Here is a 112,611-nt window from a genome sequence, read left to right on the forward strand (position 1 = left end):
GTCAGCATGATGGCCGGCACCGGGCCGATCGGTTTGGTGGTCCAGAAGCTCGCGCCGCTGCCCAACGCGGCCTGTTCGGTCAGGTCGAGCCCGGCGATGGCATCAGTGGAGTCGGTCACCGCCGCCAGCGTAGCGCCGGGTGCGCTTTTCCCTGGTCAAGGCGGAGGTTTCACCCCCGCGGCATGGCGGAGCTGCGCGAGGAAATCGTCCGCGTCGTCGCTGCGCACCAGGTAGTGGCAGATCGCCACCCGCACCGCGGTCGCCGCGGCGATGTCGGCGTCCGGCCCGGTGGTCAGCCGTTGCAGGCGCTCCCGCATCAGCGGGATGACCTGGGTGAGGCGTTTGATGACATGTTCGGGTTCGATATCGACCATGCGGAGGCCCGGGTAGGACTGCTGGTATTCGACGACCGTTCGCAGAGCGGCATCCAGGTGCTCGTCCTGCGGCAAATCGGCGGAGGCCCGCGCTACCGCCTGTTCGTAGTACCTGCGCTCCCACACCACGAATGCGTCGAGCAGTTCCTGTTTGGAGGCGAACCAGCGGTAGAGCGTCGGCCGGGACACCCCGGCCTGCAGGGCCACCTCGGACAAACTGAGCTTTGTCATCCCGTTCGCACCGAGCACCTCGGCGGTGGCGGCCAGGATTCGTCCGCGGGTACTGCTCTCGTCGTCGACAGACGATATTTCCGCCATGCCCACAGCTTTACAAACTATCGTCGAACTGTCACGCTAATTCGTGCCGCGACACTGGCGTCGGGCGCCGTGCAGGAGGGAATACCGTGACAGTTGCCAGCTCACCGCAGGCACGCGAATACAGCCCATTCGACATCACGTCACACGATTTCTGGAGCCAATCGTTCGCCAAACGTGACGAGACATTCGCACAGTTGCGTGCCGGTGACGGGCTGAGTTGGCATCAGCCACTGTCGACGCTGTTCGACGTGGAAGAGCCCGGCTTCTGGGCCATCACCCGCCGTGCCGACATCCAGTTCGTCAGCCAGCACCCGGAGCTGTTCACCTCGACCCAGGGTGTCGCACTGGACCCGATGCCGGCCGACGTGCAGAAGTTCGCCACCTTCTTCCTGATGATGGATCCGCCGGAGCACACCACATACCGCCGCCTGATCAGCTCGGCGTTCACCCCGCGCAATGTGCGCAAGATCGAAGAGCAGATTCACCGCAACGCCGTCGCCGTCGTCGACGACCTGATCGGTGCCGGCGATGTCGATTTCGTCGAGGCATGCTCGGCGCAGCTGCCGATGCGGACGATCTCCGACATGCTCGGTGTGCCCACTGCCGATCAGCCGGCCCTCGCCAAGGCCGCCGAAAAGCTGTTCAGCATGAGCGATGACGAGTTCTCGTCGCTCGAAGAACGGGCCATGGCCACCATCAACGAGATCATGCTGATCTCGAGTACAGGGGTGGAGCTGGCCAAGTTCCGGCGGGCCAATCCCGGTGACGACCTGATGACCAGCATCGTCAACGCCGAAGTCGACGGCCACCGGCTGACCGACGAGGAGATCGGGGCATTCCTGATCCTGCTGGCCTCGGCCGGCAATGACACCACCAAGCAGACCACCACTCACGCGATGATGGCCCTGGCCGCCAACCCTGACCAAAGGGATTGGCTGCTGGACGATTTCGACAACCGGATCGGTCTGGCCACCGAGGAATTCGTGCGGTGGGCCACCCCGGTGATCCAGTTCGCCCGGCACGCCACCGAGGACGTCGAGCTGGCCGGCCAGCAGATCAGAGCCGGCGACAAGGTGGGCCTGTTCTACTGTTCGGGCAACCGGGATGAAACGGTGTTCACCGAGCCCGGCCGCTTCGACCTGAGCCGTTCACCCAACCCGCAGGTGGGCTTCGGTGGTGGCGGTCCGCACTTCTGCCTGGGTAATCAGCTGGCCAAGACGGAGTTGCGACACCTGTTCCACGAGTTGCTGACTCGGCTGAAGACCATCGAGTTCGGTGAGCCGGAGCTGCTGTACAGCAGCTTCGTCCACGGCATCAAGCGCGTTCCCGCGCACGTCGCATAGGGCGCGACAGCATGCGGGTCGAAGTCGATCTGGGCAAGTGCACCGGGCATGGCATCTGCGAATCGATCGCCGAGGACGTGTTCGAGGTTTCCGACGAGGGTATGGTGCACATCCACGGCGACGAGCATCGCGAGAGCGATCGAGATCGGTTGCAGCAGGCCGTGACCCAATGCCCGGCGACCGCACTGCGGATGCAAGGCTGAATTTCAGGCGAGTGGCCAGTTTCATCACGAGATTTCCCAGAATTCGTGTGACAACTGGCCATTGGGCTACTGAGGTCTCAGGCGGCTGCCACCAGCACTCGGCTCGGCCCGCGCACGGTGTAGTTGGTGCCGTAGTCCAGGGGGCCGGCCAACCGCCAGTCGCCCACGGTGTCGATCAGTTCCTCGAGGAAGATCTGGGCCTCCAGACGGGCCAGGTTCATGCCGAGGCAACTGTGCAGGCCGAAGGCGAATCCCAGGTGGGAGAGCTTGCGCCGGGTGATGTCGAAATCGTCGGGGCGCTCCCAGCGCCGCGGATCACGGTTGGCTGCACCCAGCAACAGGGTGATCCGTTCACCGTCGGCCATGGCGATGTCACCGACCGCGGCAGATTCGCCCACCACATCGCGGAAGATCGAGTGCGACACCGTTTCCAGGCGATGCACCTCTTCCACCGCGTCAAGCGCCAGAGTGCGATCGGCCAGTAGGATGCGGCGCTGATCCGGGTGGACGGCCAGAGTGGCCACGATCTGGGCGAGCAGTTTGGCGGTGGTCTCGTTGCCGGCGAACACCAATTGCGTGTTGCTTGCGACGATCTCCTGTTCGGTCATGTGCTCACACGCATACTCGTGTCCCACCATGGTCCCGATCAGGTCCCAGCTGTCGTCGACGGGGCAGGCCCGGCGGGGTGGCTGGTCGCGAATGTAGGTATTCAGTTGGGCCGTCGCGTGTTTTCCGGCGGCTATCAGTTCAGCACCGTGGTCGCCGGGCATGCTGTAGCCCTCGGCAGACGCGCCCATTGCGTCGCTCCACGCGGTGAACTGGCTGACCATCTCCGGTTCCACGCCGAGCATGTGTGCTATCACCTCGGTCGGGATTCCACGGGTGAGCTCCGAGACCACCTCGACGGTTTCCCCGTCGCGAAGCCTCGCGGCGACCGGCTCCAACCTGGCCCGCACGATGTCGGTGATCACTGGGCGCAGTCGCGCCAAAGTCCTCGGCCGGAAATCGCCGGACCAGATCGACCTGATGTGGTCATGGTGCGGGCCGTCGTAGAACTCCATCGTCGGCCCGCCGAACACCGCGGCGTGCTCCACCTGGCCGCGTTCGGAGCCGAAGCGTGAAGGTGTACTGAGGATCTGCTTGACCAGGTCGAACTCGCCGACCATCCAGCGATTGATCCGCTCGTTGAAGACCACTCCGCCCAACTCCCGGATCTCCCGGTAGCGCGCCCACGGATCGCCGACGAACGCCGGGTCGGTGGTGTCGAACGACAGCAGCGGAAAATGGGTGGCGGCCATAGCTGTCATGTTGACAATTGTGTGCAATTCTGTAAAGCGTGAGTTTCAAGGACCTGGGCCGCGAACTGTCCAACTGGGGCCGGTGGGGGCCCGACGATCAGATCGGCACCCTCAACTTGGTCGAGCCGCGTCACGTGCAGGCCGCATCCGGTGAAGTCCGTTCGGGCAAGGTTTTTCAGCTGAGCATTCCGGTCGGTAAGGACGGCCCGCAGAGCGGTACCGGCGGCCGGCTCAACCCGGTTCACCTGATGTCCATGCAGCCCGACGATTGGGAACCGCACGGGTTACAGGTCGCCGACGACTGGATCATCATGCCGTTGCAATCCGGCACCCAGTGGGACGCGTTGTCCCATGTCGCCTACGACGGCAAGCTCTACAACGGTTACTCCACAGACCAGGTCCGCACGCGAGCCGGAGCCCGCCAGTTGGCCGTCGACGCCTTCACCGACCGGATCGCCGGACGCGGTGTGCTTCTCGACATCGCCCGGTTGCACGGAGTGGACTGGCTCGAAGGCGGCACGGCGATCACCCCGGCTGACCTCGAGACCGCCGAGCAGGAACAGGGCGTGACCGTCGGAGAGGCCGACTTCCTGCTGGTGCGTACCGGTTGGCGGGGCCGACTGCTGGCCCGGGGCCGCGACGACTGGATGTCCACCGAGCCGGGCCTGGGTATCGACTGCGCACGCTGGTTGCGTGACCGCGGTGTCGCGGCGGTGGGCAGTGACAACTGGGCCATCGAGGTGATCCCCAGCGAGACGGGGGAGACGTTGCCGCTGCACTGCATCCTGATCCGCGACATGGGTATGCCGCTGGCGGAGATCCTCGACCTCGACGCGCTGAGCGCCGACTGTGCTGCTGATGGGGTGTGGAGTTTCCTGTTCGTGGCGCCGCCGTTGCATATCAGCAATGCCGTGGGTTCACCGGTCACGCCCATCGCCATCAAATGAGTCCGGCCTTCCAGTACCGGCTGCGTACCCCGGCCCCGCTGGTCAGCGTCGAGGATTACCGGTGGGCAGCGCGCCGGGCCCTGCCCACCATGGTGTGGGCCTACCTCGACGGTGGGGCCGAAGATGAGCGCACGTTGCGCGCCAATACCAGTGCCTTCGCGAATTGGTCACTGCGCCAACGGGTCCTGGCCGGTCATTCCGACGCTGATTTGGGTGTGACGATCGACGGACAGCGGCTCGAGCTGCCTGTGCTGCTGGCCCCGACCGGGCTCACCGGCCTCGCGCACTGGTCGGGGGAGTTGGCCGCCGCGAGGGCCGCCGAACGCGCCGGGACGCGGCTGACGCTGTCCACGGCGTCGTCGTACTCGATCGAGGAGGTCGCGGCGGGCACCACGGCCGACCACTGGTTCCAGCTGTATCCCTGGGGCGACGGCCCGTTCTCGGATTCCATGCTCAGCCGGGCCCGTGACGCCGGATACCGCACCCTGGTGGTGACTGTCGATGTTCCGGTGCAGGGCAACCGCACCGGGGAGCGGCGCACCGGCATGGGGCACCCGCCGATCCTGACGCCACGGCGCATCGCCGACGCTGCGGTCCGGCCGCACTGGTGGTACGGCCTGTTGCGGCACCAGCGGATGACGATGCGCAACCTTACCCACGCCGCGGGCGCGAAGGGCGCCGTGGAATCGGTCAGCATCCAGAACCGCCGGATCCGGGCCGACCTGACGTGGCGCGACGTGGCGGCGCTACGTGAGCGTTGGGATGGACCGCTCGTCGTCAAGGGGGTACTGGAGCCCGAGGACGCGATCCGTGCGGTCGATGACGTGGGTGCCAGTGGGGTGGTGGTGTCCAATCACGGTGGGCGCCAACTCAATGGCGCGATCGCGTCGGTCGATGCATTGCCTGATGTCGCGGAAGCCGTCGGTGGCCGGGCCACGGTCCTGCTGGACAGCGGTGTGCGTACCGGTGGTGACATCGTCACGGCCCTGGCACTGGGCGCCGACGCGGTGATGATCGGCCGGCCCTACCTCTACGGGCTGGCCGTGGCCGGCGGTGCCGGAGTGGGTGCGGTGCTCGACATCCTGGCCGCCGAGATCCGCTCGACGCTGACCCTGATGGGACTGGCGAGCGTGGCCGACCTGAACCCGGTACATCTCCGGCGAGCAGACACTTAAGTACCCGAAAATGGCCGCTGGCGGGTACTTTCGTGTCTGCTCGCGCTAGGAACGCTTGGGCGGGCGGGGCCGCACCAGCACCGACTGCTGGATCGCGCCGACCGCTCCGCTCTGGTCGAACAGCGTCCCCACGGTGGCACCGATGCCGTCGGGCCCGTAGTTGGTGTCGGCGCGGATACCGATCCACTCTCCGTCGGGCACCCGGTGGATGTGGACCACCAGATCGGTGTTGAGGAATGTCCATTTGCGGATGTCGATCTTGGAGCCGATGCCGTTGGCGTCGTCGGCGACCGCGAACAACCGCTGCAGCGGCGTCATCGGCTCGCCCTTGACCACGTCGACCGTCGGCTTGAGCCAGGACTCACCCGGGCCGGGCGCCTGCGGCACGGTCAGCCAGCGCCAGTCCACGCTGTGCACGTAGTTGGTCTCCCAGTTCTTGGCCATGTCGCGGCTGCGGGCCTGCTCCAGCGGCGGCAGCGGCTCGACGCCGGTGTGCGCGACCGAGGTGGTGTCCATCTGCAGCATCCGCCACCCGCTGGCCCGCGCCACCACCCGTCGCGCGCCGTCCGGCCCGGGCGCCAGCATTTCTGCGCTGACCAGTTCGATCTGCTTGCCCGGCCGTTCCAGCTGAGCACGCACCCACAGGTCGCCCTCCGACGGCACCCCGCCCATCAGATCGATGGACACCCGGCTCAACCGGGTGTCGGCACGGTGTTCGCAGCGTTCCAGCGCCCGCACCAGCAACGCCGACACCGGCGCGCCGTGCTGGATGGCCGCCGACCAGGTGCCGCGCGCCATGTCGGTCGCGTGGAACTTGTCACCGATCGGGTCGTTCTCATCGATCAGTTCGTAGTAAGAGTCGGACATATCAACCGTTCAGTGGTGGTGATGGGTGTCGTGATCGCCGGGTGCGGGCGTTTCGACCATCAGTGCGTCGACCCGCGACAGTTTGGTGCCGATCAGGCGCTCCGGATAGGCGTCGGTGGTGGTGACCAGAAACAGGGTGCGTCCCTCGGCGCCGCCCAGGGCGCATGCGATCGCGGTGCGCCCGTCGGCGTCGACCCGGTGTGTAACCGCAGAACCGTCGGGGGCGAACCGCTGGAACTCCTGCGCAAGGGTCAGTGCCGCCCACACCCCGCCCTCGGCGTCGATCGCGAGGCCGTCCGGCGGGCCGTCGAGCCCCTCGGCGAACACCCGCCGGTCGGCGAGGCCGCCGTCGGCACCGATGGTGAAGGCGCTCAGTCGTCGCGCGGTGGACTCCGCGACGATCAGGGTGGTGCCGTCCGGGGTGATCACCATGCCGTTCGGAAAGTCGAGATGCTCGGCGACCACCGTCACCCGGTCATCGGGGTCGATGCGCACGATCACCCCGTTGGTACGGGCCTGCGATCCGACATAGGCCCGGCCGTGCTCGTCGACCACCATGTCACCGAGGGCCGCGGGGACCAGGTCGCTGAGATCGGCCAGCAGCCCGACGGAGTCGCCGTCGTAGCGCAGCACCTGGCGGCGCTGGGTGGACACGATCAGCAGGGTGCCATCGGGCCGAAAACCCAGACCGGACGGGGAATGTCCGGGTACGGGCAGGGTGGTCATGGAGCCTGACAACGTGACCGTGTGCACGGCCTCGCCCAGCATGTCGGAGAACCACAGCAGGCCCTCGAACCAGCGCGGCCCCTCGCCGAAACAGAAACCATGCGCCAGTTCGGTTGTCCCGGTTTCTTCGGTTCCTGCAGTCATGTCCTTGCGCCTTTACAAAACACGCCATAAGTGTCACGCTCGCATGGTGCCACTGTCAACTATCGGAGCGTCGTGATGAAGAAGTTCTACGGCCACACGCTGCTGTATTTGCACGAGACCATCGACCTGGGGTCGGGGCGGACCGACCAATTTACCGAGATGTTCGGCGAGGTCTACCAACCGATGATGGAGGACCTCGGCGCGCGCCTGTTCGCGATCTGGGAAACCACGCCCTACAACGGGCACTGGCCGCAGGCGACGATCATCTGGGAGATCGACGCATTCGCCGACTACGCCCGCATCGGCAAGGCGCAGGCAGTCGGCGGCAGCCATGAGAAGCCGGCACTGCAGTGGGCGGCCTACCTGTCCGAGATCGGGGCCCGTGGTGAGGGCCGAATCATGTACGCCGGCAAGTACAACAGGACGCTCGCGCAGCTGCGAGAGGCGAACTTCGGTGCGGGTCTGGTGATTCAGGAGATCATGGAGACCAAGCCCGGGCGCCAGGACGACTACATTCGGGAACTGGAGCGGCTGTATGTGCCGTGGTCGGAAAGCACCGGTAAGCGCTGGCTGGGCTCGTTCATCACCACCTTCCGGTTCAACGAGGTGATCCACTACTGGGCGCTCGACGACGACTGGGACTGCTTCGAGAACCACTACCCGTCCTGGAAGGGAGACCCGCCCGCGGAGATCGTCACCTGGATGAGCGTGGCCCCCGCACTGCGCGACGGCTGGGAGGATTCCATCCTTTCGGCCCTGCCGCCGTCGCCACTCAAGTAGGCCCGCCATGAATCAACCTGTGCTGCAAGACTTCACGTACGACCCGTTCGATCCGGACGTGATGGCCAACCCGCTGCCGTACTACCGGGTCCTGCGCGACGAGTACCCGGTGTACTACATCGACAAGTGGGACACCTATGCGCTGTCCCGGTTCGACGACATCTGGAACATGCTCGGGGTCAACGACGGAACCTTTGTGGCCTCCGAGGGGACGCTGCCCGCCGCGAACGTCCTGGCGCACCGCAACGACGGCCCGGTGTCCGATCCGGCGCTGCATCCGATGCCCTTTCATGCCAACTTCGATTCACCGCTCTACGAGAATGTGCGGCGCTGTACCTCGGCGCAGTTCCGGCCGCGATCGGTGACCAAGCTGGCCGAGAAGATCCGGACGCTGGCCAACGAGCGGCTCGACGAGTTGCTGCCCCGAGGCAGCTTCGACTTGACGCAGGATTACGGTGGCATCGTCGCGGCCGCCATGGTCTGCGAATTCGTCGGGCTGCCAGTAGAGCTCGCGCCAGAAGTGCTGGCGACGGTCAACGCGGGCAGCCTCGCACAACCAGGGGAAGGGGTCGAGGTCGGCAACGCCCGCCCCGGCTACCTGTCCTACCTCACCCCGATCATCGAGCGCCGGCGCGCGGCAGGTCCTGACGGCAGCGTCCCGATCGCCGATGCCCTGATCGATTTCCGGCTGCCCGACGGATCGGCCTTCGGCGACATGGAGGCCGCCGTGCAGATGCTCGGCGTCTTCATCGGCGGTACCGAGACGGTCCCGAAGATCACCGCGACCGGGCTGTGGCAGCTGCTGCGCCACCCCGATCAATTGGCCGCAGTGCGTTCCGATCTCGACGGCAACGTGCCGGTTGCTCGTGAGGAGATCATCCGGCACAGCGCCCCGGCGCAGTGGTTCGCCCGAACGGTGCGGCGGCCCTACACCGTTCACGGCACCACGATCAAACCCGGCCAGCGTGTCATCACCTTGTTGGCCTCGGCTGCCCGCGACGAACGGGAATACGACAATCCGGACGATTTCGTGTGGAACCGGCCCATCGAACGGCTGCTGTCGTTCGGGCACGGCCAGCACTTCTGCCTCGGTGTCCACGTGGCCCGGATGGAGATCACGATCATGATCCAGGAGTTCCTCAAACGCGTGCCCGACTACCACATCGACGAAGCCGCGGCCTGTCGGCCGCCGTCGAGCTTCCAGTGGGGCTGGAACAACATTCCCGTGGAGGTGTGACGTGTGGTCATACCGGCTCGTCGCTCCGTATAGGTTTGAGCGGAGCGAGGTTTCAGAACCATCGCCGGAATCATTGGCCGACGGACAGGTGCTGCTGGACTTCCTGGCCGCCGGGATCTGCGGCAGCGATATTCCCGGATTCCGGGGTACCCAGGGCAAGTTGCCCGGTGACACGGGTCCCTGCGCCGCGGAGATGGCCGGCTTTCCGATCCACGAGATCGTCGGTGAGGTGCTGGCCAGCCGCCATCCGGACCACGGACCGGGGGACCGGGTGGTCGGTTGGGCGTCGGGTTTCGACGGTTTGATGGGGCAGGTGGTCGCCGACGGCGCCGGGCTGGTGTCCTACGACCCTGCGCTGTCCCCGCAGCTAGCCGTCGGCCTGCAGCCGCTGGCGTGTGTGCTCTACGCGCTGGAGCAGTTACCCGACGTCACAGGCCGCCACGTCGCGGTCATCGGACAGGGCTCGATCGGATTGCTGTTCTCCTACGTGGCAAAGGCTTTTGGCGCCTCGCGGGTCACCGGGGTGGACCCGGTGGACCGCTCGTCGGTGAGCTCACAGTTTGGCGTCGACACCCCGGTCCTGGCCACGAGCGATCGCTGGGTCAGGCATCTGGCGGGCACCGGTAAGCCTGAGATCGTCATCGAGACCGTCGGGCATCAGGTCGCCACGCTCAACCATGCCCTGGAAGCCACCGCGTTCGGAGGCACGGTGTTCTATTTCGGCGTGCCCGATGACGACAGCTATCCGATCAGCATGCGCACCATGCTCCGCAACAACCTCACCCTGAAATCTGGTGTCACCCTGGACCGCCAGCGCGTGCTGCGCCGGGCCGACGAGTTCGCCCGCGAGCACCCCGACCTGTTACCCAGCTATGTGACCCACACTTTCGGTTCGGACGATGTGCAGGCGGCGTTCGAACTCGCCTGCCGTCCGGTGCCCGAGCGCGTCAAGATCGCGATCACCCGATGAACCCCAGCAGACTGCAGGACGCGCTGGCGGCCAACGCACAGGTATGGGGCGGCTGGGTGGTGGGGCCGACGATCCTCGGCCCCGAGGAGTTCGCCGCGGCCGGCTATCACTATGTCGGATTCGACGTCCAGCATGGGTATCTCGACGATGCCGACGTGGCTCTGCTGTTGCGCCGGCTCGAGCATGTGTCGATCGCGACGGCGGTCCGGTTGCCCTCCACTGACCCCGCACCGATCGGCCGGGTGCTCGACGCGGGCGCCGACGCGGTGATCATCGCCATGGTGGAATCCGCCGAGCAGGCCGCCGCGGCAGTTGCGGCTACCCGGTACGCCCCGGCCGGGGTGCGCAGCTTCGGGCCGCTCCGGTCCGGTCTGGGACACGACACCGCCGAGTTGGAGGCTCGGGTGAGCGTGTTCGCGATGATCGAGACGGCGCGGGGCCTGGCCGCCGCCGAGGAGATCTGCGCGGAGCCCGGGCTCACCGGGATCTACGTCGGACCGGCGGACCTGGCCATCTCGATGGGATACCAACTCTCTGACGCCTGGACGAACCCCGAGGTGCGGGCGGCGATGATCGCGGTCCAAACCGCCGCGCGCGAGGCCGGACTGGTCACCGGAATCCATGCCGGGGCAGGCAAGCTCGGAAAGGCCGCGGCTGAATTGGGTTTCCAGATGGTCACGCTGGCCTCGGAATCTCAGGCGCTACGCCGCGGTGCCGCCGAGCACCTCAACGAAGCAACAGGAAATGCCGGTGGTCCGTCCACAACCGGGCACGCCGCGACCGGCACCGAACGAGGAGGCTACAACTGAACGCAGGAGCAGTGCCAAACGGCAACCGGGTCGCGTTGGTGACCGGTGCCGCACGCGGGCAGGGCGCGGCCATCGTGCGCCGGCTGGTGGCCGATGGCTACCGCGTGACGGCAACAGATCTGCTGATCGACGAACTAGCCTCCAGCACAGCTGAATTCGGTGACCAGGTGCTGGCCGCCCAGCTGGACGTAACCTCGGCCGATCAGTGGCAGGCCGCAGTGCAGGCCACCGTCGACCGGTTCGGTGGGCTCAACGCACTGGTCAACAATGCCGGTGTGCTGCACCGGGCTTCCATTGCCGAAGAAACGCCGGCCGGGTTCGAAACCTCCTGGCGCGTCAACTGTCTGGGCCCATTCCTGGGATTGCAGTCGGCCCTCGAGCCATTGCGGCAGGCTGATGGTGCTGCCGTGGTGAACACCTGCAGCACCGGCGCCGTCCGCCCGTTCCCGCACCACGCCGCGTACGGGTCATCCAAGTGGGCGCTGCGCGGGCTCACCCAGCTGGCCGCCGCCGAACTGGGCCGCGACGGGATCCGGGTCAACGCGGTGTTCCCCGGACCGGTCGAGACACCGATGCTCGACGAGTCGACCCAGCACCGGCTGGTGGACCGGGCGACGCTGGGCCGCCTGGGCACGCCGACCGAAATCGCCGACGCGGTGGCGTTTCTGCTGTCGGGTCAGGCGGCGTTCATCACCGGTTCCGAGCTCCTTGTCGACGGCGGCCAATGTCTGCAGATCGGATAGGTCGAATGTCGCGTTCACCCTCGGTGGGGATCATCGGGGCCGGGCCGGGCGGCCTGGCGCTCGGAATCTTCCTGAAAAAGGCAGGTTTCGACAATTTCACCATCTTCGACCGCGAAGACGGGGTCGGCGGGACATGGCGGATCAACACGTACCCGGGTCTGGCCTGTGACGTCAAATCGCATCTGTACTCGTATTCGTTCGAGCTCAATGCCGACTGGAGCCGGCTGTGGGCGGGGCAACCAGAGATCCTGGAGTACTTCGAGCGCTGCGCCGAGCGTTACCGGTTGGGTCCGCATCTCCACCTGAACACCGAGATCACCTCGGCGCAGTGGGACGCCGCCGCCAACAGCTGGGTGCTGACCACCGGGTCGGGTGCACAGCACCGATTCGACGTCGTGGTGTCGGCGATCGGCCTGTTCACCCAACCGCTGCAACCGGACCTACCGGCCGAGGAGCCTTTCACCGGCACCGTCATGCACACCGCGAACTGGGACCACAGCGTCGCGCTCGACGGCGCCAGGGTGGCCGTGCTCGGCACCGGATCGACTGCCTCCCAAGTAGTTCCGGAAATGGCAAAAATTGCCGAGAAGGTGTACTCGGTGCAGCGCTCGGCGACCTGGGTGCTGCCCAAACCCGACCGTCCGTACACCGAGCGGGAACGCTGGCTATTTGCCCATGTGCCGTTCGCAAAGAAGGTCTACCGGACCCGGCTGTGGCTGCGCAGTGAGTCCAACATCGCGGTCATCGAGAACGGCAGTGACAAGACGCAGGAGTTCAAGGCGCTCGCGCTCAACCTCCTCGAATCGACCGTGGACGACGAGGAACTACGCGCCAAACTGACCCCGGACCATCCGCTGGGGTGCAAGCGGCTGGTGTTCTCGCCGGATTTCATCGCGACCCTGACGAGATCCAACGTCGAGGTGGTGTCCAGTCCGGCCCGCGCGCTGCGGGCCCGGTCGCTGGTCACCGAGGACGGCCGGGAACTCGACGTCGATGTGGTGGTGTGCGCCACCGGTTATGCGGCCGCCGACTACCTCGGGCAGATCGAGGTGACCGGCGAAGGCGGGGTGTCGCTACACGACACGTGGAGTGACGGGGCATTCGCCTACCTGGGAATGACAGTGCCCGGCTTCCCCAACTTCTTCATGCTCTACGGGCCCAATACCAATGTCGGCTCCAACAGCGTCATCTTCATTCTGGAGGCGCAGGCCCGCTACGTGGTGCGAGCACTGAAACATCTTCGGCGCAAACGCAAGTCATATGTGGCGGTGCGGCCCAGTGCGATGGCCGCGTTTCTCGCCGACATCGACAGGTGGATGCAGGGCACAGTGTGGCTGACCCGGTGCAGCAGTTATTTCCGGGCCCCCAGCGGCAGGGTGGTCACCCAGTGGCCGCGCAGCGCCCGAGTCTTCTGGTCGATGACCCGCCGGTTCCGGTCCGCGGACTACACTTTCGAACCGCCCACCAATTACCCGGCCCCGGTCACCGCGGCCGCCGATCGGACGGACGGCTGAGCCATGGCCTGGCTGGAGCGCCTCGACCCCGCGTTGCACGGGTTTGCCGAGGCCCGGACCGATCTGACCACTGATCAGCTGGGCGTGGTGCGTACCTCGCTGGATCAGCGTCGCCGCGATGCTGCGCAGGTCCTGGACACCCCGGGTATTGAGATCGTCGGGGCCCGCGTCGCGCTCGGGCGGCGCACCATCGGAGTGCGCATCTATCGGGGTGGTCCGTCGCCGTCACCCGCGGTGGTCTACTGCCATTCCGGTGCCTTCGTCCTGGGCAACCTCGACACCGACCAGATCCAATGTGTGGAGTTGGCGCGGCGGGCCCGGTGCACGGTGATCGCGATGGACTACCGGTTGGCGCCCGAGTATCCGTATCCGGCCGGGTTCGACGATGCGATGGTGGTGCTCAACTGGGCGGCGTCGTTGGCCGGTGAGCTCGACATCGACGCGGGCCGCATCGCAGTGGCCGGCAGCAGCGCAGGCGGCGCGCTCGCCGCGCTGCTGGCGCAGCACGCCGCGGCCGGCTCGGCACCTCCGGTGGTGTTCCAGGCCCTGCACCAGCCGGTACTCGACGACCGTCCCACCCGATCCAAGCAGGAGTTCTCCGACACCCCGGGCTTCGACGGCCCGGCGACCGTAGCGATGTGGCGGCACTATGCGGGCGGCCGGGACGTACCGGAGACGGCCGTGCCCGCCCGGGCCGTGACCCTGACCGGTGTGGCGCCGGCATTGATCACGTGTTCGGAACTCGATCCGCTGCGCGATGAGGCACTCGACTATGCGCGCAGGCTGTTGACGGAGGGCGTTGCCACCGAACTGCATCTGTTTCCCGGGACGTGCCATGGATTCGATTCGTTGCTTCCCGAGTGGGAGGTCAGCCAGCAACTTTTCGCATTACAGGGCGCGGCGTTGCGTCGTGCCCTGCATGGATGATGCGGTAGCTGGTCAGCTCGACGGTGGTTGTGATCGACGTTGTGGGCAATAATGCAGGTCTGTTCTATCCGGATCTCGCACGGACAAATCGGTGCGGCCGGTGCGACGATGGCTGCGGCATGCCCAAGGGGTCAACCCGGGTACGTCGGGAGCGAGTGAGCGATTGAGAGGTAACTATGTCGGCCGACGACGACCGGCTCATGTACTCCGGAGACGCCAAGCACGCCAGGGAACCCCTGGCATACGGCGGACTTGACGCCCTGCTGGGACCGGTCGCGGCGCTGCCGAACGGACGGTCCCGGCACGGCGACGCCAGGGTATCGACCCCTCCCATCGTCTTGACCTCGAATTTCGCCGCTCCCCGCGAAGCGGAGATCACCACCAAACTCCCGCCGGTTCCGGGCCGCCCGATCAGTGGGTCGTCCTCAGCCGGCAGTTGGATCCTGGAACAGCCGTTCCCAGCGGCCGCACCCGGCGAACCGCGCGCCATCGACAATCTCTCCCGCGTCGGCGTGCGCTCTGCGGTCAAGATGCAGCCACGACGTGGCTGGCGGCGGGCGGTGTACGTCACCACCCGCCTCAACCTCGGGCTTTCCCGCGACGAACTGTATGAACTGGATCTCTACGCCAGGGTGCGCCGCACGGCGCGCGAGTCCCACCAGATCGGTGTCTTCGGCCTCAAGGGTGGCGTGGGAAAGACCACTGTCACCGTGGCGCTCGGATCGGTGCTGAGCGCGGTTCGTGGCGATCGGATCCTGGCTGTCGACGCCGACCCGGCCGGCGGCAACCTGGCCGACCGCGTCGGACGGCAGTCCGCGGCGACAGTGAGCGATCTCCTGGCCGCCAAGGACCTGTCGCGTTACAACGATGTCCGGGCCTACACCAGCATGAACGAGTCGAAGCTCGAGGTGCTGTCCAGCGATGAGTACAGCGGCGCCGGCCGGGCCTTCAACGATGCGGACTGGAACGCGGCGACGGCCGCTGTCTCCAAGCACTACAACCTGGTGCTGGCCGACTGCGCCGCCGACATGTTCGCCCCGGCGGGCCGGGGTGTGCTGTCGACGGTTTCGAGCGCGGTCATCGTGGCCAGCGCCTCGATCGACGGAGCCCGCCAGGCAGCGGTGACCATGGACTGGCTGCGGCACAACGGCTACCAGGATCTGCTGAACCGGTCCTGCGTCGTGGTCAACCATGTCGGGCCACGCAAACCCAACGTGAACACCGGTGACCTGGTGCATCAGTTCCAGAAGCATGTGGCCCCCGGCCGCGTGTTCGTGTTGCCGTGGGACAAGCACATCGCCGCGGGTACCGAGATCCATTTCGACCTGCTGCGGCCCGCGTTCCGGCGACGCACACTGCAACTGGCGGCGGCGCTTTCCGACGATTTCGAGGGCGGGGCGGCGCTAGCTTAATTCGCCGGTCAGAGTTCGCAACCGCACGCAGCCGACGTCCCGGTCGAGGGGAGTTCGGCGAGTACGTCCACGCGTGTCGTGTCGAAGCTAAGGAATCCCTGGATGGGTAGGGACTCCACAGGGGTGTCGGGGTAGCTCCATGCCACGTCGGCGATGACGGTGCCACCGACGACCGCCGACCAGTAGGTGGCGGTGCCCTTGTAGTTGCAGTACGACGTGGTCGAACTGGGTTGCAGGAGATCGGTGCGGACCAAGGTGGGGTCCACATACAGCCGCGGTTCCAATGCCGTCTCGAAGACGATCACCGTGTCGTCGGTGTCGACCAGAACGGTCTCGGCGGCCGTCACCCGCAGCCCGCGGCGGGTCGGCCGGCAGTCGATCCGGTGGTAGGGGTTCGGCGGGTAGTGCACGAGCTTGCGACCCTCTTCGAACCACGTGTCGACGGCATCCCAGGGCACCGCCACATATCCCGGTGCCTCGGCTACCGGCGCGTGCGGAAGGCTGCCGACCTCATCGCTGGGAAACGCATAACTGAGTGGGCGGCCGGCGCGGTGCACCATCAGGGCGTGTTCGGTGTCGAGTACGGCGACTGCGCCGCGGAAAGCTTGAATGCGCCGTGGATGCGGTTCGACGTAGACCGTGCCCTCAGCGAGCGGGGGCGTGAACCAACCGGCCGGTTGTGTACTCAACGGACCCCGCCCTGCGACGAGACTCATTGCAGCACCTCCATTTTGGCCGACCTGCTGGACGCGGGCGCGTCTGCTGGACGTAGCGGTGTCGGTTCGTGCGACCGATGGCTGCGTCCAGATAGAAGCTTTACAGATTCTCTTGAGAATGTCACGCTATTGGGCGAGGCGGGCTCACCGCAACACCCCCGTCGACAGTGCCGGCCGATCAGCCCCTTGGACCCGGATTGGATGCCTTTATGTCTCTGCAGTCAGGAATGTCCGCACAGTTGTCCGAGGTGCGCGGCGGCGGAAACGCGCTGGTCGCCGTCTCGGTCCCACACTCCCGGCCGCGGGTGCGCCCCGAGAAGGCGCTGCAGTACGAGTTGAACGTGGCGGCGGCCGATGTCGCCGGCCTGGTATCGGGCATTGGCGGATGGTTGTTCGACCGTGCGATGGCGGGGTGGCGCGTCAACATCGCCGCCGATGACTGCACGGACGAGCGGGCGCTCCGCATCCTCGGGCTGAAAGCCGTTGACCTCAACGGCCTGTGGCGGGCGGCCGGGGTGGACGCGGTTGCCATGACGGTGATCGACACCGATCGCCATGAATCCGATGACCTCGCCCTGCGCAACCCCGGCGACGACGTGGTCTATTTCGGGGAGCACGGTCCGGACCATCTCGGTGGGCCCGTGCACCGGGTGCAGTACCGGCCGAGCGCGGCGGCGCTGGCGTTCAAGGCCCACGCATTGGCGGTGGCCGGAGCGGATCCGGGGTCGGCCGGGCGCGCGGAGGCGCTGTTCCGGTGTGGGAGGTCCGCGGGCCTGCTCGACGCCGACCTGGTGCCGGTGTGTTGATGGCGGAACAGGCATCCGTCGCCGGTCTCCTCGAGGTGTTCGATGTGACGCCCGACGGGCCGGATCGGTTCGTGGGCGTCACCGGACCGGCCGGGACCGACGGCAGGCAGGTGGCCAAAGGTGCGCAAGCGCTGGGTCAGGCCATCGTCGCAGTGGCAAAGCGATTCCCGGACAAGATAATTCGTTCGGCGCATGCGGTCTTCACCAGGCCGGTCGAGATCGACTCGACTGTCGAGCTGTCAGTCAACGTGGTGCACGAGGGCCGGTCGGCGGCGACCGCGGTGGTGGCCGTCGCCCAGGATTCAGGGCTGTGCGCGACTGTGACGGTGTTGGCCGACGTGCCCGCTGGTGACGTCGTCAGTCACCACGCTTTGCGGCCCGACGTCGAGACGCCGGACGACGCCCACCCGGCCGGGCGGGCCATGGCCGGCCACGAGTTGCGCCTTGTCGACGTGGTCGACGTCAACAGCCCCGACGAAGTCGGGCCGCCCGAACTCTATGCCTGGCTGCGCTACGACCCCATCCCCGAACGCGACGACCTCGCCAAGGCGCTGCTGGCGTACTTCACCGGGCAACTCGGCATCTCGACCACCATGCGGCCACATCGTGGGGTTGGTACCGCACAGGCGCACGCCACGCTGTCCACAGCGGTGGTGTCGACGTCGGTCAGCTTCCACGAACCTGTGGAGTGGGATGGCTGGCTGCTCTACAGCCACGAGAGCACCGCGGCCGGACAGGGGATGTCGTATGTCCGCGGTCAGGTGCACACCGAGGACGGTGAGCTGCTGGCGTCATTCGCCCAGGAGGGGCTGATCCGTCCGATGCGAGCGGCGGATACGGCCATCGCGATGTCGGCCCGGTTGTAGGGCCGACGGGTGGGATGCGCGGCTAGCGGATCCAGCCGCGACGACGCAGCCAGATGTTGCGGACGACTGCCAGGAAGATGAACGCCGCGAACGTGATGAGGAACCAGTTCTCGACCTGTCCGATGTGGTTGCCGTGCATCATGACCAGCAGGAAGATCGCGGACAGGATGCCGCCGAGGTGGATCACCTTGATGTTCAGATCCGACCAGCCCCACGCTGCGGACGGCACTTCCTCGACGTCGACGCCGTTGTTGCGCTCCACTTCGGTGCTGGCCACGGTTGCTCCTCCGGATCGAACTGGCTTCTGGCTTGCGCACATTCTGGCATACGACGCTGTGTCGTACGCCGGCCACTCGGCATGAAACGAACTGGGAAGGTTGTCGATGCAGTTTTGGAGCGGTACGGCATTCATGGAAGTCGCCGACGCGTTGACGGTAGCGCCGTTTCTCGACGAGGCCGGATACCACGGCATGGTCTGCTCGGACCACATGATCTACCCGCGCGAACTGTCCTCGCCCTACCCGGATTCCCCGACCGGCAAGCCCCCCTGGGCGCCCGAGACCGGCTGGCCGGATTCCTGGGTTCTGATCGGGGCGATGGCGGCGCTCACGCGTCGGCTGCGCTTCTCCAACGCCATCTACGTGGCGCCGGCACGTCCGTTGCTCGAGGTTGCCAAACAGGTGGCGACGGCTGCGGTGATCTCCGGGGGGCGGGTGTCGCTCGGCGTGGGCGTCGGCTGGATGAGGGAGGAGTTCGAGCTCATGGGCCAGGATTTCGACACTCGCGGGAAACGGCTCGACGAGATGATCCCGGCCCTGCGCGAACTGTGGCGCGGCGGCTGGGTGTCGTACGAAGGCCGCTACTACTCGGTTCCCGAGATGATGATCGAACCGCACCCGCCGGCACCGGTGCCGATCCTGTGCGGCGGTGAATCCGAGGCGGCGCTGCGGCGCGCGGCCCGCACGTGCGACGGCTGGATCGGCTACGCGTACACCCTGGAGCAGGCCTCTCGATACACCGCCCGGCTGGCTGACCTTCGACGTGAATATGGGCGCGAGCGCGAGCCATTCGACATCATCCTGGCGCTGCTGGATCCGCCGTCGCCGGATCTGTACAAGCGAGCTGAGGATCTCGGCATCACCGCGGTGATGTGTGCGCCCTGGCTCTCAATGCCCAACGGCGCCACCGGCGTCGACCGGTTCCGGGGTCCCATCGAGCAATTCGCGGAAACCGTCATCGCAAAGGTCTGCTAGTCGGGGCCGCTCGGTCGGCGTCACTATGATCGCGCTAAACCGGTGTGGAGAGGGGGCTCATGAAACGCACGGTGATGCGCGTCGGCCAATCCGGCGCAGCCGGTGTCCTCATCGCCCTCGGGATCGGACTCGGCGCTTATAACGCCTGGTGGGTGGCGGTGTTGGTGTCAATCCCGCTCATCGTCGTGGGTCTTGCGATTGCACCCCGACCCTCCCGGACATCCGAGCTCGAGGTGTTCAGGGACCCGGCGCACCCGCAGGCGGTGCCGGTCCGTGTCGACGCACTCGCCCGCAGCAGCCTCACCGAGGACGACCTGCAGCCGACATTGGTGAGCGCGACGATCAGCCCGCCGCACGACACCGCGTATCAGGCGCGGTGGATCGCGTCGATGTCGCGCGGCAACTTCCGCTCACTGACAGAAAATCCGCTCACGGCGCTGCCGCCAGATGCACTCCCCGCGCGCGACGTTTCCCGTACGCCGGGCTTCGGCGATCACCCCGGCACCCGCGCCGTGGTCTATCCGGTGGTGACAGTGCTGGTGACGCTCGCGGTGCTGTTCGGGGTCGGCGATGCCTGGCACATCTCATTCGACCGGCCCGCATCGCCTGCGCCGCGTGCCGATACCGCGACCAAGTCGAAGAGCATGAACTTCAACGCCCGTCGTGACGGCATGGTGCGGGCGATCACCGAGCAGTTCGGCCCCGCCGCGTCCAACAATCTGCTCGATCTGCGCCTCACCGGCAGCGGCTCGGACTACGGCACGGTGCTCGACCCGACCAACGGTGACGCGACGATCGTCTACATCAACAACAGCGGAGACGCGTTCACCACACCCTCCGCGCAGGTTCTCCGCAAGGACAGCACCTTCACGGCCGCCGAGATCGCGGCGACCGATCTGGACGCGATCGCCGAAAAGATGGCCGAACACGCGGACGCTGCCGGGCGGCGGGGCGACCTGGAGATCGAAAGGTCGGGGCCCGGTGCTCCGGTGATTCTGACCGGCAAATTCGGTGGCAAGACGATCAACGGCCTCCCGGACGGCACGGTGGGCGAGATCTTCGACCCGGCCGATTTCACCGTGTCGTTCCAAAAAGCGCGAGACACCTTGGCGCTGGCCCGGATTGCGCCGACAGACCGCGTGCTGACGAACTTCGAGATCAGGGGCACGCATCGGGCCACACCGACCGCGCATCCGAGTGAACTGCAGAGCAGCGGCGGAGTGCTGCTGGATTTCGACACCGGAGACCGGTCCGGCCAGATCGTCATGGTGCCGGGGGAGTTGCCCGAGGTCGAGGACAAGTCCTACCACTCGGGAAGGCAGAAGTTCGCCTTCGACGACATCAGCCAAGAGGCTTTCGAATCCGTTCGCGCACAGGCGATGCAGCGGGGTGGCCTCGAACCGTATGAGCGCGAGGCCGTCGAGATCTGGATGACGGACCGGGAGATCGATCAGCATCGGCTGGCGATCCGGATCGAACTCGCGGGAGTGGATGCGGCAACCGGGACCTACTCGCTCACCGGCGAGTTCCTCGCGCCCGGCGCCATCTGAGCGTCAGCTCGACCGGGCCGCCGCCGGACTCAGCTCGGCCTGGCGGCCTCGATGGCCCGCCGTGTGACGCCTTCCAGTTGCGCGAGTTGCACTTTGGGTGGGTGTAGAACGCCACGGTCGACGAGTTTGGTGACGATGTCGCGGACGCGACCGTAGTACGTCGCCTGCTCGGCAGGTGTGGTGCTCGATGTGGCGTGGTTGTACAGCTTGAGTGCGGTATCCAGTTCAGCGCGTTCGGACGCATCGAGGTAGGACGTGCCGACCTTCTTCCCGTGCGATTCGCAGGCGATCCAGGCCCGGCGCAGGGTCACCACCGCCTGTTGGTAGGCGTCGGCCAGTCCACGGTTGCCCGGGTAGTGCTCGGTGCGCAATGCCTGGGCCTCGTCCAGGGCGACGTGGAACGTCTGCGTGGGTTCGACGGTCACGTCGGTGATCGCGGGATAGCGCAACAGCATCGCCGGGTCGAGTTCGTAGGCGCCGTACGCGCCGAGGATGTCGCTGTGACGCCGGGCGGCGTCTTCCCATAACCGCTGCGCCGCCTCGTCGGTTCCGGCGTCGGCGATCCGCGATCCCGAAACCGGCGGTTCTACCCCGGGTTCGGAGTCGGGCAACGTCGATTCCAAACGGCGGAGGATCTCGGCCGCCGCGGGATCGGACCCGACCACGGCCACCCGCCACTCCTCGCTGCCGGCGTCGGCGGCGAAGGTCAGTGTCAGGTACTTCTGGCCGCGCACCGTCAATAGCCGACCATCGGTCGTGGTGTCATCGGCCGGTCCCGCTTGACCCACCGCGATCAGCGACGACAGCGGGTAGCTGACGATCCCGTGGAACTCGTCACCGAGATAGACGGTGTCGTCATCGACCGTGATCAGTATCGCGCCCGGCTTCTCCAGCCGTCCATGGGCCACCGCGGCCAGTCCGGCAGCGATGAATATCGCCACGACGACCGCCGTGACCAGGCCAGACACTTCGGCGTAGCTCAGCGCCACCAGCGTGACCATCCCGGTCACCAGAGCAGTGCTCGACGCGACGGCGGACCTGCGGTGGCGGCGGGTCAGATACTCGGTCCGAGCAGTCACGGGGACCACCCGGGCGTCCTCGGCAGAGTTCATCCGCCCGAGCATACGGTCGCCTCGAGGTGACCGCCTCGCGCACACCGCATCCGGAGCCATCTCAGTCGGCACCCCGGAGGGCACCGCGGCTCGGCTCGAACTGAAGACCTACTCCGGCACCGTCGACAACGGGTTGCAGCCCTCGGACGGCCCGGTCGACGGAGACGAGAAATTCAGGGCTGCAGGCCCGCACCGGTGTGCTCTATGCCCAGGATTGCAGCCACATGCTGACCTGAATGCTCGGCATAACCGCCTCGGAGCCCCGGCCAGTCAGGTGGCGTACCGACCAGTATCCACTTAGGCCGGATCGAACCGGAACACCGTCAAACGCCCTGCCAGTGCCTCGAATTCGTCGGGTGTGCCGTCGACCACCAGGCCGCTGCGCTTGGCGAAGCCGACACCGACCGGAACCTTGACCGCGAACGCTCGCAGCACCGGACGCGACTGGTCCGGCGTGAGTTCGACGATCCTGACCGTCCGGGACCGTCGGCCTCGGGCGAGTGTTCCGGTATCGGCGGCGCGCGCATTGGCCGCCCAGTCCGAGCCGGGGTAGCCCGCCACCGTGTAGAGCCCGCCGTCGTGGTCGAACGGTGTCATCGGAGTGCTGCGCGGTTTGCCCGTCTTGCGGCCCGGAACGGTCAGCACCATCGCCGGCCCGGTCGGGATGCCGACGCGCTGCACTGCCATCATGAACTTGTTCATCGGCTTGAGCCAGCGCGGTGGGCGCGGCTCGGTCGTGTGCTCCGACATGTCTTGTCCTCCTCAGTTATTGGTGAAGAGCTCACCGTGGTCGGCTACCCAATCGCCGAACGGCGTGGCCGGCCTACCGAGAATCTTGTCCACCTCCTGGGTAACCAGTGCGGGCCGTTCGACCGTGTCGGCCAACAGGCCCATGTAGGCATCGGCGAACGCAGCCGGAAAGCCCAGATCGACGAACCGCTGCCGCGCCACGTCGGTGGGCACCTCGCGATAGTGCAGCGGCCGTCCCAGTACCCGCCCGATCGTGGCTACCAGTTCGGTGTTGGTCAGCGCATGCGGCCCCGTCAGCGGGATGCGCTGTCCCACAAGGTCGTCGGTGAGCAGCGCGACCGCGGCAACAGCGGAGATGTCGGCGTCGACGATCACCGCCGTGGATGCGCCGGCGTACGGTCCGCTCACCACATCGCCGGCCCGGATCTGCGCCGACCACATGCCGGCGAAGTTGGATGCGAACACCGTGGGGCGCAGGCTGACCCACTCCAGGCCGGAAGCCACGGCCAGCTCCTCGACTTCGCGGTTGCGGTCACCGCGCACACGTGACGGTTGCCGGGAGTCGTCGTCATCGGCGTTGATCGCCGACAATGCGACGAGGCGTTGCACCCCGGCGGCGCGGGCCAGTTCGACTGTCGCGGCGAGTTCCTGCCCCAGGGCCCGGGAATTGAGTAAGACCGCCGATGCGCCTGCCATACCTTCGGCAGCAGATCGCACCGCTTCGACACCGGGCGGGAACCCGGCGGCGTCCGGATCGCGGGTGACGGCGCGCACGCGGGCACCGGCATGGACGAGTTCGGAGACGAGCGGGCGGCCGACGTTGCCGGTTGCGCCCGTGACGAGAATTGTGTTCATGCGATCAAGGACGGGGCGGCCGTCCAAAAAGTTACAACAGAAGTCGGATCGGAGATCCGGTAACTTTCCGGACCCCGGATTCGTCGTACACACATGAACAGATCTGTCCGTCTCGAGGCGGCGTGGCGCGACCATCACCCATATCTGGTCAACCTCGCCTACCGGATGCTGGGCGACATCGGCGACGCCGAAGACGTCGCACAAGAGGCATTTCTTCGGCTGGCCCGCGCCGACCAGGAACACCTCGATGATGTCCGGGCCTGGTTGACCGTGGTGGCCGGCCGGCTGTCGCTGGATGTCCTGCGGTCCGCGCGGGCCCGATTCGAACGCCCCGACGGCTCCGCCGCACTCGACACCACCGCGGCTGTCGGCTCCGACCCGGCAGACCGCGTCACGCTCGACGACCAGGTCGGCTCGGCGCTGCTGGCGGTGCTCACCCGGCTCAGTCCCGGCGAGCGCGTCGCATTCGTACTGCACGACATCTTCCGGATCCCGTTCGACGACATCGCCGACACGGTGGGACGCCCGGTCGGAACGTGCCGCCAGTTGGCGCGTCGGGCCCGGACGAAGGTGACCGGCGCCGCGCCGACGCTGGACGAGGTCAGTGCCGACGAGCACCGGCAGGTCACCGATGCGTTCATCACCGCGTGTGCCAACGGTGACGTGGAGGCGTTGGCCTCGGTGCTCGACGCGAGTGTCTGGGGTGTCGGCACCGTGCTCACCGACCCGGCCCTCCGTCAGGTCAACCACGGCCGCAGGGAAGTCGCGACAAACCTGCTCCGCTACCTCGGGCCGGGGGCGACGGTGGTGTGCGCGGCCGAGCCTGTGCTGCTGGCCTACGACCGGCACCGGCTGTTCGCCGTCGTGGTGCTGACCATCCGCGACGGGCTGGTGCTCAAGATCGAGGCCACCGCCGATCCGTCGGCCCGGATGCATTAGGGGACGCCGGTCACAGCGCGGCACAATGGACTGGTGAGCGATTCCCCAGCGCGGCAGCGCGTGCTGATCCTCGGAAGCACCGGATCCATCGGTACGCAGGCGCTCGACGTCATCGCAGCCAATCCGGACCGGTTCGAGGTCGTCGGCCTGGCTGCCGGTGGGGGTAACCCCGACCTGCTCGCCGCCCAGCGCGCCGCGACCGGCGTCACCAACATCGCAGTGGCCGACGCGGCCGCCGCGGAGAAGGTCGGCGACGTCACCTATGCCGGGCCCGACGCGGCCACCCGGCTGGTCGAGAACACTGAGGCCGATGTGGTGCTCAACGCGCTGGTCGGGGCACTGGGGCTGGCGCCCACGCTGGCCGCCCTGGCCACCGGTGCGCGCCTGGCTCTGGCCAACAAGGAGTCACTGGTCGCCGGGGGGCCGCTGGTGCTCAAGGCCGCCGCACCCGGGCAGATCGTCCCGGTGGATTCCGAACATTCCGCCATGGCCCAGTGCCTGCGCGGCGGCACGGCCGACGAGGTCGCCAAGATCGTGCTCACCGCGTCCGGCGGTCCGTTCCTCGGATGGTCGGCCGCTGACCTGGAATCGGTCACCCCGGAGCAGGCCGGCAAGCATCCGACCTGGTCGATGGGCCCAATGAACACGCTGAACTCGGCGACCCTGATCAACAAGGGCCTGGAGTTGATCGAAACCCATCTCCTGTTCGGCATCGACTACGAGCGCATCGAGGTCGTGGTCCATCCGCAGTCGATCGTGCACTCGATGGCCACCTTCACCGACGGCTCGACCCTGGCTCAGGCCAGCCCGCCGGACATGAAACTGCCGATCGCGCTGGCGCTGGGCTGGCCCGAGCGGGTTGCCGGCGCGGCCCTGGCCTGTGACTTCACCACGGCCTCGACCTGGGAGTTTCTCCCTCTGGACAACGAGGTGTTCCCGGCGGTGAATCTGGCGCGGGCGGCCGGAACGCGCGGCGGCTGCCTGACGGCGGTGTACAACGCGGCCAACGAGGAGTCAGCGGAAGCCTTCCTTCAGGGTCGGATCCCGTTCCCGGCGATCGTCGACACCGTCGGTGACGTGTTGCACGCTGCCGACCAGTGGGCTGCCGAACCCGCTACCGTGGAAGAAGTACTCGACGCGCAGCGGTGGGCCAGAGAAAAGGCAGGGACGGCCATCGACACGCGCTTCGGGCAGAAATCCACGAGAAAAGGGCTCGTCACCAAATGATGTTCGCTATCGGCGTCGCGCTGTTCGCGCTGGCCATCCTGATTTCGGTGGCCCTGCACGAATGTGGCCACATGTGGGTGGCGCGCGCCACCGGGATGAAAGTCCGCCGCTACTTCGTGGGTTTCGGCCCGACATTGTGGTCGACGCGTCGCCCCAACAAACTCGGGGACACCGAGTACGGCATCAAAGCCATCCCACTGGGCGGATTCTGCGATATCGCGGGTATGACCTCGGTCGATGAGATCGCGCCGGAAGACCGGCCTTATGCGATGTACAAGCAGAAGGTGTGGAAGCGCGTCGCGGTGCTGTTCGCCGGGCCCGCGATGAACTTCATCATCGGCCTGGTGCTCCTGTACGCCATCGCGATCATGTGGGGCCTGCCCAACATCACCGCGCCCACCAGCGCAGTGGTTGGCGAAACCGGTTGTGTGGCAGCACAAGTGAGCCTCGACAAGATGGGGGAGTGCACTGGGTCCGGGCCTGCGGCGCAGGCCGGCATCCGAGCCGGCGACGAAGTCGTCAAGGTCGGTGACACCAAGGTCTCCGATTTCTCCTCGATGGCCGCCGCGATCCGCAAGCTCGACGGCCCGGTGAACATCGAACTCAAGCGTGACGGCCAGACCATCAACACCGTTGTCGATGTGACCCAGACGCAGCGGTTCACCAGCGCGGACGCGAAGGCTCCCGTCACTGTCGGCGCGATCGGCGTCAGTGCGGTCCCGGTTCAGCCGCCGACGCCGTACAGTCCCGTCGCCGCCGTACCCGCGACGATCTCCTTCACCGGTGACATGGCGGTCGAACTGGGTAAGTCGCTGGCCAAGATCCCCACCAAGATCGGTGCCCTGGTAGAGGCCATCGGTGGCAGTGAGCGCGACAAGGAAACCCCGATCAGCGTGGTCGGTGCGAGCATCATCGGCGGCGAGACGGTCGAGGCCGGGCTGTGGGTGGCGTTCTGGTTCTTCCTGGCGCAGTTGAACTTTGTCCTCGGCGCGATCAACCTGGTGCCGCTGCTGCCGTTCGACGGCGGCCACATCGCGGTGGCGACGTACGAGAAGATCCGCAACATGTTCCGGGCGGCCCGCGGCAAAGTGGCCGCAGGCCCGGTCAACTACCTCAAACTCATGCCCGCCACATATGCGGTGTTGCTGGTAGTGGTCAGCTACATGCTGCTGACCGTGACCGCAGACCTGGTCAACCCACTCAGCATTTTCCAGTAGGAGATCCCACAACATGACGTCCATCGGTTTGGGAATGCCCGCACCCCCGGCGCCGACGCTGGCGCCGCGGCGCAAGACCCGGCAGCTCGACGTGGGCGGTGTCGGCATCGGCAGCGAGCACCCGATTGCCGTGCAGTCCATGTGCACCACCAAGACTCACGACGTCAACGCCACGCTGCAGCAGATCGCGGAGCTGACCGCGTCGGGCTGCGACATCGTGCGGGTGGCCTGCCCCCGGCAGGAGGACGCCGATGCGCTCGCCGAGATCGCCCGGCACAGCCAGATCCCGGTGATCGCCGACATCCACTTCCAGCCCAAGTACATCTTCGCCGCGATCGACGCCGGCTGTGCGGCCGTGCGCGTCAACCCCGGCAACATCAAAGAGTTCGACGGCCGGGTCAAAGAGGTGGCCAAGGCCGCGGGTGACGCGGGCATCCCGATCCGGATCGGCGTCAACGCCGGCTCGCTGGATCCACGGTTGATGCAGAAGTACGGCAAGGCCACCCCCGAGGCGCTGGTCGAATCCGCGCTGTGGGAGGCGTCGCTGTTCGAGGAGCACGGCTACGGCGACATCAAGATCAGCGTCAAGCACAATGATCCCGTGATCATGGTCGAGGCGTACCGCCAGCTGGCCGCCCAGTGTGACTACCCGCTGCACCTCGGTGTCACCGAAGCCGGGCCGGCGTTCCAGGGCACCATCAAGTCCGCGGTCGCGTTCGGCGCATTGCTGTCGCAGGGCATCGGCGACACCATCCGGGTGTCCTTGTCTGCGCCGCCGGCCGAAGAGGTCAAGGTGGGCAATCAGATCCTGGAGTCGCTGAACCTGCGGCCGCGTGGTCTGGAGATCGTGTCCTGCCCGTCGTGCGGGCGGGCGCAGGTCGACGTGTACACGCTGGCCAACGCGGTGAGTGCGGGCCTGGACGGGCTCGACGTGCCACTGCGGGTCGCCGTGATGGGCTGTGTGGTCAACGGTCCGGGTGAGGCCCGCGAGGCCGATCTCGGGGTTGCCTCCGGCAACGGCAAGGGCCAGATTTTCGTCAAGGGTGAGGTCATCAAGACCGTGCCCGAGGCGCAGATCGTCGAGACTCTGATCGAAGAGGCGATGCGCCTGGCGTCCGAAATGGGCACGGAGGCGGGTTCAGATGATGCCAGCGGTTCGCCAGTGGTGACCGTAAGCTGATAGCGACCCTGTGAGCGGGGTCACCCAGCCTTGGCTTGAGCAGAGGGAATCGCCAATGTCGGCACCGCCGCTGTTCCGACTCGTCGATGAGCGACGGGTTTCCGTGGTGCGCGACGCCACCCCCTGCCTGCAGGTGTTCGACGAGGACCCGGTGGGGTCCTGCATGGTTGCCGCACGCGTCGCCGAGTTCGGTGTCGAACATGGCGCGATCGGCGGGGAGCTGTGGACACGGCGCGGTGTCACCGAGTCGCTGTGTTACGCCGGGCCCAATCTGATTCCGTTGCGTGGTGACGCCGAGGACCTCAAGGCGTTCTCGGACAAGGCGATGAGCACCGCGCGTCGGTGCTCATCGCTGGTCGGCCGTGCCGAGTTGGTGATGCCCATGTGGCGGCGGCTGGAATCGGTGTGGGGTACCGCCCGTGACGTCCGTGAGCAACAGCCGTTGATGGCGCTGAACTCGATGCCGCACTGCATGATCGACCCGGCGGTCCGCCCGGTGCGGATGGAGGAGCTCGACACCTATTTGGTGGCGGCGATCGACATGTTCATCGGCGAGGTCGGCGTCGACCCGCGGCTCGGGGACGGCGGCCGTGGTTACCGTCGCCGCATTGCCAGCCTGATCGCCGCGGGACGGGCGTGGGCCCGATTCGAGCGCGGCGAGGTGGTGTTCAAGGCCGAGGTCGGGTCACAGTCGCCTTCGGTCGGCCAGATCCAGGGAGTGTGGGTGCATCCGGAGTGGCGCGGCCACGGGCTCGGCACCTCGGGGACCGCGGCGCTGGCGACCGCCGTGGTGGCCTCGGGCCGCATCGCGAGCCTGTACGTCAACAGCTACAACACGGTGGCCAGGGCGACCTACGCCCGCATCGGATTCGAGCAGGTCGGCACGTTCGCCACCATCTTGCTGGACTGAGCGCTTTCGGGTCGGTGTCACCGCTGTGCGGCGGCCTGTGCCAGCACGTCATCGACCGACCATTGATCGTCGGCATGTGTGCCGTATTTGGCCGCAAGCACCACGCCGTCCGGCCCGATCAGGAAATCCGCGGGTAGCCCGAGCCGCCCTCCGGCCTGCCTACCGGCGGGGGCCCGGAATCGGCCGCGCAGTGCCAGGACGCTGCCCCGGATGATCGCCGGCCAGCTGCGGGGGTCGAGCAGGGCGCGGGGGCTGGATTTGACACCGAACTGTCGGCGGTGGCACGCGGCATGCAACCCGATGAGGAGTTCCGGCGCGGCCTCGAAATCCTGTTGAGTGCCCTGGACATGTGAAGCGGGCAACCGGCCGGTCTCACCACAGTGTCGGTTCGGTATCGGTGCGCCTCCGACGAAACCGGCATCCACGTTCATACCATCAGCCTCAATGGCAACTCAAACATCATCAGTCACACGGACCGCAGGCCTGTTGACGGTCATCGCGGTCCTCGGGGCAACGGCGCTCAGTGCCTGCACCCCGCGGCCCGACGGGCCTGAGCCCGCCGCCGAACAGTTCTTCGCGGCACTGGCCACTGGTGACACCGCCGGCGCAGCGGTGCTGGCCGACCGGCCCGACGACGCCAAGACCGCTCTCGGTGAAGCGTGGAACGGATTGCAGGCCACCGGACTGGACGCGCAGATCCTGGGTTCGAAGTACGCCGGGGATACCGGCAGCGTCACCTACCGCTACACGTGGCACCTGCCGAAGAACCGCACTTGGACCTACGACGGACAGCTCAACATGATCCGCGAGGAGGGCCGGTGGGAGGTGCGCTGGAGCGCCACCGGACTGCACCCGAGGCTGGGTGAGCACCAGACCTTCGCGCTGCGGGCCGACGCACCACGACGGGCATCGGTCAACGAGCGTGGCGGTACCGATGTGCTGGTCCCCGGCTACATCTATGCCTACGCACTCGACGCCAGGGCGGCCGGTACCGCGCTGATGCCGACGTCCCGGGCGGTCGCCGACGCGCTGCGGGGATTCGACCCCGCCCTGGGCGACCCCCAGCGACTCGCTGAGCAGGCCAGCGCGTCCGCGCAGCCGATGAGCCTGATCACACTGAGGCAAGCTGACAACGACCGGATCGCGCCCGCCATCGGCCGGCTACCCGGTGTCGTCGTCACCCCACAGCCTGAAATGCTGCCCACCGACGAAACTTTCGCCCCGGCGATCGTCAACGAGGTCAAGAAGTCGGTGGCCGACCAGCTCGACGGGCAGCCGGGCTGGCGGGTGGTCACGGTCAACCAGAACGGCGTCGACGTCGACGTGCTCAACGAGGTGGCCGGCGATCCGGCACCGTCGATCACCATCAGCCTGGACCGCGCTGTGCAGGACGCGGCGCAGAACGCGGTCAACACCACGGGCAAGCAGGCGATGATCGTCGCGATCAAACCGTCCACGGGCGAGATCCTGGCGGTCGCGCAGAACGGGGCTGCCGACGCCGTCGGACCGCTCGCCACCATGGGGCAGTTCCCGCCCGGTTCGACCTTCAAGATGATCACCGCGGGGGCGGCCATCGAGCGTGACATGGCAACGCCCAACACCCTGTTGGGGTGCCCCGGCACACTCGACATCGGGCACCGGACCGTCACCAACTACGACGCATTCGATCTCGGCACGGTGCCGATGTCACGGGCATTCGCCAACTCGTGCAACACCACCTTCGGTGAACTGGCCAGCCGGATGCCTCCACGCGGTCTCACCCAGGCCGCCGCCCGTTACGGCATCGGCACCGACTATCAGGTGGGCGGCATCGACACGCTGACCGGTTCGGTGCCGCCGACGGTGGACCTGGCCGAGCGCACCGAGGATGGCTTCGGCCAGGGCAAGGTGCTGGTCAGCCCATTCGGCATGGCGCTGGCGGCCGCGACTGTCGCGGCGGGCAGGACGCCGGTGCCGCAACTCATCGAGGGGCGCCAGACCATGGTCGACCGCGCGGGTGCCCCGATCAGCCCGAAGATGATCGACGGATTGCGGCCGATGATGCGACTCGTGGTGACCAATGGGACGGCCAAGGACCTCAATGGGCTCGGCGATGTGCACGGCAAGACCGGTGAGGCCGAATTCATGGGTGGCTCGCACTCCTGGTTCGCCGGATACCGCGGGGACATGGCGTTCGCGGCGCTGATCGTCGGCGGCGGCAGTTCGGAGTACGCGGTGCGGATGTGCAAGACCATGTTCGATGGCCTGCCCCCCGCCTACCTGGCCTGAACGGCGGTACCGTTGAACCTGCCATGACAGGGATCAATGAACAGTCCGTGGACCTGCGCGTCTCCGATGCCGATCGCAACGGGACGATGCGGAGACTGCACAACGCCGTCGCGCTCGGCCTGATCGACATTGCCGAGTTCGAGGAACGTTCGGCCATGGTGTCGCAGGCTCGGCTGCACGCAGACCTCGATGCGTTGGTGGGGGATCTGCCGGGGCCCGGGGCGATCGTCACCACCGCCACCGACCGCGTCGAGTTGCGTGGTGTGCTCGGTTCGCTGAAACGCCAGGGCGAATGGACGGTCCCGACCCGCCTGGCATTGGTTCGCCGGATGGGTTCGGTCGAGCTGGACCTGACCCGGGCCCGGTTCGCCGGACCGATGGTGGTCATCGAGCTGGATATGAAATTCGGGTCCCTCGAGATCCGGCTGCCCGAGGCGGCCAGCGCATCGATCGACGATGTCGAGGTGATCGTGGGCAGCGCCGACGATCACCGCCGCGACGCGCCGGCCGACGGCACCCCACACATCATTCTCACCGGCAAAGTGGTGTGCGGTTCAGTGGATATCCGTGGGCCGCGCCGGAACTGGAAGCTGATGCTGCGCCGGACCTGAGGTCAACGCGGCTCAAGCACCGCGAACGTCAGCGTCGCCCGAGCGGCGAGCCGATCCCGGGTGACGTCGGTGACATCGACCGACGTCACGATGAGCCGTTTGCCGGCTCGCACCACCTTCGCCTCCGCGCGGGCCGTGCCCATGATCGGGGCCAGGAAGTGGATGTTGAGGTCGGCGGTCGTCACGTCATAACCGACACCGCTGGAATTGCCGGCCAGCATGCCTGCGGCGATATCGATCAGGGTGGCCACCAGCCCGCCCTGCAGGGCGCCGCGGACGTTGGCGAGGTCGGGCCGGTTGTCCATCTCCAGCACCAGGCGGTCAGCGGTCGACTCCACCTCGCGGTAATCGAGTAGTTGCAGCACATGAACGGTTTCGGTCATCGCCGTGCCTCAATCATCCCCGTACGGTAACACCATTACCGGTTCCTGAGAGGGGCGCTCTCGGTGGGCTGACGATTAAGCTGTCCACATGCCAGTTCGTACCGCCCTGCGCCCCGGCGTGCAGTCACCGACCCTGCCGGTTCCCAAGTCGATCCCGCGGCCGGAGTACGCGTGGAAGTCGACGGTGCAGGAAGGCAGCGAACCCTGGGTGCAGACGCCCGAGGTGATCGAGAAGATGCGCGTCGCGGGACGGATCGCGGCGGCCGCCCTGGCCGAGGCCGGCAAGGCCGTGGCGCCCGGCGTCACCACCGATGAGCTGGACCGTATCGCCCACGACTACATGATCGATCACGGCGCCTATCCATCGACGTTGGGCTACAAGGCATTTCCCAAATCCTGCTGCACCTCGCTGAATGAGGTGATCTGCCACGGCATCCCGGACTCGACGGTGATCGAAGACGGTGACATCGTGAACATCGACGTGACCGCCTATATCGACGGCGTGCACGGCGATACCAATGCCACCTTCCTGGCCGGCGACGTCTCTGAGGAAAACCGACTGCTCGTCGAGCGCACCCACGAGGCGACCATGCGTGCCATCAAGGCCGTCAAGCCCGGGCGGGCACTGTCGATCGTCGGCCGGGTGATCGAGGCCTACGCAAACCGGTTCGGCTACAACGTTGTTCGTGACTTCACGGGGCACGGCATCGGCACGACGTTCCACAACGGGCTGGTGGTGCTGCACTACGATCAGCCTGCCGTCGAGACCGTGCTGGAACCGGGCATGACCTTCACCATCGAACCGATGATCAACCTCGGATCGCTGGACTACGAGATCTGGGACGACGACTGGACCGTGGTGACGAAGGACGGCAAGTGGACCGCGCAGTTCGAGCACACCCTGGTGGTCACCGAGGACGGCGCCGAGATCCTCACGCTGCCGTGAGACCCCCTTCGCGAGCAGACGTGAAAGTACCCGACATGCCCGGAATTCGGGTACCTGCGTGTCTGCTCGCGCGGGAAAAGTGAGCGGGGCGCTGCTCGTCGCCGGCACCACCTCGGATGCCGGCAAGTCGATGGTCGTGGCCGGGCTGTGCCGGTTGTTGGCCCGCAGGGGTCTGTCCGTGGCGCCGTTCAAGGCGCAGAACATGTCGAACAACTCGGCGGTCACCGTCGACGGCGGCGAGATCGGCCGCGCCCAGGCGATGCAGGCCAGGGCCGCGGGGCTGGCGCCCAGCACCCGATTCAACCCCATCCTGCTCAAGCCCGGCGGGGACCGCACGTCGCAGCTGGTGGTTCGCGGCCAAGTGGCCGGAACCGTGGCCGCGGGCGACTACTTCACCCACCGGGACCGGCTCGCCGTGGTCGTCGCTGACGAATTGGCGTCGCTCCGATCCGAATTCGACGTGGTGATCTGTGAAGGGGCCGGCTCACCGGCCGAGATCAACTTGCGTGCCACGGACCTGGCCAACATGGGACTGGCCCGCGCGGCGGACCTGCCGGTCATCGTGGTGGGCGACATCGACCGCGGCGGGCTGCTGGCCCACCTGCACGGCACCGTGGCCGTCCTGGCCCCCGAGGATCAAGCGCTCATCGCGGGATTCGTCGTCAACAAGTTCCGCGGTGACCCGGCCCTACTCGAACCCGGCCTGCGTCAGCTGCTCGAGCTGACCGGTCGCCCGACCTATGGTGTGATCCCGTTTGATGACGGAATCTGGCTCGACACCGAGGATTCGGTGTCGGTCCGGCCTGGCGGCATGGTGGGCGCACCGCAGCCGCCCCGTGGGGCGCAGACGCTCACCGTCGCCGCGATCAGGCTGCCGCGCATCTCCAACTCGACCGACATCGAGGCCCTGGCCTGCGAACCGGGTGTCGCGGTGCGGTGGGTCGCCGATGCCGCCGACCTCGCCGGCGTCGACCTGGTGGTGATCCCCGGCAGCAAGGCCACCGTCAGCGACCTGGCCTGGCTGCGGCAACGCGGCCTGGCCGAGGCCATCCTGGCGCACGCCGCGCAGGGACGGCCCGTGCTCGGTGTGTGTGGCGGGTTCCAGATGCTGTGCCGTCGTATCGACGACGCCGTCGAGGCTGGAGCGGCCGCAGCCGTATCCGTTGAGGGGTTGGGCCTACTCGACGCCGACATCGAGTTCGCGCCCTCGAAGACCGTGCGGCACCGGGAGAAACCCTTGTGGGGCTATGAGATTCATCATGGGCAGGTGACCCGCACGGCGGCAGAGGACTGGCTCGGCGTCGGGCTGCGCCGTGGCGCGGTCTACGGCACCCACTGGCACGGCCTGCTCGACAACGACCATCTGCGCCGCGCCTGGCTCACCGAGATCGCCCTCAGCGCCGGCCGAACCGGGTTCGTGGTTGCCGACGACATCGACGTACCGGGCCGGCGTGACGCTCAGCTGGATCTGATGGCCGACCTGCTGGCCGCCCATCTCGACATCGAGGCCGTGATGGACCTGGTGCAGCACGGGCCGCCGCCGCGACCCACCATGAGCACTGCGCTCCTCGGTCCACCTCGGTAACCTGGGCAGATGATTCGGTGCCATCGTTGGGTGGCAGCTTCAGTCGGGCTGGCCGCCCTGGTGACGGTGGCCGGCTGCGCGCCCGTGGTCGTCGGGTCGCCCACCTGGCCCGGCGCCACGCTGGAGAAGGTGTTGCTGACGCCCGCCGACTTCCCGCCCGGCGTGCAGGTCGATCGGGTCACCGATGAGGGTGCCGGTCCGGGTGGATCGGGTGGACCGCCGCCGATGTTGTCCACCCCGGAGGGCTGCAGTGACGGGCTGACCAGGGTGATCGCCGAATCCGCCGAGCGGGGCCCGGGCAGTGCCGCGCAGATCATCGCTGCCTACGACGGAGCGCGCATGGTGCTGACCGTGCTGACCTCGCCACTGCCGTTGGACCGCCTGGCGGCCACGGCGCAGCGATGCGCAGAGTTCTCCACCTACTTCGATCCGTCGGAGCGCGGCATCCCGATGACCACCACCAAGCTCGCCGCGCCGCGTGCGTCGGCGCTGGCGTATCGGCAGACTATGCGGCTGGGCGCGAGTGAGCAGAGCATCTTCTTCGCCTTCGAAAACGTCGGCAACTGGGCAGTTTTCGGCATCGCGTTCCCCACCCCGGATCCGTCGATCGTCGCCAAAGGTGTATTGCCCCAGACGTTTCTGGACGTTTTCGGCATCCAGGCCCAGCGCATGGACGCAGGCTGACGCAGGCGTCAAGACAATGTTGATTTCGGCCCGCTCGTCGCTACTGGACGGTAGTTTGACCGAATGCTTACCACCGTCGCGACGATCGACGGATTCACCACGCCCGTCGATGTCTCGGGACCCGAGAAGGGTTCCGTCGTGGTGGTGCTGAGCGCCGGCCATCACGGCCCGGCTGCCTACGAGCCGATCTGCCGACGGTTGCACACCGCATCACTGCGCACGGTGATCATCGGTCCCGATCCACGGCTGACCGCCAAGTCCGTGGTCGGCATTCTCGATTCGTTGGACATCAAATGGGCGCTGCTGGTCGGCGACCGACTCGGAGGAGAACTCGCCTGGCCGCTGGCTGCGACGCGGTTGGACAAGTTCACCGGCCTGGTCGTGGTGGATCGCGGTCACCCGCGGGTCGCCGACGCTACCGGCGTGATCCGCGACGACGAATGCCCGCCCGTGGAGATGAACACCACCGTGCTGGTCAGTACCCCCGCGGCCCGCGCCGTGGCCAAGGCCAGTCAGCGGTATGTCTATGGCGACTTCCGCCTGGTGGAGATGCCGGGCCGACGCAGTGCCGTCGACTCCACGGCACAGCTGGCGGCCGAGATCGTGCTGCGCACCAGTAGTTGGTAGAACTGCAGCTGCCTTCGCGCGAGCGCTCAGTCAGCCGCCTCGGTGTTGTCGGGTCGGCGGCCTGCCTTCGCGCAAGCGCTCAGTCAGCCGCCTCCGAAGGCGTCCAGGCTTGCGGCAAACCGGGCTGCTGCGGGAACAGGAAATCCACAAACGCCGCCGCCGCGGGCTGGGGCTCGTGATTGGCCAGCCCGGGGCGTTCGTTGGCCTCGATGAACACGTACTCGCGGCCCGTCACATCGGGCACCAGCAGGTCGATCCCCGTCACCGGAATACCGATGGCCTCTGCCGCTGCGACGCCGACGCGGCACAGCTCGGGATTCACCTCCGCGGTGACGTCGTGAATCGTCCCACCCTGATGCAGATTTGCCGTCTTCCGCACGCGCAGCCGCACGCCCTCGGGCAGCACATCGTCGAATGACCAGCCGGCCTCGGCGACGGTGCCCACCGTGACGTCGTCGATCGGGATGCGCGATTCCCCGCCGGTTGCGGCGGCCCGCCGGCGCGATTGCGTCTCGATGAGCTCACGCACCGTGTGTTTTCCGGTGCCGATCACCTCGGCGGGCTTGCGGATCGCCGAAGCCACCACCTTGCCGTCGATCACCACCAGCCGAAGATCGTCACCGGCGGCGCGCTGCTCGATCAGCACCTCCGGATACTGCTCGCGGGCCCGGTGCAGCGCCGCGTCCAACTCCTCGCTGCCGTCCACCCCCACGGTGATGCCCTTGCCCTGCTCGCCGCGCGTGGGCTTGACCACCACGTCGCCCACCTCGGCCAGAAACGCATGGTCCTCACTGTCGAAGGAGGCCAGGCGGCCCTTGGGTACCGAGATGCCGGCATCCGAGACGATCCGCCTGGTCTGGCGCTTGTCGTCGCATCGGGCCATGGCCACCGCAGACGTGAACTCCGAGAGAGACTCTCGGGTGATGACGCTGCGCCCACCGTGCGACAGCCGCATCTCACCGGCGCCCGCGTCGAGCACCTCGACGCGGATGCCGCGACGCATCGCCTCATCGGCGATGATGCGCGCGTATGGATTCAGATCGTCGACCGTTTCCGGCGGATGGGTGAACAGCGGTTCGTTGATCGCGTTCTTGCGTTTGACGGCCAGCACCGGGACCCGATGGAAACCCAGCTTCTCGTAGAGTGCGATCGCCGCGGAATTGTCATGGGCCACAGACAGATCCAGGTACGCCCGGCCGCGTTCGAGGAAGATGCCGGCGAGGGTGCGGGTCAACGCATCGCCGACGCCGGGCAGCCCGGCTGCCGGGTCGACCGCCAGGCTCCACAGGCTTGACCCGTCCTCCGGATCGTCGAACAACCGCTTGTGGTCGATGCCGGTGACCGTTCCCACCACACTGCCGTCGTCGTCGCGTACCGCCACCAGGTAGACCACCGCCGGGTTCAGGGTGTGGTTGTGCCAGATGACGTCGACCGGTGCGGGCACCATCCCGCACCGCACGTACACCCGGTTCATCGCATCGGCGTCCATCGGGGTCTGCAGTGTGCGCACGGTGAAGCCGATAGGCTTGGCGGCGGTGAGTTCGCCGGTGAACCGCAGCCGGTAGGTGTGGCTCGGATCGATGAACAGCTCGGCGGGGGACCGGGCGACCAGTACATGGGACTCGCGGGCGTAGATACAGATGTCCCGTCGGCCAGGCCCCTCCTGCTGCAACACCCCGGCGAGTTGTTCGGGATCGGCGAACGTCTGCCCGAAAATCAGTCGGCCCCAGCCCAGTTCGAGTACCACATTCTCGGCCATCGCATCGACCAGATGCTGTGGCGAGGCATCGTGGAGGCCTAGTGTGATCGCCTCGGTGTGTTCGGGATGTTCGGTGCTCACCGGGGTTGCCGACGCGTCGTGTTCGGTGGCGGTCACGCCGCGGACCCCGTAACCCCGTGGCGCTGCAGCCACAACTCGAGCAGAGCGATCTGCCACAACTCATTGCCGCGCAACGGTGTCAGCTTGCCGTTCGGGTCGGCCAACAGCCGGTCGACGGCCTCGGGACGAAACAGACCGCGCTCCTTGGCCTCTGGCGCATACAGCGCGTCGCGGACGAGATCCAGGTACGGCCCCTCGAGGTGGGTCAGCGCGGGGACCGGGAAGTATCCCTTGGGCCGGTCGATCACTGCTGCCGGGATCACCCGGCGGGCGGCCTGTTTGAGCACACCCTTGCCCCCGTACGCGGTCTTGAGGCTGGGCGGGCAGGTGGCGGCCAACTCGACAAGTTCGTGATCGAGGAACGGCACCCGGCCCTCCAGCCCCCACGCCATGGTCATGTTGTCCACGCGCTTCACCGGATCGTCGACCAGCATCACGGTGGTGTCCAGGCGCAATGCCCGGTCCACACCGGTCGCCGCGCCAGCCGCGGCGAAGTGATCGGAGACGAACACCCCGCTGGGATCCCCGTCGACCCGGTAGCCCTCGCTGATCAGTGCGCTCACCCCGGTGGTGTCCCGGTCGAAGAACGCACCCCGGTAGCTGTCCACCGAACCGTCCAGGCTGGCCGCGCCTGGCTCGGCCATCGGCGGATACCAGTGGTAACCGGCGAAGACCTCGTCGGCGCCCTGCCCGGACTGCACCACCTTGACGTGCCGGGACACTTCCTGGCTGAGCAGGTAGAAGGCCACACAGTCATGGCTGACCATCGGTTCGCTCATCGCGCTGATCGCACCGTCGAGGGCGGGCAGCATGCGGTCGGTGCCGATGCGGATCTGGTGGTGATCGGTCTCGAAGTGCTCGGCGATGATGTCCGAGTACTTGAATTCGTCACCGGCCACCCCACCTACCGACTCGAAACCGATCGAGAACGTGGAAAGCCCGTGCTGGCCGGCCTCGGCGAGCAGCCCGACGATGAGGCTGGAATCGACTCCGCCCGACAGCAGACATCCCACCGGCACGTCGGCCACGAGGCGGCGCTCGACAGCGCGCCGGAGTGACTCCAGTACCGCGTCCTCCCAATCCTTTTCCGACCAGTCGGCCCGGTCGGCGTGCCGGGTGAAGTCCGGCGACCAGTAGACGGTGGTGTGCCGGCTGCCGTCGGGTTCGATCGCGACGACGGAAGCCGGCGGCACCTTCTTGATGCCCTGCAGGATCGTCAACGGAGGCGGCACCACCGAATGGAACGTGAGGTAGTGGTGCAGTGCGACCGGGTCGATTCGGGTGTCGACGCCGCCGCCGGCCAGCAGGGCCGGTAGGGACGAGGCGAACCTGATCCGGTGGTTGTCCTCGGTGATGTACAGCGGCTTGATGCCCAGCCGATCGCGGCCAAGCAGCACCCGGCCGGTGTCCCGCTCGACGATGGCGAACGCGAACATGCCCATCAGGTGTTCGACGAACCGGTCACCCCAGTGGTGATAGGCCTTGAGCAACACCTCGGTGTCACTGTGCGAGAAGAAGCGGTAGCCGTGCCCGGACAGTTCCCGACGCAGCTCCTGGTAGTTATAAATGCAGCCGTTCCAGCAAACGGTCAAACCCAATTCGGGATCGACCATGGGCTGGGCGCCCGCTTCGGTCAGGTCAATGATTTTCAGGCGGCGGTGACCCAGCGCGACCCGGCCTTGCGACCACACACCAGCCGCGTCCGGACCCCTGGGCGACATCGCGTCTGCCATGGCCGACACCCCTGAAATATCCGGTGTCCGGCCATCGAGACGCACCTCCCCGGCGGCTCCACACATCAGTTCGACCCTACACAGAATCTGTCGGCGGCGCGCCACCCGCGGTGTGTCGGGGGTGTGACCAGGACATGTCGGGGGGTGGCTTTATCCTCCTCACATGAGGCCTGGATTCGGCTTCGGCATAGCCCGTGACGAGCTCATTCGCGATTTCGGCGCGCAGTCGACCGTGCGCGGTGAGCGCTATGCCGCCGAGGGCCGCGTCCGCGACATCGAGTTCGATGACGACGACCGGGTGCTGCGTGGGCGGTGTGTGGGTTCGCATGGTCAGCTCTACGTCCTTGAGGTCGGTCTGTCGCAGGGCAGCCGGGCTGTCGTCGAGTGGGCCTTGTGTTCATGCCCGGTGGGGTCGTTCTGCAAACATGCAGTCGCCCTGGTGCTGGCGGCTGCGCCTTCCGATGCGGCGCATCCGCCGGCGGAGCGCTGGCGCTACCTGCTCGACAAGGTGCTCGACGAGGTTGCCGTTCCCGCAGGGGGCGGCAAACCGATCGCGCTGGAGTTCTCCATCGGCGCCCCCACCCGCCACCGCCCGGGGACATTGCTGATGCTGCGCCCGCTCACCCTCGGCAAACGGGGCACCTGGATCACCCGGGCATTGACGTGGCGCCGCCTCGCGGACTATCCCGACGCGGGCGAGTTCGATCGCGACCAGTACCGGGCGGTGCGGGCGCTGGTGTCGGAGATGGTGCGGTATTCCTCACCGCACAGTGGCGACGGGATGATGCTCAATGGAATGCCCGCCACCTTGTGGCCCCGGCTCGACGAGGTGCTGGACGCCGGCGTGACCATCCTGGCCGACTCCGCATCAGACATCCGTGCGGTCGAGTTGGCCAAGAACGTCCACCTCCGGCTGGACTTCGCCGCCGAGGGTGCCGGTGGTGCCGTGATGTCGGTGTCCCTGATCGTCGATGGTCAGGGACGCGACCCCGACGGCGTCGGGCTGATCGGGATGCCGGCGCCGCACGGGATGTTTCAGGTCGTCGATTCGGTGCTCCGCCTGGGTGCCTTCGACCCGGTGCCCGGGCGCACCATGGCCGAACTACTGGGCCATCACGAGCAGGTGCACATCCCCGCCGACATGGCGCGTGAACTCGCGGTGGACATCCTGCCGCGGCTGGCCAGCAGCGTGGACATGGAGGTCGCCGACGGTCTCTTCGTCCCGCCGACCATCACAGGCCCGCTGCCCGCATTGACCGTCAATGTCGTCGACGGCGGTGCGCGGGTGTTCTGGAGCACGCGGTATGAGGTCAACGATCAGCATCACGACTTCGACCCGTTGTCGTCGGCCGGGCTGATCGGGTACCGCGATGCCGCCGCCGAGGAGGAGCTCTGGCAACGGGTGATGCCGGCGTTGCGGGCGGTCGCAGCTGCCGCGCGGGACTGGAAACGTCAAGCGGCACAGCATGTCAACCGGCGTGTCTCCACGACGCTCGACACCGACGCCGTCCACGAGTTACGCGCCATCGTGAATGCGGCGTCTGCCCTGGACGCGGTCGCGGTGGCGTCCCGGCACACGCTGCTGGGTGGGGTGAATCTCACCGCGGTGGAGGCCGCGGTGTTGTGTGACCAGACACTGCCGGAGCTGGGCTGTTACGCAGATCTGATCGTTGATGCCGATGGCCGGTACCAAGCAGCCGGTGCCGACCCGGTGCTGTCGTTCTCCGGGGACACCTCCGTTCCGGGTGACTGGTTCAGCCTGAACGTCACGGTGAGTGTGGACGGCGAGACGGTGGCCCTGCCCGAGGTCATCCGCGAATTAGCCGCTGGCGCAACGCATATGTTGCTGCCTTCGGGTATCTACTTCCGGCTCGACACGCCTGAGCTGGTCCGGCTGAGGGCTCTGCTCGACGAGGCGCGTGCGCTCGGTGAGATCGACGGAGACCGGGTCAACGCCGCATCACTCAACATCACGTTGTGGGACGAACTTCTCGAGCTCGGTGTCGTCGACGAGCAGCTCGCCCGGTGGCGGGCCAATCTGGCGCGCTTGGCCGCAGCCCGTCCGCCGGTGTCGATCGACCCGCCGGCGGGCCTTGACGCCGAACTGCGCGACTACCAGCGTGACGGCCTGGACTGGCTTTCCTTCTTGTGGGACAACGGAATCGGTGGGGTCCTCGCCGACGACATGGGCCTGGGAAAGACCGTGCAGACCCTGGCGCTCATCACGCGTGCCGTGAGCGGTGGAGCCGGGAAGTTCCTGGTGGTGGCGCCCACCAGCGTCGCCCGCAACTGGCTGGCCGAATGCCGCAAGTTCACCCCTGGCCTGAACGCGGTGGTGGTTACCTCCACCGCTGCCCGGGCGGCCGTGGGGTTGGCCGAACAGGTGGCCGCGGCGGACATTGTCGTCACCTCCTACACGCTGCTGCGCATGGATGTTGCCGCCTACTCGCAAATTACATGGGCCGGAATGGTTCTCGACGAAGCCCAGTTCGTCAAGAACCACCACAGCAAGACCCACCAGGCCGCCCGGCTGCTCGACGTGCCGTTCAAGTTGGCGATCACCGGCACGCCGATGGAGAACAACCTGATGGAGTTGTGGTCGCTGCTGTCGATCACGGTGCCCGGGCTGTTCCCGTCACCGAAGGTGTTCGAGACGTATTTCCGTAAGCCGATCGAATCGGGAACTGCCGGCGATCTGCTACCGGTGTTGCGCAGGCGGATCAAGCCGGTGCTGCTGCGCCGGACGAAAAGCCAGGTGCTCACCGAGCTGCCCCCGAAGAGCGAGCAGGTGCTGACCATCGGCCTGAGCGCCAAGCATCGCAAGATCTACGACACGCGGCTGGCTCGGGAACGCCAGAAGGTGTTGGGACTGCTGGGGGACTGGGAGAAGAACCGGTTCCAGATCTTCCGGTCACTGACCCTGCTGCGTCAGCTGAGCCTGCATCCGGGATTGATCGACGATTCCGCGCGCTCGGTGGGGTCGGCCAAGATCGACTTCCTGGTCGAACAACTCGATCAGCTGGTAGCCGAGGGGCACAGTGCGCTGGTGTTCAGCCAGTTCACCGGGTTCCTCGCCATCGTCCGGGCACATCTGGATTCCGCGGGTATCACCTACAGCTACCTCGACGGTTCCGTCGACTCCGACGGAAGGGCCAGGGCCATAGAGGAATTCGGTGCCGGTGCCAGTCAGGTTTTCCTGATCAGCCTCAAGGCGGGCGGATTCGGGCTCAACCTCACCGCCGCCGACTACTGCTTCCTGTGTGACCCATGGTGGAGCCCGGCCGCCGAGGCGCAGGCTGTCGACCGGGCCCACCGCATGGGGCAGGCCCGGCCGGTCAGCGTCTATCGCCTGGTCGCGGAGAACACCATCGAGGAGAAAGTGGTGGCGTTGCAGGACCGCAAGCGGGCCCTGTTCGCCGCGGTGGTCGACGACGGGGATCTGTTCGGCTCGACCATCTCCGCCTCCGATATCCGCGAACTGCTCGGATGATCAGCCGGGCAGTTCGGCGGTCGGGGTGTCCACCTGTTTGATCGGGCCGGTGAACCAGTGCTTCACCGACGCGTGCCAGTAGATGAAGAGCAGTATCAGCACGCTGCCCACCAGTAGCGGGGTGTAGTTCACGAACTTCCACTGGAAACTCGGATCCCACGGCATGCCGCCGAGCGAGGTGGGGAACATCGCGATGATCGCCGTGACGATAATCTCGACAATCGCCACCGGCGCCATCCACTTGTACTTGTTGCCCACGTTCCACCGGCCCTGCTCGAACGAGTCGCCGGCCTTCCACCGGTAGTAGATCGGTACTGCGAAGCACAGGTAGAGCCCGACCACGCCGATCGAGACCACCGCATAAAACGCCACGGGTGAAGGCACGTCGACGCCGTTCACCGGAATCTTCACCGGCACGACGGCGGGCAGAGTGATGATCGCCGCGATCACCGCGGTGATGATGACGGCGTTGGCGGGCACGCGCGTGGAGCTGATCTTCGACCACAGCTGGTGTCCGGGCACTGCGCGGTCCCGGCTGAACGCGAACAGCATGCGCGACGCGCTGGTCTGGCAGGCGGTGGTGCAGAACAACTGACCCGCGGTGGCGATGAGCAGCACGACGCCGGCCCACTTCGATCCGAGCGCCTGGGTGAAGATGGTCGCCACCGCACCACCGTTGGCCGACACCTCGTCGGAGTTCTGCACCGCGAACAGGAAGGACAGCAACAGGATCCAGCCGCCGATCGCCGAGTAGAAGATAGACTGCCAGATTCCCTTCGCAGCGGCATTGGCCGCGCTCTTGGTCTCCTCGGACAGGTGCGCTGACGCGTCATATCCGGTGATCGTGTACTGGGTCAGGATCGCCGAGATCGGTAGCACGAACAGCAGGAAGCCCCAACCCGACGTAGAGCCGGAAAAGATACCGGAATTGTTGATGGTCTTGGCGAAAACCTCGGAGACACTGGCGTGTTGGTCGGGCAGCAGCCACAGGATGGCGACCACCGCGGTGGCGCCGGCGACATGCCACCACACCGAGATGTTGTTGATGACAGCAAGCAGGTGGGACGAGAAGATGTTGATCACGGCCGAGACCGCCAGGATGATGAGAAACATGATGAACACCCGGGTCAGGCTGTAATTCGCCAGCCAGGATTCGCTGAACGTGCCCAGGGTGAGATCCAGGAACGTCGCACTGCCGTAGGACACCGACGCCAGGATCGCGATCAGGCCGATCAGGTTGAGCCAGCCGGTGTAGAAGCCGGCCTTGGGGCCACCGAGTTTGGATGCCCACCAATAGATTCCACCCGAGGTGGGATAGGCGGAGACGAGTTCGGCGAGACAGAACCCGATGATCAGGATGAACACCGAGACAATCGGCCAACCCCAGGCGATGGCGGCCGGGCCGCCGTTGTTCCAGCCCAGCCCGAATGAGGTGAAGCAACCAGCCAGGATCGAGATGATCGAGAACGAGATGGCGAAGTTGGAGAATCCGGACCAGGATCGCTGAAGTTCCTGGACGTAGCCGAGTTTGGCAAGATGTTGTTCGTCGTCGGTGAGGTGTTCGGTGAGTTCTTCGTGCCCCTCGGGCATGGCGGCTCCTCGTGTGCAGGGCGGTGGGCGGTCTGCACACGGACAATAGAACGTTATTGGTCTGTTGTCCTACCTTTTAGGGGTGACAATCATGCTAATTCGGGGCACGATCATGACGTCATCGGCGAGGCAATGGTTGGCTGGGCGGCAGGTTGGTCGGCTGGTCCCACACGGGCAGGAGGGTGCGCAATGAGCCAGAACCCCGGCATGCTGGCACGGGCCGACCTGGAGCAAATGGTGGCGGCGGGTGAGATAGACACCGTGATCGTCGCCTTCTGCGATATGCAGGGCCGGCTGACGGGCAAGCGGGTTTCCGGGCGGTTGTTCGTCGAGGAGGTCGCCGCGCACGGCGCGGAGTGTTGTAACTACCTGCTCGCGGTCGATGTCGACATGAACACCGTCGGTGGCTATTCGATGTCGAGTTGGGACACCGGGTATGGCGACATGGTGATGACCGCGGACTTCAGCACCCTGCGGGTGGTCCCGTGGCTGCCCGGCACGGCGTTGGTGATGGCGGATTTGTCGTGGCTCGATGGTCGCCCCGTCGAGCAGGCACCCCGCAGCATCCTCAACCGGCAGATCGACCGTCTGACCGCGCGGAAACTGGTGCCCTATGTGGGCACCGAACTTGAATTCATGGTGTTCGACAACACTTTCCGCGAGGCCTGGGCCGCGGGCTACCGCGACCTGACGCCGGCCAGCGACTACAACGTCGACTACGCGATGATGGCGTCCACCCGGATGGAACCGCTGCTGCGTGCCATCCGCCTCGGCATGGAGGGCGCCGGGCTGTACTGCGAGGGCGTAAAGGGGGAGTGCAACCTTGGTCAGCAGGAAATCGCCTTCCGCTATGACCATGCCCGCAACACCTGCGACAACCACACCATCTACAAGAACGGTGCCAAGGAGATCGCCGACCAGCACGGCAAGAGCTTGACATTCATGGCGAAATTCGATGAACGCGAAGGCAACAGCTGTCATATCCACATCTCGCTGCGCGACGATGACGGGTCGCCGGTATTCGCCGACGAGTCCGGACCACATGGCATGTCACCCATGTTCCGCAGCTTCATCGCCGGCCAACTCGCCACGCTGCGCGAGCTCACCTTGTTCTATGCACCGAACATCAACTCCTACAAGAGATTTGCCGACGGCAGCTTCGCGCCGACCGCCATTGCCTGGGGCATGGACAACCGCACCTGCGCGTTGCGGGTGGTCGGCCACGGGTCCGGCATGCGGGTGGAATGCCGGGCGCCCGGCGGCGACGTCAACCAGTACCTGGCGGTGTCGGCGCTGATCGCCGGGGGCCTGTACGGCATCGACCACGAGTTGGAACTGCCCGATGCGCTGCCGGGCAATGCCTATGCCAGTGAGGTGCAACGGTTGCCCACCACCTTGGCCCAGGCGGCCGAGCTGTTCGAGAAGTCGGAGGTGGCGCGCACGGCCTTCGGGGACGACGTTGTGGAGCACTACCTGAACAATGCGCGGGTCGAACTTTCGGCATTCAATTCCGCGGTGACCGACTGGGAAAGGGTGCGCGGTTTTGAGCGGCTCTGAGGTGAGCGGCGCGGGTGCCCGCGCTCGGCCCGTGATCGGCATGACGACGTATCTGCAGCAGGCGCAGACGGGAGTCTGGGACGTGCGGGCGAGTTTCCTGCCGCAGGTCTACTTCGAAGGCGTCACCCGTGCGGGCGCCATTGCGCTCCTGTTACCGCCGCAGCCGGTGGATCGTGAGATCGCCGACCGAGTGCTCGACCGCGTAGACGGACTGGTCATCACCGGCGGCCCGGACGTGGATCCGGCACGCTATGGGCAGCAGGCCCATTCAACTACCAACGAGCCGGCCACCGAGCGCGACGCCTGGGAGTTCGCTCTGCTGGAAGCCGCTCTGCGACGCGATATTCCGGTACTCGGCGTGTGCCGAGGGGCGCAGGTGCTCAACGCTGCGCTGGGCGGCACCCTGCACCAGCATCTGCCCGACGTGATCGGGCACACCCATCACCAGAAGGGCAACGCGGTGTTCGGCACGTCGGCGGTGCGCACGCTGCCCGACACCAGACTGGCCGATCTGATCGGTGAGACGTCCGACGCGCAGTGCTATCACCACCAGGCGATCGACCGGCTCGGCGAGGGCCTGGTGGTGAGCGCCCGCGACACCGATGGCGTGATCGAGGCGGTGGAACGTGACCCCGCGCTGCCTGGCGATGCGTTCGTGCTGGGCGTGCAATGGCACCCCGAAGAAAGTCTCGACGACCTACGGCTGTTCACCGCCGTGGTGGACGCGGCCAGAACCTATGCGACAGAGAGGGTCTCATGACATCCAGCCAGGTCGTCAACCCGGCCACCGAAGAGGTGCTGACTACGGTCCACCTCCTCGATGTGGCCGCCGTCGACGATGCGGTGGCGCGTGCCGCCGCCGCCCAACGGGCCTGGGCCCGGCTGGCACCGGCCGAGCGGGCGGCCGCGCTGCGCGCATTCGCCGCCGTCGTCGACGCCCACATCGATGACCTGGCGGCGCTGGAGGTGGCCAATTCCGGGCACCCGATCGGGCAGGCGGAGTGGGAGGCGGGGCACGTCCGGGATGTCCTGCAGTTCTTTTCCGCCACCCCGGAGCGGTTGAGCGGCAAGCAGATCCCGGTGGCCGGCGGCTTGGATGTCACGTTCAACGAGCCGCTCGGTGTCGTCGGGATCATCACGCCGTGGAACTTCCCGATGACCATCGCCGCGTGGGGCTTCGCTCCGGCGTTGGCTGCCGGTAATGCCGTGGTACTCAAGCCCGCTGAATGGACCCCGCTCACCTCGATCCGGCTCGGTGAGCTCGCCATCGAATCAGGTTTGCCGGCCGGGCTTCTTCAGGTGCTGCCGGGTAAGGGTTCGGTGGTCGGGGAGCGGTTCGTCACCCATCCCGGCGTGCGCAAGGTGGTGTTCACCGGATCCACCGCGGTGGGGACGCGGGTGATGGCCGGGGCGGCAGCCCAGGTCAAGCGGGTGACCCTGGAGTTGGGTGGCAAGAGCGCGAACATCGTGTTCGACGACTGCGATCTGGAGAAGGCCGCAGCCACCGCGCCGTACGGGGTGTTCGACAACGCCGGGCAGGACTGTTGCGCGCGTAGCCGGATCCTGGTGCAGCGCAGTGTCTACGACCGATTCATGGAACTGCTGGAGCCGGCGGTCAAAGGCGTCGCCGTCGGGGATCCCACCGAGCGAGTCACCGAGATGGGGCCACTGGTATCGCGTCCGCACTGGGAGTCGGTGTCGTCCTACGTGCCCGACGGCGCCCCGGTGGCTTTCCGGGGTTCCGCCCCTGAGGGGCCCGGGTTCTGGTTCCCGCCAACGGTGTTGACCCCGCAACGCACCGACCGCACCGTGACCGACGAAATCTTCGGCCCGGTGGTGACCGTGCTGCCGTTCGAGGACGAGGCCGACGCCATCGCGCTGGCCAACGACACACCCTACGGATTGTCGGGCTCGATCTGGACCGACAACCTGTCTCGTGCACTTCGGGTTTCGCGGGCGGTGGAAGCGGGCAATCTCAGTGTCAATTCGCACTCGTCGGTTCGGTACAACACGCCGTTCGGCGGTTTCAAACAGTCCGGGCTCGGACGCGAATTGGGACCCGATGCGCCGCTGTCGTTCACCGAAACCAAGAATGTCTTCTTCGCCATAGAAGATCGAGCAGAGGAGTCCTTTTAATGGATCTGACCCAACGCCTGGCCGGCAAGGTTGCCGTCGTCACCGGTGGGGCCAGCGGCATCGGCTTGGCCACCGGGCGGCGGCTGCGAGCCGAGGGGGCCACGATCGTCGTGGGTGATATCGACGCCGCCACGGGCGAGGCCGCCGCCGAGGAACTCGACGGGCTGTTCGTCGGCGTCGACGTGGCCGACCAGGATGCTGTCGACCATCTCTTCGACACTGCGGCAGCGACATTCGGCTCGGTCGACATCGCGTTCAACAACGCCGGGATCTCGCCACCCGAGGATGACCTGATCGAGACCACCGAGCTGCCGGCCTGGCAGCGGGTGCAGGACATCAACCTGAAATCGGTGTACCTGTCCTGCCGGGCGGCATTGCGCCACATGGTGCCCGCGGGCAAGGGCTCGATCATCAACACCGCGTCGTTCGTGGCGGTGATGGGTTCGGCCACCTCCCAGATCTCCTACACCGCGTCCAAGGGCGGCGTGCTGGCCATGTCACGCGAGCTGGGGGTGCAGTATGCACGACAGGGCATCCGGGTCAACGCCTTATGCCCCGGCCCGGTGAACACCCCGCTGCTGCAGGAGTTGTTCGCCAAGGATCCCGAGCGTGCCGCGCGGCGGCTCGTGCACATCCCGCTGGGCCGTTTCGCCGAGCCTGAGGAGTTGGCCGCCGCGGTGGCGTTCCTGGCCAGTGACGACGCGTCGTTCATCACGGGCTCGACATTCCTGGTCGACGGCGGCATCAGCTCCGCGTACGTGACGCCCCTGTGACACCCTGGTAGCTCGCCATGACCGCAGAACCCGACCCGCAGCCCACCGCAGGACCTGATTCGCGGCTCGCCGCGGAAACGGCCGGTCCGCTCCTGCGTCCCGTTCGGCTGGGCAATGCCTTCGAGGACACCGTCGGCCGGCTGCTGGAGACGATCCGGCTGGGGGTGTTGGGCCCGGGGGAGTCACTGCCGCCGGAGCGTGAGCTGGCAGCCCGCCTGGGGGTCAGCCGTGACACGGTCCGGGAGGCGATCAAGTCGCTGGCCGACGCGGGTTACTTGGTGTCCAAGCGGGGCCGGTACGGCGGTACCTTCCTGGCCACTGAGTTGCCCGCACTGCCCACGACCAGTCATCGTCCGACGCGCGAGGAGATCGATGATGCGTTGCGGTTGCGCGAGATCCTGGAGGTCGGGGCCGCGCGGATGGCGGCCGGACGGACGTTGAGCGCAGCCGAGCGGGAGGGGTTGTGGTCGCGGCTGGCAGACGTCCGGGCCGCTGAACCCGACGACTATCGACGTCTGGATTCACGGCTGCACCTGGCCGTCGCCGAGGCGGCGGGGTCCCCGTCGCTGGTGCCGCTGGTTGCCGAGAACCGGATGCGGCTCAACGCGCTACTGGATCAGATTCCGCTGTTGGCGCGCAACATCGCCCATTCCGACGAACAGCACGAAGCGATCGTGATGGCGATCCTGGCCGGTGACAGTGAGCGGGCCGCAGCGGCCATGCTGGCCCACGTCGGCGGTTCATCGGCGTTGCTGCACGGCTTTCTGGATTAGATTCGTAACGTGGACCAGCACGGTAATGAGGTCCAGGTCGAGCGCGCGTCGTCGGCCCTGGCCGACGTCGACACCCCAGGGTGGGCGCAGCGCTTCGATCTGCTGTCCGACCCGCACCGCCTCGAGATCCTGCTCAGCCTGCACCGGGCGCCGGGGATCTGCGTGGGCGATCTGGCCACCGCCCTCGGCCGTTCGGAAAACGCCGTCTCCCAGGCGCTGCGGGTGCTCCGTGACCAGGGGTGGGTCACCTCCACCCGGGTCGGCCGTACGGTCAACTACCGACTCGAGGACGAGACTGTGCATGACCTACTGCATTGGATCGGGGCGCGGCACGGCTGAAGTGGCATTCTCATCTGTTCACATAGACAGATGAGAAGATGCGTCTTACGCTCGGCCGATGAGTATCGGCGCACCGACCGAAACGACCGCCAAACCGGTTCGATTCGACCGCGCCGATTGGACGTCGATCGCCACGATCGGCGGCGTCGTTCTGTTGCTGCATGTATTCGGTTGGGGCGTGCTGATTTTCGGTGTGGCGCCGCAACACATCACGCTGGGATCGGCCGGCGTGTTCGGGGTCGGGCTGGGTGTCACCGCCTATCTGTTGGGCGTGCGCCACGCCTTCGACGCCGACCACATCGCCGTCATCGACAACACCACCCGAAAACTCGTCGGTGAGGGCACGCGATCGCTCTCGGCCGGGTTTTGGTTCTCACTGGGGCATTCCAGCGTGGTGTTCGGGCTGGCTCTGCTTTTGGCGTTCGGAGTTCATGCGCTGTCCGGACCGGTGCAGAACGAGGATTCGCCGATGTTGCAGACCCTGGGGCTGATCGGCTCGCTGGTGGCCGGAACCTTCCTGATCCTGATCGGCGTGACGAATCTGCTCGCCGCGGTGGCGATCGCCAAGATCTTCCGCGCCATGCGCAACGGTGAGTTCGACGAGGAAGAGCTGGAACTTCAACTGCAACAGCGAGGCTTCTTGGCCCGGTTGCTCGGTCGGGTGATGCGACGGGTGAGCAAGCCGTGGCACCTGTACCCGGTCGGCTTTCTGATGGGCCTGGGGTTCGACACCGCGACCCAGGTGGCGCTCTTGGTGCTGGCGGCGGGCGCCGCCGCGTTCACCCTGCCCTGGTACGCGATTCTCGTGCTGCCGGTGCTGTTCGCGGCGGGGATGAGTCTTTTCGACAGCCTGGACGGCATCTTCATGGCCCGGGCTTACGGCTGGGCGTTCCTGCAGCCAATCCGCAAGGTGTACTACAACCTGACTGTCACGGTGCTGTCGGTGATCGTCGCGCTGGTAATCGGGGTCATCGTGCTGACCGGGCTGCTGGTCGATCGCCTGGGCATCACCACGGGACCGCTGGCGCTTGTCGGCTCGGCCGATCTGGAATTCGTCGGTTTTGCGATCGTCGGGCTTTTCGTGTTGAGCTGGATTGTGGCCCTTGGGATCTGGCGGTTCGGCCGGATCGAACAGCGCTGGGCGGCGCGGGCCTAATCGGTCAGGCCCAGCAACGCATTCTCGATCACCTCGGACAGGGCCGGGTGGATCCAGTACTGGCCCCGGGCGATCTCTTCGGCGGTCTGCCCGAAGCTCATCGCCTGGATCAGCGGCTGGATCAACGAGGACGCCTGATATCCCATGATGTGGGCGCCCAGGATCCTGCCGGTGGCGCGGTCGCCGATCAGCTTGGCGATACCCGTGGTGTCCTCCATCGCCCAGCCGTACGCAGTGTCGCCGTAGACCTGAACCTTGGTGACGAAGTCGTAGCCTTCGTCCCGGGCCTGCGCCTCGGTCAGGCCGACCGTGGCGATCTGCGGCTCGGTGAACACCGCCGACGGTACGAACCGGTGATCGCTGCGCACCATCGCCTCGGTGTCATCCCAGTCGCACAGCAGGTTCTCCTTCACCACCCGTGACTCGTGGTTGGCGACATGCTTGAGCTGATACTCCGAAGACACGTCACCGAGCGCGAAAATGCCACGCGCCGTGGTGCGTTGATATTCGTCGACGATCACCAGGCCGTCCTCGTCCACCTCCACCCCGGCGAGTTCGGCGTCGAGCAGGTCACCGTTGGGAATCCGGCCGGTGGCTACCAGCAGCATGTCGGCGTCCAAGGTCTTGCCGTCGTCTAGTTCGAGGACGATCTTGTCGCCGTCGTGATGGACGCCGATCACGTTCTCATGCGTACGCAGATCCCACTTCTGGGCGGCCAGTTCGCTGAAGCGATGGCAGATCGTTTCGTCGCAATGGCTGAGAACGCAGTCACCACGCACCACGATGGTGACCCGCACACCCAAAGCCGAGAACACGTGGGCGAACTCGGCCGAGACGAATCCGCCGCCCACGATCACCAGGTGCTCGGGCAGTTCGGGGATCCGCATGATGTCGTCGCTGGTGTAGTACGTGACCCCGCAGTCCACGATGGCCGGCGGGATGAAGGTGCGGGATCCGGCGGCGATCACCACCTGATCGCTGCTGAACTCCTCACCGGCTTCGGTGCGCAGGGTGTAGCGGCCATCGGCAGTCGTGGGGCCGAACCGGGTGTGGCTGGCGTAAACCGTGATGTGGGAATCGTTGCGGCGGTAGTCTTCGCCGCCGGCGGAGATCGGATCGATGCGGCCGAACACCCGGGAGACGATGTCGGACCAGCGCACCTTGTCGATGTGCGCGTCGACGCCGTACCGGGCGGAGTCGGCCACAGTGCTCGCGACGTCGGCGGCGTAGACGAACATCTTGGTCGGGATGCAGCCGACGTTCAGGCAGGTGCCACCGAACGTGCCCTGCTCACAGATCGCGACCTTCTTACCGGCATAGCGTTCGTCGAGAACGCTGTTGCCCGAGCCGGTGCCGATGATGGTCAGGTCGTAGTGCTCCATGGGCGGTCCTATCCGGAAGATGTTGTGCTCGGCCGGGTTTGCAGATTGAGGTAGTAGTCCAACCACCGGTCGAGCTCGCGGTAGGCCGCCGCCCGGGCGTCGGCGACCGACAGGAAAACGTCGTGTTTGGCGTCGGTGACGGGGGCGATGGTCGTGTGGTTACCCACGCAACCGGACCACCGGGCGATCTGGGTGACATCGAGCACGGCATCGCCGCGCTGCATCGTGGCGGGGTCGGAGGTTTCGGTGACGCTGCGGTCGGACCGCAGGATCAGGTTCGGTACCCCGACGTCCAGGCCGCGGTGCAGCCGGGCCTGGCCGCGGCGGATGGCGTTGATCCATCCGAGCGTTACCGGGAAGCCACCCAACGGTTTCCAGTCCAGATTGTAGTCGAACTCCCCGCCGTAATCGCGGTGCAGGGTGGTGCCGTAACCGCCTTCGGTGGGTTTACGGACCACCGACAACTTGCGGAGCCGGGCCAGGGCGATCAGGGCCGCCGACGTTGGTGCGGTGCGCAGGATCGCCGGTCCGTGCAGATCGAAGAACGGGCTGTTGAGGATCAGCCCGCCGACGTGAAACGCGGCGAGCCGGCGGCTGCGGCGCAGGCGATCGGCGAACAACGTCAGGATCAACCCGCCCGCCGAATGCCCGTACAGGCACACCGTGGCGTCGCCGGTGTCGGCGGCGATCACCTCCAGCGCCCGCTGCAGCTCGTTGTCGTACCGCGCCAGATCGGTGGTGAAGTGCGGGGTCTGGCCGTCATGCCGGGAGCGTCCGCACTTGGGCAGATCCAGCGCATAGAACGCGAAGCCGCGCTCGACGAATCGATCGGCCAGCTCGGTGTGGAAGAAGTAGTCGGTGTAGCCGTGCAGTGCCAGCACGGCGTGGCCGGCTCGTGCGGCTCCATTCGCTGTGGCACCCGGGCCCCGGCGTACGAGCGTGGCGACCAGGTCGCCTTCGCCGTCGGGATCGGGCCCTGCCTCGATGGTCTGCTGCCAGAACCCCGGCAACACATCCGGCTCCCAGGCGGGCTCCCGTGGCGTCACGTATCCACCCTAGCCGCGCGCCGGAAACCGGCGTCGTAATGAAGTAGCGGAGTCTGTTGCCGGCCCGAGGACCTGCAGAGTTGCTGGGCCATGCGCCAGATCGGGGGTGGCCGACGGCCATCGTCGGGCCGAGGAGGCCGGATGGGTGACGGATCGCACTACCATGCCTGGCCAACTGGGATTCGTCGCGCGATAACCTTGGCATAACAGAAAGCCCGTCGACGGCGACGGGCTGCGCAATACGAAGGACGAGCGATCAGGGTGTCTGAGGCAAACGTGGGTACGACCGTGAAGACCGACGTCGTGCTGGTTGGGGCCGGCATCATGAGCGCGACTCTCGGCGCTCTGATCCGCCTGCTGGAGCCGGACTGGTCCATCACCATGATCGAGCGGCTCGACGGCGCTGCCGCCGAGAGCAGTGATCCGTGGAACAACGCAGGCACGGGACACTCGGCGCTGTGTGAGCTGAACTACACCCCCGAACTGTCCGATGGTTCCATCGACACCACCAAGGCCATCAACGTCAACGAGCAGTTCCAGGTGTCGCGGCAGTTCTGGGCCTACGCGGCCGAGAACGGCGTGCTGCCCGACGTGCGCGGCTTCCTCAACCCGATCCCACATGTCAGTTTCGTGCACGGCGCCGGCAACGTCGATTACCTCAAGCGCCGCCACGCGGCCCTCGTCGGCAATCCACTGTTCGCCTCGATGGAATTCATCGACGACAAGGACGAATTCGCCCGCCGGCTGCCGTTCATGGCCGCCAAGCGTGATTTCTCCGATCCGGTCGGGCTGAACTGGTCGCAGCACGGCACCGACGTCGACTTCGGTGCGCTCTCGCGCCAGCTGATCGGTTTCACCGCGCAGCGCGGAATGGACACCCTGTTCGGCCACGAGGTGCGCAACCTGCACAAGGAGTCGGACGGCAGCTGGACAGTCAAGGTGACCAACCGGCGTACTGGCCTCAAGCGCAAGTACAACGCCAAGTTCGTGTTCGTCGGCGCCGGTGGCGGTGCGCTGCCGCTGTTGCAGAAGTCGGGCATCCCGGAGGCCAAGGGCTTCGGCGGATTCCCGGTGGGCGGCGCGTTCCTGCGGACCAACAATCAGGCGCTGACCGCAGGCCATCAGGCCAAGGTGTACGGGCTGCCGCCGCTGGGTGCACCGCCGATGTCGGTGCCGCACCTGGACACCCGCGTGATCAACGGCAAGTCGTGGCTGTTGTTCGGTCCGTTCGCCGGCTGGACGCCGAAGTTCCTCAAGCAGGGCAAGCTGACCGACCTGCCGTTGTCGGTCAAGCCCAACAACATCATGTCCATGCTGGGTGTCGGACTCACCGAGATGGGTCTGGTCAACTACCTGGTCGGCCAGCTGCTGCTGAGTGAGGCCGCACGGGTCGACACCTTGCGCGAATTCGCGCCCAGCGCAGTCGATTCCGATTGGGAACTCGACATCGCCGGGCAGCGCGTGCAGGTGATCCGGCGCAAGGGTGCCGGCGGCGTGCTGGAGTTCGGCACCACCGTGCTGACTGCGGCCGACGGCAGCATCGCCGGGCTGCTGGGTGCCTCCCCGGGCGCGTCCACCGCGGTGCCGGCCATGCTCGACGTGCTGGAGCGCTGCTTCACCGATCGCTACCAGAGCTGGCTGCCCAAGCTCAAGGAGATGGTGCCGTCGCTGGGCACCAAGTTGTCCGATGAACCCGGCCTGTTCGAGGAAGTCTGGGCGTGGGGTAGTAAGGCGCTCCTACTGGACGCCCCTGTGACTGCGTGACCGGGGCGGGCGGATGACGGTCGCACTACGCCGCAGCTGGGCCAAAGACCTCGACGTACCAACGCTTTACGAGCTGCTGAAGCTCCGTGTCGAGGTGTTCGTGGTGGAGCAGGCGACTCCCTATCCTGAACTCGACGGCCGGGATCTGCTTGCTGAGACCCGCCATTTCTGGCTGGAAAGCCCCGACGGAGAAGTCATTTCGACGCTGCGGTTGATGGAGGAGCATCCCGGCGGCGAGAAGGCATTCCGGATCGGCCGGGTGTGCACCAAACGCAGCGCTCGCGGCAGCGGTCACACGAGCCGGCTCATGCAGGCCGCCTTGGCCGAGGTCGGCGACTACCCGTGCCACATCAACGCCCAGACCTACCTGATCGACATGTACGGCCGGCACGGATTCGTCCGCGACGGCGACGAATTCCTTGATGACGGAATCCCGCATGTGCCGATGGTGCGTGCCGGGTTCCGCAGCGACGAGCGCTTGCGCGAGGAGCCGACATGACCGACGAGCGCTTGCGCGAGGAGCCGACATGACCGAGAGCGAGTCCTCCTGATGGCGGCAGAGACCCACACATACCCCTTCAGCGCACTGGTGGGGCAGGACCGGCTGCGCCTGGCCCTGCTGCTGTGCGCGGTTCACCCCGAGATCGGCGGCGTGCTGATCCGCGGTGAGAAGGGGACCGCGAAATCCACCGCGGTCCGTGGTCTGGCCGCAGTGCTGTCCGCGGTCGACGCCGATGCCCGTCTCGTGGAACTGCCGATCGGCGCGACCGAGGACCGGGTGGTCGGGTCGCTGGACCTGCAGAAGGTGCTCCGCGACGGCGAACACGCCTTCTCGCCGGGCCTGCTGGCCCGCGCCCACGGCGGCGTCCTCTACGTCGACGAGGTCAACCTGCTGCACGACCACCTGGTCGACGTGCTGCTCGATGCCGCGGCCATGGGTCGGGTTCATGTTGAGCGCGAAGGGATTTCGCACTCACACGAGTCCCGGTTCGTCCTGATCGGCACCATGAACCCCGAGGAAGGCGAGCTGCGCCCCCAGCTGCTGGACCGATTCGGGCTGACCGTGGACGTCGCCGCCTCGCGTGATGTCGACGTCCGCGTCGAGGTGATCCGTGCCCGGTTGGCGTTCGAAGCTGATCCGCGGGCTTTCGTCGATCGCCACGCGGCGGCCGACGCCGAACTGGCCGGCCAGATCGCCACCGCCCGCGCCGGGATCGGCTCGGTGGTCCTGCCCGATAGCGAGTTACGCCGTATCGCCGCGCTGTGCGCGGCGTTCGACGTCGACGGAATGCGCGCCGACCTGGTGGTCGCGCGCACCGCCGTCGCCCATGCCGCCTGGCGCGGTGCCACCACGGTCGCCGAAGAGGACATCCGAGTGGCCGCCGAACTGGCCTTGCCGCACCGGCGTCGTCGTGACCCGTTCGACGATCCGGGCCTCGACCCCGACCGCCTCGAAGAGGCCATGCAGCAGGCGGGGGAGTCGGCCACGCAAGCCGGACAGGATCCCGAGCCGCCAGATCCGGACTTCGACCCCGACTTCGACCCGCCCGGCGGCGGGGCCGATGCCGGTTCGGAAAGTGCAGGGCCGCAGGGTAATTCGAAGCAGCCCTCAACTCGTCCCAGTGCCCCGCCGTCCGCGGTGTTCCGGACCAAGGCGCTCGTGGTGCCCGGGGTCGGCGAGGGTGCTCCAGGCCGCCGTTCGCGCGCACGCAATCGCACCGGCACGCCCATCGCGGCCACCGCGGAGCCCGGCGTCGGGCACGGGTTGCACATGTTCGCCACCCTCCTCGCCACCGCAGGCCGCCAAGAGGGGGCCGGCCTGCCGCGCCCCCGTCCGGAAGACATCCGGCGTGCGGTACGTGAAGGCCGCGAAGGCAATTTGGTGATCTTCGTCGTCGACGCCTCCGGGTCCATGGCGGCCCGCGACCGGATGTCAGCGGTCACCGGCGCGACGCTGTCGCTGCTGCGTGACGCCTACCAACGTCGGGACAAGGTCGCGGTGATCACGTTCCGCCAACAGGACGCGCGGGTGCTGCTCCCGCCCACCACCTCGGTGCACATCGCCAGTCGGCGGCTGGCCCGGTTCGACACCGGAGGCAAGACCCCGCTGGCCCAGGGCCTGCTGGCCGCCCGCGACCTGGTGGTCCGGGAGAAAGCCCGGGACCGCGCCAGGCGCAGCCTGGTGGTGGTGCTCACCGACGGTCGCGCCACCGGTGGCCCCGATCCGCTGGGTCGTACCAGGCAGGCCGCGGCCGCATTGGTGGCCGAGGGCGCAACCGCGGTGGTGGTCGATTGTGAAACATCTTTTGTGCGACTGGGATTGGCCGGGCAACTGGCCGAGCAGCTGGGGTCGCCGGCAGTCCGACTCGAGCAGTTACGCGCGGCTGAACTGACCCGACTCGTCCAGCACCAGACGGCCGCGTAGCGCGGCCCGAGACTTTGCGCAGGAAGGACTGCCCATGCCACAGGGACAGCCGCTGACCGTTCCCGACGACGGCCTCACGACCAAGGCGCGACGCAACGCTCCGCTGCTCGCCGTGCATACCGGGCCGGGGAAGGGCAAGTCCACCGCGGCCTTCGGGATGGCGCTGCGGGCCTGGAACCAGGGCTTTGCGGTGGCGGTGTTCCAGTTCGTCAAGAGCGCGAAGTGGAAGGTCGGGGAGGAGGCCGTGTTTGGTCAGCTCGGTCGGCTGCACGACGAGCACGGTGCCGGCGGCCCGGTCGAGTGGCACAAGATGGGCTCGGGTTGGTCCTGGACCCGCAAGCACGGCAGTGACGTCGATCATGCGGTGGCCGCCGCCGACGGCTGGGCCGAGATCAAACGCCGGCTGGCCGAGGAACGTCACGACTTCTACGTGCTCGATGAGTTCACCTATCCGCTCAAATGGGGCTGGGTGGACGTAGAAGAGGTGGTCGAGGTGCTCAGCACGCGCCCGGGCACCCAGCACGTGGTGATCACCGGCCGCGATGCCCCGCAGACCCTGATCGACGCCGCGGACCTGGTGACCGAAATGACCAAGATCAAGCATCCGATGGATGCCGGCCGCAAAGGCCAGAAAGGCATCGAATGGTAGGCCAACCTGGCGCGAGCAGCCTCTTAGGCACCCCGCAATGGCCGTTTCCGGGTACCTACGCGTCTGCTCGCCGGAAGAGATGACCACCACCCCGGCGGTGGTGATCGCTGCACCGGCCTCGGGCAGCGGGAAGACCACGGTGGCAACGGGTTTGGTCGGCGCTCTACGTCAGGCCGGTCACACTCCTGCACCGTTCAAGGTGGGCCCGGACTTCATCGACCCCGGCTACCACGCGCTGGCCGCCGGCCGCCCGGGCCGCAATCTGGACCCGGTGTTGGTCGGTGAGGATCTGATCGGCCCGCTGTACCGGTATGGGTGCACCGGCGCTGACATCGCGGTCGTAGAGGGCGTGATGGGTCTGTTCGACGGGCGCATCGAGGCGCAGATGACCGGTGTCCCGCGAGGTTCGGCGGCCCAGGTCGCCGGGCTGCTGGGGGCCCCGGTGGTGCTGGTGGTCGACGCCCGCGGGCAGAGCCACAGCATCGCGGCCCTGATCCACGGCTTCGTCACTTTCGACCTGGCCGTGCGGATCGCCGGGGTGATCCTCAACCGGGTGGGCTCGGACCGGCACGAGGCGGTGTTGCGTCAGGCTTGTGAGCATGCCGGTGTGGCGGTGCTCGGAGCGATTCCGCGGAATGACGAATTATCAGTCCCGTCAAGACATCTCGGACTCATCACCGCTGTGGAGCACGGCCGCCAGGCCCGTGACGCGGTGGTTGCGATGACCGCGCTGGTGGCCCGCCACGTCGACCTCGCAGCCGTGGTGGCGGCATCCGCGGCCCAGGTCACCGCCGAGCCGTGGAGCCCGGTCGCCGAGTCGGTGACCAATGTCACGGTGGCCCTGGCGGCCGGTAAAGCGTTCAGCTTCAGCTACGCCGAACACGCTGAACTGCTGCGCGGGGCCGGGGCGCAGGTCGCCGAGTTCGACCCGCTGTCCGAACCTCTGCCCGCCGGTGCGGACGCGCTGGTACTGCCCGGCGGATTCCCCGAACAGTTCACCGCTGAACTGTCGGCCAACGATCTTGTCCGCCAGCAGATCAGAGATCTGGCCGGCCGTGGCGCCCCGGTGCATGCCGAGTGTGCGGGCCTGACGTATCTGGTCGACGACCTCGACGGGGTGCCGATGTGCGGTGTGCTGGCCGGTTCGGCGCGGTTCACCGAGCGCCTCACGCTGGGCTACCGCGACGCCGTCGCGGTCGTCGACTCCTGCATGCACGCCGCAGGCGATCGGGTCACCGGCCACGAATTCCACCGAACTGCAGTGGAATTCGTCGACGACCAACCGCCGGCCTGGGCATTCGCCGGCGCAGGCCGGGCCGCGCGGCGTGACGGCGCGGTGCAGCGTGGTGTGCACGCCGGATATCTGCACACCCATCCTGCGGCACACCCACAGGCCATCACCCGCTTCGTGACCACAGCAGCAACCACTAAGCTCGGCGGGTGACCGAGAATGCCTACCTCGTCGGCCTGCGCCTGTCGGGCAAGAAGGTCGTCGTTGTCGGCGGCGGAACCGTCGCGCAACGTCGGCTGCCCCTGCTGATCGCCCACGGCGCCGATGTACACGTGATTGCCCGGGCGGCCAGCCCCGCGGTGGAGGCGCTGTCGCACGACAAGCCGGGGATCACCCTGCAGCTGCGCGACTTCCGCACCGGGGACCTTGACGGCGCCTGGTACGTGCTCGCCGCCACCGACGACTCCGAGGTCAACGCCGCCATTGCCGCCGAAGCCGACGAGCGACGCATCTTCTGCGTTCGCGCCGATGTGGCTCGCGAAGGATCCGCGGTGACCCCGGCGACGTTCGACTCCGACGGACTCTCGGTGGGCGTTCTCGCCGGCGGTGAGCACCGCCGCTCGGCGGCCATCCGCACCGCCATCCACGAAGCGCTCCAGCGCGGCCTGCTCACCGCAGACGCCGGTACAGAGCCGGGGGAGGCGCTCACCGGGGTGGCCCTCGTCGGCGGCGGTCCGGGCGACCCCGAGCTGATCACCGTGCGCGGACGTCGCCTGCTGGCCCGCGCCGACGTCGTGGTCGCCGACCGGCTGGCTCCGCAAGAGTTGCTGGCCGAACTCGGGCCCCATGTCGAGGTGATCGACGCGGCCAAGATCCCGTACGGGCGGGCGATGGCTCAGGACGCGATCAACCAGGTGCTGGTGGACCGGGCCCGCGCCGGAAAGTTCGTCGTCCGTCTCAAAGGCGGCGATCCGTTCGTCTTCGCACGCGGATATGAAGAGGTCCTGGCGTGCACGGAGGCCGGCATCCCGGTCACCGTCGTCCCCGGTGTGACCAGTGCCATATCGGTACCCGCACTGGCCGGGGTCCCGGTCACGCACCGCGGCATGACCCACGAGTTCGTGGTGGTCAGCGGCCACGTTGCGCCTGGCCACCCCGAATCGTTAGTCAATTGGAACGCGCTGGCGGCGATGACGGGCACCATCGTGCTGCTGATGGCCGTCGAACGCATCGAGCTGTTCACCAAGGCACTTCTGGATGGCGGCCGACCTGCGGATACGCCCGTTCTGGTGGTGCAGCACGGCACCACTGTCGCGCAGCGCACCCTGCGGGCCACGCTCGGCGACGCGCCCGAGCGGATCCGCGCGGACGGCATTCGACCTCCGGCGATCATCGTGATCGGACCCGTGGCGGCCTTCGCCGGTTAAAGGATTCTTAAGATTCCGGTAAGGTGACCCGTTATGACGGCACTCAACGACGCCGAGCGCCAGGGCCTCGCTGCCCGCCTCCCGTCCTGGTTCCCGTCCTGGGGCTTCCTGTCCGCGGTCATCGCGATCGGCGGTATGCAGCTGCTGGCCACCATGGACAGCACGGTCGCGATCGTCGCACTGCCGAAGATCCAGGACGAGCTCGGTCTATCCGACGCCGGACGTAGCTGGGTCATCACCGCCTATGTCCTTACCTTCGGCGGCTTGATGCTGCTCGGCGGACGTCTCGGCGACACCATCGGTCGCAAGCGCACCTTCATCGTCGGTGTCGGGTTGTTCATCATTGCGTCGATCCTGTGCGGCATCGCCTGGAATGAGACCACCCTGGTCGTCGCCCGGCTGTTGCAGGGTGTCGGCGCCGCCATCGCGGCACCAACAGGGCTCGCGCTCGTCGCGACCACATTCCCCAAAGGCCCGGCCCGCAACGCCGCCACCGCGGTGTTCGGCGCCATGACCGCCATCGGGTCGGTGATGGGCCTGGTGGTCGGCGGTGCCCTCACCGAGGTGTCCTGGCGGTGGGCCTTCCTGGTCAACGTGCCCATCGGTCTGGTGATGCTCTACCTGGCCCGTACCTCGCTGCAGGAAACGCACCGCGAGCGGATGAAGTTGGATGCCGCCGGCGCGCTGCTGGCGACGCTGGCCTGCACGGCCGCGGTGTTCGCTTTCACCCAGGGCCCCGAGAGCGGCTGGCTGGCCCCGGTCACGCTGGGCTCCGGCGCCGCGGCAGCGGTCTTCGGCATTGCCTTCCTCATCGCCGAACGCAGCGCCGAGAACCCGGTGGTCCCGTTCGACCTGTTCCACGACCGCAACCGGGTCGCCACGTTCGCGGCGATCTTCCTGGCCGGCGGCGTTCTGTTCACCCTGACCGTGCTGATCGGCCTGTACGTGCAGGACATCCTGGGCTACAGCGCCCTGCACGCCGGTGTCGGCTTCATCCCCTTCGTGATCGGCATGGGCATCGGCCTCGGGGCCTCCTCGCAGATCGTGCGGTTCTTCCAGCCGCGCATCGTGGTCATCGCGGGTGGCGTCCTGGTGCTCGGCGCGATGCTCTACGGCTCCACGCTGCACGCGGGCATCCCGTACTTCCCGAACCTGGTGCTGCCGATCACCATCGGCGGTATCGGCATCGGCATGATCGTGGTGCCCCTGACCCTGTCAGCCATAGCCGGTGTAGACATTGACCGGATCGGGCCGGCCTCGGCCATCGCGCTGATGCTGCAGAATCTGGGTGGTCCGCTGGTGCTGGCCATCATCCAGGCCGTCATCACGTCGCGCACGCTCTACAACGGCGGGATCACTGGCCCGGTCAAGGAGATGAACGCACCGCAACTGGCGGCGCTCGACGCGGGCTACACCTACGGGTTGTTGTGGGTGGCCGCGGTCGCGGTGCTGGTCGGCCTTGCGGCGTTGTTCATCGGCTACACCTCGGCACAGGTGGCCCACGCCCAGGACGTCAAGGAAGCCATCGACGCCGGAGAGATCGAGGTCGACTGACCTGGTCCTGGTCTCGGCGTTAGGCTGACGCCGATGAACCGCGGGGAGATCTCGGAGGCCGTCGGCCCGCTGGGCTGGCGGCTGGTACTGGGAGCCGTCTACACCGAAGTCCTGGTCCCGTCGATGGCCGATGCCGCCGCGGCGGCCGCCCACTCGGTGCACGCGGCCGGTGCAGATGCGTCGGGCCATCTCTCGATCGATATCCGCAGTGACCGGGCCGTGTTGCGGCTGCGCACGCATGACGCCGGTGCGGTGACCCAGCGGGATCTGGATCTGGCCAGCGAGGTGTCACAGGCGCTGGCCGCACGCGGCTTCGAGCTGACCACCGCGCCCGGAGCCATCCAGGCGATCGAGATCGCGATCGACGCCCTCGACATCGGTTCCGTCCGCCCGTTCTGGAAAGCCGTCACCGGCTATATCGACGAACCCGGCAACAGCGACCTCAACGCGGGACTCGTCGACCCGTTCGGCCGTGGCCCGGCGATCTGGTTTCAGCAGATGGATTCCCCGCGGCCGGGACAATTGGACGCTTCGCATCCGCCACGCAACCGAGTCCATCTCGACATCGACGTCACCCACGAGGCGGCGCCGGGCCGGGTCGACGCGGCCCTGGCGGCCGGCGGCACGTTGGTCAGCGATCGCGTCGCGCCACGCTTCTGGGTACTGGCCGACGCGGAGGGCAACGAGGCCTGCATCTGTACCTGGCAGGGCCGCGACTGAAGGCATCGCTAAGGTTGTCGCCTGTGATCACCCGTATGTCCGAGCTGTTCCTGCGAACCCTGCGTGACGACCCCGCCGATGCCGAGGTACCCAGCCACAAGCTGCTGATCCGGGCCGGCTATGTCCGTCCGGTCGGCCCCGGTATCTACAGCTGGCTGCCGCTGGGCCTGCGGGTGCTGCGCCGGATCGAGAACATCGTGCGGGAAGAGATGAATGCGATCGGCGGTCAGGAGATCCTGCTGCCCGCGCTGCTGCCGCGTGGCGCGTATGAGACCACCAACCGGTGGACCGAGTACGGCGACACCCTGTTCCGGCTGCAGGACCGGCGCGGCAACGACTATCTGCTCGGGCCGACGCACGAGGAGATCTTCACGCTGACGGTCAAGGGGGAGTACTCCTCCTACAAGGACTTCCCGGTGATCCTGTACCAGGTCCAGATCAAGTACCGCGACGAGGCGCGGCCCCGCGCAGGCATTCTGCGTGGCCGCGAGTTCGTGATGAAGGACTCGTACTCGTTCGACGTGGACGACGACGGTCTCAAAAACGCCTACCACGCCCACCGCGAGGCATACCAGAAGATCTTCGGCCGCCTGGGTGTGCGCTACGTGATCGTGTCGGCGGTCTCGGGCGCGATGGGCGGCAGCGCCTCGGAGGAGTTCCTGGCCGAGAGCGATATCGGTGAGGACACGTTCGTGCGCTGCCTGGACTCCGGGTACGCCGCCAACGTCGAAGCGGTGATCACCCGGGCGCCGGCGCCGCTGCCGATCGAGGGGCAGCCCGCCGCTGCGGTCCACGACACGCCGGACACCCCGACCATCGCGACCCTGGTCGACTGGGCCAACTCGGCTGACCTGGAACAGTTCTCGGGTCGAAAGGTCACCGCTGCCGACACCCTGAAGAACGTCCTGCTCAAGACCCGCGAGCCCGGCGGCGACTGGGAGCTGCTGGCAGTCGGCGTGCCCGGTGACCGTGAGGTCGACGAGAAGCGCCTGGGTGCTGCGCTGGAGCCGGCCGAGTTCGCCCTGCTCGATGATGCCGATTTCGCCAGGAACCCGTTCCTGGTCAAGGGGTACGTCGGACCGAAGGCCTTGCTGGACAACGGAGTTCGCTACCTCGTCGATCCGCGCGTGGTGGACGGCACGGCCTGGATCACCGGTGCCGACGCGCCCAACAAGCACGTGGTCGGCCTGGTCGCCGGCCGCGACTTCACTCCCGACGGCACCATCGAGGCCGCCGAGGTCCGTGACGGCGATGCGTCTCCGGACGGTGCCGGTGTGCTGACCTCGGCGCGCGGGATCGAGATCGGCCACATCTTCCAGTTGGGCCGCAAGTACGCCGATGCCTTCACCGCCGACGTGCTCGGCGAGGACGGCAAGCCGGTGCGGCTCACGATGGGTTCCTACGGCATCGGGGTGTCCCGCATGGTTGCGGTGATCGCCGAGCAGCAGCACGACGAGCTCGGGCTGCGCTGGCCGGCGGCGGTCGCACCGTTCGACGTGCACGTCGTGGTGGCGAACAAGGATGACGCCGCACGGACCGGGGCCACCGAACTCGTCGCGGCGCTCGACCGGCTTGGCCACGAGGTGCTGTTCGACGACCGCAAGGCCTCACCCGGAGTGAAGTTCAAGGACGCCGAGCTGCTGGGCATGCCGTGGATCGTGGTGGTCGGCCGCGGCTTCTCCGAAGGCGTGGTGGAGTTGCGTAACCGGTTCACCGGGGAGAACCGGGAGATCGCCGTCGACGACGCGGCCGCCGAGATCTCGGCTGCACTCACCGCAGGCTGAACGCGGTTATTCGCCGCCGCCGGGGAATGCGACCGTCACCGGCCAGGCGTCGACGATCGCGCGCCACTTGGCGGCCGTGACGGCCGTCTGGGTCAGCGCGGTCACCGCAAAGGAGCGGTCGTCGGCGCTGGTCGCCTGTTCCAGAACCGCACGCCAGGCCACCGAGGAGTCTTCCTCCATGCGAATCGCGAGGTTGGCGGCGTCGGTCGGATCGGTTACCGGCGCGGGCAGTTGATACCCGGCGGCGGGTAGCGGCGGGGTGACCGAGCGCGCTTCGAGCATGGCCATGGTCGCCTCGCGCCGGGCCCGGTGCTCGGCCATCGCCGTGGCTACCAAGGCGTTGTCCTCGACCGTCGAATGGGCCGACACCAGCCCGTAGCCGTAGATGGCCCCGTGTTCCACGGCCACCGCGTCGAACAGCGCGGCATCGGCGGCCGTGTTCGGCCGGGCGGGCGAGGTGGTGGCCCGCGGTCCCGGTGGGGTCGGTCCTGGTGAGGTCACTTTGCACCTCCCAGTGCGACGGTGTAGCCGGCCGTGCATGAGGCGGCGATCGATCCGAGCAGGCCGGCGCGATAACCGGACAACCTGCGGGCCAGCCCGGCGGCCCGGTCGGCGGACTCCTTGAGCGCGTTGACCACGTCGTCGACGCTGGGCGCCGATGCGTCTGTCCCGGCGCCCGGGGCGGCCTTGGCCGTGCTCTTGGTGGTGGAGGTGGTGGCGTTCGCTGGGGCGGTACCCGTCATCCGGGTCAACTCGTCGGACAGGGCTTTGGCGTGCGCGGTGCGATCGGTCGTCACCGCGTTCAATGCCCGGGTGACCGGTGCCTGCGGAGGCTGGGCGGCCGCCGCGTCGGCGGCCAGTGCGCTGTCGGCGCGGGCCCGGTCCCACTGCGCGGTCAGGTCGTCCACTTCGGGTTGAGACGTCGTCGTACTGCAGGCGGCGGCGGTGGCGCCCAGCAGGGCAAGGGCCGCGGCCGAGAGCAGTACGCGCCGCCGGCTGATGTCTGCATGGGCGCTCGGCACGTGAACATCCTGCCATTGCTCAGGTACTCGCCTGACGCGGCGCTGACTGGTCGTCCGGCGCCGGCGCGACGACATTCGCCACGCACCGGAATTCGATTGGCGGTTGCTGCCGGGGGCCTGGCGTATCGTAGATAGGCAATTCCGGGGCTGATCCAGGTGGCTGGCCCTGGGATTTGTGTCGGAGACAATTCAAGATGAGGAGCTCGCCGTGGCACCGGATCCAAAGTTGCGGTCTGCGGATTTGCCGTCGCAGACGCAGGTGATCGAGCTACTTGACGGCGAGTTCGCGCGCGCCGGATACGAAATCGACGATGTCGTCATCGACGCGTCGACTCGTCCGCCCCGCATCACCGTGATCGCCGATGGCGACGAGGGTCTCAATCTCGATTCCCTGGCAGCGCTGTCGCGGAGTGCATCTGAATTGCTCGACCAACTCTCGCAGGGCGACACGCCGTATGTGCTCGACGTCACCTCACCGGGTGTGGACCGTCCGCTGACCAAGGCCAAGCATTTCCGCCGCGCTCGCGGGCGTAAGGCCGAGCTCACGCTGACCGACGGTTCGGTGTTCACCGGAAGGGTGGGGGAAACCGACGGCACCGTACTGAAAGTCGTGGTGCCGGAAGGCCGCGATCTGGCCATCCGTGAGATCGCTCTTGTTGATATCGCCAAAGCTATTGTCCAAGTGGAGTTTTCACCTCCGAACCGACGTGAATTAGAACTGTCGGGCGAAACCGGGAAGGGGGCCGGCGAATGAACATCGACATGGCGGCGCTGCATGCCATCGAGGCCGACAAGGGCATCACGGTCGACGTGGTTGTCGAGACCATCAAATCGGCGCTGCTCACCGCGTATCGCCATACCGAGGGGCATGAGCCCGACGCGCACATCGACATCGACCGTAAGTCCGGCGTGGTCAAGGTGATCGCCCGTCAGACCGATGCCGACGGCAATGTCCTGCACGAATGGGATGACACGCCCGAGGGATTCGGCCGGATCGCGGCGACGACGGCCCGTCAAGTGATCTTGCAGCGGTTGCGCGACGCGGAGAACGAAAAGACCTATGGGGAGTTCGCGGCTCACGAGGGCGACATCGTGGCCGGGGTCATCCAGCGCGATGCGCGGGCCAACGCCCGCGGGCTGGTCGTCGTGCGGATCGGCAGCGAGACCAAGGGATCCGAAGGGGTGATCCCCAGCGCCGAGCAGGTGCCAGGGGAGCGCTACGAGCACGGCGACCGGCTGCGGTGCTACGTCGTCGGCGTCACCCGGGGCGCCCGCGAACCGATGATCACGCTGTCACGCACCCACCCGAACCTGGTCCGCAAGCTGTTCTCGTTGGAGGTACCCGAGATCGCCGACGAGTCGGTGGAGATCGTGGCGGTCGCCCGCGAGGCCGGGCACAGGTCCAAGATCGCAGTGGCCTCGCGGGTCCCCGGGCTCAACGCCAAGGGGGCCTGTATCGGCCCGATGGGCCAGCGCGTGCGCAATGTGATGAGCGAACTGTCCGGCGAGAAGATCGACATCATCGACTACGACGAGGACCCCTCCCGGTTCGTCGCCAACGCCCTGTCTCCGGCCAAGGTCGTGTCGGTGTCGGTGATCGACGAGGCTGCGCGGGCGGCACGGGTGATCGTGCCGGACTTCCAGCTTTCCCTGGCGATCGGCAAAGAAGGACAGAACGCCAGGTTGGCGGCCCGGCTCACCGGTTGGCGGATCGATATCCGCAGCGATGCGGCGCCGCAACCCGATCATGACGTCCGGCCCGGGGCGGTGCACGACTGACAGTGGTGACCGGCGTTTCGGACCACAGGCCTCGGGGCGGTAGACTCAGCCGTGATCCAGCGCGAGACTCCGGCTCTGACGCATCGAAGCACCTCCGACACCTCTGTCGGACCAGTGCGGACCTGCGTCGGGTGCCGGAAGCGAGAGTTGGCCGCCGAGTTGCTTCGAGTGGTTGCGGTGACCGACGGGAACGGGACTTGTTCCGTAACCGTTGACCCCGCGGCAAGCCTGCCTGGGCGTGGTGCGTGGTTGCATCCCGATCAGCAGTGCGCACAAATGGCAGTGCGGCGACGAGCCTTCGTCCGAGCGTTGCGACTCACCGGTTCACCGGATACATCCGCGGTGATCGAGTACGTCGAGAGCATCTGTGAAGATCACCGAAGCTCTGGATGAACTCGGACGCCCGGCAACAGAACAGGTAGCGAAGAACATGAGCACACCGTGAAGTCCCGATGACCATGCGTCATAGCTAAACCCGAGGCGCGGCACCTACCACCGCTGTCGCCTCCAAACGAGGAGATGTAGTGGCAGCAGGTAAGGCCCGTGTACACGAGTTGGCGAAGGAACTCGGTGTCACCAGCAAGGAACTTTTAGCCAAGCTCAAGGAGCAAGGCGAGTTCGTCAAATCGGCATCCTCCACGGTGGAGGCGCCGGTCGCGCGTCGTTTGCGCGAAACTGTCGGCCCCAAGCCCGGCGGTAAGAAGACCGAAGACAAGCCCCGCCCGCAGGGCAGCGCTGCAGCACCTGCGGCGCCCAAGCCCGGTACCCCGGCTCCCAGCCCCGCGACGGCGGCCAAGCCGGCACCGGCCAAACCCGCCGCCCCCGCGGCCCCGGTGGTCGAACCCCAGGCTCCGGCAGCCGAGGTGGCCCCGGTTGCTCCGGCCCGTCCAGCGGCACCCAAGCCGGCTGCCCCGCAGCCTCCGGCCGAGCCCAGTGCCCCGGCCGCCGCTGCGCCCAGCGCCCCGGCAGAGCCGGCTCCTGGCGCCACGCCCGGTCCCCGGCCTACTCCTGGTGCCACCCCCGGCCCCCGTCCGGGTCCGGCGTCGGGCGCCCCGAAGCCGGCCCCGCGTGCCCCGCGAGTCGGCAACAACCCGTTCTCCTCGCAGCAGCCGGTCGAGCGGCCCATCCCGCGGCCTCAGCCGCGGCCCGGGGCCCCACGTCCCGGCGGCGGCCCGCGTCCGTCGCCCGGCAACATGCCTCCGCGTCCGGCAGGCGCCGGTGCTCCCGGACGGGGCGGCCCACGTCCCGGCCCGCGTCCCGGCGGTGGCCCCCGTCCCGGCGGTGCCGGTCAGGGTGCGCGTCCCGGTGGCGGCGGCGGTGGTAACTACCGCGGTGGCGGTGCCGGTGCCGGTGCAGGCGGCGGTGCGCCCGCTGGTGGCGGCGGTGGATTCCGCGGTCGCCCCGGTGGTGGTGGCGGTGGTCGCCCCGGTCAGCGCGGTGGCGCAGCCGGTGCGTTCGGTCGTCCCGGTGGTGCCCCCAAGCGCGGCCGTAAGTCGAAACGGGCGAAACGCGCCGAATACGAGAACATGCAGGCGCCGGTCGTCGGTGGCGTGCGGTTGCCCAAGGGCAACGGCGAGACCATCCGGCTGGCCCGCGGCGCATCGCTCAGCGACTTCGCCGAGAAGATCGACGCCAACCCGGCCGCACTGGTCCAGGCGCTGTTCAACCTCGGTGAGATGGTCACGGCAACCCAGTCGGTCGGTGACGACACTCTGGAGCTGCTCGGCAGCGAGATGAACTTCAAGGTGCAGGTCGTCTCGCCTGAGGACGAGGACCGTGAACTGCTGCAGTCCTTCGACCTCACCTACGGCGAGGACGAGGGCGACGAGGACGATCTCGAGTTCCGCCCGCCGGTGGTCACCGTCATGGGTCACGTCGACCACGGCAAGACCCGACTGCTGGACACCATCCGCAACGCCACCGTCCGCGAGGGCGAGGCCGGCGGCATCACCCAGCACATCGGCGCCTACCAGGTCGAGGTCGATCTGGACGGCAACGTCCGGCCGATCACCTTCATCGACACCCCGGGTCACGAGGCGTTCACCGCCATGCGTGCCCGTGGTGCCAAGGCCACCGACATCGCGATCCTGGTGGTCGCGGCCGACGACGGTGTCATGCCGCAGACGGTGGAGGCCATCAACCACGCGCAGGCCGCTGACGTGCCGATCGTGGTGGCGGTCAACAAGATCGACAAGGAAGGCGCCGACCCGGCCAAGATCCGGGCGCAGCTCACCGAATACAACCTGGTGGCCGAGGAATACGGCGGCGACACCATGTTCGTCGACATCTCCGCCAAGCAGGGCACCAACATCCAGGCACTGCTGGAAGCGGTCGTGCTGACCGCCGACGCATCCCTGGACCTTCGGGCCAACCCCGACATGGAGGCCCAGGGTGTGGCGATCGAGGCGCACCTGGACCGCGGTCGCGGTCCGGTCGCCACGGTGCTCATCCAGCGCGGCACCCTGCGTGTCGGCGACTCGGTGGTGGCCGGCGATGCCTATGGCCGCGTCCGCCGCATGGTGGACGAGCACGGCGACGACGTCGTAGAGGCGCTGCCCTCACGTCCGGTCCAGGTCATCGGCTTCACGTCGGTGCCCGGTGCCGGTGACAACTTCCTGGTTGTCGACGAGGACCGCATCGCCCGCCAGATCGCCGACCGGCGCAGCGCGCGCAAGCGCAATGCCCTGGCCGCACGCAGCCGCAAGCGGATCAGCCTGGAAGACCTGGATTCGGCACTGAAGGAAACCAGCCAGCTGAACCTGATCCTCAAGGGCGACAACGCCGGTACGGTCGAAGCCCTCGAGGAAGCCTTGATGGGTATCGAGATCGACGACGAAGTGGAACTGCGGGTCATCGACCGCGGTGTCGGTGGCGTCACCGAGACCAACGTCAACCTGGCGTCGGCTTCGGACGCGATCATCATCGGGTTCAACGTCCGTGCCGAGGGCAAGGCGACCGAGCTGGCCAACCGCGAGGGGGTGGAGATCCGCTACTACTCGGTGATCTACCAGGCCATCGACGAGATCGAGAAGGCCCTCAAGGGCATGCTCAAGCCGGTGTACGAGGAGAAGGAGCTCGGCCGCGCCGAGATCCGCGCGATCTTCCGGTCGTCCAAGATCGGCAACATCGCGGGCTGCCTGGTCACCTCGGGCATCATGCGCCGCAACGCCAAGGCCCGGCTGCTGCGTGACAACCTGGTGGTCGCGCAGAACCTCACGGTGTCCTCGCTCAAGCGGGAGAAGGACGATGCCACCGAGGTCCGCGAAGGTTACGAGTGCGGTCTGACTCTGACCTACAACGACATCAAGGAAGGCGACGTCATCGAGACGTACGAACTCGTCGAGAAGGTGCGTACATAAGAGATGGCTGATCCCGCACGGGCCAAGCGGCTCGCCAAACGGATCTCCACCATCGTCGCCTCGGCGATCGAGTACGAGATCAAGGATCCGCGGCTGAACGGCGTGACGATCACCGATGCCAAGATGACCGGTGATCTGCACGACGCCACGCTGTACTACACGGTGATCGGGACCAGCCTCGACGAGGAACCGGATTATGCCGGTGTGGCCGCGGCGCTGGAGAGTGCCAAGGGCGTATTGCGGACCAAGGTGGGCGCCGGGACCGGGGTGCGATTCACCCCGACCCTGGCGTTCGTCCGCGACACGGTGCCCGATGCGGCACACCGGATGGAGGAGCTGCTGGCCCGGGCGCGGGCCGCCGACGAGGATCTGGCGAGAGTTCGGCAGGGCGCCAAGCACGCCGGTGACGAGGACCCGTACCGTGTGAGCGGGGCGGAAGACATGGACGGGCTTGCCGACGGGGCAGACACAGAGGATGCCGGTGACCGCGATCGAACGGATGACTGACAGTGCTCATTCGGGGGCTCCCAACGGGTGCCCTTCCGGTCAGCGTGTCGACGCGCGCGCGGCAGCCGACCTCCTCTCCGACGCGACGAGTATCAGCGTGGTGTGCCATGTCTATCCCGACGCGGACACCATCGGCGCCGGGCTGGCGCTCGCGCAGGTGCTCGACGACGCGGGCAAGCAGGTCGAGGTAGCCTTCGCGGCTCCCGATCAGCTGCCCGAATCCCTGCAGACCCTGCCGGGCGGGCACCTGATGGTCGCGCCGCATGCCATCCGCGACGACGCAGATCTGGTTGTCACAGTGGACATTCCGAGCGTCAATCGCCTTGGCGCGCTGGCGGAGCTGGCCGTTGCCGGCCGCGAGGTCTTGGTCATCGACCACCACGCGTCCAATCAGCTGTTCGGCACCGCCAACTACGTCGACCCGACGGCGGATTCCACCACGATGCTGGTGGCCGAACTCCTCGACGCCTGGGACAAGCCCATCGACAAAGGGGTGGCGCACTGCCTGTATGCCGGGCTGACCACCGACACCGGCTCGTTCCGCTGGGCGACCGCGCGAGCTCACCGGTTGGCGGCCCGGTTGGTCGAACTCGGGGTGGACAACGCCTCGATCAGCCGCGCGCTGCTCGACACCCACCCGTTCGCGTGGTTGCCGATGCTGTCACGGGTGCTGGCCTCGGCCCGGCTCCTGCCGGGCGCTGTCGGTGGCCGCGGCCTGGTGTATGCCGTTGTGCCGCATGATGAATGGTCCACCGCCCGACCGGAGGAAGTGGAGAGCATCGTCGACATCGTGCGCACCACTCAACAGGCCGAGGTCGCCGCGGTGTTCAAAGAGATCGAGCCGCAGCACTGGTCGGTGTCGATGCGGGCGAAGTCGCTGAACCTGGCCACGGTCGCCAGCTCATTCGGGGGCGGTGGCCACCCGCACGCGGCCGGATATTCTGCCGCCGGCCCCGCCGACGACGTCGTGCAGGCGCTTGCACAAGCCCTTGACTGACTGCGTCAGGTACGCCTTGCCCGGGCGGTCGCATGGTTGAACCCGAAGGCGATGTTCCTGTCACGCCGGCCACCACCCGCCGGATTGCCGGTCTGGCGTTTCCGGCGCTGGGTGTGCTGGCCGCCGAGCCCATCTACCTGCTGTTCGACATCGCGATCGTCGGGCGGTTGGGTGCACTCAGCCTGGCCGGGCTGGCCATCGGCGGCCTGATCCTGGGCCTGGTCAACTCGCAGGGCACGTTCCTGTCCTACGGCACCACCGCGCGCTCAGCCCGCATGTTCGGGGCAGGTGACCGCCAGTCCGCCGTCGGTGAGGGCGTGCAGGCCACCTGGCTGGCGCTGGGTCTGGGGTTGCTCATCATCGCGGTGGTCCAGGCCGCCGCGGAACCGCTGCTGTCGGTGATCGCCGGGCGCTCCGACATCGCGGACGCCGCGCTGCCCTGGCTGCGCATCGCCATTCTCGCCGCCCCGGCGATCCTGGTGTCGTTGGCCGGCAACGGCTGGATGCGCGGGGTGCAGGACACCGTCCGGCCACTGCGCTACGTGGTGTTCGGATTCGCCGTGTCAGCAGTGCTGTGTCCGCTGCTGGTGTACGGCTGGTTGGGCCTGCCGCGACTGGAATTGGCCGGCTCAGCGGTGGCGAACGTGATCGGGCAAGGGGTGGCGGCGCTGCTGTTTCTGCGGGCCCTGCTGATCGAGAAGGTTGCGCTACGGGTCCAGCCCGCGGTGCTGCGCGCCCAGTTGACAATGGGTCGCGATCTGCTGCTGCGGTCGTTGGCGTTTCAGGCCTGCTTCCTGTCGGCCGGGGCCGTCGCGGCGCGGTTTGGGGCGGCGGCGGTGGCGGCGCATCAGGTCGTCCTGCAGGTGTGGAGTTTCCTTGCGCTGGTGCTGGATTCGCTCGCCATCGCCGCACAGTCACTCGTGGGTGCGGCATTGGGTGCCGGCCAACTGGCGCATGCCAAGAGCGTGGCCTGGCGGGTGACGCTGTTCTCCACGATGGCCGGCGTGGTGCTGGCCGTGGTGTTCGCCCTCACTTCGTCGGTGCTGCCGGCGGTGTTCACCGATGACGAGTCGGTGCTGGCGGCGATCGGCGTGCCGTGGTGGTTCCTGGTTGCTCAACTGCCCGTGGCCGGAATCGTCTTCGCCCTCGACGGCGTGCTGCTGGGTGCGGGCGACGCGAAGTTCATGCGCAACGCCACCCTGACCAGCGCGCTTGTCGGCTTCCTGCCCTTGATCTGGTTGTCGCTGATCTACGGCTGGGGACTGTTCGGCATCTGGTCGGGGCTGAGCACGTTCATGGTGCTGCGGCTGATCTTCGTCGGCTGGCGTGCGTTCTCAGGTCGCTGGCTGGTGCCGGGGACCGCCTAACGGCGCGAGCGTTCGGAGCGCCACTGTCCGATGTTGTTGCGGACCGCACGCCCTACCAGCCGGGGCGATGGGGCGAGGTAGAGACTGTCGAGCAGACTCGTGCGCCGGAGGAACCATTCGGCCAGCACGGGGTCGGTTTCCGCTGCGCCGAGGAACTGGTCGAAGAGGCCGTACAGCGGCCCGTACCACCATGGCCGGTCGCCCTGGGCGCCATGCTCGGCATAATCGGCGACCGCGTTCATGAGCCACACCGGGTACGTGGTTCGCGCCGTCGCACGTGCCAGTCGGGCAGGGAGATCGTTCATTCCCTCCTCCAGGACGGCATGCAGGTTGGCGGTCTGGATGGCCGTCATCGTCACGCCTTGGCCGAAAGTGGGATTGAGGCTCGCGACGGCGTCACCGAACGGCACGATCCCGTCGGGCAGCTGCGAGAGTTTGTCGTATCGGCGCCACTTGCTGGTGGGGTAGCGGTAGAACGTCATGCCGCCACGCGGATCGCCGGCTTGAAGCGCGGAACTGATGTGCGCCGGCAACAGGGTCTGGGCCAATCGGCAGATGCCGGCGAAGTCATCGGGAGGTTGCGTCTTGGCCACCCCGAATGCCGTTACGGTCCAGATACCGTCCTCGTGGAACAGCATGCCCATGCCGAGCCGGCTGTCCCGTGCGGCACTGACCAACACCATTTTCTCCGCGATCAGATCGGCGGGAATCCGAACTCTGTGCGAGGCATAGCTGACCCCGACGTGCACGGTGTCTTCCCTGGGGAGATCGAAACCCCATTGCTGCAGCCACACCGGAAGGCGGCTGCCCCGGCCCGAGGCGTCGACAACAAGATCAGCGGGGACTCGGTCGCCACCGTGGAGGACAACCCCGGTGACCCGATTGGTCTCGGGATCGAATTGCGGCTGCGAGACCACCTGATGTGCCAGCCCGATCGACGGGATGGCGTTGACGCGCTCGCGGATCTGCCATTCGAGTTGTCCGCGGCTTGGCACGTACGCGGTAAAGCTGTCATGCAACCCGTGCCCGGTACCAAGGATATGACCGGCCGCAGCGAAATGAATTGACTCCGGCTGGTTGTGCACGACCGGAACGCCGGCGTCGGCCATGTCGTGGAGGAGTCCTGGAAACACACGTTCGAGTTCTTGCGCTCCGCGGGCCATCAGGAGGTGAACGTGCTGACCCTGGGGTATCGCCGGGCGGTTGATTGGTTCGTCCGGCAGTTCATCTCGCTCGTACACCGTGACACGGTCGAAGCGGTCCGACAGCACACGAGCCGCGCACAGGCCGGCGATGCTGCCGCCGATGACCACCGCGTGGTTCATGGGATGGTCGACTGTCCTCATCGACAAATTCCTCCTATAGGTCCAGGGACAGGCGTCCGGATTCGGATGTGGCTCTGGAGACGCAGACCAGCATCTGCCCCAACTCGCGTTGCCGGTCTGTGAGAAATGTGTCGCGATGCTCGACGTCGCCGGCGAGCACCCGCTGCACGCAGGTCCCGCAATACCCCTGCCTGCATGAGTAGCTCACGTCGGGCACGACCGCCCGGAGGGCGGCCAGTGTGCTCTGGTGTGCGCCCACCTGCACAACCCGCGCGCTGCGCGCCAGTTCGACTTCGAACGGGATCTCGTCGACGACCGGTTGCGGCGCAAAGCGCTCAACGTGCAGTTCGATGGCCGGAAGGAGCGGAATCGCCTGGCGCACAGACATTATCATCGATGGCGGACCACACAGGTATACCGCCGTATGTTCATCCACCCCGTCGAGCAATTCCGGTGCCGGCGGCCGCCCCTGCTCCTCGGTGGTATCGACACGCACCTTGTCTCCCCAGGCCATGAGCTCATCGAGGAACGGCAGGTTGTCCAGTTGCCGGCCGACGTAACGCAACGACCACGGTAGGCCGAGGTACTCGGCGAGACGGACCATCGGCAGGATGGGCGTGATACCGATCCCGCCCGCTACAAATCGGAGCTTCTCGGCCCGCGAACCAGAGCCGGGCACAGGCATCATGAATGCGTTGCGTGGGTCACTGATCTCGACGGTCTGGCCCACGTGCAGATCGTGCAGTTCCACAGAGGCGGTGCCCCCAGGGATCCGGCGCACGGCGATTCGATACTCCTGTGCGCGGTCTGGGTCTCCGCACAGCGAGTATTGCCTGGTACACCCAGACGGAAGACGAAGATCAATGTGTGCGCCGGAGTGCCGTCACCACATGGGAGCCGTAAGGATCCCCTGGAATCCAATGCAAAGGCGCTGCTTCCCAATGGAAGTGAACCGGCCTTGGACGCAACGCCACCTCGTCGGGCGCAAAGTGGTCCGCATCCGATGCCGGCTGAAGTTCAGTCTGCACGTTGCCCCTTTGCCTTGAAATCCTGACAATTTCGCCAGGCACCCGCGAGCGCCCTCACTTGGTATTCGGAGTGACGGGCCTTGCGGATGGGGTGACGATCAGAAAAATGCCCGGCCCGGGCGACCGAATGCGTTGACCTGGCATTCCGGCTGGTTCGTAACCAGCGACGCCCACATGAGGCACTGGCGATATGGGCGGCTGCGGAAGTCGATGTGATCCGCGACAGTGTCGGCTCCGAATTATTTGTGCGGACCTGATGGACCCGGCACGCTCACCCGCACGTGTCAGATAGGTGGAATCGACTATGCGCAGTTCGACGCCCAGTTTGACGCCGCACTTCGAGGACGTGCAGGCCCATTACGACCTGTCAGATGACTTCTTCCGGCTGTTCCTGGACCCGACACAGACCTACAGTTGCGCCTACTTCGAGCGTCGCGGCATGACATTGGAGGAAGCGCAGCTGGCCAAGATCGATCTGGCGCTCGGCAAGCTGGGGCTGGAGCCGGGAATGACGTTGCTTGACATCGGCTGCGGTTGGGGAGCCACCATGCGGCGGGCGGTCGAACGCTACGACGTCAACGTCGTCGGGTTGACGTTGTCCAAGAACCAGGCCGCACACGTGCAGACAATGTTTGACGCGACGGACAGTCCTCGACATCGGCGCGTGATGTTGGCCGGCTGGGAGGAGTTCGATGAGCCGGTCGATCGCATCGTCTCGATCGGAGCGTTCGAACATTTCGGTCATCAGCGTTATCCGGCCTTTTTCCGGATGGCTCATCAGGCGCTGCCGTCCGACGGCGTGATGTTGCTTCACACGATCTGCGGGCTGCATCCCGATGAAGCCCGCCAGTTGGGGGTGCCGATCACGTTCGAGCTGGCCCGGTTCATCAAATTCATCCTGACCGAGATCTTTCCGGGTGGTCAGCTGCCCTCTGCGCCCATGGTGGATGAGCTCGCGATCGACAGTGGCTTCGTGTTGACCCGCGAACAGTCGCTGCAACCGCACTATGCGATGACGCTGGACTTGTGGGCGACTGCGCTGGAATCCAACAGGCGGCGTGCCATCGAGATCCAGTCGGAGGACGTCTATCAGCGTTACATGAAATACCTGACCGGCTGCGCGAATTTGTTCCGGAAGGGCCAGGTGGACGTCATCCAGTTCACTCTGGAGAAGAGCCAGTTCTTTCTGGAGAAGAGCGTGGAACGTTGAGAAATCGATCGTGGCTCCGAATTGCGCTGTCAATTGAGCCATTCCGGTCGGTAATCGGCCACCGCTGTGGATACGCTTGCGCGTGATGGCAGATTCGCCGGGGCCGGGCAGCGACGACCTCAATGATCTGCTGCGCCGGGTGGCCCGGCGCGATGTCGTGGCATTCGCGATGTTCTACGACCACACTCGGGCGCGGGTTTTCGGGCTGGTCAGTCGGGTCCTTCGCGATCGGGGCTACAGCGAGGAAACCACGCAAGAGGTTTACCTTCAGGTATGGCGCAACGCAGCGTCTTTCGACTCTTCGGCCGGCTCTGCGGCGGCATGGCTGATTACGCTGGCGCATCGGCGTGCGGTGGATCGCGTCCGCGCCGAGCAGGCCGCCAGTCGTCGTGACTCCAAATATGCAGCGATGTCCGGCGAGCCGCCGGCTGACGTCGTGGTAGACACGGCCACGCTGTCAGAGGAACACCGCCAAGTGGTCGAGTGCCTGGATGCGCTGTCCGACGCGCAGCGCCGGTGCATCGAACTGGCCTACTACCGCGGGTTGACCTACCCCCAGGTGTCGGCGCGGATTGCGGTCAACCTCGCCACCGTCAAGTCACGGATCCGCAATGGTCTGCAGAACCTCCGTCGCTGTCTGGGCGCCGCATGACAGAACCAGACGGATCCGAATTGCTGGAGTTGGCGGCGTCCTACGCATTGGATGCGGTCTCGGACCGTGAGCGCGCCGAAGTCGAACGCGGGGTCGACGCTGCGCCGGCGGACGTGTCGGCGGCGTTCCACGAAGAGGTGCGCGGCATTCGAGAGACCATGGCGCGGCTTTCGAACGTCACCGCCGTCGAACCACCGGCGCATCTGCGTGAGCGGGTCCTGATGGCCGTCAACGCATCGTCGCGTCGGAATCGTTGGCGGACAGCGGCATTGGCCGCTGCTGCCGCTGTGGTGATCGCGATCGCGGCGTTCGGCACCGGCATCGCGCTACGACCGACCTCACCGCCTCCGTCGGTCGCCGAACAGGTGTTCGGCGCCACGGACGTACGGTCTGTCAGCGGGGTCGTTCCGGCCGGCGGCACGGCGACGGTCGTCTACTCGCGGGAACGCGACGCCGCGGTCTTGGTCATGAACGGCGTTTCTCCGCCCGCCGCGGACACCGTCTACCAGATGTGGCTACTTGACAGCGGGAAACCGAGGTCGGCCGGCACACTCAGTCCTGCTGCGGTTGCCCCGTCCACCACCGACACGATCCTCGATCTCGGCACTGCCAACACCCTCGCGTTCACGGTAGAGCCGGGTTCCGGCTCGGAGCAGCCTACGGGGCAGATATTCGTCCAACTGCCGCTTGACTGACCTGCGAACCGTGCCCAACCCGGGCGCGGCCTCAGCGCACCTGCGAGCGTCCCCGGTCCATCACGGCTGCCCGATTGGCGGCGATGTCGTCGCCGGTGGCGCCGGCCATCCATTGCCTGGCCGAGGTCGCTTCGATCCACAGCCCCTGATCGGTCTGGGACTCGTCGATGCGGTGATACGAGGCGAGCAGGGCACGGACAGCGGACTGATTGTTGGCGACGATCGAGGCGGCCACCCGCCGGGCGGTGGGCAGGAGCTCGTCATGGGGTACCACCTCGGTGACCAGACCGGCCCGCAGTGCCTCGGCGGCTGACAGGTAGTCGCCGGTCAGGCTCATCCGCCGGGCCAGGCCCACGCCGACCTTCTGCGGCAGCCGCACACTCAGGCCCCAGGTCGGCAGCAACCCGACCCGCGCGTGGGTGTCGGCGAACTTGGCCTGCTCGGAAGCGATCAGGATGTCGCAGTAGAGCGCCAGTTCCAGGCCGCCGGTGACCGCGGCACCGTTGATGGCCCCGATCACCGGCTTGGTCATGGCAGGCCATTTGGGGGAGATGTCGGGCAATTCGGTGGTGTCGCCGAGTTCTTTGAGGTCCAGCCCGGCGCAGAACACCGGATCGGCCCCGGTGAGAATGACCACGTCGACATCGTCATCGGCCTGTGCGGTGCGCAGCGCGCCGTAGAACTCCGTGCGCAGCTGCGCCGAGAGCGCATTGCGTGACTGGGGCCGATTCAGGGTCAGAGTGCGGACCCGGTCGGTGGTGTCGACGAGCAGTACGGCGGTGTTTGTCGGCTGCTCGCGCAAGCAGCGCTCACCAGTGTCGGTCATCCGGCCACGGTAACCGCCGCGCTCAATGCGCCTATCGTGGGTGTCATGTGCCGCAACATCACCGAGCTGCGGGGGCTGCAGCCCGCCGCCACCGACGAAGAAATCGAGGCCGCGGCGCGCCAGTACGTGCGCAAGGTCAGCGGAATCACCCGTCCGACCGGGGCCAATATCGAGGCATTCGAAGCTGCCGTCGCCGAAGTCACGGACATCACCACCAGGCTGCTCGACGGGCTGGCCCCGCGCCGTCAGCCGCCCAAAACCGTTCCGCCACTGCGCCGTCCAGAGGTCCGGGCCCGCCTGGCCGCGCAGTGACGCAGACCCCTGGGCTGAAGGAGTGGGGCGCGGCCGTACACGCGTTGCTCGACGGCCGCCAGACCGTGCTGCTGCGCAAGGGCGGTATCCACGAGAAGCGGTTCTCGGTGGCGGCGCCGGAGTTCGTGCTGTTCCCGACGATTGCGCACAGCCACGCCGAACGGGTGCGCCCCGAACATCACCACCTGCTTGCTGCCGCGGCCGCCGACAGCACCGAGGACGCCGTGATGATCAGGGCCGGGGCGAAAGTTGTTGCGACAGTGGAGGTCAACCGTCCTGAAGCGATCGAGGACCTCGCCGACCTGCACATCTGGACCGCCGAATCGGTGCGGACCGACCGGCTCGATTTCCGCCCCAAACACCGACTGACCGTCGTGATCGTCCAGGTGGCTCCGTTGCGCACGCCGACCCAGTTGGCCCGCACGCCCGAATTCGCCGGGTGCAAGAGCTGGGTCGACCTACCGGTGCAGGCGGACTGGGGCCCGCCGGTGCGCGACGACGCGACGCTGCACGACGTCGCCGAGCGGGTGCGAAGCTCAGTCGGCTGACGGCGGCTTCGGGCCGGCGGGCAGCAGTACCTTGGACACCCCGCCCTGACCGTGACGCACGGTATGTGTGGCGCGCACCAGCCGGGATCCGGAGACCGGTGGTTCGCCGGTGCCCAGATTACGGGCGAAGCGTGGGTGTGAGCCGCCGGCGATCAGCACCCGGATCCGTGACCCGGCTCTGAACCGGTGCGCGACGGCGTCGAGCTCGAGTCGAACCGGCCCGGTGTGGCCGTTCATTCGGCGGAATCCGTCGGATACGTTGCGGGACCGGCCTTTTGCTTCCACCTCGCTGATCCGGACGAATATGTCGTGATGCGGATTGTCGCAGCTGTGGGCCAGCTCTACGACGGGGCTGCCCGCCAGGTACAGGTCGGCCGGCAGCGGGTCGCCGGTGAACGTCAGCACATCGCTGCGCCGGGCCAGTCGGGTGTCGTCGCGGTAGCCGCCGCTGGCGGCCAAAAGCCGGCCGCCGACGGTGGGAGTGGGATCGGCGGGGTGATAGGTGAAGGATGACGACGGGGCAGTGTCCGGCGGCGCGGTTTCGGCCAGCCGCCCCGTCGGCTGCAGGAACAACTCGTGCTCTGGCATGACCGGTGGCCAGTCGGCCAGCTCCACCCAGCCGTGCCCGTTGACATGAATACGTACCGTGCTGCGGGTGGTCTCGCCCTGGTCGGCCAGGTGGGCGCCCAGCCAGTCCAGCGACTCACCGACCACAGTGGTGAGGCCCTTGGTCATCAACTGGGTGTGCGTCCACGGGCCGACCGTCAACGCCACCGGGACGCCGCGCCGGTGGAGCTGCTCGTACTGCTCCAGGCTCTGGTCCAAGAACAGGTCCTGCCATCCACTGAGCAACAGAATGGGCACCTCGGCCTGCTGCAGCGCCTCGTCGAACCGCAGCAGATCCCAGAACGGATCGTCGCGCTCGGGATGTTCGAGCCAGGATTCGAACCACGGCGCGCCGCTGCCGAGCAACTGGCGGGCAGCCGCACCCATGGGCAGTCCGGCGGCCGCCTTGGCGAGCTCGGCGGGCCCGCGCAGCTGCCGGGAGAGGGCTTGCATCATGCCGGGCTCCTCCTGGCGGGCGACCATCGCGCTCCACCCGAGGAAGTCGTTGAGGGAGAACGAACCGGTGCCCCACGATGATGCGCTGAAGTCGTGCGGGCCGACGGTGATAACGGCGGCCTTCATCTCCGGCGGCGGATCGGCCAGCAGCGCCCACTGGGTGAAGCCGAGGTAGGACAGGCCGACGGTGGCGAACGAGCCGGTGAACCACGGCTGGTCCCGAAGCCAGGCCACGGTGTCGGCGCCGTCGGCCATTTCGTGGACCATGGGGGTGAACCGGCCGCCCGAGCCGAACGTGCCGCGCACACTCTGCAACACCACGTGATAGCCGCGCGCCGCATATACCTGCGCGAACAGCGGTGAGAACGGGAAGCGACGGCCGTACGGTCCGCGCACCAGCAGGGTGCCCGCGGGTCGGTCGGTGACGGGTGCGTAGTGGTCGGCGATCAGCTCGACGCCGTCGCGCATCGGTACTCGCAGCCCGTGCTGCACGGAGAAGTCGGTCGTGTGCGGCGGTAACCCCAGAACCCTGCTGACGGCCTTGCCGGCGTACCGGCGCAATGTGCTCACGCGACCAGGCTACGGATCGCCCGCTGTGCTCCGCGCAATGCGGCGTGCCTTCAGAACTTGTAGTACGGCGCCAGCTCGTGGGCCCGCTGGAGGTTGATCGCCAAGCAGTCCGGTCGGTCCGGAGAGTGGACGGGCGAGTAGAACAACGACTGCTGGATGACGCCATAGCTGGTCTTGAACGCGATCATGCAGGTGGTCCACCACCGGTCGTTCCAGTCGGTGGGCTTCATGATCCAGTACTGGGCGGCCCGGTGGCCGTCGACGTCCAGCTCGACCGCATCGGCCGGGATGGTCTGCTCGTAGGTGCGCCAGACGAACGCCTCGACCGCCATCTGGTAGTCGCCGGCGTCGTAGTGGCAGCGCAGGCTGTCCTCGGGCTCCGGCGGGGTGAAGGCCAGGCCGATCCGCTGGACCGCATCGAACGGGATGTCATTGCACGGATCGAAGGGCGAGGGGTCCGTGGTCTCGACGATCGGCCACTTGATCGTCGTGGAGACGTTGGTCATCGGGAGATCGGTGACGTCGAGGTGGAGCGGTCCGGCGGCCACGCCCTCGGACGGGCCCGACTGCCACAGCACGACCACCGCCGAAACCAGTGCTGTCAATGCCGACAACAGGCGCAACTTGGCAGCCATCACACTCCCTCGCAGTTTGGTGGCAAAACGTTCCCCGGCTTGCGGGGAGTGTAGCGGTCCGTCGCAACGGACTCGACCATAAACGAGAACCTGTTCTAGTTGTCAACGGCTCGCGGTCGCGGCGCACCGTTAGGCTGGTCCGTTGTGGTGGTGCAACTGTGAATGATCACGGGTCGAGGGATCGGCAGCCTGTCCTCTGGGCGATCAGCGATCTGCATACCGGACACAACGGAAACAAGCCGGTCACCGAGTCGTTGTACCCGGCCTCGCCGGACGATTGGCTGATCGTCGCCGGCGATGTCGGCGAGCGCACCGATGAGATCCGGTGGGCGCTGGATCTGCTGCGCAAGCGGTTCGCGAAGGTCATCTGGGTTCCGGGCAACCATGAACTGTGGACCACCAACAAGGACCCGATGCAGATCTTCGGGCGGTCGCGCTACGACTACCTGGTCGACATGTGCGACCAGATGGGTGTCGTCACCCCCGAGCATCCGTTCCCGGTGTGGACCGAACAGGGTGGTCCGGCGACGATCGTGCCGATGTTCCTGCTCTACGACTACACCTTCCTGCCCGAGGGAGCCTCGACCAAGGCCGAGGGGCTGGCCATCGCCCGGGAGCGAAACGTCGTCGGCACCGACGAGTTCCTGTTGTCCAGCGAGCCCTATGCGACCCGCGACGCCTGGAGTCGTGACCGGGTGGCGGCCACCCGCAAGCGACTCGAGGACCTGGACTGGATCACCCCGACGGTTCAGGTCAACCACTTTCCGATGGTCCGCGAACCCTGCGATGCGATGTTCTATCCGGAGTTCTCGTTGTGGTGCGGTACGACGGCCACCAAGGACTGGCACACTCGTTACAACGCGATCTGCTCGGTGTACGGCCATCTGCACATTCCGCGGACCACCTGGTACGACGACGTGCGCTTCGAGGAGGTTTCCGTCGGCTATCCGCGTGAGTGGCGCCGCCGCAAGCCCTTCCGCTGGCTGCGCCAGATCCTGCCCGACCCCAACTACACGCCCGGCTATCTCAATGAGTTCGGCGGACACTTCCAGATCACGGATGAGATGCGTACTCACGCGCAGCAGATGCAGGAGCGGATCAAGGCCAGGCGCGCATGAGCGGCACGTTGCTGGGGCAGGTGCTGCCCGAGATGCCGGACAAACTCGCCGCGGCCGAGTTGTACGACGACCCGCCGGGATTGACGGCGCTGCCCGAGGAGGCGGAGCTGGTGGCCCGTGCGGTGGCGAAGCGGCGCAATGAGTTCACCACGGTGCGCTACTGCGCCCGCCAGGCGTTGGGTGAACTGGGGGTGGGCCCGGTGCCGATCCTGAAGGGGGACAAGGGTGAGCCGTGCTGGCCTGACGGCATCGTCGGCAGCCTCACCCACTGCCAGGGCTTCCGCGGTGCGGTGGTCGGCCGCGTCGGTGGCGTTCGTTCGGTTGGTATCGACGCCGAACCGCACGACGTGCTGCCCGAAGGGGTGCTGGGCGCCATCTCCCTGCCGTTGGAGCGCTCCGAACTCGCCGGCCTGCCTGCCGGTCTGCATTGGGATCGAATCCTGTTCTGCGCCAAGGAGGCCACCTACAAGGCGTGGTATCCGCTGACGCACCGCTGGCTCGGGTTCGAGGATGCTCACATCACGTTCGGGGTGGACGGTTCAGGCACGGCCGGAACGTTCCGATCCGAGATTCTCATCGATCCGGCCGCCGAACACGGCCCACCGCTGACCGCGCTGGCGGGCCGGTGGTCGGTGCGCGACGGTGTGACACTGACTGCGATCGTGCTGTGAGTAGTCCAGCACCCGGGTTGGTGATCGTCGACAAGCCGGCCGGGATGACCAGCCATGACGTGGTGGGACGGTGCCGGCGGCTGTTCGGCACTCGCAAGGTCGGTCACGCCGGCACTCTTGACCCGATGGCGACCGGGGTGCTGGTGGTCGGAATCGAACGCGCCACCAAGATCCTCGGTCTGCTCACCGCCACCGACAAGTCGTACGCCGCGACCATCCGGCTCGGTCAGACCACCACCACCGAAGACGCCGAAGGTGAAGTGCTGCAGTCGGTCTCGGCTGCGCAGGTGACCGATCAGCAGATCGAGTCCGCCGTCGCGGCGCTGCGCGGGGACATCGAGCAGGTGCCCTCGTCGGTGAGCGCCATCAAGGTCGCCGGCCAGCGGGCCTACAAGCTGGCCCGCGAAGGGCGGACCGTCGAGCTGGCCGCCCGGCCCGTGCGCATCGGCCGGTTCGACGTTCTGGCCGTCCGTCGGGTGGACGAATTCGTCGACGTGGACGTCGATGTGGACTGTTCCTCGGGCACGTACATCCGGGCCCTGGCCCGCGACGTGGGTGTGGCGCTGGGCGTGGGTGGGCACCTGACGGCGTTGCGCCGCACCAAGGTCGGCCGGTACGGCCTCGACGAGGCTCGCACGCTGGACGCCCTCGCCGAGGAGGCGCGGCTGAGCTACACGCTCGACGAGGCCTGCCTGGTCGGGTTTCCGCGCCGCGATCTGAGCGAGGACGAAACGGAAGACACCCGGCACGGGCGGGCTTTGGCGCCGACCGGGATCGACGGGGTATACGCCGCCACCGCACCTGACGGCCGGGTCATCGCACTGCTGCAGGACGGCTCGTCACGCACCAAGAACGTCGTGGTGTTGCGGCCGGCCACTCTGTAGTCGCCCAGCCTCAAAGCTGGCCGTGGCGAGGGGGTTTCGTGCCCGAAAGGGTGTAGTTGCCGATGTGGCGGACTTTCCAGCGGGTGGCGTCGTGCAGGGTGTGGGTGCGGGCGTCACGCCAGTACCGCGACAGGTTGCCCGAAGCCGAGGCGCTGCGGGTCCCGCCGAATTCGAACAATGTGCTGCCGGCGTCCACCGCGGCCCTCGCCGCGGACACCTTGGCGATCGCCACCGCGATCGATGCCGCCGCCGCGCTCTCCTCGGTGAGGTCGGCTTGGGCCGCATCGACCTGGCGGCCCGCCTCGGCAAGTAGCGCCGCCGCACCGCGCACCGTCACGGTCAGCTCCCCGGCCACCTGCACGAGAGTGGGGTCCTCGACGGCGCTCGGGACCGCGGCCTCGAAATGCGGCCGGGCCTTGGCAGCCTGACGTACCCCTTCCTCCAGCGCGGCCGTGGCGATACCGACGTCGAGCGCGGCATGCAGCAGCTGGGCCCGGGCCCCGTAGACGGTGGGCCGCGCGAAGATCGGGCTGAACTCGATGACGTGTTCCGCCGGCACCTCCACAGAGTCGAGGGTGACGGTGCCCGAGGCCGTGGTCCGCTGGCCCATGCCATCCCAGTCGTCCACGACCTCGACCCCGGGGGCATCGCGCGCAACGAACGCGATGGCCTTGGGCGTCGCGGCCGTCGGCACTTGCCCTGAACCATCGGAACGCGAGGCCCGAACGATCAGCCAGTCGGCGAACAAAGCCCCGGTGGAGTAGTACTTGCGGCCGTTCAAGACATAGTCGGCGCCGGACGCTGTGAGCGTCGTGGTGTCCACATCGATGGGGTGCGGTCCGCGTTCGGACTGGGCATTGGCGAACAACGTCCCACCCAGCACCAGGCTGTAGAAGTACGCCTGCTGCTCCGCGGTGCCCTGCAGGCGCAGGGCCTCCAGGAACGTGAAATGCGAGTGCGGGATCTGGCCGATTGATGGGTCGCCATGTGCCAGCAGTCGCATCACCTCGGCGAGCACAGCGACCGGAACGTCGAGCCCACCGTATTCGACGGGCACGGTCACCGACAGCAGACCTGATTCCTTGAGTGCCCGCACCTGTTCGTGCGGCAGTGTGCGGTGTGCGTCGCGGGCCCCGGCATCTTCGGCTAAGGACCGTGACAACTGCGCCGCCGTGGCCAGCGTCGCCTGCGGCGAGGCGATACGGGCGGCGTCGGCCAGATCTGTCATCGCGGCGTACCGACGAACGGTATCGAGGCGGGGGCGCCGGCCTGCTCGCCGCCGCCGAACAGGCCGCGCTCGCGCAGGATCGGCACCACGCCCTCGCCGAACCAGAACAACTCCTCCAGATGCGGATAGCCCGAGAAGATGAACTCGTCGATACCGATCTCGGCGTACTCGGCGATCCGGTCGGCCACCTCGGTGTGGCTGCCCACCAACGCGGTCCCCGCGCCGCCGCGCACCAATCCGACGCCTGACCACAGATTGGGGGCGATCTCCAGGCTCCGGGCGTCACTCCAGGTGCCGTTCACCCGGTTGGCCTCGTGCAGGGCTCGCATGCGTTTCTGGCCTTCGGACTGGCTGCGGGCCAGCCCGGACTGCGCCGCGGCGACCGTCTCCTCGTCCAGCGCGGCGACCAGGCGGTCGGCCTGCGCCCACGCATCCTCGGAAGTGTCCCGCGAAATGGTGTGCAGGCGGATGCCGAAACGCAGCTTGCGTCCCTGCTCCTCGCCGAGCCCGCGGATCCATTCGATCTTTTCGCGCACCGCCGCGGGCGGCTCGCCCCAGGTCAGGTAGACATCGGAGTGCCGTGCCGCCACCGGGCCGGCCGCCTGCGAGCTGCCGCCGAAGTACAGCGGCGGTACCGGGGTCGGGGGCAGGGCCAGCGAGGCCTCCTCGACGTCGATGTACTCACCCTTGTGGGTCACGGTTTCGCCGGCCCACAACCGGCGCACCACGTCGAGGAACTCGTCGCAACGCGCGTACCGGGCGTCCTTGTCCAGGTGGTCGCCGAAAGCCCGCTGCTCATGGGCCTCGCCGCCGACGACGACGTTGAGCAGGATCCGTCCGGGTGCGTGCCGGGCGAACGTCGCGGCCATCTGCGCCGACAGCGTCGGGCTCACCAGACCCGGGCGGAACGCCACCAGGAACGCCAGCGTGGTGGTCTCGCGGGCCAGCAGCGCTGCGGTGATGAACGCGTCCTCGCACCAGGCCCCGGTCGGAATGAGCGCACCGGTGAACCCGAACCGCTCGGCCGAGCGGACGATCGACGCCAGATAGTCGATCGAGGCTTCACGGTCACCACCGGCAGAACCGGCGGGCGTGCCGTGGCCACCGCCGACGATGAGCCGGCTGTCGCCGTAGGTGGGCAGGAACCAGTGCAGAGAGACAGTCACGAACAGGACATGCTGGTGCCGAATCGGCTATCGCACACGGGTAAAAATCGCGATGATCGTGTCCCGCGTGTCGTCAGCTCGCGACAACCCAGATCGCCTCGGCCGCCGGATTGCCCAGCTCGACCTGGACGCCGGCGTCATCTGCGCCGGCCGGGGAATCGGCCGCACCCGGATTCTGGATCGCCACCGAGATCACGCCGGCGAAATCGCGTCGCGCGAGCACCCGAACCCGGGAATCGAGGCTGATGCCGACGCTGTCGAAGTAGCGCAACATCTCTGGATCGGCATCGGAGATGCGGGCCACCGTGCCGGCATCACCGTCCTGGCATGCCGACAGCTGCCGGGCCGGCGGGGTGGGCACCTGACCGTCGGCCGCGGGAATCGGGTCGCCGTGCGGGTCGCGGGTGGGGTGGCCCAGCTTGGCGTCGATGCGGTCGAGCATCCGGTCGGATACCGCGTGCTCGAGGATCTCGGCCTCGTCGTGCACCTCGTCCCAGCTGTAGCCCAGCTCCTGCACCAGGAAGGTTTCCATCAGCCGGTGCCGGCGGACCATCGCCAGCGCCGCGCGCCGGCCCGCATCGGTCAGCGTCACCGCGCCGTACTTCTCGTGGTCGACCAGGCCCTGATCGGCGAGTTTGCGAATGGATTCCGACGCGGTGGATGCGGACACGCCGATGCGCTCAGCCAGCAGTTTTGTGCTGACCTTCTCGCGAGACCACTCCTGGGCTGTCCAGATGACTTTCAGATAGTCCTGGGCAACCGTGGAGAGGTCTTGATGGCTACCGTCTGGACTCACAGTAGGAAAGTTTAGGCAATCGTCACCTGATCGGGGGATCTAGAGCAGACCGCGTCGCGTTCGGGTCGTAGGCTGATCGCGTGCAGCGCTGGCGTGGGCAGGACGAGATCCCCACGGACTGGGGCAGGTGTGTAGTCACCATCGGGGTGTTCGACGGGGTTCACCGTGGACACGCGGAGCTGATCAGCCATGCGGTGAAGTCGGGCCGATCACGCGGAGTGCCGGTGGTTCTCATGACCTTCGACCCACATCCGATGGAGGTGGTGTTTCCGGGGAGTCATCCGGCGCAGTTGACGACACTTACCCGGCGTGCCGAGCTCGCCGAGGAACTGGGCATCGACGTCTTCCTGGTGATGCCGTTCACGTCTGATTTCATGAAGCTCACCCCGGACCGCTACATCCACGAGTTGCTGGTGGAGCACCTGCACGTCGTCGAGGTCGTGGTGGGGGAGAACTTCACCTTCGGCAAGAAGGCGGCGGGCAACGTGGCGATGTTGCGGGCGGCCGGAGAGCGGTTCGGGTTCGCGGTGGAAAGCATGTCGCTTGTGACCGAGACGCTCGACGCCGAGGACCGAGACGAGCGGGTGACGTTCTCCTCGACCTACATCCGGTCCTGTGTCGACGCCGGCGACGTGGTGGCCGCCGCCGAAGCCCTGGGCCGACCCCACCGGGTCGAGGGCGTGGTGGTCCGCGGCGACGGGCGCGGCCGGGTGCTCGGTTTCCCGACCGCCAACGTGGCGCCTCCGATGTACTCGGCGATCCCCGCCGATGGCGTGTACGCCGCCTGGTTCACGGTGCTGGGGCACGGCCCGGTGGTCGGCACCGTCACGCCCGGTGAGCGGTATCAGGCCGCGGTGTCGGTCGGGACCAACCCCACCTTCTCCGGGCGTACCCGCACGGTCGAGGCGTTCGTACTCGACACCGAGGCCGATCTGTACGGCCAGCATGTCGCGGTCGACTTCGTGGCCCGGATTCGCGGGATGGAGAAGTTCGATTCGGTGAAGGATCTGGTGGTGGCGATGGAGGCCGATACCGACCGGGCCCGCGCGATTCTGGCTGCGCACTAGTGAGCTGCTAGACTTTCGGCCGATCCGGTGCATGCTGCAGTCCGCGGTGGCTGTGCCGAAGAATATGTTCGCGGGACTGAAATGATGGAGTTACTTTCGTGGCGCTTACTGCCGAGCAGAAAAAAGAAATCCTGACCAGCTACGGTCTGCACGAGACCGACACCGGTTCGCCGGAGGCCCAGGTCGCCATGCTGACCAAGCGGATCACGGATCTGACCGAGCACCTCAAGCTGCACAAGCATGACCACCACTCGCGGCGCGGTCTGCTGCTGCTCGTCGGCCGTCGTCGCCGGCTCCTGAAGTACGTCGCCCAGGTTGACGTGGCGCGTTACCGCTCGCTGATCGAGCGCCTCGGGCTGCGTCGCTGACGCGGCGTCGATGCCACAACTTTCCGCGGCTGCCCCTCTCGGGGCAGCCGCGATACTTTTCATCGGCGGATTGACCGCATGCTCGTCCGCGGCGGCCGCCGACATGAAGGCAGGGGACTGCCTCAAGATGAGCGGCACGTACGAGCGCCCGGACTCCAGCCGGGCGGAGTGTGGCAGCGACGCGTCGAACTACAAGGTGATCTCCACAGTCACCGACAGCGATCAGTGCCCGGTCGACGTCGACACCTACTATTCGGTGCGCAGCGCATTCAGTGAGGAGACCCAGACGCTCTGTCTGGACATCGACTGGATCACCGGCGGCTGCATGAGCATCGACCCGGCGAACGACAAAGACCCGTATCGGGTGGACTGCGCGGATTCTTCTGCGCCGCACCGGCAGCGGGCCACCGAGGTTCTGCGCGGGGTGTCGAACGTCGATCAGTGCGCGAGCGGAGTGGGCTACGCCTACTCGGAACGCCAGTTCACCGTATGTGTGGAGGACGTGTCCTAGCTGGCACGGATGGCTGTTGGGCCGTTGCTGCCGTGTAACATGAGGGCGTTCGGTGGCTGAAATCTGCGCTGAACACAGGTGCGGCACCCGCGATCCGCGGGCGTTGTTCCTGCGAGTCATATCGGGCCCGCCTGGACGGGCGGTCTTCGGTAGTGGCAGCCGGAACCCGACACAGGGACCATCTCCTGGGGGGCCATCCGGCCGCTTCGATCGACGGCCGTAGCCGCATCCAGGGCCCGTGGCGTATCGCCACCGTGACGCCGCAAAAACAGTTGAATGAATCGAAAGAGGCCAACGGACTCTATGTCTGTAGTTGAACTTGAAGACGGTGTGTTCGAATCCACCGCAATCCTCGACAACGGGAGCTTCGGCACCCGCACCATCCGTTTCGAGGCCGGCCGGCTGGCTCAGCAGGCCGCCGGCTCCGTCGTCGCCTACCTCGACGACGAGACCATGCTGCTGAGCGCGACCACCGCCAGCAAGACGCCGAAGGACCACTTCGACTTCTTCCCGCTGACCATCGACGTCGAGGAGCGGATGTACGCCGCGGGCCGTATCCCCGGCTCGTTCTTCCGGCGTGAGGGCCGTCCGTCGACCGACGCGATCCTCACCTGTCGCCTGATCGACCGGCCGCTGCGCCCGTCATTCGTCAGCGGCCTGCGTAACGAGATCCAGGTCGTGGTGACCGTGCTGAGCCTGGATCCGAAGGATCTGTACGACGTGCTCGCCATCAATGCCGCCTCCGCGTCGACGCAGATTTCCGGCCTGCCGTTCTCCGGCCCGGTCGGCGGCGTGCGCGTCGCCCTGATCGATGGCCAGTGGGTCGCCTTCCCGACCGTCGAGCAGCTGGAGAAGGCTGTCTTCGACATGGTCGTCGCGGGCCGAAAAGTAGGTGCCGCCGACAAACAAGATGTCGCGATCATGATGGTCGAGGCCGAAGCCACCGAGAACGTCATCGAGCTGATCGCCGGCGGCGCCGGTGCGCCGACCGAGGCTGTTGTGGCCGAGGGCCTTGAGGCGGCCAAGCCGTTCATCTCGGTGCTGTGCGATGCCCAGGCCGAGCTGGCCGAGAAGGCCGCCAAGGAGATCGCCGAGTACCCGTTGTTCCCCGAATACGCCGACGACATCTACGACGCCGTGGCCGCGGTGGCCACCGAGGCGCTGTCGGAGGCGCTGACCATCGCCGGCAAGCACGAGCGCGACGACCGCACCAACGAGATCAAGGTCGAGGTGCTCGAGCGGCTGGGCGACACCTACGCCGGGCGCGAGAAGGAGATCGGCGCGGCCTACCGCTCGCTGACCAAGAAGCTTGTGCGCCAGCGCATCCTGACCGACCACTTCCGCATCGACGGCCGCGGTGTGACCGACATCCGCGCGCTCTCGGCCGAAGTGGCCATCATCCCGCGGGCGCACGGCAGCGCGCTGTTCGAGCGCGGCGAGACCCAGATCATGGGTGTCACCACGCTGGACATGGTCAAGATGGCCCAGCAGATCGACTCGCTGGGGCCCGAGACCAGCAAGCGCTACATGCATCACTACAACTTCCCGCCGTTCTCGACCGGTGAGACCGGCCGCGTGGGTTCGCCCAAGCGCCGCGAGATCGGCCACGGCGCGCTGGCCGAGCGGGCACTGGTTCCCGTGCTGCCCAGCGTGGAGGAGTTCCCCTACGCGATCCGTCAGGTGTCCGAGGCCCTGGGCTCGAACGGCTCGACCTCGATGGGCTCGGTGTGTGCCTCGACGCTGTCGCTGCTGAACGCCGGCGTGCCGCTCAAGGCGCCGGTGGCCGGCATCGCCATGGGACTGGTCTCCGACCAGGTCGACGGTGAGACCCGCTACGTGACGCTGACCGACATCCTCGGCGCCGAGGATGCCTTCGGCGACATGGACTTCAAGTGCGCCGGCACCAAGGACTTCGTCACCGCGCTTCAGCTCGACACCAAGCTGGACGGCATCCCGTCCAAGGTGCTGGCCGGTGCGCTGAGCCAGGCCAAGGACGCGCGGCTGACGATCCTGGACGTGATGGCCGAGGCCATCGACGCGCCGGACGAGATGAGCCCGTACGCACCGCGGATCACCACCATCAAGGTTCCGGTCGACAAGATCGGTGAGGTCATCGGGCCCAAGGGCAAGATGATCAACTCGATCACCGAGGAGACCGGCGCGTCGATCTCGATCGAGGATGACGGCACGGTGTTCGTCGGCGCCTCCAACGGCGAAGCGGCGCAGGCTGCGATCGACAAGATCAACGCCATCGCCAACCCGCAGCTGCCCAAGATCGGTGAGCGGTTCCTCGGAACCGTGGTCAAGACCACCGATTTCGGCGCGTTCGTGTCGCTGCTGCCGGGTCGTGACGGCCTGGTCCACATCTCGAAGCTGGGCCGCGGCAAGCGGATCAACAAGGTCGAGGACGTGGTGAAGGTCGGCGACAAGCTGCGCGTCGAGATCGCCGATATCGACAACCGCGGCAAGATCTCGCTGGTGCTCGTCGTCGAGGAGTCAGCAGAGCAGGCCGATGGTCCTGCTGATGCCGCTCCGGCTACGGCCGAGACCGCTGCTGCCGAGTCCTGATCACCTCAGCTCGACACAAGGCGTTTGCACTGAATACCACTGATGTCCGCCGGACAGATCTGCCCGGCGGACTCCGGGTGGTCACTGAGTACATCCCGTCGGTGCGTTCGGCATCGGTCGGGGTCTGGGTAGGTGTCGGTTCCCGCGACGAAGGACGAAGCGTCGCGGGTGCCGCCCACTTTCTGGAGCACCTGCTGTTCAAGGCCACCCCGACGCGTAGCGCAGTCGACATAGCGCAGGCTGTCGATGCCGTCGGTGGTGAGCTGAACGCGTTCACGACGCGCGAGCACACCTGCTATTACGCGCATGTGCTCGATTCCGATCTGGAGCTCGCGGTCGACCTGGTCGCCGACGTCGTGCTGCGGGGCCGTTGCGCCACTGAGGATGTCGAGGTGGAACGCGATGTCGTCCTCGAAGAGATCGCCATGCGCGACGACGATCCCGAGGACAGTCTCGGCGACGTCTTCCTCTCGGCGATGTTCGGCGATCACCCGGTGGGACGCCCGGTGATCGGCAGCGTCGAGTCGATCGAGACGATGACGCGCGCACAGCTGCATTCGTTCCACGTCCGCCGTTACACCCCGGAACGGATGATCGTGGCGGTGGCGGGCAACATCGACCACGACGTGGTCGTGTCGTTGGTGCGCCAGCATTTCGGTCCGCGTCTGGAAGCCGGGCGCACCGCAGTGGCGCCGCGTAAGGGCGCGGGACGGGTCGGCGGCAAGCCGGCGTTGCTCGTGGTCGACCGCGACGGGGAGCAGAGCCACGTGTCGCTGGGCGTTCGCACGCCGGGCCGGTACTGGGAGCACCGCTGGGCGCTGTCGGTGCTCAACACCGCACTCGGCGGCGGCCTGAGTTCCCGTCTGTTCCAGCAGATTCGCGAATCCCGCGGCCTGGCCTATTCGGTGTACTCGACGGTGGACACCTTCGCTGACAGCGGGGCACTCTCGGTGTATGCGGGATGTCAGCCGGAACGGTTCGACGAAGTGGTCCGGGTGACCACCGATGTTCTGGAAGGCGTTGCCAGAGACGGGATCACCGCCGACGAATGCCGGATCGCCAAGGGCTCGTTGCGTGGTGGGCTGGTGCTCGGGCTGGAGGATTCCGGATCGCGCATGCACCGGATCGGGCGTAGCGAGCTCAACTACGGTGAACACCGGACCATCGATCACACGCTGGCCCAGATCGAGGCGGTGACTCTCGAAGAGGTCAACGCCGTCGCTCACCAGTTGCTGTCCCGCGACTACGGTGCCGCGGTGCTCGGCCCATATCGGTCGAAAAAGGCTCTGCCGCAACAGCTTCAAACTCTCGTCGGCTGACCCGCTACGCTGGGTCCGGTGACTGGACTCTCGCGGCGCAATGTTCTGATCGGTTCGCTCATGGCGGCGGCGGCCGTCGGTGCCGGTGTGGGGGCCGCCGCTCCGGCCTTCGCGGCCCCGATTGATGACCAGATCGCAGAACTGGAACGTCGGGACAATGCCCTGATCGGCTTGTACGCTGCCAATCTGGACTCCGGACAGACCCTCACCCATCGGCCGGACGAGATGTTCGCGATGTGCTCGACCTTCAAGGGTTATGCCGCTGCGCGGGTGCTGCAGCTGGTCGGGCGCGGGCAGTTGTCGCTGGACAACCTGGTGTTCGTCGACCCGGAGGCGATCGTGCCGAATTCGCCGGTCACCGAGACCCATGCCGGCGCCGAGATGACGCTGGCGGAATTGTGCCAGGCCGCGCTGCAGCGCAGTGACAACACGGCGGGCAACCTGCTGCTGAAAACCATTGACGGACCGGCGGGTGTCACCGCGTTCGCCCGCAGCATCGGAGACGAGCGCACCCGGTTGGACCGCTGGGAGGTTGAACTGAATACGGCGATACCTGGGGACCCGCGGGATACCAGCACGCCGGCGGCATTGGCAGGTGGATACCGCGCGATCCTCGCCGGTGACGCATTGGGCCCGCCGCAGCGGCGCCAGCTGGAGGACTGGATGCGGGCCAATCAGACCTCGAGCCTGCGTCCCGGACTGCCGGACGGCTGGACTACCGCCGACAAGACCGGGAGCGGGGATTACGGCAGCACCAACGACGTCGGGATCGCCTATGGGCCCGACGGACAACGGCTGTTGCTGGCCCTCATGACGCGGTCGCAGGCCGACGACCCGAAGGCCGACAACCTGCGCCCGCTCATCGGTGAGCTGACCGCTCTGCTGCTGCCGTCGCTACTCTGAGTGTCCGGCGGATTCGATTGCGGTCGAGCCATTCTCGGTGCCCAGGGCGTACGGACGGCTGCTAGGTCACCTGCAGCGAGTCGTCGCGCTGCAGAACGAAGAAATAGGGCTTGTCGGAGTTCCGCAGGTCCATTGCCCCGATCACGGCGTCGTCGGCCAGTCGCCGGAACACGTCGTTGATGGGCAGCTGGTCGTAGATCATGGTCGCGGTGTCGACGCCGCGGTAGCGGGTGGTGCGCAACCTGGCTTTGGGCGCGCGGGTCTGCAGCACGGGTCGCAACGCTGCGATCGGCGCCACCATCGACCGATTCCGAAGCAGCGGGAGCTTGGTCGACACGGCAAGGCCGCCGAAGGCCAGGACCGGGTTGAGGGCCCACAGCGATGCGCCGTCACCCGCGGGGAACAGCAGCGGGTGAACCGTCTCGCCATCGACGAACTGCTTGCCCCACCAGCCACTGGCCGCCAGTAGGCCATCCATCGGATGTCCGGTGGGCAATTCGGCACCGTGCCAGGTGCCGAACATGAACTGCGGCTCGACGGCCTCGGCCCCGTCGAAGACGTCCAGCGCCTCAGCCGTGGTCGTCGGAACGGTGGGGAACAACTGCTGCAACATGAACGTCACAGTACTTGACACGTGTCAATAATGGCCACGGTCGGAATGGACGTCGCCCGACCGGAGCGAACTCCAGCCGGGCGACGGTGGCTGAGATCAGGCCAGGAATGTGGCCGGATCGGTAAACGGCAGGTCGAGGTCCGAGGCAACCTGCTCGGACAGCAGCGCACCCTCGTGCGTCGCGAGGCCCTTGGCCAGCGCCTGATCCGCGGCGCAGCCGGCCTTCCAGCCCCTGTCGGCCAACTTGAGCACGTACGGCATGGTGGCGTTGGTCAGCGCGAACGTCGACGTACGCGGCACGGAGCCGGGCATGTTGGCCACGCAGTAGAAGACGGTGTCGTGCACGGCGAACGTCGGGTCGTCGTGGGTGGTGGGCCGTGAATCCTCGAAGCAGCCACCCTGGTCGATGGCGATGTCCACCAGCACCGCGCCGGACTTCATATGGGACACCGTGGAATTGGTGACCAACTTGGGGGCCTTGGCGCCCGGGATCAGCACTGCGCCGATCACCAGGTCGGCCTTCTTGACCGCCTCTTCGAGCTCCAGCGAGGACGAGTACCGGGTTTCGATGCCGGCGTTGGTCTCGTTGTCGATCTTGCGCAGCGTGTTGATGTTCAGGTCGAACACCGTGACGTGGGCGCCCATACCCTTGGCGATGCGGGCGGCGTTGTAGCCGGCCACGCCACCGCCGATGACGACGACCTCGGCCGGGGCCACGCCGGGCACACCGCCCATCAGGACACCGCGGCCGCCGTGGCTGCGCATCAGGTGGTACGCGCCGACCTGCGCCGACAATCGGCCGGCGACCTCGCTCATCGGGGCCAGCAGCGGAAGTGAACCATCGGCGGTCTGCACGGTCTCATAGGCGATCGAGGTGGTACCCGAGGCGAGCAGCGCGTCGGTGCATTCCTCGGACGCCGCGAGGTGCAGGTAGGTGAACAACGTCTGGCCCTTGCGCATGCGTGAGTACTCGGCCGCGATGGGTTCTTTGACCTTGAGGAGCAGCTCGGCCTCGGCCCACACCTCGTCAGCCGTGGTGACGATCTCGGCGCCGGTGGCCTTGAAGTCGTTGTCGGTGATGGCCGAGCCCTCGCCGGCGCCGGCCTGGACGATCACGTCGTGGCCGCGTCGGGTCAGCTCCGCCACACCCGCCGGAGTGATCGCCACTCGGTACTCATTGTTCTTGATCTCGGTCGGGACGCCGACGAGCATGATCGCTCCTTCACAGTTTGGGACGTTGGAAATAATTGTGAAGAACCCTCGAATATTGAGCAATATATCCGTTGAATATTCGCTAACATGATCGAGTGACGGAAGAATCCGCAATATTTGCCGGGCGGGCGGCCCGTTCGCCGAAGGATGTTCGGCCGGATCTCGATGAGGTGGACCGCCGCATCCTGCTGGCGTTGCATGCCGATGCCCGCATCTCCAACAGCGCGCTGGCCGACGCGGTCGGTATCGCCGCGTCGACGTGCCACGGTCGGGTGCGCAGGCTCCAGGACATCGGGGTGATCCGAGGCTTCTACACCGACATCGATCCGGCGGCCGTGGGGCTCAGCCTGCAGGCGATGATCTCGGTGAGTCTGCAATCGAACGCGCGGGGCAAGATCCGCAACTTCATCGCCCATATCCGTAGCCGGCCACAGGTGATGGACGTCTACTTCCTGGCCGGGGGGGACGACTTCATCCTGCATGTCGCCGCGCGCGATACCGATGACCTGCGGGCCTTCGTGATCGAGAACCTCAACGCCGACGCCGATGTCGCCGGAACACAGACCTCACTGATCTTCGAGCACCTGCGTGGGGCGTCACCGCTCTGAGCTCACCGCGCGGCTCACTGGGCCCGCAGTACCAGCCCGTTGCCGTCAGCGCCGGAGAGCTTCAGTTCGTCGCCGTCGATGGAGGTCTGGACCGTGCCCTTGAGGGCCCGCAGCACGGCCTGCTCAACCTTGCCGACCTCCGGTGCGCAGGCCATCCTGGTGGTGGCGAGCGGATCGAACTCGATGCTTGATCCGGAAACCGTTGCGTGGCCGCTGATCCGGTTGCAGCCGGTCGAACCACTGACGGCGCCGTCGTCCCCGATGGTCAACGTGGGCTTGGACTGTTCGAGTGCGACCGAGGTGGTGACCGCCTGCGCGGACATCAGGCTGGTGACCCGCCACGTGGTGCCGGTGAGCGGACGATCGGGATCGACCACCTTCTTGTCCCGCAGCGTGACGGTCGTGGCGTCGGTGCGCAACGTGAGATCGTCGCCTGCCAGGGACCAGGTTGGCGTGGCGTCGAAGAACTTCGACACCCAGGCATCCGAATCGCCGACCGGCGGTGGGCAGGCCATCATGGTCAGGGCCAACTGCGTGGCGGCGATCCGGCCTCCGGACAGGTCCGCGGTGCCCGAGCCGTGGTTGCAGCCCGCGAAGGTCCTGATCCGGTTGCCGTCGAAACTGACCGTCAGCGGCCCGTTTCCGGGGATCTGGTCACCTTCGACGTGCTCCGAGACAAAGGTGCGGCCGTTGAGGTCGGCTTCGTCGGCGGCCGCGTTGTTCGAGCAGCCCATGAACGCGAGAACAGCGACGGCGAACGGTGTCAGCGAGATCAGGCGCATGGCTTCACCCTAGATGGAAGATTCCTCTGCGCCCCGGCTATCTGCAGTCAGGTTGGCTCGCAGTCGAACTCGCCTTCCGACACGCTCACAACGACGACGCGGCCTCGATACTGTGGCGTCGTGGGCGATATGGACGGGGCAGAGCAAACTGCTGGTGGCGGACCGGTGCGTCGGTTGTCCCGCGGTGTCCGGATCGCCGACGTCAGCACAACCGTGCTGTTGTTCCTGGTCCAGGCCGGTTTGGGATTGGTCGCGCTGTTGAGCTTCATGGTGTTTCCGATGAGCATCGACAACTGTGCCTACGAGGCGTGCGGCGATGAGAAGTGGATCAAGTACGCCATGTGGGCGGCGATCGCGTCGTGGGTGCCGGCTGGACTTTTCTTTTGCGTCGGCTTTGTTCAACTAGGCCGTCGCCGAATTGCGTTTTGGTGGCTACTGATCGGCATTCTCGCCCAAGGTGGGGTCCTGTGGGCCGCCTGGCATATGGCAGCGCTCGCCGGACCGATCAAATAGTGATCGCGAGCCGGCGTCAATGCACGGCTTCAGCACAGAGGCCGGTGTGCAATGGCCTCCGGTGACGGCGATCAGGTTGGCTGACAGTCGGTTTCGTCGTCTCCCCGGACCGGTTCATCGGTCAGATACCTCTGCGGGTGGTGGTGGCTGTTGGTGCGGGATTGGCCGGTGTCCAGGAGTGGGGGCGGGATCCATTCGCATTGGCCGTGGCTGTTGATGCGGGTGGTCCATTTGCCAGGGCCGACCAGGCGTTGATCGGGCCCGCAGCCCAGGGTCAGTTCATCGACGTTGGTGCGCCCGCCTTTTGCGAAGTCTTGTTGGGCATGATGGACCTGGGATCGGTTCGCGGGTGCGGTGCAGCCGGGGCGGGTGCATCCGCGCTCGCGGCCGAACAGCATGAGCCGTTGGGCCAGGGTGGCGATGCGGCGGGTCCTGCCGAGATAGAGCGGCAAGCTGGTGTGTTTGTCGTAGACGGCGAGGTAGTGCCAGGCGTGGGCGGCCAAACGAATCACGTCGGGGATGGAGAGTTTGGTGCCACTGGTGGTGATCGCCACCCCGGCGCCTGCCTCGAGTTCTTGCAGGGTGGTGGTGACCACGATCGAGACGGGCAGCCCGTTGTGGTGGCCGAGTTCGCCGGACATCAGCGCGTTGCGGGTCAGGGCGAGCAGGGAGTCGTGGTTGCGTTGGGCCGGGGTACGGGTGTCGGCGTCGATCTGTTCTTGGGTGGGCGTGCCACTGGTGCAGGGATTTTCGTCGTCAGGGTTGCACATGCCGGGTGCTGCCGTCTTGGCGTTGACCGCGTCAAGGCCGGCGCGTAGCTCGGGGTTGATCCAACCGGACAGACGGGAGGATCCGTCGGGTTGTTGGGGTCCGATCACGATCCCGCGGCGTCGGGCGCACTGCTCGTCGGCAGGTTCTGGGCCGTCCTGATTCAGCAGATACAGGGCCTCGCTGACGGATTGCTGCAGGGTTTCGGGTGCATTCCGGGAGGCGACGGCGACCAGTTTTTCCTCGAACCGGGCTCGGTTGGCCGCATCGACCCAGGGCGGGCACTTGCGGAAGAACGATTCCAGGATCTCGATGTGGTCGGCGCTGACCCAGCCGCCGGATTGAGCGGCCGCGCTCGCCGCCCGCAGCGGCGGCAACGACTCGCCGGATATCGATGTGCGGGGCGCGAAGTTCAGTGCGTCGCGGTAGCGGCGGCGGGCCTCGGTCCCTGACACCCGCAGCCGGATGCGCAGGGCTTCGGGCCAGGATTTCGCGCCGATGTGCGCTGCGGTGCCCTGCTCTGCCAATGCGGCGACCGCGGGGTGTTCGATCGTGGGGATCAGGTTGCGGGCCTGCTGCAGCCCTGAGCACACGTCCAGCAACTGTGCGGTGGACAACGACGAGAACGGCAGCTCTCGCAACGCGGTCACCGCGTCGGCCAACGCGGCGATCCTGTCAGCCACCCCACTTTCCATGACTCGAACATTAGTTCGATGCCCTGACAGATTTCCGTTGTCTGATGCTGTAGTGACAAAAGAGGTCAAAGTTCTCTCGGACCGGCCCGGACGTCGCTGCCAACCCGGGCAGTAGGCTCCCAACCATGCGAGTTGGCGTTCTCGGGGCTAAGGGCAAAGTCGGCGCGACCATGGTGCACGCGGTCGAATCCGCGGAGGATCTGAGTTTTTCGACCGGGGTAGATGTGGGCGACCCGATGACGTTGCTCACCGACACCAAGACCGACGTGGTCATCGACTTCACCCATCCCGATGTGGTGATGGACAACCTGAAGTTCCTCATCGACAACGGTATCCACGCCGTCGTCGGGACCACCGGATTCACCTGGGATCGCATCGAACAGGTGGAGTCCTGGCTCAAGGCGAAGCCTGAGGCCGCGGTGCTCATCGCGCCGAACTTCGCCATCGGTGCCGTGCTCTCGATGCACTTCGCCCAGCAGGCGGCGCGCTATTTCGAATCGGTCGAGATCATCGAACTGCACCACCCGCACAAGGCCGACGCGCCGTCCGGCACGGCCGCTCGCACCGCGAAGCTCATCGCCGAGGCGCGGAAAGGCATGCCGCCCAACCCGGACGCGACCAGCACCGGCCTGGAGGGAGCCCGCGGCGCCGACGTGGACGGCGTGCCGGTGCACTCGGTGCGACTGGCCGGGCTGGTCGCCCATCAAGAGGTGCTGTTCGGGACGCAGGGGGAGACGCTGACGATCCGGCACGACAGCCTGGACCGGTCCTCGTTCGTGCCAGGCGTGCTGCTGGCCGTGCGCAAGGTCGGCGAGCGGCCGGGCCTGACCATCGGCATTGAACCGCTGCTCGACCTGTCGTGAACGACGGCGCGCGGTCGCTGCGCATCCAACTGGTGATCGGCTTCATGTGCCTGGCGCTGATCGCCTACTTCCTGATGCTCGGACGTACCGCGTGGATCTTCATCACCTCGGGTGAGCCGGCTGCGATCGGACTGGGCCTGGCGCTGTTGGCGTTCCCGCTGATCGGCATCTGGGTGCTGGTCACCACGCTGCGGGCGGGGCTGGCGCATCAACGGTTGGCGCGGCTGGCCCGCGAACAGGGCATGGAACTGGACGTCAGCGCGCTGCCGACACGTCCGTCCGGTCGTATCGAACGCGACGCGGCCGACGAACTGTTCGGGACGGTCAAGGCCGAATTGGAAGCCGATCCGGACAATTGGGTTCGCTGGTATCGGCTGGCCCGTGCCTACGACTTCGCCGGCGATCGGGGCCGCGCGCGCGAGACCATGCGCACGGCTGTGCGGATGCAGGAACAACAGGCGTCATGACCAAGACGCTGCTGGTGGTGCATCACACGCCGTCTCCGGCAACGCGAGAACTTCTGGAAGCGGTGCTCGCAGGCGCGCACGATCCGGACATCTCCGGTGTCGAGGTGCAGGCCAAGCCGGCGTTGGCTGCGACACTTACGGACATGCTGGCCGCCGACGGCTATCTGTTCGGCACCACAGCCAATTTCGGCTACATGAGCGGTGCGCTGAAACACTTTTTGGATACGGTGTACTACCCGAGCCTCGACCACGTGGCCGGGCGTCCGTACGGGCTGTGGGTTCACGGCAACAACGACACGGTTGGTGCGGCGAGTGCGGTCGACAAAATCGTGACCGGGCTGGCGTTGGTCAAAGCGGCTGACGTGCTTGAAGTTACGGGCGCGGTTGACGGCGGTGTCCGGGACCGGGCCTATGAGCTGGGCGGCACCCTGGCCGCAACACTGATGGAGTGATGGAGGAGAAGATGCCGGGTATCGCCGAACTCGCACTTGGGGCCGCCCCCATCGCCGGAGGTGCGATGCTCGGCGTGATCGCAGGCAACCTCAAGCCGCCGGACATCCGCGGGATGATCACCAAGGATCTCGATCTGTTGGACCGGTTGCCCGCCGAGGACGTCGAACGGAAGGCGCGGCTGAAGGCCAGTATCGACGAACGTATCGACGGCCTGATCGATGCGAGTGACCGCAGTCGCGAAATCCGTGAAGCCGCGATGTCCTACCGCGGGAATTGGCGGGACATCGTCGTTTTCGTGTGCGCGGTGCTGTTCACCATCGTTTGGTGGAACGTCAGTCACAGCCGGACCAACTGGCTGGTGATGTTCATCGCGATGATCATCGTGTCCGTTGCGGCAGGCATCTATGCGGGCCGTGGTATCGCCCGCGCGATCAACACCTTCATGCACCGCAACGACGCCAAACCGCAGGCCTGAGCGAACCTCAGTAGTGGTACGTGTCGGACGGGGCCGGCACGTGGTCCGGGTCGTCGCTGTACTCGGATTCGTGGATGCCGTACGCCCTGGCCAGATCGAGGATCTTGTTGGCCCGGGCGATACGTGGTAGGTCCGACCCGTTGCGGATCTCCCCGCCGTCGCGCTGGAATTCGGCGAAAAACTCCTTCGCCCAGCTGATCTCGTCCTGAGAAGGGGCCAGGCCCTCATTGACCGTCGGGCACTGGTCGGGGGTCAGACAGATCTTGCCGGTCATGCCGAACTCGGCCGAGACCGCCGTGGCCTCCGAAAGGCGCAGCGCGCTGGATCCCACCGTGGGGCCGTCGACGGCGCCGGGGAGTCCGGCGGCCTTGGCGGCGATGGTGAACCGGGACCGAGCGTAGGCCAGGGTTGCCGGACTGTCGCCGAAACCGGTGTCGCGCCGGAAGTCGCCGATACCGAACGCGAGCCGGAATGCGCCCTTGGCCGAGGCGATCTCGGTGATCCGCTCCAGGCCGCGGGCGGTCTCGACCAGTGCGACGATCGGCACGTTGGGTAGCCGCCGGGCGGTCTCGGTGACGTGGTCCACCGACTCGACCATGGCGAGCATGACGCCGCCCACCGAGCTGCCGGCCAGCATCTCCAGGTCGTCGGCCCACCACGGGGTGCCGAAGCCGTTGATCCGGACCCAGTCGCTGTTGCCGTCGCCCAGCCAGCGGGTCACCTTCTCGCGCGCGGAAACCTTGTCCTTCGGGGCCACCGCATCCTCGATGTCGAGGACGACGATGTCGGCACGGGAACGGGCCGCGGGGGCGAAGCGCTCATACTGCGCGCCGTTGACCAGCAACCAGCTCCGGGCCAGTACCGGGTCGATGCGGAATCCGGGCTCGGTGGGGTGGGATTCGTCGGAGAAGGGCTGGTCGTACACGCCGTCAATCGTCGCTTACGGCCTATGCCGGGGCGAATGCGGCCCCGAACACCCGCTCGGTGTTCTCCCAGTGCCGTTTTGCGGCTGCCTCGTCGTACACCGCCGCATGATCCGGCACCGCAAAGCCGTGCGCTGCCGGATAGAACTCGATCATGTGGTCGACGGCGGCGCCGGACAGCGCGTCCTCCAACCTCTTGCCATCGTCCTCGGTGAAGGAGGCATCGTTCTCGGCTGCGGCCACGTAGACCGTCGCCTGGATCTTGTCGGCCAGCAGGTGGGGGCTGTCCGGGTCGTCTTCGACCGCCAGTCGGCCGCCGTGGAAGGACAGCGCGGCCGCGACTCGCTCCGGCACCCGGGTGGCGACGATCAGCGAGGCCCGCCCACCCATGCAGTAGCCGGTGGTGCCGAACTTCTCGCCGGAGACGTCGGGGCGGGCCGCCAGATAATCGAAGAACGACTCGGCGTCGGCGGCCAAGACCTCCGGAGTGAGAGTGCCCATCAGCTTGAAGAGCTGCTTGCGCTGCTCCTGGTCGGTGAACACGGTGTTGAGGTCGAAGGGTCCCCAACCCGGGTTGCGGTAGTAGACGTCGGGTACCAGCACGACGTAACCGAATCCGGCCAGCTTCGTCGCCATCTCTTCCATGGTGGGGCGCAGGCCGCCGGCGTCGGGAAACAGCACGACCCCAGGCCAGGGACCGTTGCCTTCCGGTGTGGCGACGGTGACGCGGCAGGTCCCGGCGGGCGTGGTGATGGTGTCTTTGGTGGTCGGCATGGCTTCCGTTCTACTCCCCGTGCCGGCACGTAAGCTGAATGAGTGCCGATCCAGACGCCCTACGAGGACCTGCTGCGGAAGGTGACCGAGCAGGGGGTGTCGAAATCCGATCGCACCGGTACCGGCACCCGCAGCCTGTTCGGGCATCAGCTGCGTTACGACCTGGCCGCCGGTTATCCGTTGATCACCACCAAGAAGGTGCACACCAAATCGGTGATCTACGAGTTGCTGTGGTTCCTGCGCGGCGATTCGAACGTGCGGTGGCTGCAAGACCACGGCGTCACGATCTGGGATGAATGGGCCAGTGAGACAGGCGATCTCGGTCCGGTCTACGGCGTGCAGTGGCGGTCATGGCCGACCCCGTCGGGGGAGCACATCGACCAGATCTCGAATGCCCTCGAGCTGCTCAAGCGCGATCCTGATTCACGGCGCAACATCGTTTCGGCATGGAACGTCGGCGAGATCCCCCAGATGGCACTGCCACCGTGCCACGCCTTCTTCCAGTTTTACGTCGCCGACCAGAAGTTGTCCTGCCAGCTGTATCAGCGCAGCGCAGACCTGTTTCTCGGGGTGCCGTTCAACATCGCCAGCTACGCCTTGCTGACCCACATGATGGCCGCGCAGGCCGGGCTCGGCGTCGGTGAGTTCGTCTGGACCGGCGGCGATTGCCACATCTACGACAACCACGTCGAGCAGGTGGCCCTGCAGCTCAGCAGAGAACCCAGATCCTACCCGGAACTTGTTCTGGCTCAACGTGATTCGATTTTTGACTACAAGTACGAGGATATTGCGATTCTGAACTACGACCCACACCCGGCGATCAAGGCGCCCGTCGCTGTATGACCGGTGATCTTCGACAGCTGGCGATGATCTGGGCACAGTCGACCTCGGGCGTCATCGGCCGTGACAACGGCATCCCCTGGAACCTGCCGGAGGACCAGGCCCGCTTCAAACAGCTCACCCTCGGACAAACCGTGGTGATGGGCCGGCTGACCTGGGAGTCACTGCCGGCCAAGGTCCGCCCGTTGCCGGAGCGGCGCAACGTCGTCATCACCCGCAACCCGGGGTACGTCGCAGACGGTGCTGAGGTACTGCCCGGAATCGACGACGTCTTCCGCGGTTGGGTGATCGGCGGGGCGCAGATCTACGCGCAGGCCCTGCCGTTCACGGTCCGGTGTGAAGTGACCGAGATCGACATCGACCTGCCCCCGGCCGAGGGGGACGCGTTGGCGCCGGTACTCGACGACTCCTGGACCAGGACCACCGGGGAATGGCTGACCAGCAACTCGGGCTTGCGGTACCGATTCTGCAGCTACGTGCGCACGTTGTAGCCGGCGGCCACTTGTCGGTGGCGTAGGGAACGATGGCGAGGTGCCTACCCTCACGATCGCGCAGGCCCGCCGCGTCGCCGTCGCCGCGCAGGGGTTTCACGCACCCAAACCCCGCGGCCCCGTCACCCGCGCGCATCTGCGCAGGTTGATCTCCCGGATTCAGGTGCTGCAGCTGGATTCGGTGTCGGTGGCGGTGCGGGCGCACTACGCGCCGGTGTTCAGTCGGCTGGGTCCGTATGACCGGGACGCGCTGGACCGGGCGGCGTGGTCGCATAGCGCCCGTTCACCGCGGCTTCTGGTGGAGTACTGGGCGCACGAGGCCGCGCTGATGGCGGTCGAGGATTGGCCCCTGCTGCGATGGCGAATGCGGGAGTACACCCACGGCCGGTGGGGCACCGAGATCGTCCGGAAGAACCCCAAGCTGGCCGAAGACATCGTGGCCGCGGTCGCCGAGCTCGGGCCGTCCACCGCCGGCCAGATCGAGGCCCATCTGGAGTCTGAGCCGCGCGGCCGCAAGGGACCGTGGTGGGACCGCAGCGAGACCAAGTGGGTGGCCGAGGCGCTGTGGTCCTCGGGGGTCCTGACGACGGCGACGCGCGTCGGCTTCGCCCGGCACTACGACCTCACCGAGCGGGTACTGCCACCGGAGGTGGTGGCCCGGCAGGTCGACGACGAGGAGGCGGTTCGGGAGCTGGCCCTACGCGCGGCCACCGCGCTGGGCGTCGGCACCGAGGCCGACATCCGCGACTACTTCCGGATGGGAGCCAAGCAGGTCAAACCGGCGCTCGCCAAGCTGGTGGCCGACGGGGAAATTGAGCCCGTCGACGTCGAGGGCACTCCGGCTTACCTGCGCGCGGGCCAGACCGTGCCGAGCCGTGACCGCGGGACCGCACTGCTGTGCCCGTTCGACCCGTTGGTCTTCTTCCGGCCCCGGGTCGAGCGGTGGTTCGATTTTCACTACCGCATCGAAATCTACGTACCCGCGCCAAAACGCCAATTCGGTTACTACGTATGGCCGTTTCTGCTCGACGGGGAGCTGGTGGCGCGGGTGGACCTCAAACGCACCGATGCGGCGCTGCAGGTGCTGGGCGCATTCACCGAAGACGGCCGAGACCGTTCTCGAGTGGCAGACGCGCTGGCCGAGGAGTTGCGCTCGATGGCCTCGTGGCTCGGGGTCGACAACGTGACGGTCGCTCGGCGGGGCGACCTCGCCGCGTTTTTGAATCGGAGCCTGCGGGGCTGACTTGTGTGCCCGCAGGCTCCGGTCGTCGTCTAGTCGTGCGCCCCGGTGCTCACCACCAATCGTCCGGTGGTCTCGCGGGCGGCCATCCGCGCCAACGCCTGCGGTAGTTCATCCCATGCCACGTTGTCGCCCACCACAGTCTGTAGCCGGCCGGTACGCATCAGCTCGAGAATCTGCACGTGGGCGTCGAGGCCCTCGGAGCGGGCCGGCCAGTTGAACCCGAGTGTGCGGCGGACGGCCAGGGGATCGGTCACGTAGACCAGACACACCCCACACACGTCGAAGTTGCCGTAGGCGATGGGGCGCGGCGAGATGTAATCGCCGTCCTCCAGGGCGATGTCCTCGGCGAACCCGGCCATCAGGTGCCGTCCGTTGAATCCCATGCAACGGAACGTATCCGTCGTCACGCTGCCGCCCACCGCGTCGAACGCAACATCCACACCACGGCCGTAGGTGAGGTCCATCACCTGCTCGACCCAGTGGCCGCCGCGGTAGTTGATGGCATGGTCGGCGCCGAGTTTCCGGCAGAGCTCCAGCTTCTCTTCACTGCCGGCAGTGGCGATCACCTTGGCGCCCAGCGCCTTTCCGAGAACCAGGGCGCCCGATCCGGTGCCGCCGGCAGCGGCGTGCACCAGCAGTGTTTCACCGGGCTTCAGGCGGCCGCGTTCGCGTAGTGCGAACCAGCCCAGGTGAAACGGGTAGTGCAGGGCGGCGCCGTCGACGTCGCTGACCCACTCCGGCAAGTCGAGCACTGTTGCCGCATCGACGATGGCGTAGGAGGCATAGCCGCCGAACGCCATCACCGGGATTCCGACCACGCGGCGGCCGACCAGGTGTTCGGCGCCCTGGCCCGCGCTTTCGACCACCCCGACCGCTTCCATGCCTGGCACGAACGGCGGTTGCAGGGGCAGCGTGGTGTAGCGCCCCTTGATGATGTCGATGTCGTTGAAGTTCAGGCAGAACGCGCGGACCGCCACCCGGACTTCGTTGGGGCCGGGTGCCCGCACCTCCACCGTTTGGCGTTCCAGTACCTCGGTGGGCTCACCGAGCGCCGTGGCGACCCAGGCCTCGGCCGAGATGGGCTGTGGTGCAGTGTGAGTCACGTGCCCTCCGTGGTGGTGAGAAAGCGGTCCCGGTAATCCCGGAATCGCTCGGCCAGGGCGGCCGGATCGAGTTGAAGGGTCGCCGCGTCGTAGATGACGCCCCCGTAGCGTCCCCGTGGATGTTCGGTGAGGAAGTCGGACATCGCCGCACGTACGTCATCACCGAAAGGCTGGTCGGCGAGTCGGTAGATGCCGGCCAGCGTGCCCCGTTCGTCGGCCATGAAGTCGTCGAATCGGACGTCGATGGACTGCCCGGCCGGCAGCGCGTCGCGATCGCGGATGCAGCCCGCGAGCAGATCGCCGATACGCTTCAGCCAGTGCTCGGTCATCTTGGCCACATCGGGCCGGTCCACGGCCATCCGCATGGCGTAGCAGATCATGGTCATCATCGACAGCGTCACGTCGACTGGATCACGGTGGGTGACAATGAAAGTCGCGTCCGGGAAGGTCGCGGCCAGGGTCGGGAACTGTTCCAGATGCTGTGGTGACTTGAGTACCCAGCGGGCTCCGCCGCGGAGCCATTGCATCGCCTGCAGGCTGCGCTTGACGTAAGCGTATGACGGCGCCTGGTCGTGTGCCTTGTAGTGGGCGGTGAAACTCGGCACGTAGTAGGTGGTTTCGAACAGCATGCCGGAGATGTCGTTGGCCAGGAGCTGGATCTCCTCGTGGGCGTGCTCGACGGTCATGTCGTGCATCCGGCGAAATTCCGGCAACGAAGTGTTCATCAAATCCACGGCGGCGGCGCAGCGGTCCCGACGCGGTGCCGGCGTGTCCTCGCCGGGGCCGGGCACGGGTTCGAGGCTCTCCCAGTAGGGCAGGTAGCGCAGTGCGGGATCCGCGGCAAGCAGATTGTGCAGATGCGTGGTGCCGGTACGGGGGAGGCCGCAGATGATGATCGGCCGTTCGATCTCGATGTCTTCGATCTCGGGATGGTCGGCGATGAGCGCTTCCAGCCGCAGCCGGTTCACCAGGTTGCCGACCAATTGCTCGAACGCTATCGCCAGGCCGGTCTGCGACAGGCCCGCCTCGTCACGCAGTGCGGTACAGAGAACGTCGAGACGTTCCCGGAATGCGGGGTCGCCGAAATTGTCCAACCCGGATCGCTCGGTCGCGGCCGTCAGCAGCGCTGCCGGGTTCAGATCGAGATTCGCGCCGTAGGCGGCCAGTCCGTCGCGGATCGGTTGGGCTGCCGGGGGATACACCGGGTTGGACAGATCATCGAACCGGACCGGCGCCGGACGTTGCATGCTGGTGGTCACAGGGCCGCGACCTCGGCCACGTCGACGACCCGGCACTGCGGGTGTGCCGGGGTCTCGTCGGGCAGGAACCAGCGCAGCCAGATGAGGCCCTTGGACCGTCCGGCCGTGGAGACCCAGTTCGGGTGCCCGGGGTCCTTGTCGCTGATGACGATCCGCCAGGACCCATCCGGTTCGTAGGTGACGTGGGCGCCGTTGATGGTGACCCGCTCGTGGGTGTAGTCGAAGGTGTGCAGGAACGGATTCCACAGGCAGAGGTTCCAGAACACGCACTCAGGTGAGGTGCCCTCGATGATCAGGGCCTGATCCGGCGTCAGCTCGTAGGCGCCCATGGCGTACGCCGCGTCCGCGGCGGACCACCCGTAGGCGTTCTGGGGGACCGGGAACGGCGGGTGCAGTTGGTTGGCGGGCTCCACCTTGGTGGGCAGGAAGGAAACCTGTTCGTGCAGCCAGTTCTTGGCGTAGCGGAAGCGGCGGGCCAGGTCCGCGGCACTGTCCGAACGCCGGGCGGGCGGATTGAGCGTCTCGATCCGCCAGACCGGCCGGCGCTCGGTGGCGGAATCGTTCAGATAGTCACGGGTCAAGGCGAATTCGGCGTCGGCTTCCAGTTTGAGCCAGGCGCCCGGGTGGGGGTCGGGGCTCATGATGAACTCGAAGTTGCCGTCCTCGTCGAATTCCAGGTCGCGATTGTTGATGGTACCGACGATGCGATCGCTGTAGCGCCCTTCGCCAGGCCCGCCATAGACGGTCATCGACAGGTACACCGCATCGCCGCGGTTACCGGTGACGCGGTAGGTGCGGCCTGGGTTCAGGGGTGCGAGCTGATAGAAGGCGTCCGCGTTGTCCCCGCCCCATTTGAGATACGGGCTGGTGACGTCGATCAGGATCGGCTTGTCGCGGTCGCCCCGCACATACGCGTCGACGCTGACCTGCAGCACGCTGAACGCCAGGCGGTATCCGTCGAGCAGGTCGGGTTCGCTCAGCGTGGGTTCGGCATCGAGGAGCTTCTGCTCGATGCCGCGCACCTCGTCGAGAAGCGCGTTGAACGCCTCGGACAGCTCGGTCCTGTCGGTCATGGTCGATCCTTCTTTCGTGGTTGTTTACGTCCGGCTCCTTCGATCAGCAAGGAACACAGTCGGTCTGCGGTGTCGTCGACGTCGATGTCCGGCTCCATGTGGGCGGTGTAGAACGCGGTGCCGATCAACGTTTGGTAGACCATGTCGATGTCGACATCGGTGCGAACCCGGCCCTGCTCCACGCCAGAGGCGACCAGGGCGCGGAAAGCCCCCTTGGTCTGCTCGTCGAGCAGTTGCTGGGTCTTGATGTGGAGTTCCGGATCGCGGCGACGCTCGGTGAGGATGCCGAGTGCGGCGGCCTCGACCACGGGATCACGCCAGAAGGCGAGCACTGCGGAGGTGAAGCCCCGCAGGTCGGCCTCGAAATCTCCTGAGAGCGACAGGAGTTCACCGCCAAGTGGTTGGCCGAAGGCGGCATCGAAGACCAGGTGGGCCTTCGACGGCCAGCGCCGGTAGATGGTGGGCCGGCTGACACCGGCCGCACGGGCGACGGCCTCGATGGAGAGCTGGTCATAGCCGTCCTGTGCCAGCAAGGCACGGGTGGCGCACATGATGTCGCGCTGAGTTTGTGGATCACGCGGCCGCCCTGGGCTTGTGAGCGAGGACACATGATTACGTTACGATACGTCACGTAATTGCGTCAATAGTCAATAGGTGCGGCACCTGGGTTGCGTTGGCGCATTCTTGCCGTTTTCGACACCCGGGTCGTGGTCGTCGTCGATCAACAGCCCTCTGGTCGAAAGCGACGAGGCGGGTGAGGCGCGGGCGGCTCAGATCATCTGCAGGGCCGCCAGGCAGACATCGGTCGAGGCGAACGCATGGGTGGGTTTGACGCGTTTGTGGGAGACGCCGCCGCGTCGCCGCTCGGAGAAGATGATGCGACCGTCGGGGCTGAACCCGATTTCCAGCTCCGTCACCACGCCGGTTGCGCTCAGCAGAGGGTGTTCCCAGACCATCGTGCGGTACTCCGCGTTGGGTCCGCTGTCGAAGATCAGGTCCCAGTCTTTCTCATTGGCGCGTTCGCGGACCAGATCCAGCATCTCGTAGTGCACTGTGGTTCCTCTCATGGTTGTTTTCGATGGTCGTTTGATGGAGATGTATTGCGTGACAGGGCTATCGATGCGGTCTCGCCGGGTACGTTTGTCGGTGCTCCGAGCTTGGTTCAATCGGCGGCTGGCGTCTGTCCGCTGATCGGACCACCAACCGGGCCACGCTCGATCCGCCGATCGGGGGACGAAGGTGGACGGATTGGTCGCTGCCCCTCGATCAGCGACCAATCCGTC

The 112,611-nt window shown here is 66.9% G+C and carries 111 protein-coding genes and 2 pseudogenes (1 of these 113 running past the window's edge); 74 read left to right on the top strand and 39 right to left on the bottom strand.

The features are described 5' to 3' along the window. Positions 1-119: the beginning of a glycoside hydrolase family 3 C-terminal domain-containing protein gene (locus HBE63_RS07390; protein ID WP_166904176.1), read on the bottom strand. The gene continues 2,089 nt to the left of window position 1, outside the view; only the first 119 of its 2,208 coding nucleotides appear in the window; it begins with the start codon at positions 117-119; its stop codon lies off the left edge, out of view. Between the two features lie 36 nt (positions 120-155). Next, positions 156-692 carry a TetR/AcrR family transcriptional regulator gene (locus HBE63_RS07395; protein WP_166904177.1) on the bottom strand — a complete coding sequence of 179 codons (537 nt, stop codon included), beginning with the start codon at positions 690-692 and terminating at the stop codon, positions 156-158. Positions 693-778: 86 nt separating this feature from the next. Between HBE63_RS07395 and HBE63_RS07400 the strand changes: the two genes are divergently transcribed. Then, positions 779-2,035 (top strand): cytochrome P450, encoded by a 1,257-nt coding sequence (locus HBE63_RS07400; protein ID WP_166904178.1) that lies wholly within the window; start codon positions 779-781, stop codon positions 2,033-2,035. Between the two features lie 11 nt (positions 2,036-2,046). Continuing rightward, positions 2,047-2,238 carry a ferredoxin gene (locus tag HBE63_RS07405; protein ID WP_166904179.1) on the top strand — a complete coding sequence of 64 codons (192 nt, stop codon included), beginning with the start codon at positions 2,047-2,049 and terminating at the stop codon, positions 2,236-2,238. Positions 2,239-2,315: 77 nt separating this feature from the next. Here the strand turns inward: HBE63_RS07405 and HBE63_RS07410 are convergent, their stop codons facing one another. Next, a complete protein-coding gene (locus HBE63_RS07410; protein WP_166904180.1) occupies positions 2,316-3,545 on the bottom strand; it encodes a cytochrome P450 in 1,230 nt (409 codons plus the stop codon). Between the two features lie 29 nt (positions 3,546-3,574). Between HBE63_RS07410 and HBE63_RS07415 the strand changes: the two genes are divergently transcribed. Further along, complete coding sequence (locus HBE63_RS07415; protein ID WP_166904181.1) at positions 3,575-4,483, top strand: cyclase family protein; 909 nt, start codon at positions 3,575-3,577, stop codon at positions 4,481-4,483. Then, positions 4,480-5,658 carry an alpha-hydroxy acid oxidase gene (locus HBE63_RS07420; RefSeq protein WP_166904182.1) on the top strand — a complete coding sequence of 393 codons (1,179 nt, stop codon included), beginning with the start codon at positions 4,480-4,482 and terminating at the stop codon, positions 5,656-5,658. Before HBE63_RS07415 ends, HBE63_RS07420 begins: the two co-directional genes overlap by 4 nt. Before the next feature lie 45 nt (positions 5,659-5,703). Here the strand turns inward: HBE63_RS07420 and HBE63_RS07425 are convergent, their stop codons facing one another. Next, positions 5,704-6,525, bottom strand: coding sequence for a thioesterase family protein (locus HBE63_RS07425; RefSeq protein WP_166904183.1), 822 nt, complete (start codon positions 6,523-6,525; stop codon positions 5,704-5,706). A 9-nt stretch (positions 6,526-6,534) separates the two neighbouring features. Beyond that, on the bottom strand, positions 6,535-7,395 hold the full coding sequence (locus HBE63_RS07430; protein WP_166904184.1) for an SMP-30/gluconolactonase/LRE family protein: 861 nt from the start codon (positions 7,393-7,395) through the stop codon (positions 6,535-6,537). Positions 7,396-7,470: 75 nt separating this feature from the next. Between HBE63_RS07430 and HBE63_RS07435 the strand changes: the two genes are divergently transcribed. The 8 genes from HBE63_RS07435 (at position 7,471) to HBE63_RS07470 (ending at position 15,787) form a co-directional block, all read left to right on the top strand. Continuing rightward, the gene (locus HBE63_RS07435; protein ID WP_166904185.1) at positions 7,471-8,175 is read left to right on the top strand and encodes an NIPSNAP family protein; all 705 of its coding nucleotides are present in this window, start codon (positions 7,471-7,473) and stop codon (positions 8,173-8,175) included. A gap of 7 nt (positions 8,176-8,182) precedes the next feature. After that, positions 8,183-9,412, top strand: a complete 1,230-nt coding sequence (locus HBE63_RS07440) for a cytochrome P450 (RefSeq protein WP_166904186.1) — start codon at positions 8,183-8,185, stop codon at positions 9,410-9,412. A 1-nt stretch (position 9,413) separates the two neighbouring features. After that, the gene (locus HBE63_RS07445; protein ID WP_166904187.1) at positions 9,414-10,382 is read left to right on the top strand and encodes a zinc-binding dehydrogenase; all 969 of its coding nucleotides are present in this window, start codon (positions 9,414-9,416) and stop codon (positions 10,380-10,382) included. Next, on the top strand, positions 10,379-11,191 hold the full coding sequence (locus HBE63_RS07450) for an HpcH/HpaI aldolase/citrate lyase family protein (RefSeq protein WP_166904188.1): 813 nt from the start codon (positions 10,379-10,381) through the stop codon (positions 11,189-11,191). The genes HBE63_RS07445 and HBE63_RS07450 overlap by 4 nt, the downstream gene beginning before the upstream one ends. A gap of 11 nt (positions 11,192-11,202) precedes the next feature. Continuing rightward, the gene (locus tag HBE63_RS07455; protein ID WP_166904189.1) at positions 11,203-11,934 is read left to right on the top strand and encodes an SDR family NAD(P)-dependent oxidoreductase; all 732 of its coding nucleotides are present in this window, start codon (positions 11,203-11,205) and stop codon (positions 11,932-11,934) included. Continuing rightward, entirely contained in the window at positions 11,916-13,448 is a 1,533-nt protein-coding gene (locus HBE63_RS07460) for an NAD(P)/FAD-dependent oxidoreductase (protein WP_166904190.1), read from the top strand. The genes HBE63_RS07455 and HBE63_RS07460 overlap by 19 nt, the downstream gene beginning before the upstream one ends. Positions 13,449-13,451: 3 nt before the next feature. Further along, positions 13,452-14,375 carry an alpha/beta hydrolase gene (locus tag HBE63_RS07465; RefSeq protein ID WP_166904191.1) on the top strand — a complete coding sequence of 308 codons (924 nt, stop codon included), beginning with the start codon at positions 13,452-13,454 and terminating at the stop codon, positions 14,373-14,375. Between the two features lie 176 nt (positions 14,376-14,551). Then, complete coding sequence (locus HBE63_RS07470) at positions 14,552-15,787, top strand: MinD/ParA family protein (RefSeq protein ID WP_166904192.1); 1,236 nt, start codon at positions 14,552-14,554, stop codon at positions 15,785-15,787. Positions 15,788-15,795: 8 nt separating this feature from the next. On the opposite strand, the gene HBE63_RS07475 is transcribed toward HBE63_RS07470, so the two are convergent. After that, the gene (locus HBE63_RS07475) at positions 15,796-16,503 is read right to left on the bottom strand and encodes a DUF427 domain-containing protein (RefSeq protein ID WP_166904193.1); all 708 of its coding nucleotides are present in this window, start codon (positions 16,501-16,503) and stop codon (positions 15,796-15,798) included. Between the two features lie 209 nt (positions 16,504-16,712). On the opposite strand from HBE63_RS07475, the gene HBE63_RS07480 reads away from it, so the two are divergent. Together HBE63_RS07480 and HBE63_RS07485 are read left to right on the top strand one after the other, a co-directional pair. Continuing rightward, positions 16,713-17,309, top strand: coding sequence for a hypothetical protein (locus tag HBE63_RS07480; protein ID WP_166904194.1), 597 nt, complete (start codon positions 16,713-16,715; stop codon positions 17,307-17,309). Then, positions 17,309-18,175, top strand: a complete 867-nt coding sequence (locus HBE63_RS07485) for an acyl-CoA thioesterase II (protein WP_166904195.1) — start codon at positions 17,309-17,311, stop codon at positions 18,173-18,175. The genes HBE63_RS07480 and HBE63_RS07485 overlap by 1 nt, the downstream gene beginning before the upstream one ends. Positions 18,176-18,197: 22 nt before the next feature. Here HBE63_RS07485 and HBE63_RS07490 read toward each other — a convergent pair whose 3' ends face one another. After that, on the bottom strand, positions 18,198-18,452 hold the full coding sequence (locus tag HBE63_RS07490) for a DUF2631 domain-containing protein (protein ID WP_166904196.1): 255 nt from the start codon (positions 18,450-18,452) through the stop codon (positions 18,198-18,200). Positions 18,453-18,558: 106 nt separating this feature from the next. On the opposite strand from HBE63_RS07490, the gene HBE63_RS07495 reads away from it, so the two are divergent. Next, positions 18,559-19,428 (top strand): TIGR03619 family F420-dependent LLM class oxidoreductase, encoded by an 870-nt coding sequence (locus HBE63_RS07495; protein WP_166904197.1) that lies wholly within the window; start codon positions 18,559-18,561, stop codon positions 19,426-19,428. Positions 19,429-19,487: 59 nt separating this feature from the next. Then, on the top strand, positions 19,488-20,978 hold the full coding sequence (locus tag HBE63_RS07500) for a hypothetical protein (protein WP_208301318.1): 1,491 nt from the start codon (positions 19,488-19,490) through the stop codon (positions 20,976-20,978). Positions 20,979-21,007: 29 nt separating this feature from the next. On the opposite strand, the gene HBE63_RS07505 is transcribed toward HBE63_RS07500, so the two are convergent. The 3 genes from HBE63_RS07505 to HBE63_RS07515 form a co-directional block, all read right to left on the bottom strand. Further along, positions 21,008-22,090, bottom strand: a complete 1,083-nt coding sequence (locus HBE63_RS07505; protein WP_166904198.1) for a hypothetical protein — start codon at positions 22,088-22,090, stop codon at positions 21,008-21,010. Between the two features lie 297 nt (positions 22,091-22,387). Continuing rightward, positions 22,388-22,840, bottom strand: coding sequence for a nitroreductase family deazaflavin-dependent oxidoreductase (locus HBE63_RS07510; RefSeq protein ID WP_166904199.1), 453 nt, complete (start codon positions 22,838-22,840; stop codon positions 22,388-22,390). A gap of 12 nt (positions 22,841-22,852) precedes the next feature. Beyond that, a complete protein-coding gene (locus HBE63_RS07515) occupies positions 22,853-23,695 on the bottom strand; it encodes an NAD(P)H-binding protein (protein WP_166904200.1) in 843 nt (280 codons plus the stop codon). Between the two features lie 93 nt (positions 23,696-23,788). Here HBE63_RS07515 and sigI point away from each other — a divergent pair, with 93 nt between their 5' ends. Genes sigI through HBE63_RS07540 form a run of 5 tightly spaced genes read left to right on the top strand, consistent with a single transcriptional unit; the run spans position 23,789 to position 29,168 of the window. Further along, a complete protein-coding gene (gene sigI / locus HBE63_RS07520; protein ID WP_166904201.1) occupies positions 23,789-24,634 on the top strand; it encodes an RNA polymerase sigma factor SigI in 846 nt (281 codons plus the stop codon). 30 nt (positions 24,635-24,664) lie between these two features. Further along, entirely contained in the window at positions 24,665-25,861 is a 1,197-nt protein-coding gene (gene dxr, locus HBE63_RS07525) for a 1-deoxy-D-xylulose-5-phosphate reductoisomerase (protein ID WP_166909494.1), read from the top strand. After that, complete coding sequence (locus HBE63_RS07530) at positions 25,858-27,078, top strand: RIP metalloprotease (protein ID WP_166904202.1); 1,221 nt, start codon at positions 25,858-25,860, stop codon at positions 27,076-27,078. Before dxr ends, HBE63_RS07530 begins: the two co-directional genes overlap by 4 nt. Before the next feature lie 13 nt (positions 27,079-27,091). Further along, on the top strand, positions 27,092-28,258 hold the full coding sequence (gene ispG, locus HBE63_RS07535; protein ID WP_166904203.1) for a flavodoxin-dependent (E)-4-hydroxy-3-methylbut-2-enyl-diphosphate synthase: 1,167 nt from the start codon (positions 27,092-27,094) through the stop codon (positions 28,256-28,258). Between the two features lie 55 nt (positions 28,259-28,313). Next, positions 28,314-29,168 carry a GNAT family N-acetyltransferase gene (locus HBE63_RS07540; RefSeq protein ID WP_166904204.1) on the top strand — a complete coding sequence of 285 codons (855 nt, stop codon included), beginning with the start codon at positions 28,314-28,316 and terminating at the stop codon, positions 29,166-29,168. A 17-nt stretch (positions 29,169-29,185) separates the two neighbouring features. Here HBE63_RS07540 and HBE63_RS07545 read toward each other — a convergent pair. Beyond that, positions 29,186-29,443 (bottom strand): annotated as a pseudogene (locus tag HBE63_RS07545) (AhpC/TSA family protein); the annotation flags it as partial. A 169-nt stretch (positions 29,444-29,612) separates the two neighbouring features. On the opposite strand from HBE63_RS07545, the gene HBE63_RS07550 reads away from it, so the two are divergent. Both HBE63_RS07550 and HBE63_RS07555 read left to right on the top strand, forming a co-directional pair. Further along, the gene (locus HBE63_RS07550; protein WP_166904205.1) at positions 29,613-31,436 is read left to right on the top strand and encodes a penicillin-binding transpeptidase domain-containing protein; all 1,824 of its coding nucleotides are present in this window, start codon (positions 29,613-29,615) and stop codon (positions 31,434-31,436) included. Between the two features lie 23 nt (positions 31,437-31,459). Beyond that, positions 31,460-32,047, top strand: coding sequence for a DUF1707 domain-containing protein (locus HBE63_RS07555; protein ID WP_166904206.1), 588 nt, complete (start codon positions 31,460-31,462; stop codon positions 32,045-32,047). A gap of 2 nt (positions 32,048-32,049) precedes the next feature. Here HBE63_RS07555 and HBE63_RS07560 read toward each other — a convergent pair whose 3' ends face one another. Beyond that, positions 32,050-32,430, bottom strand: a complete 381-nt coding sequence (locus HBE63_RS07560) for a PaaI family thioesterase (RefSeq protein WP_166904207.1) — start codon at positions 32,428-32,430, stop codon at positions 32,050-32,052. An 88-nt stretch (positions 32,431-32,518) separates the two neighbouring features. On the opposite strand from HBE63_RS07560, the gene map reads away from it, so the two are divergent. From map to HBE63_RS07580, 4 genes are all read left to right on the top strand, one after another. Beyond that, on the top strand, positions 32,519-33,376 hold the full coding sequence (gene map, locus HBE63_RS07565) for a type I methionyl aminopeptidase (protein ID WP_166904208.1): 858 nt from the start codon (positions 32,519-32,521) through the stop codon (positions 33,374-33,376). 130 nt (positions 33,377-33,506) lie between these two features. After that, entirely contained in the window at positions 33,507-34,961 is a 1,455-nt protein-coding gene (locus HBE63_RS07570; RefSeq protein WP_243858697.1) for a cobyric acid synthase, read from the top strand. 9 nt (positions 34,962-34,970) lie between these two features. Further along, positions 34,971-35,645, top strand: a complete 675-nt coding sequence (locus HBE63_RS07575) for a hypothetical protein (protein ID WP_166904209.1) — start codon at positions 34,971-34,973, stop codon at positions 35,643-35,645. A 63-nt stretch (positions 35,646-35,708) separates the two neighbouring features. Next, positions 35,709-36,272, top strand: coding sequence for an alpha/beta fold hydrolase (locus HBE63_RS07580; protein WP_166904210.1), 564 nt, complete (start codon positions 35,709-35,711; stop codon positions 36,270-36,272). Positions 36,273-36,351: 79 nt separating this feature from the next. Here the strand turns inward: HBE63_RS07580 and ngg are convergent, their stop codons facing one another. After that, positions 36,352-38,148, bottom strand: a complete 1,797-nt coding sequence (gene ngg, locus HBE63_RS07585) for an N-acetylglutaminylglutamine synthetase (protein ID WP_208301319.1) — start codon at positions 38,146-38,148, stop codon at positions 36,352-36,354. Continuing rightward, a complete protein-coding gene (locus HBE63_RS07590; protein WP_166904211.1) occupies positions 38,145-39,950 on the bottom strand; it encodes an N-acetylglutaminylglutamine amidotransferase in 1,806 nt (601 codons plus the stop codon). Before HBE63_RS07590 ends, ngg begins: the two co-directional genes overlap by 4 nt. Positions 39,951-40,047: 97 nt before the next feature. Here HBE63_RS07590 and HBE63_RS07595 point away from each other — a divergent pair, with 97 nt between their 5' ends. Further along, on the top strand, positions 40,048-43,374 hold the full coding sequence (locus HBE63_RS07595; protein ID WP_166904212.1) for a DEAD/DEAH box helicase: 3,327 nt from the start codon (positions 40,048-40,050) through the stop codon (positions 43,372-43,374). Here the strand turns inward: HBE63_RS07595 and HBE63_RS07600 are convergent, their stop codons facing one another. Beyond that, positions 43,375-44,964 carry an amino acid permease gene (locus HBE63_RS07600; RefSeq protein WP_166904213.1) on the bottom strand — a complete coding sequence of 530 codons (1,590 nt, stop codon included), beginning with the start codon at positions 44,962-44,964 and terminating at the stop codon, positions 43,375-43,377. 189 nt (positions 44,965-45,153) lie between these two features. On the opposite strand from HBE63_RS07600, the gene HBE63_RS07605 reads away from it, so the two are divergent. From HBE63_RS07605 to HBE63_RS07635, 7 genes are read left to right on the top strand one after another with little or no spacing between them, the layout of a single operon-like run. Next, positions 45,154-46,521 carry a glutamine synthetase family protein gene (locus tag HBE63_RS07605; protein WP_166904214.1) on the top strand — a complete coding sequence of 456 codons (1,368 nt, stop codon included), beginning with the start codon at positions 45,154-45,156 and terminating at the stop codon, positions 46,519-46,521. A 40-nt stretch (positions 46,522-46,561) separates the two neighbouring features. Beyond that, the gene (locus tag HBE63_RS07610; RefSeq protein WP_166909500.1) at positions 46,562-47,281 is read left to right on the top strand and encodes a gamma-glutamyl-gamma-aminobutyrate hydrolase family protein; all 720 of its coding nucleotides are present in this window, start codon (positions 46,562-46,564) and stop codon (positions 47,279-47,281) included. Next, positions 47,278-48,657 (top strand): aldehyde dehydrogenase, encoded by a 1,380-nt coding sequence (locus tag HBE63_RS07615; protein WP_166904215.1) that lies wholly within the window; start codon positions 47,278-47,280, stop codon positions 48,655-48,657. Before HBE63_RS07610 ends, HBE63_RS07615 begins: the two co-directional genes overlap by 4 nt. Beyond that, entirely contained in the window at positions 48,657-49,430 is a 774-nt protein-coding gene (locus HBE63_RS07620) for a 3-oxoacyl-ACP reductase (protein WP_166904216.1), read from the top strand. The genes HBE63_RS07615 and HBE63_RS07620 overlap by 1 nt, the downstream gene beginning before the upstream one ends. Positions 49,431-49,447: 17 nt before the next feature. Then, a complete protein-coding gene (locus HBE63_RS07625) occupies positions 49,448-50,203 on the top strand; it encodes a FadR/GntR family transcriptional regulator (RefSeq protein WP_166904217.1) in 756 nt (251 codons plus the stop codon). A 9-nt stretch (positions 50,204-50,212) separates the two neighbouring features. Continuing rightward, entirely contained in the window at positions 50,213-50,542 is a 330-nt protein-coding gene (locus tag HBE63_RS07630) for a helix-turn-helix transcriptional regulator (protein WP_208301320.1), read from the top strand. Positions 50,543-50,600: 58 nt separating this feature from the next. Further along, positions 50,601-51,698 carry a HoxN/HupN/NixA family nickel/cobalt transporter gene (locus HBE63_RS07635; protein ID WP_166904218.1) on the top strand — a complete coding sequence of 366 codons (1,098 nt, stop codon included), beginning with the start codon at positions 50,601-50,603 and terminating at the stop codon, positions 51,696-51,698. Here the strand turns inward: HBE63_RS07635 and mtr are convergent. Both mtr and HBE63_RS07645 read right to left on the bottom strand, forming a co-directional pair. Further along, positions 51,695-53,080: a mycothione reductase gene (gene mtr, locus HBE63_RS07640; RefSeq protein ID WP_166904219.1), complete on the bottom strand. Its 1,386-nt coding sequence runs from the start codon at positions 53,078-53,080 to the stop codon at positions 51,695-51,697. The two genes, HBE63_RS07635 and mtr, sit on opposite strands and share 4 nt — an antisense overlap. A gap of 8 nt (positions 53,081-53,088) precedes the next feature. Beyond that, positions 53,089-54,126 carry an alpha/beta hydrolase gene (locus tag HBE63_RS07645; RefSeq protein ID WP_166904220.1) on the bottom strand — a complete coding sequence of 346 codons (1,038 nt, stop codon included), beginning with the start codon at positions 54,124-54,126 and terminating at the stop codon, positions 53,089-53,091. A gap of 324 nt (positions 54,127-54,450) precedes the next feature. On the opposite strand from HBE63_RS07645, the gene mqo reads away from it, so the two are divergent. From mqo to HBE63_RS07690, 9 genes are read left to right on the top strand one after another with little or no spacing between them, the layout of a single operon-like run. Beyond that, entirely contained in the window at positions 54,451-55,890 is a 1,440-nt protein-coding gene (gene mqo / locus HBE63_RS07650) for a malate dehydrogenase (quinone) (protein ID WP_371815014.1), read from the top strand. Positions 55,891-55,903: 13 nt separating this feature from the next. Then, positions 55,904-56,389, top strand: coding sequence for a GNAT family N-acetyltransferase (locus tag HBE63_RS07655; protein ID WP_166904222.1), 486 nt, complete (start codon positions 55,904-55,906; stop codon positions 56,387-56,389). Between the two features lie 51 nt (positions 56,390-56,440). Next, positions 56,441-58,315: a magnesium chelatase subunit D family protein gene (locus HBE63_RS07660; RefSeq protein WP_166904223.1), complete on the top strand. Its 1,875-nt coding sequence runs from the start codon at positions 56,441-56,443 to the stop codon at positions 58,313-58,315. Positions 58,316-58,349: 34 nt separating this feature from the next. Next, positions 58,350-58,964 carry a cob(I)yrinic acid a,c-diamide adenosyltransferase gene (gene cobO, locus HBE63_RS07665; RefSeq protein ID WP_166904224.1) on the top strand — a complete coding sequence of 205 codons (615 nt, stop codon included), beginning with the start codon at positions 58,350-58,352 and terminating at the stop codon, positions 58,962-58,964. Positions 58,965-59,001: 37 nt separating this feature from the next. Then, positions 59,002-60,408 (top strand): cobyrinate a,c-diamide synthase, encoded by a 1,407-nt coding sequence (locus HBE63_RS07670; protein WP_243858549.1) that lies wholly within the window; start codon positions 59,002-59,004, stop codon positions 60,406-60,408. Further along, entirely contained in the window at positions 60,405-61,622 is a 1,218-nt protein-coding gene (cobA, locus tag HBE63_RS07675; protein WP_166904225.1) for a uroporphyrinogen-III C-methyltransferase, read from the top strand. The genes HBE63_RS07670 and cobA overlap by 4 nt, the downstream gene beginning before the upstream one ends. A 33-nt stretch (positions 61,623-61,655) precedes the next feature. After that, positions 61,656-63,176, top strand: coding sequence for an MFS transporter (locus HBE63_RS07680; protein ID WP_166904226.1), 1,521 nt, complete (start codon positions 61,656-61,658; stop codon positions 63,174-63,176). 33 nt (positions 63,177-63,209) lie between these two features. Beyond that, entirely contained in the window at positions 63,210-63,896 is a 687-nt protein-coding gene (locus tag HBE63_RS07685) for a VOC family protein (protein WP_208301321.1), read from the top strand. Positions 63,897-63,919: 23 nt separating this feature from the next. After that, entirely contained in the window at positions 63,920-65,680 is a 1,761-nt protein-coding gene (locus HBE63_RS07690) for a proline--tRNA ligase (protein ID WP_166904227.1), read from the top strand. Positions 65,681-65,686: 6 nt separating this feature from the next. Here HBE63_RS07690 and HBE63_RS07695 read toward each other — a convergent pair whose 3' ends face one another. Both HBE63_RS07695 and HBE63_RS07700 read right to left on the bottom strand, forming a co-directional pair. Then, positions 65,687-66,181 carry a ferritin-like domain-containing protein gene (locus HBE63_RS07695; protein WP_166904228.1) on the bottom strand — a complete coding sequence of 165 codons (495 nt, stop codon included), beginning with the start codon at positions 66,179-66,181 and terminating at the stop codon, positions 65,687-65,689. Then, complete coding sequence (locus HBE63_RS07700) at positions 66,178-66,702, bottom strand: hypothetical protein (RefSeq protein WP_166904229.1); 525 nt, start codon at positions 66,700-66,702, stop codon at positions 66,178-66,180. Before HBE63_RS07700 ends, HBE63_RS07695 begins: the two co-directional genes overlap by 4 nt. A gap of 208 nt (positions 66,703-66,910) precedes the next feature. Here HBE63_RS07700 and rimP point away from each other — a divergent pair, with 208 nt between their 5' ends. The 7 genes from rimP (at position 66,911) to HBE63_RS07735 (ending at position 74,711) form a co-directional block, all read left to right on the top strand. After that, a complete protein-coding gene (rimP, locus tag HBE63_RS07705; protein ID WP_166904230.1) occupies positions 66,911-67,456 on the top strand; it encodes a ribosome maturation factor RimP in 546 nt (181 codons plus the stop codon). After that, positions 67,453-68,481, top strand: a complete 1,029-nt coding sequence (gene nusA, locus HBE63_RS07710) for a transcription termination factor NusA (RefSeq protein ID WP_166904231.1) — start codon at positions 67,453-67,455, stop codon at positions 68,479-68,481. Before rimP ends, nusA begins: the two co-directional genes overlap by 4 nt. Positions 68,482-68,658: 177 nt before the next feature. After that, complete coding sequence (locus HBE63_RS31860; protein WP_371815015.1) at positions 68,659-68,874, top strand: YlxR family protein; 216 nt, start codon at positions 68,659-68,661, stop codon at positions 68,872-68,874. Positions 68,875-69,005: 131 nt separating this feature from the next. Continuing rightward, positions 69,006-71,840, top strand: a complete 2,835-nt coding sequence (gene infB / locus HBE63_RS07720) for a translation initiation factor IF-2 (protein WP_166904232.1) — start codon at positions 69,006-69,008, stop codon at positions 71,838-71,840. Positions 71,841-71,843: 3 nt separating this feature from the next. Continuing rightward, a complete protein-coding gene (gene rbfA, locus HBE63_RS07725) occupies positions 71,844-72,347 on the top strand; it encodes a 30S ribosome-binding factor RbfA (protein ID WP_166904233.1) in 504 nt (167 codons plus the stop codon). Continuing rightward, positions 72,340-73,344 carry a bifunctional oligoribonuclease/PAP phosphatase NrnA gene (locus HBE63_RS07730; RefSeq protein ID WP_166904234.1) on the top strand — a complete coding sequence of 335 codons (1,005 nt, stop codon included), beginning with the start codon at positions 72,340-72,342 and terminating at the stop codon, positions 73,342-73,344. The genes rbfA and HBE63_RS07730 overlap by 8 nt, the downstream gene beginning before the upstream one ends. A 32-nt stretch (positions 73,345-73,376) precedes the next feature. Next, positions 73,377-74,711, top strand: coding sequence for an MATE family efflux transporter (locus HBE63_RS07735; protein WP_166904235.1), 1,335 nt, complete (start codon positions 73,377-73,379; stop codon positions 74,709-74,711). On the opposite strand, the gene HBE63_RS07740 is transcribed toward HBE63_RS07735, so the two are convergent. The 3 genes and pseudogenes from HBE63_RS07740 to HBE63_RS31865 form a co-directional block, all read right to left on the bottom strand. Then, positions 74,708-76,057 (bottom strand): oxidoreductase, encoded by a 1,350-nt coding sequence (locus HBE63_RS07740; RefSeq protein WP_166904236.1) that lies wholly within the window; start codon positions 76,055-76,057, stop codon positions 74,708-74,710. The two genes, HBE63_RS07735 and HBE63_RS07740, sit on opposite strands and share 4 nt — an antisense overlap. A 13-nt stretch (positions 76,058-76,070) precedes the next feature. Beyond that, complete coding sequence (locus HBE63_RS07745) at positions 76,071-76,766, bottom strand: flavin reductase family protein (protein WP_243858551.1); 696 nt, start codon at positions 76,764-76,766, stop codon at positions 76,071-76,073. A gap of 21 nt (positions 76,767-76,787) precedes the next feature. Beyond that, positions 76,788-76,901 (bottom strand): annotated as a pseudogene (locus tag HBE63_RS31865) (oxidoreductase); the annotation flags it as partial. A 467-nt stretch (positions 76,902-77,368) separates the two neighbouring features. Here HBE63_RS31865 and HBE63_RS07750 point away from each other — a divergent pair. The 3 genes from HBE63_RS07750 to HBE63_RS07760 all read left to right on the top strand — a co-directional run bounded on the left by HBE63_RS07750 (position 77,369) and on the right by HBE63_RS07760 (position 79,621). Then, positions 77,369-78,274, top strand: a complete 906-nt coding sequence (locus tag HBE63_RS07750; protein ID WP_166904237.1) for a cyclopropane mycolic acid synthase family methyltransferase — start codon at positions 77,369-77,371, stop codon at positions 78,272-78,274. An 85-nt stretch (positions 78,275-78,359) separates the two neighbouring features. Further along, positions 78,360-78,926: an ECF RNA polymerase sigma factor SigK gene (gene sigK / locus HBE63_RS07755; RefSeq protein ID WP_166904238.1), complete on the top strand. Its 567-nt coding sequence runs from the start codon at positions 78,360-78,362 to the stop codon at positions 78,924-78,926. Beyond that, positions 78,923-79,621, top strand: coding sequence for an anti-sigma factor domain-containing protein (locus tag HBE63_RS07760; protein WP_166904239.1), 699 nt, complete (start codon positions 78,923-78,925; stop codon positions 79,619-79,621). Before sigK ends, HBE63_RS07760 begins: the two co-directional genes overlap by 4 nt. A 31-nt stretch (positions 79,622-79,652) precedes the next feature. On the opposite strand, the gene HBE63_RS07765 is transcribed toward HBE63_RS07760, so the two are convergent. Further along, the gene (locus HBE63_RS07765; protein ID WP_166904240.1) at positions 79,653-80,447 is read right to left on the bottom strand and encodes an enoyl-CoA hydratase; all 795 of its coding nucleotides are present in this window, start codon (positions 80,445-80,447) and stop codon (positions 79,653-79,655) included. Between the two features lie 45 nt (positions 80,448-80,492). On the opposite strand from HBE63_RS07765, the gene HBE63_RS07770 reads away from it, so the two are divergent. Further along, positions 80,493-80,759, top strand: a complete 267-nt coding sequence (locus HBE63_RS07770) for a DUF2277 domain-containing protein (RefSeq protein ID WP_166904241.1) — start codon at positions 80,493-80,495, stop codon at positions 80,757-80,759. Next, complete coding sequence (locus tag HBE63_RS07775) at positions 80,756-81,307, top strand: DUF1802 family protein (RefSeq protein WP_166904242.1); 552 nt, start codon at positions 80,756-80,758, stop codon at positions 81,305-81,307. The genes HBE63_RS07770 and HBE63_RS07775 overlap by 4 nt, the downstream gene beginning before the upstream one ends. Here the strand turns inward: HBE63_RS07775 and HBE63_RS07780 are convergent. Both HBE63_RS07780 and HBE63_RS07785 read right to left on the bottom strand, forming a co-directional pair. Further along, positions 81,296-82,939 (bottom strand): CocE/NonD family hydrolase, encoded by a 1,644-nt coding sequence (locus HBE63_RS07780; RefSeq protein WP_166904243.1) that lies wholly within the window; start codon positions 82,937-82,939, stop codon positions 81,296-81,298. The two genes, HBE63_RS07775 and HBE63_RS07780, sit on opposite strands and share 12 nt — an antisense overlap. Positions 82,940-82,989: 50 nt before the next feature. After that, positions 82,990-83,574 carry a DUF3558 domain-containing protein gene (locus HBE63_RS07785; RefSeq protein WP_166904244.1) on the bottom strand — a complete coding sequence of 195 codons (585 nt, stop codon included), beginning with the start codon at positions 83,572-83,574 and terminating at the stop codon, positions 82,990-82,992. 158 nt (positions 83,575-83,732) lie between these two features. Here HBE63_RS07785 and HBE63_RS07790 point away from each other — a divergent pair, with 158 nt between their 5' ends. Genes HBE63_RS07790 through truB form a run of 3 tightly spaced genes read left to right on the top strand, consistent with a single transcriptional unit; the run spans position 83,733 to position 86,247 of the window. Continuing rightward, positions 83,733-84,692, top strand: a complete 960-nt coding sequence (locus HBE63_RS07790) for a metallophosphoesterase (protein WP_166904245.1) — start codon at positions 83,733-83,735, stop codon at positions 84,690-84,692. Further along, positions 84,689-85,363, top strand: a complete 675-nt coding sequence (locus HBE63_RS07795; protein WP_166904246.1) for a 4'-phosphopantetheinyl transferase — start codon at positions 84,689-84,691, stop codon at positions 85,361-85,363. Before HBE63_RS07790 ends, HBE63_RS07795 begins: the two co-directional genes overlap by 4 nt. 44 nt (positions 85,364-85,407) lie before the next feature. Next, positions 85,408-86,247 (top strand): tRNA pseudouridine(55) synthase TruB, encoded by an 840-nt coding sequence (gene truB / locus HBE63_RS07800; protein ID WP_243858698.1) that lies wholly within the window; start codon positions 85,408-85,410, stop codon positions 86,245-86,247. A 10-nt stretch (positions 86,248-86,257) separates the two neighbouring features. On the opposite strand, the gene HBE63_RS07805 is transcribed toward truB, so the two are convergent. The 3 genes from HBE63_RS07805 to mntR all read right to left on the bottom strand — a co-directional run bounded on the left by HBE63_RS07805 (position 86,258) and on the right by mntR (position 89,437). Beyond that, the gene (locus HBE63_RS07805) at positions 86,258-87,475 is read right to left on the bottom strand and encodes an SfnB family sulfur acquisition oxidoreductase (RefSeq protein ID WP_166904247.1); all 1,218 of its coding nucleotides are present in this window, start codon (positions 87,473-87,475) and stop codon (positions 86,258-86,260) included. Continuing rightward, positions 87,472-88,641 (bottom strand): LLM class flavin-dependent oxidoreductase, encoded by a 1,170-nt coding sequence (locus HBE63_RS07810; RefSeq protein WP_166904248.1) that lies wholly within the window; start codon positions 88,639-88,641, stop codon positions 87,472-87,474. Before HBE63_RS07810 ends, HBE63_RS07805 begins: the two co-directional genes overlap by 4 nt. 73 nt (positions 88,642-88,714) lie before the next feature. Beyond that, positions 88,715-89,437 (bottom strand): manganese-binding transcriptional regulator MntR, encoded by a 723-nt coding sequence (gene mntR / locus HBE63_RS07815; protein ID WP_166904249.1) that lies wholly within the window; start codon positions 89,435-89,437, stop codon positions 88,715-88,717. An 80-nt stretch (positions 89,438-89,517) separates the two neighbouring features. On the opposite strand from mntR, the gene HBE63_RS07820 reads away from it, so the two are divergent. The 6 genes from HBE63_RS07820 (at position 89,518) to bla (ending at position 96,173) form a co-directional block, all read left to right on the top strand. Continuing rightward, complete coding sequence (locus HBE63_RS07820; RefSeq protein ID WP_166904250.1) at positions 89,518-90,504, top strand: bifunctional riboflavin kinase/FAD synthetase; 987 nt, start codon at positions 89,518-89,520, stop codon at positions 90,502-90,504. A gap of 98 nt (positions 90,505-90,602) precedes the next feature. Next, positions 90,603-90,872, top strand: coding sequence for a 30S ribosomal protein S15 (rpsO, locus tag HBE63_RS07825; protein WP_166904251.1), 270 nt, complete (start codon positions 90,603-90,605; stop codon positions 90,870-90,872). Positions 90,873-90,882: 10 nt separating this feature from the next. After that, positions 90,883-91,383, top strand: coding sequence for a hypothetical protein (locus HBE63_RS07830; RefSeq protein WP_371814935.1), 501 nt, complete (start codon positions 90,883-90,885; stop codon positions 91,381-91,383). Between the two features lie 303 nt (positions 91,384-91,686). Next, entirely contained in the window at positions 91,687-93,951 is a 2,265-nt protein-coding gene (locus HBE63_RS07835) for a polyribonucleotide nucleotidyltransferase (RefSeq protein WP_166904252.1), read from the top strand. 29 nt (positions 93,952-93,980) lie between these two features. Then, a complete protein-coding gene (locus HBE63_RS07840) occupies positions 93,981-95,270 on the top strand; it encodes a pitrilysin family protein (protein ID WP_166909513.1) in 1,290 nt (429 codons plus the stop codon). A gap of 18 nt (positions 95,271-95,288) precedes the next feature. After that, on the top strand, positions 95,289-96,173 hold the full coding sequence (gene bla / locus HBE63_RS07845; RefSeq protein ID WP_166904253.1) for a class A beta-lactamase: 885 nt from the start codon (positions 95,289-95,291) through the stop codon (positions 96,171-96,173). 61 nt (positions 96,174-96,234) lie between these two features. Here the strand turns inward: bla and HBE63_RS07850 are convergent, their stop codons facing one another. Together HBE63_RS07850 and ald are read right to left on the bottom strand one after the other, a co-directional pair. Then, positions 96,235-96,786 (bottom strand): DUF4334 domain-containing protein, encoded by a 552-nt coding sequence (locus tag HBE63_RS07850; protein WP_166909515.1) that lies wholly within the window; start codon positions 96,784-96,786, stop codon positions 96,235-96,237. A 96-nt stretch (positions 96,787-96,882) separates the two neighbouring features. Continuing rightward, entirely contained in the window at positions 96,883-97,998 is a 1,116-nt protein-coding gene (gene ald / locus HBE63_RS07855) for an alanine dehydrogenase (protein WP_166904254.1), read from the bottom strand. A gap of 95 nt (positions 97,999-98,093) precedes the next feature. On the opposite strand from ald, the gene HBE63_RS07860 reads away from it, so the two are divergent. Further along, on the top strand, positions 98,094-98,606 hold the full coding sequence (locus HBE63_RS07860) for an Lrp/AsnC family transcriptional regulator (protein WP_166904255.1): 513 nt from the start codon (positions 98,094-98,096) through the stop codon (positions 98,604-98,606). A gap of 14 nt (positions 98,607-98,620) precedes the next feature. On the opposite strand, the gene HBE63_RS07865 is transcribed toward HBE63_RS07860, so the two are convergent. Continuing rightward, the gene (locus tag HBE63_RS07865) at positions 98,621-99,388 is read right to left on the bottom strand and encodes an META domain-containing protein (protein ID WP_208301323.1); all 768 of its coding nucleotides are present in this window, start codon (positions 99,386-99,388) and stop codon (positions 98,621-98,623) included. A gap of 120 nt (positions 99,389-99,508) precedes the next feature. On the opposite strand from HBE63_RS07865, the gene HBE63_RS07870 reads away from it, so the two are divergent. Then, the gene (locus HBE63_RS07870; RefSeq protein WP_166904256.1) at positions 99,509-99,901 is read left to right on the top strand and encodes a hypothetical protein; all 393 of its coding nucleotides are present in this window, start codon (positions 99,509-99,511) and stop codon (positions 99,899-99,901) included. 71 nt (positions 99,902-99,972) lie between these two features. On the opposite strand, the gene HBE63_RS07875 is transcribed toward HBE63_RS07870, so the two are convergent. Beyond that, the gene (locus HBE63_RS07875; RefSeq protein ID WP_243858553.1) at positions 99,973-101,352 is read right to left on the bottom strand and encodes an HNH endonuclease signature motif containing protein; all 1,380 of its coding nucleotides are present in this window, start codon (positions 101,350-101,352) and stop codon (positions 99,973-99,975) included. Between the two features lie 137 nt (positions 101,353-101,489). On the opposite strand from HBE63_RS07875, the gene dapB reads away from it, so the two are divergent. Genes dapB through HBE63_RS07895 form a run of 4 tightly spaced genes read left to right on the top strand, consistent with a single transcriptional unit; the run spans position 101,490 to position 103,622 of the window. Then, entirely contained in the window at positions 101,490-102,227 is a 738-nt protein-coding gene (gene dapB, locus HBE63_RS07880) for a 4-hydroxy-tetrahydrodipicolinate reductase (protein ID WP_166904258.1), read from the top strand. Beyond that, the gene (locus tag HBE63_RS07885; protein ID WP_166904259.1) at positions 102,224-102,694 is read left to right on the top strand and encodes a hypothetical protein; all 471 of its coding nucleotides are present in this window, start codon (positions 102,224-102,226) and stop codon (positions 102,692-102,694) included. The genes dapB and HBE63_RS07885 overlap by 4 nt, the downstream gene beginning before the upstream one ends. Beyond that, a complete protein-coding gene (locus HBE63_RS07890) occupies positions 102,691-103,146 on the top strand; it encodes a flavodoxin family protein (RefSeq protein ID WP_166904260.1) in 456 nt (151 codons plus the stop codon). Before HBE63_RS07885 ends, HBE63_RS07890 begins: the two co-directional genes overlap by 4 nt. 11 nt (positions 103,147-103,157) lie before the next feature. Then, a complete protein-coding gene (locus tag HBE63_RS07895) occupies positions 103,158-103,622 on the top strand; it encodes a hypothetical protein (protein WP_166909519.1) in 465 nt (154 codons plus the stop codon). A gap of 7 nt (positions 103,623-103,629) precedes the next feature. On the opposite strand, the gene HBE63_RS07900 is transcribed toward HBE63_RS07895, so the two are convergent. Together HBE63_RS07900 and HBE63_RS07905 are read right to left on the bottom strand one after the other, a co-directional pair. Continuing rightward, the gene (locus HBE63_RS07900; RefSeq protein ID WP_371814936.1) at positions 103,630-104,547 is read right to left on the bottom strand and encodes a CoA ester lyase; all 918 of its coding nucleotides are present in this window, start codon (positions 104,545-104,547) and stop codon (positions 103,630-103,632) included. A 22-nt stretch (positions 104,548-104,569) separates the two neighbouring features. Continuing rightward, positions 104,570-105,319: a dienelactone hydrolase family protein gene (locus tag HBE63_RS07905; protein ID WP_166904261.1), complete on the bottom strand. Its 750-nt coding sequence runs from the start codon at positions 105,317-105,319 to the stop codon at positions 104,570-104,572. Positions 105,320-105,361: 42 nt separating this feature from the next. Here HBE63_RS07905 and HBE63_RS07910 point away from each other — a divergent pair, with 42 nt between their 5' ends. From HBE63_RS07910 to HBE63_RS07920, 3 genes are read left to right on the top strand one after another with little or no spacing between them, the layout of a single operon-like run. Continuing rightward, positions 105,362-106,162, top strand: a complete 801-nt coding sequence (locus HBE63_RS07910; protein ID WP_166904262.1) for a thymidylate synthase — start codon at positions 105,362-105,364, stop codon at positions 106,160-106,162. After that, positions 106,159-106,650 (top strand): dihydrofolate reductase, encoded by a 492-nt coding sequence (locus tag HBE63_RS07915; RefSeq protein ID WP_166904263.1) that lies wholly within the window; start codon positions 106,159-106,161, stop codon positions 106,648-106,650. The genes HBE63_RS07910 and HBE63_RS07915 overlap by 4 nt, the downstream gene beginning before the upstream one ends. A 40-nt stretch (positions 106,651-106,690) precedes the next feature. Further along, complete coding sequence (locus HBE63_RS07920) at positions 106,691-107,893, top strand: winged helix-turn-helix domain-containing protein (RefSeq protein ID WP_166904264.1); 1,203 nt, start codon at positions 106,691-106,693, stop codon at positions 107,891-107,893. 29 nt (positions 107,894-107,922) lie between these two features. Here the strand turns inward: HBE63_RS07920 and HBE63_RS07925 are convergent, their stop codons facing one another. The 5 genes from HBE63_RS07925 to HBE63_RS07945 all read right to left on the bottom strand — a co-directional run bounded on the left by HBE63_RS07925 (position 107,923) and on the right by HBE63_RS07945 (position 112,395). Next, the gene (locus tag HBE63_RS07925; RefSeq protein WP_166904265.1) at positions 107,923-108,996 is read right to left on the bottom strand and encodes a zinc-binding dehydrogenase; all 1,074 of its coding nucleotides are present in this window, start codon (positions 108,994-108,996) and stop codon (positions 107,923-107,925) included. Beyond that, positions 108,993-110,255, bottom strand: a complete 1,263-nt coding sequence (locus HBE63_RS07930; protein WP_166904266.1) for a sulfotransferase — start codon at positions 110,253-110,255, stop codon at positions 108,993-108,995. The genes HBE63_RS07925 and HBE63_RS07930 overlap by 4 nt, the downstream gene beginning before the upstream one ends. Further along, the gene (locus tag HBE63_RS07935) at positions 110,252-111,328 is read right to left on the bottom strand and encodes a DUF1214 domain-containing protein (RefSeq protein ID WP_166904267.1); all 1,077 of its coding nucleotides are present in this window, start codon (positions 111,326-111,328) and stop codon (positions 110,252-110,254) included. Before HBE63_RS07935 ends, HBE63_RS07930 begins: the two co-directional genes overlap by 4 nt. Further along, positions 111,325-111,936: a TetR/AcrR family transcriptional regulator gene (locus HBE63_RS07940; protein ID WP_243858555.1), complete on the bottom strand. Its 612-nt coding sequence runs from the start codon at positions 111,934-111,936 to the stop codon at positions 111,325-111,327. Before HBE63_RS07940 ends, HBE63_RS07935 begins: the two co-directional genes overlap by 4 nt. 162 nt (positions 111,937-112,098) lie before the next feature. Beyond that, complete coding sequence (locus HBE63_RS07945) at positions 112,099-112,395, bottom strand: hypothetical protein (protein ID WP_208301324.1); 297 nt, start codon at positions 112,393-112,395, stop codon at positions 112,099-112,101. Positions 112,396-112,611 lie beyond the last annotated feature (216 nt).

The organism is Mycobacterium sp. DL440 (assembly GCF_011745145.1).
Classification (GTDB): Bacteria; Actinomycetota; Actinomycetes; order Mycobacteriales; family Mycobacteriaceae; genus Mycobacterium.

What these genes read in the sequence shown, in the direction of transcription:
- HBE63_RS07515 (WP_166904200.1), bottom strand. Translation starts at nt 23,695, where the DNA reads ATGAACACAATTCTCGTCACGGGCGCAACCGGCAACGTCGGCCGCCCG.
- HBE63_RS07410 (WP_166904180.1), bottom strand. Translation starts at nt 3,545, where the DNA reads ATGACAGCTATGGCCGCCACCCATTTTCCGCTGCTGTCGTTCGACACC.
- rbfA (WP_166904233.1), top strand. Translation starts at nt 71,844, where the DNA reads ATGGCTGATCCCGCACGGGCCAAGCGGCTCGCCAAACGGATCTCCACC.
- HBE63_RS07905 (WP_166904261.1), bottom strand. Translation starts at nt 105,319, where the DNA reads ATGCCGACCACCAAAGACACCATCACCACGCCCGCCGGGACCTGCCGC.
- HBE63_RS07540 (WP_166904204.1), top strand. Translation starts at nt 28,314, where the DNA reads ATGTCGGCACCGCCGCTGTTCCGACTCGTCGATGAGCGACGGGTTTCC.
- HBE63_RS07890 (WP_166904260.1), top strand. Translation starts at nt 102,691, where the DNA reads ATGACCAAGACGCTGCTGGTGGTGCATCACACGCCGTCTCCGGCAACG.
- sigK (WP_166904238.1), top strand. Translation starts at nt 78,360, where the DNA reads ATGGCAGATTCGCCGGGGCCGGGCAGCGACGACCTCAATGATCTGCTG.
- HBE63_RS07660 (WP_166904223.1), top strand. Translation starts at nt 56,441, where the DNA reads ATGGCGGCAGAGACCCACACATACCCCTTCAGCGCACTGGTGGGGCAG.
- HBE63_RS07750 (WP_166904237.1), top strand. Translation starts at nt 77,369, where the DNA reads ATGCGCAGTTCGACGCCCAGTTTGACGCCGCACTTCGAGGACGTGCAG.
- HBE63_RS07555 (WP_166904206.1), top strand. Translation starts at nt 31,460, where the DNA reads ATGACAGGGATCAATGAACAGTCCGTGGACCTGCGCGTCTCCGATGCC.
- HBE63_RS07850 (WP_166909515.1), bottom strand. Translation starts at nt 96,786, where the DNA reads ATGTTGCAGCAGTTGTTCCCCACCGTTCCGACGACCACGGCTGAGGCG.
- HBE63_RS07865 (WP_208301323.1), bottom strand. Translation starts at nt 99,388, where the DNA reads ATGCGCCTGATCTCGCTGACACCGTTCGCCGTCGCTGTTCTCGCGTTC.
- HBE63_RS07435 (WP_166904185.1), top strand. Translation starts at nt 7,471, where the DNA reads ATGAAGAAGTTCTACGGCCACACGCTGCTGTATTTGCACGAGACCATC.
- HBE63_RS07480 (WP_166904194.1), top strand. Translation starts at nt 16,713, where the DNA reads ATGTCTCTGCAGTCAGGAATGTCCGCACAGTTGTCCGAGGTGCGCGGC.
- HBE63_RS07625 (WP_166904217.1), top strand. Translation starts at nt 49,448, where the DNA reads ATGACCGCAGAACCCGACCCGCAGCCCACCGCAGGACCTGATTCGCGG.
- HBE63_RS07945 (WP_208301324.1), bottom strand. Translation starts at nt 112,395, where the DNA reads ATGAGAGGAACCACAGTGCACTACGAGATGCTGGATCTGGTCCGCGAA.
- HBE63_RS07835 (WP_166904252.1), top strand. Translation starts at nt 91,687, where the DNA reads ATGTCTGTAGTTGAACTTGAAGACGGTGTGTTCGAATCCACCGCAATC.
- HBE63_RS07470 (WP_166904192.1), top strand. Translation starts at nt 14,552, where the DNA reads ATGTCGGCCGACGACGACCGGCTCATGTACTCCGGAGACGCCAAGCAC.
- HBE63_RS07610 (WP_166909500.1), top strand. Translation starts at nt 46,562, where the DNA reads ATGACGACGTATCTGCAGCAGGCGCAGACGGGAGTCTGGGACGTGCGG.
- HBE63_RS07425 (WP_166904183.1), bottom strand. Translation starts at nt 6,525, where the DNA reads ATGTCCGACTCTTACTACGAACTGATCGATGAGAACGACCCGATCGGT.
- HBE63_RS07760 (WP_166904239.1), top strand. Translation starts at nt 78,923, where the DNA reads ATGACAGAACCAGACGGATCCGAATTGCTGGAGTTGGCGGCGTCCTAC.
- cobO (WP_166904224.1), top strand. Translation starts at nt 58,350, where the DNA reads ATGCCACAGGGACAGCCGCTGACCGTTCCCGACGACGGCCTCACGACC.
- HBE63_RS07560 (WP_166904207.1), bottom strand. Translation starts at nt 32,430, where the DNA reads ATGACCGAAACCGTTCATGTGCTGCAACTACTCGATTACCGCGAGGTG.
- HBE63_RS07770 (WP_166904241.1), top strand. Translation starts at nt 80,493, where the DNA reads ATGTGCCGCAACATCACCGAGCTGCGGGGGCTGCAGCCCGCCGCCACC.
- HBE63_RS07670 (WP_243858549.1), top strand. Translation starts at nt 59,002, where the DNA reads ATGGCCGTTTCCGGGTACCTACGCGTCTGCTCGCCGGAAGAGATGACC.
- HBE63_RS07450 (WP_166904188.1), top strand. Translation starts at nt 10,379, where the DNA reads ATGAACCCCAGCAGACTGCAGGACGCGCTGGCGGCCAACGCACAGGTA.
- sigI (WP_166904201.1), top strand. Translation starts at nt 23,789, where the DNA reads ATGAACAGATCTGTCCGTCTCGAGGCGGCGTGGCGCGACCATCACCCA.
- HBE63_RS07530 (WP_166904202.1), top strand. Translation starts at nt 25,858, where the DNA reads ATGATGTTCGCTATCGGCGTCGCGCTGTTCGCGCTGGCCATCCTGATT.
- HBE63_RS07785 (WP_166904244.1), bottom strand. Translation starts at nt 83,574, where the DNA reads ATGGCTGCCAAGTTGCGCCTGTTGTCGGCATTGACAGCACTGGTTTCG.
- map (WP_166904208.1), top strand. Translation starts at nt 32,519, where the DNA reads ATGCCAGTTCGTACCGCCCTGCGCCCCGGCGTGCAGTCACCGACCCTG.
- ispG (WP_166904203.1), top strand. Translation starts at nt 27,092, where the DNA reads ATGACGTCCATCGGTTTGGGAATGCCCGCACCCCCGGCGCCGACGCTG.
- mqo (WP_371815014.1), top strand. Translation starts at nt 54,451, where the DNA reads ATGAGCGCGACTCTCGGCGCTCTGATCCGCCTGCTGGAGCCGGACTGG.
- HBE63_RS07730 (WP_166904234.1), top strand. Translation starts at nt 72,340, where the DNA reads ATGACTGACAGTGCTCATTCGGGGGCTCCCAACGGGTGCCCTTCCGGT.
- HBE63_RS07620 (WP_166904216.1), top strand. Translation starts at nt 48,657, where the DNA reads ATGGATCTGACCCAACGCCTGGCCGGCAAGGTTGCCGTCGTCACCGGT.
- HBE63_RS07420 (WP_166904182.1), top strand. Translation starts at nt 4,480, where the DNA reads ATGAGTCCGGCCTTCCAGTACCGGCTGCGTACCCCGGCCCCGCTGGTC.
- HBE63_RS07595 (WP_166904212.1), top strand. Translation starts at nt 40,048, where the DNA reads ATGAGGCCTGGATTCGGCTTCGGCATAGCCCGTGACGAGCTCATTCGC.
- HBE63_RS07550 (WP_166904205.1), top strand. Translation starts at nt 29,613, where the DNA reads ATGGCAACTCAAACATCATCAGTCACACGGACCGCAGGCCTGTTGACG.
- nusA (WP_166904231.1), top strand. Translation starts at nt 67,453, where the DNA reads ATGAACATCGACATGGCGGCGCTGCATGCCATCGAGGCCGACAAGGGC.
- HBE63_RS07735 (WP_166904235.1), top strand. Translation starts at nt 73,377, where the DNA reads ATGGTTGAACCCGAAGGCGATGTTCCTGTCACGCCGGCCACCACCCGC.
- HBE63_RS07590 (WP_166904211.1), bottom strand. Translation starts at nt 39,950, where the DNA reads ATGTGTGGAGCCGCCGGGGAGGTGCGTCTCGATGGCCGGACACCGGAT.
- HBE63_RS07395 (WP_166904177.1), bottom strand. Translation starts at nt 692, where the DNA reads ATGGCGGAAATATCGTCTGTCGACGACGAGAGCAGTACCCGCGGACGA.
- HBE63_RS07600 (WP_166904213.1), bottom strand. Translation starts at nt 44,964, where the DNA reads ATGCCCGAGGGGCACGAAGAACTCACCGAACACCTCACCGACGACGAA.
- HBE63_RS07580 (WP_166904210.1), top strand. Translation starts at nt 35,709, where the DNA reads ATGCTTACCACCGTCGCGACGATCGACGGATTCACCACGCCCGTCGAT.
- HBE63_RS07655 (WP_166904222.1), top strand. Translation starts at nt 55,904, where the DNA reads ATGACGGTCGCACTACGCCGCAGCTGGGCCAAAGACCTCGACGTACCA.
- HBE63_RS07505 (WP_166904198.1), bottom strand. Translation starts at nt 22,090, where the DNA reads ATGAACTCTGCCGAGGACGCCCGGGTGGTCCCCGTGACTGCTCGGACC.
- HBE63_RS07895 (WP_166909519.1), top strand. Translation starts at nt 103,158, where the DNA reads ATGCCGGGTATCGCCGAACTCGCACTTGGGGCCGCCCCCATCGCCGGA.
- HBE63_RS07485 (WP_166904195.1), top strand. Translation starts at nt 17,309, where the DNA reads ATGGCGGAACAGGCATCCGTCGCCGGTCTCCTCGAGGTGTTCGATGTG.
- HBE63_RS07495 (WP_166904197.1), top strand. Translation starts at nt 18,559, where the DNA reads ATGCAGTTTTGGAGCGGTACGGCATTCATGGAAGTCGCCGACGCGTTG.
- HBE63_RS07575 (WP_166904209.1), top strand. Translation starts at nt 34,971, where the DNA reads ATGATTCGGTGCCATCGTTGGGTGGCAGCTTCAGTCGGGCTGGCCGCC.
- HBE63_RS07615 (WP_166904215.1), top strand. Translation starts at nt 47,278, where the DNA reads ATGACATCCAGCCAGGTCGTCAACCCGGCCACCGAAGAGGTGCTGACT.
- HBE63_RS07460 (WP_166904190.1), top strand. Translation starts at nt 11,916, where the DNA reads ATGTCTGCAGATCGGATAGGTCGAATGTCGCGTTCACCCTCGGTGGGG.
- HBE63_RS07570 (WP_243858697.1), top strand. Translation starts at nt 33,507, where the DNA reads ATGGTCGTGGCCGGGCTGTGCCGGTTGTTGGCCCGCAGGGGTCTGTCC.
- HBE63_RS07510 (WP_166904199.1), bottom strand. Translation starts at nt 22,840, where the DNA reads ATGTCGGAGCACACGACCGAGCCGCGCCCACCGCGCTGGCTCAAGCCG.
- HBE63_RS07935 (WP_166904267.1), bottom strand. Translation starts at nt 111,328, where the DNA reads ATGACCGACAGGACCGAGCTGTCCGAGGCGTTCAACGCGCTTCTCGAC.
- HBE63_RS07740 (WP_166904236.1), bottom strand. Translation starts at nt 76,057, where the DNA reads ATGAGGACAGTCGACCATCCCATGAACCACGCGGTGGTCATCGGCGGC.
- truB (WP_243858698.1), top strand. Translation starts at nt 85,408, where the DNA reads ATGACCAGCCATGACGTGGTGGGACGGTGCCGGCGGCTGTTCGGCACT.
- HBE63_RS07635 (WP_166904218.1), top strand. Translation starts at nt 50,601, where the DNA reads ATGAGTATCGGCGCACCGACCGAAACGACCGCCAAACCGGTTCGATTC.
- HBE63_RS07430 (WP_166904184.1), bottom strand. Translation starts at nt 7,395, where the DNA reads ATGACTGCAGGAACCGAAGAAACCGGGACAACCGAACTGGCGCATGGT.
- mtr (WP_166904219.1), bottom strand. Translation starts at nt 53,080, where the DNA reads ATGGAGCACTACGACCTGACCATCATCGGCACCGGCTCGGGCAACAGC.
- HBE63_RS07680 (WP_166904226.1), top strand. Translation starts at nt 61,656, where the DNA reads ATGACGGCACTCAACGACGCCGAGCGCCAGGGCCTCGCTGCCCGCCTC.
- dapB (WP_166904258.1), top strand. Translation starts at nt 101,490, where the DNA reads ATGCGAGTTGGCGTTCTCGGGGCTAAGGGCAAAGTCGGCGCGACCATG.
- HBE63_RS07500 (WP_208301318.1), top strand. Translation starts at nt 19,488, where the DNA reads ATGAAACGCACGGTGATGCGCGTCGGCCAATCCGGCGCAGCCGGTGTC.
- HBE63_RS07475 (WP_166904193.1), bottom strand. Translation starts at nt 16,503, where the DNA reads ATGAGTCTCGTCGCAGGGCGGGGTCCGTTGAGTACACAACCGGCCGGT.
- HBE63_RS07795 (WP_166904246.1), top strand. Translation starts at nt 84,689, where the DNA reads ATGAGCGGCACGTTGCTGGGGCAGGTGCTGCCCGAGATGCCGGACAAA.
- HBE63_RS07440 (WP_166904186.1), top strand. Translation starts at nt 8,183, where the DNA reads ATGAATCAACCTGTGCTGCAAGACTTCACGTACGACCCGTTCGATCCG.
- HBE63_RS07685 (WP_208301321.1), top strand. Translation starts at nt 63,210, where the DNA reads ATGAACCGCGGGGAGATCTCGGAGGCCGTCGGCCCGCTGGGCTGGCGG.
- HBE63_RS07465 (WP_166904191.1), top strand. Translation starts at nt 13,452, where the DNA reads ATGGCCTGGCTGGAGCGCCTCGACCCCGCGTTGCACGGGTTTGCCGAG.
- HBE63_RS07405 (WP_166904179.1), top strand. Translation starts at nt 2,047, where the DNA reads ATGCGGGTCGAAGTCGATCTGGGCAAGTGCACCGGGCATGGCATCTGC.
- HBE63_RS07805 (WP_166904247.1), bottom strand. Translation starts at nt 87,475, where the DNA reads ATGACAGATCTGGCCGACGCCGCCCGTATCGCCTCGCCGCAGGCGACG.
- HBE63_RS07605 (WP_166904214.1), top strand. Translation starts at nt 45,154, where the DNA reads ATGAGCCAGAACCCCGGCATGCTGGCACGGGCCGACCTGGAGCAAATG.
- ald (WP_166904254.1), bottom strand. Translation starts at nt 97,998, where the DNA reads ATGCTCGTCGGCGTCCCGACCGAGATCAAGAACAATGAGTACCGAGTG.
- HBE63_RS07915 (WP_166904263.1), top strand. Translation starts at nt 106,159, where the DNA reads ATGACCGGTGATCTTCGACAGCTGGCGATGATCTGGGCACAGTCGACC.
- HBE63_RS07830 (WP_371814935.1), top strand. Translation starts at nt 90,883, where the DNA reads ATGCCACAACTTTCCGCGGCTGCCCCTCTCGGGGCAGCCGCGATACTT.
- HBE63_RS07765 (WP_166904240.1), bottom strand. Translation starts at nt 80,447, where the DNA reads ATGACCGACACTGGTGAGCGCTGCTTGCGCGAGCAGCCGACAAACACC.